Below are 89334 nucleotides of genomic sequence, written 5' to 3' on the forward strand. Positions count from 1 at the left end.
GAGCCCGATAGAATTTGAGCAGCGCCAGGCGCTGCTCAGAGCTTAACCAACCGTCCACCGAGCTCGGGACAGACCAGACATCGCAGGCTTACTCCCTGTATGCTTTAAATGCTCCCAGCCACTACCAATCAGAACTTAGCTCCCTACGCAAGTTAGTGAACTGTTTTATCACAAACAATAGGATATGCCACAGCTAATAATATTAATGAAAAGGCATAGAGGAGGCCTTGTGCAAGCAATGCTGAATCAAGCCTATTTCTTAGCCATTCCCATATGACTGCAAACATCCTTGAATTAATTGCAATGCAAGTGCTTTGAACATAGCGTTTGCACCCCTATGAGTTTAATCAGACCCGGCCTTCAATAACTGTTCCCGCTCTAACTCTTCTAAATGCTTCCCCAGACGATTCATCTCAACCACACTGTTAACGTAGAATATCGGACGTTCAACAACAGCAAAAGGGCAGTCATCATAGGGTGGCTTCAACTCCAGCCCATAAATATAATCATAAGTATGTGAAAAAACCAAATACCCCTCACCTATCTCCTGTAATGTATGCGCAATCGGATAAAGCCAGTCCTGGCACATATATTCGACGATTATATCGGAATAGCATTCCTTGATCTGAATGGCGACCTCTAAAGCACAAGCCAAGTAGGCCTCACGAAACAGAGCCCCTAGCAGGACCAGGTGATCCAATGTCGGCGGGCTACTTTTCATTATATCCTGCAGCATTTGCCCATACGCTTTGCGGATGTAATCGCTGGGCATTGGAAAAATCGGCATCGACTTCTCATAGCTCTGATGGAAAACACTTCGGAATGCTTTTTCTCCGTAATAATCCGCTCGTGTAAACCCCAATCGACTCATTGCAGCCTGCGCAATATCGTGATAAACGACAATTTCTAAGTCGTTTCGCGTCAATAGCTGCCAATAAGGCGAGTAGAAAAGCTCCGCCGTACCAGAAAAAGTTGCCTCTTCCTCTACCAGTTGAATCAGATCGAAATCTCGTTTGGGGTGGTTGCCATTAGAAGGAAGCGTGCCATGCAAGCGTATCGTTTCGAAAATCCTACTACGCATCTGGGGGTCTTTCGGCCGACGCCCCAGTTTCTCCAGAAATAATAGGTCAAGCTGGTAGTCACTAAGCGAGGTTCTCGACTTAACCGCGTAGTACCACAGTTTGGCGCGCAACCTATCTACCGGCGACTGGCGGGGGCGCCCTGTCCGCTTTGCATCACTTGGTATCATGAAACTCCCCTTTTCATGGCCGCTTTCACGTTACCACAGAGTTTGGTATCACTCCTTTATACTTAGTCCAATCTGATTCCACCTGACCATGACTACCTCTGCCTCCCTAGACGAATTGCAGCGCAACTTGCTGGATGCCTATGGGCCCTTGATGGGCGATGCAGTGCTATGGCAAGCCTTGGGCTTCAAGACCTGGGCAGGTTTTGACAGGGCAATACGTCAAGGAAAACTAGAGGTCCGTATCTTCACTTTGCCAGGAAGAAGGGGGAGATATGCGCTGACGTGCGATGTTGCAGCTTGGCTCTGGGACGTGCGTTCGACAGCCCCGAGCCCGCACGAAGCATGCTGAGAAAGAGCCGCCATTAGACAAATGCCCTGCTGGGCACCGGAACCTCATCATGAAGGAGGGTCAGAAATGTAAAAGGGTAACCTGACGGCTACCCCTTTGATGCAAAAGACGAGTCTTTTGACTTCAGCAATCAAAGTATCGTCTCGCGCATCTTAGCGGTCAAGCCATTCCCCCCTGTATTCGGCCAAAAACGTTCAGTTTCGAACTGAACGGCGGATTTTCACGTTCCTTTTTTGGCCAACTTTCCAACAGATGCGTGGCTGCGCAGGGAGAGGTCTTGCCGGCGCAGCCGGGAGAAGACGATGCAAGGAGTGCGACGAGTCGTTACCCGTAGGGGGCGGCACATCCGAGGTTATTTCCCCTCCAAGAAAATGAAACGGATGGTGCCATGGGAATCGCTGCAGGAACGCGATGCCCTGCTATTGCTGGAGCTATCACCAGGTGTCGTTGCTTTTAAAGCGCAACCTGAGAAGTTGCCGTATTGGGACGGGACCGCCATGCGCGTCCACGTCCCAGATCTGAGGGTACGTCTGTACGACGAGCACGTACTGTTCGTCGAGCTCAAGCCAGCATCCGAACTGGCCCGCCCCCAGGTCAAAGCGAAATACCACCAGATTGCCGAACAGCTGTTAGCACAAGGTCTGGATTATCGGCTTTTGACCGATAAGGAAATCCTGCAGGAGCCGCAGTTCAGTAATCTGAAACAGCTGCTGTACCACTACAACCATCCCGCGAGCCCCCTACCAACCCGCAGCCAGCTGGCTGTGGCCTTCTCTCAGACCGAATCCATCCCCTTGGCGCAATGCCTGGAGCGGTTCGGTTCAGACGTCACCGACACCCTGATCGCGCAAGCTCGACTCTACGTCGACCTGACTCAGCCCCTCGCGCCGGCCTCCCTCGTTCAACTACCTGTAGGAGAGCACCATGCAACGATTTACTTTTAAACGCGGCCTGGGCTTCCTTCAGGGACAGACTCGCTGGCAGCTGGACCGCCGGCTGGCCAGCGGCAAGCTGCAACTGCTCTCAGATGAAGGCGAGGTTTTGACGCTGACCAACTCAGACATTCTGCAACGCTGGCAGTCCCAGGAGTGGATCATCGACGAGGAGTCATTGGCCAACCTCGGTGAGGCGATCTATCTCGTCACGCCGCGCGACCTGTCGACCTATCCACTCAAACTTCAGGCCATTGCCAGGCGCCGCCTGCATTATCTGCAGGGCATCGACCCCGACCACACACCTTACAACAGGTCGGCTTGGGAGGCGTGCATCAGTCAACTAGCCGGCGAGATCGATGACAAGTACCCGCCTTGCGCGTCGACCGTATCGGAGTGGTGGCGGCGTTACCGGACTACCCGCTCGATTCTGAAACTGATTCCCTGGGGTCGGCCAGAATCCAACCACCAGACCAAACCGGGCTATCAGCTGTTCGAACAGGTCATCGCCGAGGTCTATCTCACCGACAACAAGCTGCCGAAGCTGGCGGTCTACCAGCGGATGAAGGCACGTACCGAGGCCATCAATCAATCGCTGTATGCGCAGGAGCAGATGAAATGCCCCGGCCGTACCACGGTATATCGCTGGCTGGAGGATTTGCAGCAGGACTTGGTCGATCTAGCCCGCGAGGGCGCCGAGGCCGTGCGCATGAAATACCGCGTCGCGATCGGCCGTGTGAAGACCCAGGCCATCCTGGAACGGATCGAGATCGACCATACCCCGCTGGATATCATCATCATCGACCTCGTGACAGGGCTAGCATTGGGCAGGCCGTGGATTACCGTGGCGATCGACCAATACTCCCGGATGATCGTCGGTTTCTATATCAGCATCGGCGCGCCTTCCGCCAACTCGCTGCTGCAGTGCCTGCGGCGGGCCATCCTGCCCAAGGAGGAGCTGCTTAGTCAGTGGACCGATATCAAGCACCCGTGGCCGGCCTACGGCATCCCGCAGTTGGTCGCCGTCGACAATGGCCCGGACCTGCACAGCACCGGCTTTGAACAGGCCTGCCTGGAGATGAGCATCGTGATGCTGTTTTGCGGATCCAAGGTGTCATGGCAAAAAGGCGCGATTGAACGGTTTATCCGGACGATGAGCGTGGACCTTATCCACACCCTGCCAGGCACCACGTTTTCTAATCCGCAGGAGCGCGGCGACTACCCGGCAGAAAAACAGGCCTGCCTGGACATGGCCACGCTGACGCATTTACTGGTGCGCTGGATTGTCGATGTCTACAACGTCACGCCTCACAGCGGCATCAAAGGCCGGCCATTGGATCGTTGGCAAGAGTCCGCCAATCGGGCCCCGATTGCGCTGCCCACCGACCCGCAACAGTTGGAGTTGATCGCCGGCATTCCGGCAAGCCGGACGTTGTTCCACTACGGCATTGAGTTCGAGGGCCTGCATTACAACGACCACCACGTGCAACTGATCCGCCGGCGCTTCGGCAAAAACATCCCTGTGGAGATCAAAACCTACGAGGATGATGTCGGCCACATTCATGTGCTGGATCCGGACAGTAAGACGTATCTGCGCGTTCCGGCGCGGGACATGGAATACGCCGAGGGTCTACCTCGGGAAATGCACCGCACCATCCGCACCCATGCCCGCAAACGCTTCGGCGAGCTATGCAACACCCCTGAATTGCTGGAGGCGAAACGCGAGATCCAGGAACTAGCGCAGGCGGCGCTGCAGCACAAGAAGATGGGCTATCGAAAGTCCGGCGCGCGCCAGTTCAACCTCAACAGCGAAGCGGTGCTGGAAAAGCAGGATCCGCTGGTCGCCGCCAGAAAACCCGTCAAAACCCGCAAAGCTCCTTTGCCGGAGTCATTGCCTGACGGATTGCAGGATGATCTGCCAGAGCTGTCGGTGTCAGCCAAGAAGGGAGGCGCGTGATGGATCCTCTCGACTTGATGCGGCAGTTCGCCCCGAACGCCGGCTACGCGTCCGACAAGGTGCTGGGCTACAAGCTGCAGTTGGAACCCATCTACCACCAACGCTTTCGCCACGCGCTGTTCCAGATCGCCGAACTGCATCACCGTCGCCGCGCGCATGGCGTGGGCGGCGGCGTGCTGTTGATCGGCCCCTCCGGCGCCGGCAAAAGCACCGTGCTTCGGGCGTATGAGGCCCAGTCACCACGCAGTTTTGAGACGCAGCGCACTCGGATTCCGGTCCTGATTGTGCGAGTGCCGTCGTCGCCGACGGTACGCAGTCTCGCCGGCGCCATCCTGGAGGCCATGGGGGACCGGAAGTCGCACCGCGGCACTGCTCCCGAGAAAACCACCCGGCTGGTCGACTTCTTCTCGCAATGCGGTGTGGAGTTGCTGCTGATCGATGAGTTCCAGCATCTGTTCTATACCCCCAGCGCGACGGCATTTCGGGATGTCACCGATTGGCTGAAGAACCTGCTGGAAAGTACCGGCGTAGGCATGGTGGCGTGCGGGCTGTCGGCAGCCGAGCTGGTGATCCGCAGTAACGAGCAGTTGTCGCGCCGCTTCTCGCAGTGCATCCCCATGGATCCGTTCCAGCTCGACGATGAGGCGGATTTCTTGGAATACCGGGGACTGCTCAAGGGCATCGCCCTCTGCCTGCCGCTGGGCTGCGAGATTCCCTTGCATGAGGCCAACCTGGCGCGGCGCATCCACACCGCCAGCTTCGGGCTGCTCGACTACACCCTCAAGCTGCTGGAGGGCGCGGTTTGCGCCGCCAACCTGGCCGGCCTCAACACGCTATCGCTGGATGTGCTGGCCGCCAGCTTTCGCGAGCGGATCTGGAAAGACGTGCCCGACACGCTGAATCCCTTCCATCCCGAGTCCTTGCTACGCCCCCTCACTCGCCCCGGCGAGATGTTCTACCCACATACCCGTAAGGACCCAGTCGGCTCGCCGGTAGCCATCAAGCTGGGCCTGCATCAGAGCAAAGGAGGTGTGATCCATGCATGACAGCACCATCCCCAGGCAAGATGCCCCCAGCTTGCTAATCCGGCCTCAGCCAACCCGAACCGAGGGGCCTATCGGCTACCTGTTCCGGTTGGCCGAGGCTAACTTCATGAGTCTGCGGGACCTGGAACAGCTCGGCATCGCCTTCTCCCCGGAGGCCTTGCGACAGCAACAGCTGCTGCCCCCTGACCCGCTTTATCCAGAGCTGCTCAACTATGTTCGCCACGTGGCTGAGTTGGCGCGATATCAGCCCAGCATCTGGAACCGACGCTTCGCCCGGCACTGCCCGTACTGCCTGGCGGAGGAGGCTAGGTGGCGGATCGGCTGGGAGCTGCTGTATTTCGACACCTGCCCCAAGCACGGCACCTGGCTGGTGGACCATTGCTCCAGTTGCGGCGAGTCGCTTACCTGGCACCGGGACAGCCTGCTCCGCTGCAACTGCGGCGCCGATCTGCGTCGGGAGGTCCCGGAAGAAGCGCCTGCGGCCGCCATCCTGCTGGCGGAAACGCTGGAGCAGATGCTGTTGCAGCAAGCGGTTCCACAAACGCATGGCTATCCCTTCCAAGGGCTCACCCTGGAGCAGGTACAGCGCCTAATCCGCTACCTGGGTACTTATCTGAATCCCGTCGCCACGCTCAAACCACTCAAAATCATGAATGCGGGCTTACTGGAAGTCTCCTGGCCCATCACCTCATTGGCGGCGGAGATGCTGGTTTTCTGGCCCGACAAATTCCACGCAGCCCTCGACGCCCTGCAAACGTCCAGCGGAGATTCGCAGATCAGCCTGAACACCGTGTTTCAGGAGGCTTATCGTTACCTTTACGACGGAGGACTGCGCGATGGCGTTTACCACCCGGTTCGCGAAGCTTTCGAGCAATGGGTGACGCAGCGCTGGAAAGGCGGCGTGGCCAGACGGAATCGCCGGTTCACCATCGAGGTCCTGGAGAACATCCAGTGGATTCCTGGCAAGGCGGCGGCCGACCGACTCGGTATCTCCATGGCGCGGCTGCGCTACCTGATCCGTTCCGGGCAACTGGAAGGGCAAGAAACCATCAGCAGCAAAGGCCGCCGCTTCCTGATGGTGCGCAAAGACCGGCTGATCCAGGTGGAGGAACAACTTGCGGGGGAAATCACCATGACCAAGGCCATGGAGGTGCTGGGTCTGGGCAAGGTGCGGATGCGACGGATCCTGAAGCTGCTGTTCCCCTCCGCCCGCCGAGTCAACGGCCAGCCTTTGCTGCCATGGTGCATTTCCAGCTCGGAGGTCTATCAGTTGGCCGAGTTCGGCGAGGCGCTGCCGCGGGTCTATTCTCTCGATGAAGACGAAACTTCGCTGGCCGACGTGCTGCACTATTGGCAGTGGAATGCCGACGAAGTCGTGTCGTTGGTTGAGGAGATCCAGGCAGGCAAGCTGGCCGTCTGCGCCACCCTCATCGGCAAGACCGGGATCACGCGCTGGGTGTTCAAGCGCAAGGCCTTGCAGCTGTGGCGAGCCAGCCTTCCCACGGATCGGGCCAACTGGGTCACCATTCCGGAGTTGGCCGAAGTGCTGGGGGTGAAGCAGCAGGTGGCGTACTGGCTGACGCAGAACGATTACATCCGCTCGCACAAGCTGGGCAACCAGAAGCACCAAGGCTCCAGAGTGCGCAAAGCAGATGTCGACCGCTTCCTGCGGCAGTACATCTTCGGTACCGAGATCGCAGACCTGACCGGCCGCTCGCCCAGGAAAGTGATGAACATGCTCAAGCACTTAGCCATCTACCCGCTGCGCGGCACCAGCATCGAAGCTTGCCGCCAACTGGTATATACTCGCACCGATACGCTTACCCGATTTATCGAGAGATATCAGGTGGGGGATCCGATCAAGTGGCGGGACACGGTGCAGCGGCGGCGAAAGGCCTGGGAGAGGATCTTCCAGGAAGATGGGACGCCCGTACCGCCTCCGTCCCACTTTCGTCTAGAACCCCGTTGATCTGTCGTGGGGCTCATCTAGAGGAAGATGGGATCCTACAAAGGATGTAGGATCCCACGAATAGCTAGATTTTTACTGGTTTCTAGATTTTTGGGATTTCACACACGGCCTAGACTGCAAGAAGGATGGCCTCCAAGTTTGGAGGCCATTTTTCTATGTTAGCTTGAGGCGCCCTCTTGGACCAAGCCGTCTGCTGATGCCATTGCTGCCGTTCAGTCATACCTGTACGAGCGGCTGAAGTGGTTTGAGAAAGCGGGCTATAGCTTGTCAACAACACCCTAGATGATTCTGAACGAAGAGCTTCCTGACCTTCCGGCTGGCATGTTCCGGGTCGCTGCTGAATCGTAAGTGTTGTCACTATCAGCCACCTCACGGGTGGGGGGTGGTCTTAAGTCTTGGGGTGGGGTTTAATGCCAGTCAGTCATTGGTAGCCGCTAGTGGTGTCAGATCGGGGCTGAATCTATAGAATTCACGAATATTGGGCACAGAAACAGACACAATGAACACGCATGAACATCAGATCGAGCACGATTTCATCGCCAAGCTCAGTGAGCTCAAGTACACCGTGCGTTCAGACATAAATGATCGCGCCGCGCTTGAGAACAATTTCCGTGAAAAATTCGAAGCGCTGAACCGCGTCCGCCTCACGGACGCCGAGTTTAAACGACTACATGACGAGATAGTCACCCCGGATGTCTTCACCGCAGCCAAGACCCTACGCGGTATCAATGCTTTCACCCGCGACGACGGCACGCCGCTGAACTACACGCTGGTGAACATCAAGGACTGGTGTAAAAACCACTTCGAGGTCGTCCACCAACTGCGCATCAACACCGACAACAGCCACCACCGCTATGATGTGATCCTGCTCATCAACGGCGTGCCTTGTGTACAGATCGAGCTGAAAACTCTAGGCGTCAATCCGCGCCGGGCCATGGAGCAGATCGTCGAGTACAAGAACGACCCCGGTAACGGCTACACCAAGACGCTGCTCTGCTTCATGCAGCTCTTCATCGTTAGCAACCGCGACCGCACCTACTACTTCGCCAATAACAACGCCCGCCACTTCGCTTTCAATGCCGACGAGCGCTTTTTGCCCATCTATGAGTTTGCAAGCGAGGACAACCGCAAGATCACCCAACTCGACGAGTTTGCCGAGCACTTCCTGAAAAAGTGCGACCTTGGCCGCACCATCAGCCGCTACATGGTGCTGCTCGCGGGCGAGCAGAAGCTGATGGTCATGCGACCCTATCAGGTCTATGCCGTGCAGCACATTATCAAATGTATCGACGAAGACAATGGCAATGGCTTCATCTGGCATACCACGGGTAGTGGCAAGACGCTCACCTCCTTCAAGGCCTCCACGCTGCTGAAGGAAAACGAGCACATTTACAAGTGTGTGTTCGTCGTGGACCGCAAAGACCTCGACCGCCAGACGCGGGAGGAATTCAACCGGTTCCAGGAAGGTTGCGTTGAAGAAAACACCAACACCGCCGCCCTGGTACGTCGCTTGCTGTCAGAGGACTACGCCGACAAGGTCATCGTCACCACCATCCAGAAGCTGGGCCTGGCGCTGGACGAAAACAGCAAGCGCAACAAGCAGCGCAGCAAGAACGGCCAGGCCACCTACAAGGAGCAGCTCGAAGCGCTGCAAGATAAACGCATTGTCTTCATTTTTGATGAATGTCACCGTTCGCAGTTTGGTGACAACCACCAGGCCATCAAAGCATTTTTCCCGAAGGCGCAGCTGTTCGGCTTCACCGGCACACCCATCTTTGGCGGAGAAAAAGGTAACGCCACTCGCATAAAAATCGACGGTGAGGTGGCCTCGTATCAGACCACCGAAGAGCTTTTCCATAAGCAGCTCCACGCCTACACCATCACCCACGCCATCGAGGACGGCAATGTCCTGCGCTTCCACATAGATTACTTCAAGCCTGAAGGCAAAAAGCCGCCCAAGCCCGGCGAGGCCATTGCCAAGAAGGCCATCATCGAGGCCATCTTTGCCAAGCACGATGCGGCTACCGGAGGACGCCGTTTCAACGCCGTCCTCGCCACCGCGTCCATCAACGACGCCATCGAATACCACGCGCTGTTCAAGAGCATGCAGACGGACAAACAGGCCGCTGATCCTGACTTCAAGCCGCTGAATATAGCCTGCGTCTTCTCCCCACCCGCTGAGCTCGCGGAGAACGAAGAGGCGAAGAAGGACATCCAGCAGCTTTCCAGTGACCTGCAGCAGGAACAAGAAGACAACAAGGTAGAGCCGGAGAAGAAAAAGCAGGCGCTTGAATCCATCGTCGCTGACTACAACGCCCGCTATGGCACCAACCACCGCTTGAGCGAGTTCGACCTCTACTATCAGGATGTGCAAAAGCGTATCAAGGACCAGCAGTGGCCAAACAGCGACTATCCGGCCACGCAAAAGATCGACATCACCATCGTGGTGGACATGCTGCTCACCGGTTTTGACTCCAAGTTCCTGAACACGCTCTACGTGGACAAGAACCTCAAGCACCATGGATTGATCCAGGCCTTCTCTCGTACCAACCGCGTGCTCAACGGCACCAAGCCCTACGGCAACATCCTCGACTTCCGTCAGCAGCAGGCGTCTGTCGATGCCGCCATTGCACTTTTTAGCGGAGAGAAGACCGCCGATCAGGCGCGGGAAATCTGGCTGGTGGACAAAGCCCCCATCGTTATCCAGAAGCTGGAAACCGCTGTGCAAAAGCTGGACGATTTTATGAAGTCCCAGGGCTTGGCCTGCATCCCTTCCGAGGTGGCAAACCTGAAGGGCGACGCGGCCCGCGCGGCCTTCGTTACGCACTTCAAGGAAGTGCAGCGGCTGAAAACCCAGCTTGACCAGTACACCGATCTCAGCGAAGACAACAAAGCCGCCATCGAGCAGGTGCTGCCCAATGACAACCTGCGCGGCTTCAAGGGCCAGTACTTGGAGACCGCCAAGCGGCTCAGAGATCAGCAGAGCAAGACCGTCGGTAAGGACGACTCCACCGAAGACCCGGTGGACCAACTCGACTTCGAGTTCGTCCTCTTCGCTTCCGCTATCATCGACTACGACTACATCATGGGCCTGATCGCCAACTACTCGGCCAAGGAGCCGGGCAAGGCCAAGATGAGCCGCGAGGAACTCATCGGCGTCATCAGCGCCGATGCCAAGTTCATCAACGAGCGCGACGACATCGCCGAATACATCGCCACGCTCCAGGCCGGCGAGGGCCTCTCCGTGGCCGCCATCGAAGATGGCTATACCCGCTTCAAGACCGAGAAGAACGCTCAGCAACTCGCCACCATCGCGGCCAAACACGGCCTGGCCACCGCCGCCCTGCAAAGCTTTGTGGATAACATCCTCGACCGCATGATTTTCGATGGCGAACAGCTGGGCGACCTGATGGCCCCGCTGGAGCTGGGCTGGAAAGCCCGCACTCAGGCAGAACTGGCCCTGATGGAAGACCTCCACCCCCTACTCACCCAACGCGCCGCTGGCCGCGATATTTCAGGACTCAGTGCGTATGAGCAGTAACAACAAAACCACCTCTGTGATGGAGGAGGCAAAGCCTGCGCTGGTGCCGAAGCTGCGGTTTCCGGAGTTTCGGGAGGCGGAGGAGTGGAAATCCACCCCTCTAAATTGTTTGGCGATTCGTACGAAACAGAAAAATAGAGACGAAAAGATTGATCGTGTGCTAACAAACTCTGCTGAGTTTGGTGTGGTTGATCAGCGAGATTATTTTGATAAGGACATCGCTACGCAAGGAAAGCTTGAGGGCTATTTTGTTGTTGAGCTTGATAGCTATGTCTACAACCCGCGCATATCGTCAACAGCGCCCGTAGGCCCCATATCAAAGAACAAAATTGGCACAGGTGTCATGTCGCCGCTATACACCGTCTTTAAGTTTAAAGACGATAGCAACGACTTTTATGAGCACTACTTCAAGACGACTGGTTGGCACACCTATATGCGGCAAGTGTCCAGCACGGGCGCACGCCACGATAGGATGGCCATATCAAGCGACGATTTCATGGCAATGCCTTTGCCTGCACCATCGCCCGTAGAACAACAAAAAATCGCCGACTGCCTGAGTTCGGTGGACGAGCTGATCGCCGCGCAAGCGCGGAAAGTGGATGCGCTCAAGACCCATAAAAAAGGGCTGATGCACCAGCTTTTCCCCCGTGAAGGCGAAACCCAACCCCGCCTCCGCTTCCCCGAATTCCAAAACGCGGAGAAGTGGGAGTTGAAGCCGTTGAACAAGCTTGCAAAGCGAGTAACCGTCAAGAATGTGCTATTGAGCCAATCACGGGTGCTAACAAACTCAGCCGAATATGGAATAGTTGACCAAGAAAGTTATTTCGATAGGGAAATCGTCACGAAGAGCAATCTGGGAGCTTATTACATCGTGGATTTCGGGGACTTTGTATATAACCCTCGCATTTCAAATCTTGCACCGGTCGGGCCAATTTCACGCAACAACCTCGGTGTCGGTGTAATGTCTCCGCTGTATTCCGTATTTCGATTTGAAACTCAAGCCACGGAATTTTTTGAGCATCTTTTTAAAACATCTATTTGGCATTCATATCTTAAGGAAGTTTCAAATAGCGGCGCGCGTCACGATCGTATGAGTATCACGACTGCGGACTTTATGGGGCTCCCAATCCCGTTTCCTTCCCCCGCCGAACAACAACGTATCGCCGCGTGCTTGACCAGACTCGATGCCTTGATCACAGCCGAGGACCAAAAGCTCGAAGCCCTCAAGACCCACAAAAAGGGCCTGATGCAGCAGCTATTCCCATCCTCGGGGGAGGCTGAGGCATGAGTGGAAAACCCACGATCAACAGCTATGCCAACCTGCAGAGGCTCACGAAGAAACTGCGCGATGACCTCACCGGAATTGATCTCATCCTGCTCTATGCCTACAACCGTACCGGCAAGACGCGGCTATCGATGGAGTTCAAAGATGCCGGGAAGCGCAAGAGCAAGAAGAATCCGCAGGGCACAGCTGACACGCTTTACTTCAATGCCTATACCGAAGACTTGTTCACATGGGATAACGATCTCGATGGTGATGCTGTCCGGAAACTGCAGCTCAATGACCGCTCTACCTTCTTCAATGGCCTGAGAGACCTGGCGCTGGACGAAACGATTGCGGGCTACCTTGACCGCTACGCGGACTTCGATTTCGACATTGATTACACCAACTGGAAGATCAGTTTTTCTAAAGAAGTTTTTCGGCAAAGGCGGGGTGCAGAGCCTGAGAGAATCACCGAGACGAACATCAAGATTTCCCGTGGCGAGCAGAACATTTTCATTTGGTGCCTGTTTATGGCCATTTGCGAGCGGATGCTCGATGGTCACGAATCCTATCAATGGGTGAAATATCTTTACATTGATGACCCCATCTCCTCGCTGGACGACAACAACGCCATCGCGGTGGCCTGCGACCTTGCCAAGCTCCTGAGCCGAGCCGCCAGCCGAAAAAATGAGAACGGCGCATCCGCGCCCATCAAGGTGGTGTTCTCGTCCCATCACGCGTTGTTCTTCAACGTGATGTGCAACGAGCTTGGCCGGACGAAAGAGGGGGAGCCGAGAGTAAGCCACAAGCGTTACTTCCTGCACCGTCCAAATGGCGACGGCAAATATACCTTGCGAGCGACTGAGGATACGCCGTTCTTCCATCACGTTGCATCACTTGCCGAACTGCAATTGGCGGCGGCTCCCGATACCGGCAAGCTCTATACCTTCCATTTCAACGCCCTGCGCAGCATCATGGAAAAGACCGCATCGTTTTTTGGACATGCGGATATTTCTTTTTGCCTCAAGGCGCTGAACACCGAAGATTTGGCGCTCTACAACCGTGCACTCAATCTCCTCAGTCACGGCAAATACGCCATCCATGAGCCGACTGAAATGGGCGAGGACAACAAAGACCTCTTTCGGCGAATTTTTAGAGACTTCACCAAGGAGTTTCAGTTTGATCTACCGGAAATCTTGGCGGCAGCGCCTGCTGAAGCTGCCCCGGAGCCTGCAGCATGAGCGAACTTATTCTCTACACCACCGAGGATGGCCGCAGTCAGATCAAGCTGCGGGCGCAGGAGCAAACCGTCTGGCTGACACAGCTGGAGATGGCGGAGCTGTTTGACGCCAGCAAGCAGAACATCTCCCTGCACTTAAAAAACATCTTCGAAGACAGGGAGTTGGACGCAGCGGCAACTGTCAAGGAATCCTTGACAGTTCAAATCGAGGGCAGCCGCAAGGTGCAGCGGCCCGTCACGCTCTACAACCTCGATGCCATTCTCGCCGTCGGCTACCGCGTGCGTTCACCGCGTGGGGTGCAGTTCCGCCGCTGGGCTTCCACCGTCCTGAAGGAGTACCTGGTCAAGGGCTTTGTGATGGACGATGAGCGGTTGAAGAATCCGGATGGCCGCCCGGACTACTTCGACGAGATGCTGGCGTGCATCCGCGATATACGGGCCTCCGAGAAGCGCTTTTACCAAAAGGTGCGCGACCTGTTTGCGCTCTGCAGCGACTACGACAAGACGGACAAGGCCACGCAGGTTTTCTTTGCCACCGTGCAGAACCTGTTGATCTATGCCGTGACACAGAAGACCGCCGCCGAACTGATCACCGCCCGCGCCAATGCGGCCAATCCGAACTTCGGCCTGCTCGCCTGGAAGGGCAACAAGGTACGCAAGGCAGACATTGTGGTCGCCAAGAACTACCTGACCGAGGACGAGATCGACACCCTGAACCGGCTGGTGGTCATCTTCCTGGAAACCGCCGAGCTGCGGGCCAAGAGCAAGCAAGAGACGCGCATGGCCTTCTGGAAGCAGAACGTGGATCAGATCATCACCTCTAACGGCTTTCCGCTGCTCACCCACGCGGGCTCCATCAGCCATGAGCAGATGGAAGCGCGCACCGGCGAGCTATACCTCCAGTTTGACCAGAACCGCAAACGGCAGGAAGCGATTGCTGCCGACCAGCAGGACGAAGCCGATCTAAAGGCGCTGGAGAACACCTTGAAAAGGCGGGCAAAGCCATGAGCGAACAGGCCCGCCTCCACATAGACATCAAGGCTATCCAGGAACCGGCACGCCGCCATCCTCCGCGCCCATCCAACGAACACGACCAAAACACACAATGACCGAACAAAACCAAAAAGCACTGGGCAACACCCTTTGGAGCATCGCCGACCAACTACGCGGGGCGATGGATGCGGACGACTTCCGCGACTACATGCTGTCCTTCCTCTTCCTGCGCTACCTCTCCGACAACTACGAGACGGCGGCGAAGAAGGAATTGGGAAGGGACTATCCGGAAGTGGACGAGGATGCGCGCGAGGTACCGCTGGCACTCTGGTATGCGGCTAATGAGGGGGATGTTCCCGACTTCGAGAAGCAGATGCGCCGCAAGGTGCATTACGTCATCAAGCCCGAACATCTGTGGAGCAGCATCGCCAACCAGGCCCGCATGCAGGACTCGTTTCTGTTGAGTACGCTGCAATTGGGTTTCAAATACATCGAGACTGAATCCTTCGAGAGCACCTTCCAAGGGCTGTTCTCCGAGATCGATCTAACCTCCCCCAAGCTCGGCAAAAGCTACCCCGACCGCAATGTCAAACTCTGCACCATCATCCAGAAGATCGCCGAAGGGCTGGCGGAGTTTTCCACCGATATCGACGCATTGGGCGATGCCTATGAATACCTGATTGGCCAGTTTGCCGCTGGGTCTGGCAAGAAAGCGGGCGAGTTCTACACCCCGCAGCAGATTTCCGACATTTTGTCCGCCATTGTCACACTGGACAGCCAGGAACCGAAAACCGGTACCAAGAAGCGGCTGGAAAGCGTGATGGACTTTGCCTGCGGCTCCGGCTCGCTATTGCTCAACGTGCGCAAGAAGGTGGCCAAGGCAGGCGGCACTATCGGCAAGATCTTCGGCCAGGAAAAGAACATTACCACCTACAACCTGGCACGCATGAACATGCTGCTGCACGGGGTGAAGGACACGGAGTTCGAGATCTTCCATGGTGACACCCTGCTCAACGAGTGGGATATGATGCGCGAGCAGAACCCGGCCAAGAGGCCTAGCTTTGACGCCATCGTCGCCAATCCACCCTTCAGCTACCGCTGGGAACCGACCGACGCGCTGGCCGACGACGTGCGCTTCAAGAGCCATGGCCTAGCGCCCAAGTCCGCTGCTGACTTCGCCTTCCTGCTGCATGGCTTCCACTACCTCAAAGACGAAGGCGTGATGGCCATCATCCTGCCGCACGGCGTGCTATTCCGTGGTGGAGCGGAAGAACGCATTCGCACCAAACTGCTCAAGGATGGTCACATCGACACCGTCATCGGCCTGCCTGCCAATCTCTTCTATTCCACAGGCATTCCCGTGTGCATCCTGGTGCTGAAAAAGTGCAAGAAGCCCGACGACGTGCTGTTCATCAATGCCGCTGAGCACTTCGAAAAAGGTAAGCGCCAGAACCAACTCAAGCCTGAGCACATTGCTAAGATCATCAAGACCTACCAGTTCCGCGAGGAGGAAGCGCGTTACTCACGCCGAGTAGAGATGGCAGAGATCGAGAAAAACGATTTCAACCTGAATATCTCCCGCTACATCAGCACGGCAGTCGCTGAAAAAGAAATCGAACTAGACGAGGTGAATCAGACACTTGTTGATATCGAGAAAGAGATTGCCAGTGCCAAGAGCAAGCACAATGCCTTCCTCAAGGAGTTGGGGTTGCCGTTATTGCCTTAAGGGTTCACGTAGTTGGATGTAGCTGCGACCAGACATGAACCAAGAACGAAAAAGCCAAGCAGCTTAGCTTGGCTTTTTTCATGCTCAAACACTTACGTAATGGATGTGGAGCATGTGATGGGAGTTGAATTGGCCTTTGATACTGTAAATCGATGTTGGCCAGGGTTCGCTCTCCCGCAGCATCCGGATTATGATGGCGGCAGATATTAAAAATAATCCAAGGTGGCATGTCATGGAGCTGTGGCTGATTCGTGCCGGTTCTTCCGGTGAGTACGAGCAAAAATTTTTGGAGGATGGCAGGGCTTATTTGACTTGGGAGGAGCTGGATTGCAATTTGGCGGAGCTTCCTTCCAAGGAAGCGTTGCTAGCCAAACTGGAGAAAACGGCCCCAGAAGCCAAGCTAAAGCGTCTGCAGAATCACAGTAGCCAAATTTGGCCGTTTGTGCATGTTATGCAGGAGGGCGACTGGGTGATCTTGCCTTCCAAGCGGCAGCCCGTGGTGTATGTGGGGCGGATTTGCAGTGCTTATCAATTCACCCCGCAACAGCCTGGGGTGTATCGTCACTGGCGACGTGTCGAGTGGTTTGGGCAGGACATTCCGCGTTCTCATTTTGGCCAAGACTTGCGGCATAGTTTTGGCGCTTTCATGACGATTTGCCGTATTCGGCGCAACCACGCTTTAGCACGTTTGCAGGCGATGCATGCTCAGGGTTGGAAGGCCGAGGATATCAAGTCGGTTTTGCAGCAAGCCGCTTGTGTGCAGCCCTCCTTGGGTGAGGATGGGGAGGAGGACGCGGCCTCCAATCTTGAAACCGTTGCCAAGCAAGGCATTATTGCCTTGATCGAGTCTCGTTTTAAAGGGCATGAGCTGACACGGCTGGTGACGGAAATTCTTAAGGCTCAGGGTTATACCGTGTGGCAGAGCCCGGAGGGGGCGGATGGAGGGGTGGATATCCTGGCCGCGACGGGGGCGATGGGTTTTGGTGGGCAGACGATATGTGTGGAGGTGAAGTCCGGGGCGGATCCGGTGGATAGGCCCACCGTGGATAAGTTATTGGGCGCCATGTCTAAGTTCAATGCCGCGCAAGGCTTGTTTGTTGCTTGGAATGGATTCAAACAAAACGTGCAGAAGGAACTGGCTAGCAGTTTCTTCCGGATGAGGCTCTGGTCTCAGGATGATTTGCTAGATGCTTTGTTCGCGGTATACGACAAGCTGGATGATGACTTAAAAGCCCAGTTGCCGTTGAAGCGGGTGTGGGCAGTGGTAGAGACGGACTAAGTTTTTTCTCTGCATGTTAAGACAACGCCGCAGCCCCGCTGCGGCGTTTCCACATCTACATCACCGCGCAGGCCATCCCACGGCCAATGCGTGCCACCCCGCCACGTCCCACCCCCAGCCCGCCAAGCCGCCTCGCACTCCCCCAACACCTACACCTGTCCTTTAGTCCAAGAGAACACATTCCCGGACCACGCTGGCTTGTGACTGTCTTCCTAACTTCATAAAATTTCAGGCTTATTTTCAATGTCATACCGCCGCTTGGCGGTGTTTTCGTTTGGAATGCCGATGGACCTGAATGCACTGTTGGCCAGCTTTGCTTCCGCCTTTGGCCAAGACAACCGGATGTTGACCTTGCAGCTTGGGGAGGGGCAGTTTGCCGCGGAACAGCTGCTGCCGCTCAGCCTGGAGGGCGAGGAGGGGGTTTCCCTGCCTTATCGCTATACGCTGACCTGCTTGTCGCCAGATGGCAATATCCCGCTGAAGACCTTGCTGGGCCAGCCGGCCCGCATTGGCATCCAGGGCGCGGAGGGGGGCGAGGCGATCCGTTGCGGCGTGGTCAGCCAGGCCAGGCTAGCGGGGGCTGATGGTGGCTTTGCCCGCTATCAGCTGACCGTGGAAGCGCCGTTCGCCTTGCTGCGCCACCGCAGGACCTCCCGGGTGTTTCAAGACCTGCCCGTTCCGGACATCGTCAAACAAATCCTCAGCGAACATCAGCAAGCCAACCCCATCTTCGCCCGCGTGCAAATGCTGGCCTTGCAGCTCAAGCCGGCCGCGCCGCGCAGCTATGCGCTGCAGTACCGCGAGAGTGATTACGATTTCATCGTCCGCCTGTTGCATGAAGAGGGTTACGCCTGGCGTTTCCGCCACCTGGAGGAGGACGGGCCGCGGGTGGAGCTTGCCATCTTTGACGATGCCCACGCCTTGCCGGCCTCCCCGCTGCAGCGGGTGCGCTTCCACCGCAGCGACGCCACCGAGGAAGAGGACGGGCTGACGGGCTGGGAAGCTGCGCGCCAGATTGTGCCCGGCGCCAGCGCGCTGGCTAGTTACGATTACAAGCCGGTGCTCACCCAGCAAGGCCGGGAAGCCAGCCGGGTGGAGCAGGGCCAGTTTGGTCAGGCCTTGCAAAGCAGCCTGGGCCATTACGATGCGCCGGGCCTGTATTACGCCGGGGATGAGGAGCAGCTGGGCCGCTATGCCGTGCTGCGGCAACAGGCCAACGATTTGCAGGCCAAGACCTTCAGCGGCAGCGGCGCGGTGCGCGGTCTGTTGCCGGGTGAGTGGTTCCGTCTGGACGACCACCCCGCGCATGAGGACGACGCGGAGGAGAAACGCCAGTTTGTTGTCACCGGCCAGCGCTTTCAGGTGCGCAACAATCTGCCGCGGGATCTGGCGCAGCACTTGGGCACGGAGGCGGACGCCGCGCCGTTCAGCGCCGCCATCCAGGCCCAGCGCCGCGGCATTCCGCTGACGCCGGCTTATGCCGGAACCGCTCACGCCAAGCCCACCAGCCTGGGCGTGCAAACCGCTACCGTGGTGGGGCCGGTCAGCGGCGATGCCGGGGCGGAGAGCCCCGGAGAAGTGCATACCGACGAGCATGGCCGCATCAAGATTCAGTTCCATTGGCAGCGTCCGGAAGAGCATCCCGGCATCGGCGCGGGCATGGACGACAAATCCTCCTGCTGGGTGCGGGTGGCGATGCCGTCCGCCGGCGCCGGCTGGGGCCATCAGTTCCTGCCGCGCATCGGTCAGGAAGTGCTGGTGGACTTTATCGAAGGCGATATTGATCGCCCGGTGGTCAAGGCCGTGGTCTACAACGGCAGCCATCCCGCGCCGGACTTCAGCGGCGCCGGCAGCCTGCCGGCCAATAAGACGCTGTCCGGCATCAAATCCAAAGAGCACCAGGGCGGCGGCTATAACGAGCTGCTGTTCGACGACACCCCCGGCGAAGTACGCGCCAAGCTGTCCAGCGAGGCGGGCAAGACCCAGCTCAACCAAGGCTTCCTCACCCACCCGCGCAGCAATGGCCAGGCCCAGCCGCGCGGCGAAGGTTTTGAGTTGCGGACGGACCAGCACGGCGCCATCCGCGCCGCCCACGGCCTGCTGCTGTCCACGGAGGCGCAAGGCGGCGGCGCCGGCAAGCAGTTGGCGCGGGAGCAGGCCAACAGCCAGCTACAAGCGGCGGTGGCCTTGAGTCAGGCGCTGGCCGAAACCGCCGCCACGCAGCAGGCCGACACCATGGAAACCGGGCCGGACGGCATTGGCGACGACAACGCCAGCAGCGGCAAACGGGAACACGGCCATGTGCTGCACCAGTTGCAGGCGCTGGAGGCCTGGGAGGCCGGCAGCAATACCGATCCAGACAGCAAAACCGCCAAAGAACAGGCCGGCCAGCAAGCCTTGCTGGTGCTGTCCGCGCCGGCCGGCATTGCCAGCCTGTCCGGGCAAAGCCAGACCCTGGCCGCGGAAACCCATCTCAACCTGGTGGCGCAGCGCGACGCCAATCAGAGCAGCGGCCGGCGCTGGATTCATAACGTCGGCAAGCACATCAGCCTGTTCGTGGCCGGCGTGGCGGATCAGGTGGCGATGAAGTGGATAGCCGCCAAGGGCAAGATTCAGTTGCAGGCGCAAAGCGACAGCATTGAGCTGACGGCGGACAAGGACGTCACCATCACCTCCTGCAAGGAACGCATCACCATTGCGGCCAAGGACGAGATTCTGCTGACCAGCGGCGGCGGCTATATCCGCCTCAAAGGCGGGGATATCGAAGTGCACTGCCCGGGCACGGTCAGCATCAAGGGCAGCAGTCATGTTTTGAGCGGGCCGGCCAGCGTCTCCATGCCCATGCCGTCCATGCCAAAAGGCTACCAGCGCAGCTATATCCTGCAGGATGAAAAGACGGGCGAACCGTTAGTGGACAAGGCTTACCGGCTCAAGCTGCCGAATGGCCGTGTGCTTCCGGGATACACCGACTGGGAGGGCAGAACCAGCACGGCCTTCACGCCGAGTTCCCAGCCGGTCAAGCTTGAGGCGCCCAAGCCTCCTGTCGAGCAGGAGTACACCCTGTATGGCTATGGCACCGGTCAGGCTGAACGCGGGCTGCAATTAAAAGACGACAATGGAGAGGATGCGTGATGGCCAACTATCAACCCGCCGGCGGCACAATGACCATTGTGGAAGAGCGCCCGGAGTATGCAATGCTGCCTCACCCGGGCAATAAGCCCTACCTGACCGAGAAGGCTGACGTGGCGATTCTGTCGCCCAAGTCGGTAGGGGTGACCAGTAAAAAGACCGGCCGCACCTACCAGCTCAATATGCGGCAAATCACCATGTCGACCCTGATTCGCATCGATGAAAACAGCCACGACTTCAAGTGGTTCTACAAAGCCGAAGTCAGCTTTGACCTGACGCGCAACCCCCCAACGCCCTTCCTGAGTTCAAGCCGCAAGGCGGAAGGCCCAAACCGGCAGCACACCATCAACCCCTTTCCCAAGGGTTTATCGAAAGGCTATTTACGTCGACCGGACCTGGTGATCGTGAAGGACAAGGGAACCCGCTGGCCGGGGCGAGCGGCGACCGACCATGACGGCGTGCCACATGGGGATAATTTGGCGCGGGTGGTGGAAGTGAAATTCCCAGGCGATGAACTTGGCCGAGGCCAGGAGGATGCCTATAAGCGCATTGCCGGTGGAGATGACCGGTTTACCGTCTTGGATGTTATCGACAAAAGGAAGAAGAGGGTTCCCGAGCCTAAAAAAGTACCAGTCTTCAGTCCGCAGCCAAAAACCAAGCCCAAATCGCAAACCCAACGAGTACCCGCGCCGATCTACAGCCCGGTTCCGGTAAAGACTCCAGGTTACCTCCAGGATTGGGGCACGCAGTTGCAGCGAGGAGTTGCCGAAGTATGGTCGGATACGAAGAAAGGCATGCAGGGCTTGGCTGAAGATACTCAAGCCTGGCTGGAAAAAGAGGCTGCTTGGCTGTTAGAGTCAGGCCGCTGGGTCCGGGATAAGTCCGAAAAAACTTGGACTTGGGTCAATGCGCAGGGGAAAGCGCTGGTCCGCTGGACCGAGGAGCAGTTGAAAGCCGCGTGGGCCAAAATTGAGCGTTATTGCGACATTGCCTGGAATGAGATTAGCCAGATTCAGTGGGGGCAGATTCTGCTTAATGTCGGCAAGGTTGTGGTGGGCATCGTATTGGTGGTGGCGGCCGTTGCTTTGATGGTAATGGCTTTGCCTGCCGAGTTGGTCGCGGCCTTTATTGCCTGCGTCGCCATACTGGGAGGCGCCACGGTTTCAAGTAACGACACACCTCTGATGGCATGAGTTAGGAATTGAGAAATGGAACAGGTAGAAATACCGCAGCAATTGCAACGGCTTGAAACATACCAAGACGAGCTGACTTGGAGCTTGGAGCCCGATGAGGGCATCGTCATCCGTCCTGGCTTGATTGCCACTTTTTTCTTTGAGAAGGGCAGCACGGTCGAGGTCAGGGCAAAGCTCATCGAGTGCTTCGACAGCTTCTACTCCCTCTTTGGCGCGAAGCTAAAAGGGCAGAAATACATGGATGCCAAAACCAGGAAAATGGGCGCATCCGATTATCAGAAGTCCAAAGACAAGATCTTGGCCATCACTGATCCGCATGAGCGGATTGAGTGGTTTGTCAGTAGCGAAGCCGTGCCGGACTTGGCTCCGGAATACTCGGTTTCCTGCTTGACGCAGCAAAGCATTCACGAAGGCTGGGGCGACAAGTCATTTTTCAAAATCGTGCTGCCCGCGGCCACTGTGTTCGATGAAGCAAGCCTTGGTCAGTACCAACAGCTGCTAGCCTTCATCTGTGACGCCTTACAACCGGTTCATGGTTATGGTGGCCTGTCTCCCATCCTGCCATATGACTATCATCGGTACTTGCCCAATGAGTATGAGCTTGCGCAGCGGTTTATCGGCTTGAATATCGATACCCGCTCCTTCAGTGCCGGAGGCTTCGAGCTGAAGAGTCATATCAAGGGCGCAGACTGGTACACGATTCTGGGAAATGAGTTTGTACAGCAGCTTGATGGTGAAGAGGCTATCCGCGCTAAGTTAGCGCCCTGGCACGATATTTCCATACGCCGATATACAAGCGGACTGATGATTCAGGCGGGCCCATACCCTGACTTGGGCGCGCCTAATGCCCGCCCTCCGGAGCCCTATGTGGTGGTCAGTCACTTGGTGAGATCGATACGTACCACCGAGCCAGGCTCCCTGCATTACCACCTGCCTCAACAAAATGGGTTCGACAAGTCCGAAACCGTGAGCTGGTATGCGCGTTTCGACGCGACCCCATTGCCGAAGGGGGAGCCGCTACCAGCACAATCGGAGCATGGAGCTAGGTGCGAGGCCGGCAAGCCTTGTCCTGAGAGCGGACATTGGTGGACGCCCGCCATGGAGAACTCTCGGCAATATTTCACCCAAGGTGAGCTTATGCCTGATTTCTCGCACTCAACGTATGGCAGCACGATCTGGTATCGAGAACCGGTCTCCGGCAGCAGATGAGCCATTGAAGAGGAACGCTTAAGCATCCGCAGGCATGCAGATGGGTTAGGGATGGAGCAATGGAGCAAGTAGAAACTCCACGACAATTACAGCGACTACAGCAATACCAAGATGAGCTGGTTTGGACCCTGGGCGCGGATGATGCCATTGTGGTGCGCCCAGGTCTGATTGCCACTTTTTTCTTTGAAGGCGGCAGTTCAATTGCGGTACGTGAAAAAATAGTGGCGTGCTTTGATGCTTTCTACGACAAGTTCGGCTCTCATCTAAGAGGGAAACAGATTGGCTCTGGCAAGTACACCAAGATGGCCAAGGATGGCTATGCCGCCAATAGAAGTACCGCTCTTGCCAATACCGATCCGCACGATGCGCTAGAGTGGACGATAAGTTCAGAGCCCACTCCGGAGTGGGCGCCCGCCTATGCGATGCAGTGTCTGACACGACGGGAACTACACGAAACGTGGGGGCATAAATCCTATTTGAAGTTCACTCTGCCGCATACCTTATTGTTTGAGAAAAACGGCACCTCTATTTATCAGAATTTAGTTCAGTTTGTTTGTAATGCTCTCTCCCCCATTCATGGCTATGGCGGCCTATCGCCAGTCCTACCTTATGACTTTGACCGCTACTTGCCCAATGAGTACGAACTGGCGCAGCGCTTCATTGGGTTGGATGTGGACAGCATGTCGTTTTCTGCCGGTGCGCACGAGTTGCAAAACCATATCAAAGGCGCCAACTGGCTCACCATTTTGGGGAGTCAGTTCGTTCAGAAATTGGGAGGAGAAACATCACTCCGCGCTCAGCTAGCAAGCTGGCCGAATATCGTTCTGAGCACCTACCCTGGTGGCTTGATTATCCAAGCCGGAGAGTACCCTGACCTTGGCGCACCGGAAGACGGCGCCCCCATTTCCTATGTGGCAGTGAATCATGTAGTGAAACCAATTCGCACCACGGAGCCAGGCTCCCTGCATTACCACCTGCCTCAACAGAATGGGTTCGACAAGTCCGAAACCGAGAGCTGGTATGCGCGTTTTGACGATGCGACGCCGGTGCTCAGCCCACCCCCTCACGCTCCGGCCGGTGCTTGAGCGGCGAGGCCGGGCTTCCCTAGATCAAGTTATGGCAGCACACTGTCTGGTATCGGCAGCGCGAGTAGCGGTGATCATTAGGCTTAGCTTGTAGGCGCAGTATTAATACGAAAAATGCGAAAGACAGTAAATGAATGCACGAGTGGATTTGAATAATCAGGATGTCACCTGGGAGACAAAAGAGCTTGTTGCGGACCCGGCTCGCTTGCTGGCGAGAATGCGGAGCGCGGGTTTGCCCTTGCAGGATGGCGTTGCCGGGGAGGTGGAGGGCGAGTCCGACGGCAGCAAGATCACGGCTTTGGTGGCGGTCAGCGCGGACCGTTTGGCGGCGATTGTCGCGTCGCCAAGCGGCTTGGTATACCGGCTGGAGCCGGAGATTATTGAGCAGGAGTGGTGGTCGTTTGCCGCTCGGTATTACTACATCGTGACGGGCAATCTGGCGGATCGGCAATTGCTGGCCGAGCATGCCGGCGTTGAGCTCAGCGCCGTCAAGGGTAAAACGATTTCCAGGAAGAAGCTGGCCGAGCCTTCCGGACTGACTCTGGACCAGTTGTTGGATCAGGCATGCCCGGAACTGGCGCAACGGCAAGAATCGTTATTTGATTGATGGTTTTGGCTGTAACTGCATAGTCGGCAACGCCGCAGCGCCCGCTGCGGCGTTTTCACATCTACATCACCGAGCCAATCAGTCTGTGGCTGGTTTGTAGTTCCTGCCGCACCGGTTCCAGCAAGGTCACGATTTGGTCACAGTTCAGCGTTTTGTCTTCCGGGCAGCTTTGCAGCAGGGTCAGCAGCGCGTGCAGGTTTTGGCTGGCGTAGTGGAGGTGCATGGTGCCGCGGGTGATGCTTTCGTCCACGTCCAGATAGCGGCGGTCCAGCTGTTGGCTCAATGTTTCCAGTTCCGAGCAACCCTGGGCGTTGACGCGCAACGCTGTCAGCAGGTCTTGCAGCTGTTGCAGGACGGGGGTGGCGCTGGCGGCGAGGGTTTCCATCAAGGCGTCGGGGTCGGGGTTTGGTTGGGAGATATTCAATATATTCACTATGGCCTCCACAAACATTTGCTTAAGGAAGCCTGCGCGGCACGCACGGAAGGCGTGGGCAGGCACATGACAAAGTGGGAGGACCGGCATATTAGCGGCAGCCCCGGAGGGCTCAATGCCATGCGCCCGCCCGGTTGTGGCTAACGCATGGACACGGCGAACCACGGCCAAGCGGTTCGTCCGAATATGCAAGTTGGGCCTCCCAGCCCATGGCTGCGTTATTTGGCGCAGCGCATGGGCAGAGTAAGGGGGGCAAGGCCCAGCGTCAAGGCGGCGGCGGGCCGGGGTGGGGATTACAGCAGAAAGCCGCCCTTTACGGGCGGCTTTTGGCGTTGCAGCGCCGCGGCGCGGCGATCACTTGCCGGTTCTAAGAAGGCGTTTACGATCTTGCGAGCTAGAGCGAGACAGGGCGTTGCGGCTAAGAAAGCGGAATGTAGCTCCGGTACATGAGCGTTTCGGAGCGGTGCCACCGTGTCACGTCTCACGACGCGCAGCAGATCGTCAATAGGTTCTAAGCCGCGTTCATGGCGGCGCCGGCCGGGGCCGTCACGGCGCCCAGGTCCTGGATGATGTCGTCAATCAGGCGGTCCAGCCGCTGGCTGTCGTGGTGGTGGGGCGTGGTGATCAGGTGGGCCGCGCCGCCGGATCTGGCCAGGCCGTGTTTGTTGCATACCGGTTCAGACGGGCTGGGGAAGACCACGGTGATGGAGTTCTTGCAGCGCCAGGCCTGGATGCCGGCGGACTGGAAACGGTCTATCGCGTATTGGGCCATGTCCAGGCAATGGCGCACTTTGCGGCGCCATTCCGCCAGCGGCCGGCTCTTGATGGCCGCCCACAACATCATGGGGGTGTGGCCGTTGCGGGAGCCGCTGATGGTTTGGTCGTTGGCGGAGATGTAGTCGATTTCCACGGAGATGCGCGACACATTGCTGCGTTTGGCCAGCACGATGCCGCATGGCATGGGCGAGCCTATCATCTTGTGGCCGGACACGCTGATGGAGTCGATGCCGTCGGCGAAGGAGTAGGGCTGCGGGCTGTCGACAAAGGGCAGGATCATGCCGCTGAGCGCGGCGTCCGCGTGCAGGTAGTAATCCCGCCGCGGGATGCCGGCCTCAGCCAGCTTGTCCTGGATGACGCCGATGTCGTCCACGGCGCCTTTCATGGTGGTGCCGACGTTGACGAAGACGATGGGATGGCGCTCCTGGTCTTGCTGGATTTTGGCCACCAGGTCGTCGTAGTCGATTTCGCCGCTGGGCAGGGAATCCACCGCGCGGGATTTGATGCGCAGCAGCTTGATGATCTTGGCCACGGAGTAGTGGCTGTCCTTGGAGTAGTACAGGGTGGCGTCCGGGAACAGTTCGCGGGCGAGGTAGCAGCCGAACATATTGCCTTCGGTGCCGCCGTTGGTCACGTAGCCCCAGCTTTGGTCAAAGGGGATGTGGAACAGTTCGGCGAAGAAGTGCATGACTTCGCGTTCGAAGTCGAAGGAATTCAGCAGGTAGTTGCTGCTTTCGTTCCAGTCGCCGCAGTTGTTGATGGAGAAGCGCAGGAAGCGGTGCAAGGGGGCGTAGTCGAAGTCGGCTGACTCTGGATAAGCGAGATTGAAATATTGGTGTTGCAAGCAGTACTGCCAAAAAGATTCGATACGGTTTTGGTCAAGTTGGGACAGCGACATGGGTGACTCCGTGGTTTCTCAGAACCTGTTCACGATTCGCTGCGCGGCGACGGGATAGTTTAGACAGGGCGTTGAGAACGCTTTCGAAATGCTCACGCACTCTGCGCGCATTCCGCTTTCTCGGCTGTTCTCGCCTTGTCTTGTCGGCTTGCAAGATCGTGAATGGGTTCTTGGTGGGTGGGTATTGCTGGTGTTTTTCCTTGTTGGCTGGGCGTGGGTTGGCGCCCGGTTTTGTCTGTTTTAGGGTTTTGTTAGTGGTTTTTAGTGCGTGTTTACGCTCTGGCGAGCAAGCGCGAGACAAGGCGTTGCGGCTGAGGAAGCGGCATGCACTTGTGGCGCATGAGCATTTCGAAGCCGTACTCACCGTGGGGCGTCTCACGACGCGCGGCAGGTCGTAAACAGGTTCCAAGGGCCGGTTCTGCGCGCCGGCCTCGGCCATTCTTCAAGCGTCCGCTTGCCGGGCGTCCAGCAGCGCTTCCCAGCCCGCCAGGGTGGGGGAGCGGCTCAATTCTTCCGTGCGCACGGGGATGCCGCGGGCGTTGAGCTCCGCGGCCAGCGTCATCAGGCGCAGGGAATCCAGGCCGTAATACATCAGGTTTTCCGTGGGGTTCAGTTCCCCGTCTTCCGCCAGCAACTGCCGCAGCCGGCCATGCAGCCATTGGCGCGGGTTGGCGGCTGTTGCTTGAGGCGCGCCGCCGGCTTGCGGCGGGGTGGTGCTGATTGCTTTTTCATTCGTCATGACGATTTCACCTGGATCATTGCATCACGCTAAAAATGTAAATTATAATCATTCGCATTTAGAGATGCCATATGGAGATGGAAGAAATGCAAGAAATCCATTTGTCAATTTTCATGGGTGCGCAATGAGAGAGCTGACTTCAATGCAGGCGGCCTGCTGGATGGGCCGGGGCGATCATTCCGATCTGGGTGGCGTCTCTGCGCATTTGTATGCGGAGTTCGACGGCCAGGCCATTGAGCTGCCGCGTTTGGTGGCCGCGCTGGCCCGGCTGGGCCGCGAGCACGCCATGCTGCGCGCCTGCGTAACGGCGGACGGCATGCAGGCGCTGGCGGCAGCGGACAAAGCGCCCCATCTGGAGGTGGAGGATTTCACCGCCTTGGAGGGCGAGGCGCTGGCGCAGCGCCTGGAAGCCAAGCGCCAGCAGTGGACTCATCAGCGGCTTGACCTGGCAACCGGTCAAGCCGTTCGTTTTTCCATCAGCCTGTTTGGCGCGGGCGATAGCCGGCTGCATGTGGACGCGGACATGATCGCCGTGGACCCGTCCAGCTTCCGCGTGCTGATGGAGGATTTGGCGCTGTTCTACGAATCCCCGGACGCGGAGACGCCGCCCACGCCTTCCTTCTTTGAGTGGTGCGACCGGGCGCGGGACGAGCCCTGGCTCAAGGCGGCCCGGGAGCGGGACCGCGATTGGTGGCGCGCGCAGTTGGCCGATATCGCGCCGGCGCCGTCCTTGCCGCGCCGGGAGGGGCCGGCGGGCGCGGCATCCAGCCAGCGCTTGTGCGCCTGGCTGGCGCCGGAGCAGCGCCAGGCTTTGCGGCGGCTGGCCAAGGCGCAACGGCTGACGCTGTCCGGCCTGATGCTGGGCGTGTTCGCCCAGGCTTTGGGCGCGGCCACCGGGGACCGGCGCTTCCGGCTGAATGTGCCGGTGTTCTGGCGGCCGCCGCTGTTGGAGGGTGCGGAGCGCATCATCGGGGAGTTCGCCAATCTGGTGTTGCTGGATGTGGATTTGGACGCGGCGCCGACTTTGGGCGCGCTGTGCCGAAACCTGGCCGCGCAGTTGCTGGAGCGCGCCGGCCATTGCGCTTATCCGGGCGTCAATCTGATGCGGGATCTGTCCCGTCATCACCGTTCGCCGCAGATCGCGCCGGTGGTGTTCACCGCGGCGCTGGACATGCCGGGCGGGGAGTTGTTCTCGGAGCGGGTGCGGCGCGCCTTCGGCGCGATGAACTGGGTGATTTCGCAGGGGCCGCAGGTGGCCTTGGACGCGCAGATCGTCAGCGCGGACGGCGGGGTGTTGATCAATTGGGACATCCGCCTGGACGCCTTGCCGCAAGACTGGATCACGCAGCTGTTCAACGATTTCGTGGCCCTGGCCACCGCCGTGGCGGCGGACCCGGCCGCGCTGGAGCGCCCGCTGGCGCAGCCGGAGGCGGAAACGCCGCTGTCGGTATTGCAGCAGGCGTATCTATTAGGCCGCACCGCGCAGCTGCCGCTGGGCGGGGTGGCGATGCAGGAGTTCCGCGAATACCACGGGACGATGGACCCGGCGCTGCTGCGCGCCCGGCTGGGCGAGATGGCGCGGCGTCACGATTGCCTGCGCACGGTGATAGACGTTGCGCGCTTGCGGCAGCGGGTCCGCGCGCAGCCGCGGGTGAATCTGCGGGAGGTGGATTTGCGCGCCTTGTCGCCGGCGGCGGCCCAGGAGCGGGTGGCGGCGGCGCGCGAGGATTACGCCCACGCGTTGTTTGATCTGGAGCATGCGCCGTGGGAGCTGACGCTGTTCCTGCTGCCGGACGACAGCTTGACGGTGTTTGCGCGTTTCGATGCCTTGATTGTCGATGGACGCTCCATCGCCGCGCTGATGCTGGAGCTGTTCCAGGGCGTGGCGGAGCCGAGCAGGCCGGCCGCCGCCGCGGCGGCCGAGGCGTCCGCTGAAGCCCGCAAGGCGGACGCGCTGTACTGGAAAAACAAGCTGGCCGATTGCGGCGGCGCGCCGCGGCTGCCTTGGCGCAAGCCCTTGGATCAATTGGGCGTGGCGCGCTATGAGAGGCAAAGCCTGACGGTGAGCGCGGAGCGTTTCGAGCGGCTGGGCAAGCTGGGCAATGGGCAGCGCTTTTTCAAGAACACCACGGTGATGGCGCTGGTGTTGGAGGTGTTGTCGCATTGGCTGGACGAGGGCGGTTTGTGCGTGGCGGTGCCGGTGGCGCCGCTGCCGTCCGGCGGTTTCTCCAACCGTTCCAGCTTTATCGCGGTCACGTGGCAGGCGGGGCTGGACAGCCTGGCGGAGCGCGGCCGCCGCTTGCAGGCGGACGTGATGGAGGGCTTGCAGCACCTGGCCTTCTCCGGCGTGGACCTGGCGCGGATGCTGTTTGAGAGCCATGGCCCCGGCCCGGCGCTGCCGGTGGTGGTGACCAATGGCTTGTCGTGGCCAACAGCGGCGGACGGCGCAATGCGCCAGATCGGCGGGTTGACCCAGACGCCGCAGGTGGCGATGGATCTGCGTTTTTCCGCGCGGGCGGACGGCGCGCTGGTGTTTGACATCGATTACGCCCGCGACGCGCTGGAACCGGCTCTGGTGGGCGCGGTGCTGAGCGCGCTGGAGCGGGCCATCGAGCAGGTGACGGACAGCGGCGTGTTCGAGGCCCCGGCCGGCCGGGTGTTGGATTACGGCCATTACCGGCTGAACAGCGTGGAAGCCGAGGCGCGGCGCGAGAATTTCCTCGGCCGCATCGCCGCCCATATCTTCGACCCGGACAACGCCCGGGTGGCGCTGATCAGCGGTCAGCGGCGGATACGCTACGGCGAGCTGGGCGAGGCGGTGTCCCGAGCGATGGCGGCGCTGAAGGCGCGCGGCGTCAGCGCTGGCCAGGTGGTGGCGGTGTGCCTGCCGCGCAGCCCGGAACACACCATCGTCACCCTGGCGTGCGCCTTCAGCGGCGTGGTGTGGGTGCCGATAGACGCGGCGTCCCCGGAGGAGCGGCTGCGTTATTTGCTGGACAACTGCCGGCCGGACTTGGTGGTGGCGGCCCAGCCCTTGCCGACCGAGCATGCGCGGGCCACGCCGGAGCAATTGCTGGCCGAGGCCGCGCCGCTGGCCGCGCGCGGCGGCTGGCAGGCGCTGTCCCTGAGCGAGACGCCGGCGTATTACCTGTACACCTCGGGCACCACCGGCAAGCCCAAGTGCGTGGTGTTGTGCAACCGGGCCACGGCCAATGTCATCGGGGCCACGCTTGAGCATTGGCAGGTGACGCAGCGCGATGTGTGCCTGTCGGTGACGCCGCTGCACCACGATATGTCGGTGTTCGACGTGCTGGGCAGCCTGACTGCCGGCGCCACCCTGGTGTTGCCGGAGGCGGGCGAGGAGAAGGACGCGGTGCGCTGGAACCAGCTGGTGGACGAGCACGGCGTCACGCTGTGGTGCACGGTGCCGGCGATGCTGGAGATGTTGCTGTCTTGCCGGCAGGACGGCGGGCTGCACAGCCTGCGGCTGGTGGCCCAGGGCGGGGATTACATCAAGCCGTCCATCATCGCGGATTTGCGCGCTGCTCTGCCGGCGGCGCGGCTGCTGTCCTTGGGCGGGCCGACGGAAACCACGATCTGGAGCATCTGGCATGACATCGTCGCGGAGGACAGCGCCAAGGTGCCCTATGGCCGGCCGCTGCCCGGCAACCGCTATTGGCTGCTGAACGAGCGCGGCGAGCATTGCCCGGCCGGCGTGGCCGGCCGCATTCACACCGCCGGCGTCAATCTGGCGCTGGGCTATCTGGAAAACGGCGAGCTGACCCAGCACGACTTCGTCACCGTGCGCGACGAGGCCGGCCAGCTGGCGCGCGCCTTCCGTACCAGCGACTGCGGCCGTTACCGGCCGGACGGGGTGATGATGTTCGACAGCCGGGTCAACGGCTACGTCAAGGTGCGCGGGGTGCGGGTATCGCTGCCGGACATCGAGATGGAGCTGATCAAGCATCCGGCGCTGGCCCATGTGCTGGTGGTGGATGTGGGCGATGAGCGGCAGGGGGAGCTGAGCATAGGCGCGCTCTACGTGGCCAAGCCCGGCGCGGAGGCGAGCGCGGCGGATCTGCGCGAGCACGCGCGCCGCGTCCTGCCGCAATCCCATGTGCCCACGCGTTTCTTGCCGGTGGAGCAACTGCCCCTGTCGCAAAACGGCAAGCCGGACCGCCGCGGCGCGCGCGCGCTGTTGCAGGCGCCGGCCCAGGAGCGTGCCGTGCCACCCGCGCCCGCTGTCGCCGTTGTCGAGGCTCCGGTCGCGGCGACGCGGCACCGGCGCCCGGTGCTGGACATTTATCTGGGCGTGCTGGGGCGTTCCTACCAGGAGCTGGCCGACGAGCTGCTGGATTTCAGCAGCATGGGTTTGCTGCCCCAGCATCTGAAAGCCATCGCGGCGCGCCTGCGGGAAAGCTTCGCCGTCGAGCTGTCGCCCGGCCAGCTGCTGCGTTGCCGCAATGTGGCGGATGTGGAGCGTTTGCTGGCGGCTGGTCAGCCCTGATCAAACTCACCCCGGGGCGGCGATCCCGCCCTGGGGGCAATCGATAGAACCTTTGATAGAACCTTGGGAGTTTTTCGCATATGGAAATGGCGAACGTAGATGTTGCCGGCGTCGGCATCGGGCCGTTCAATCTGGGCTTGGCGGCCTTGTTGTCGCGTCACTCGGATATCAAAGGGGTGTTTCTGGAGCGCAAGCCGGCGTTTCGCTGGCATGAGGGTTTGCTGTTGCCGGGCACCACGCTGCAAGTGCCGTTTCTGGCCGATCTGGTCACGCTGGCGGACCCCACGCATCCGCTCAGCTATCTGAACTATCTGCACCAGCATGACCGCCTTTACCAGTTCTACTACTACGACAACACCCTGGTGCCGCGCATCGAATACGACGATTACTGCCGCTGGGCCGCGCAGCAGCTGCCGGCCTGCCGCTTTGGCGAGGAGGTGCGGGACGTGGCTTACGACGCGGACGCGGGGCGTTTCGTGGTGGACAGCGAGTCCGCGTCGGGCGGGATGCGCCGCTACGCCGGCCGCGATCTGGTGGTGGGCGTGGGCACTTCGCCGTGGCTGCCGGCGTGGGCGCGCGCCAGCCGTCACCCGCGGGTGATTCATTCCGCCCAGTTCATCCCCAATCAGCAGGCGTTGTCGCAGTGCCGGCGCGTCACCGTGATCGGCTCCGGCCAGAGCGCGGCGGAGTGCGTGCTGGCGCTGTTCCGCGAGCTGAGCCCGGAGCAGGCGGCGGCCGGGGCGTCCATTCAGTGGATCACGCGCGCGCCGGGCTTCCACCCTATGGAGTTTTCCAAGCTGGGGCAGGAGTGCTTCACCCCGGCTTATATGCAGTACTTCCACAGCATCCCGCGCGAGAAGCGCCGCGAGGTGGTGGCCGGCCAGGGCCTGCTGTACAAGGGCATCAGCTTCTCCACCATCGGCGATATTTTCGATCTGCTCTACGAGCGTTCGATAGGCGGCCGCGAGCCGGGCCTGAAGCTGTATTCCAATTGCGATGTGGAGGCGCTGGAGGAGCAGGGCGCGGACGGCGCGCTGCGCATGACTTGCCATCACCGGCAGCTGGGCCAGCGTTGCCAGCTGGAGACGGACGCCATCGTCGCGGCCACCGGTTACGCCCACGCCTGGCCGCAGTGGTTTGAGCGCTTGAAGGAGACGGTGCTGGAGGTGGACGCGCAGGGCGATTGCATCGTGGAGGAGGATTTCACCGCCCGCCGCCGCGATCAGGGGCCGGGCCGGGTGTTTGTGCAGAACGCGGAGATTTTCCAGCACGGGGTGGGCTCGCCTGACCTGGGCATAGGCCCGATCCGCAACGCGGCCATCATCAATCAGTTGCTGGGTCAGCCGCGTTATCGCCTGCCGCAGCGTTCGGCGTTCCAGCATTATGGGCTGCCGCAGGGCTAGGTTCGAAACCGGCCGGTGGGTATCGCTGCGCTCCACCCACCCTACGAAGGCTGCTTGTCGCGGTAGGGGGGGCGCAGCGATACCCACGCGGACTGGGCCTGGGGCGCATCGGACGCGGGGTTTCCTGGGGCCAAGCTAAGGTGAAATAGATTGCGAATAGGCTCTGAAGCCGAATGGAATTGACGCCCCCGCTCTCGTTTGAGGGCGGGGGCGTCAGGCTTTGCGCGCCGTTTCTCCGACGCGCAGCGGACCGTAAACGACGGCTTAGCCCAGCAGCTCTTCCAGCCTCCGCTCGCTGGCGTCGCCCGCGCTCAAGAGCGCGAACAAGCGGTGCAGCGTGGCGCAGATGGCCTCTAGCTGGGCGGCGGAGTAGCGTTCCGCGCGGTAGGTGATGACCAGGCGCAGCGAGCCGTCGTGCGCGTCTTCCATGATCTCGAACTGCAGGCCGAACATGGATTCGCTCTTGTCCGGGTCGATCTGGCGGTAGCGGATCTCGCCGCCGTCCGGGGCCGGCAGCGCGCCGTTGAGCGCGTTGTTGGCGTGGACCTGGACGTAGACGTCGAACAGCAGGCCGTCCGCCGGCGTCATGCCCAGCGCGTTTTGCACCAGTTCCAGCGGAATGTCGGCGTAAGCCATGGAGTCGTTGATGGTCAGGGTCACGTCCTTGAGCAGGCTGCCCAGCGATTGCCCGCGGTCGAAGCGCACCCGGTGCGCCACCATGGTGGTGAAGTAGCCGACGGTGTCGAAATACGCCGCGTCGGTGCGGCCGGAGGACGAGGTGCCGATCACGATTTCGGGCAGATCGCCCAGCTTATGCAGGGCCAGCGCGATGGCGGTGTAGACCACGCTGAACAGCGAGGAGTCATGACGCTTGGCGAAGGCGGTGATCGCTTCCTGCGTGCCCGGCTCGGGCTTGAACTCCAGCCATTTGGCCTTGAAGCCGGCGGCTTGGTCGGGCGCGGCGACCGGCGCGGCCGGGTCCGGCAGGCGCAGGCCCGGCGTGGCGCCGCGCAGCATGGCGGTCCAGTAGTCCATGTGGCGCGGGTTGACGCCCTGGCTCTGTTGTTCCAGCGCGAAGGCGTGGAAGGAGGGCGCCGGGGCGGCCCATTGCGGCGCCTTGCCGGCGGCGCGGGCGCGGTAGGCCAGCGCCAGCTCGTCCATCATCACATTGAGCGACCATTCATCGATCGCCATGTGATGCACCAGGAAGGACAGGGTCTGGCGGCCGGTGGCCGGGTGGCGCAAGAAGCGTATCCGCAGCGGCAGTTCCCGGCTCAGGTCGAAGCGGTGGGCGGCTTCGTCCGCCAGCGTCAGCCCCTCGCTCTCCGCGCTGCTCCAGAACCACTTGTAGCCGCCGGCTTCCGTCAGCGGCACGATGCGCTGGAGCGCGGCGCCGTCTTCTTGATGGAAGGTGGCGCGCAGGCTGGCGTGGCGTTCCAGCAAGTCGCTGAAGGCCAGGCGGAACAGGTTTTCGTCCACCGGATCGAGGAAGTCCAGCGCGAAGGGCAGGTTGAAGATGGTGCCGAAGTCGTAGGCGGCGTAGGCGCGCCACAGCGAGGCTTGCGCCAGCGCCAGCGGCGCTTGCCGCACTTCGGCGGACGGCGCGGCCTGACGGCGTTGTTCGCTGACGGTGGCGCGCGCGGCCAGCGCGGCGGCGGTGGGCGCTTCAAAGAAGTCGTTGAAGCGGATCTGGATGCCGTGCTTGCTTTGCAGGGTGCCGATGATGCGGGTGGCCAGCAGGGAATGGCCGCCGAAATCGAAGAAGTTGTCGTCCGGCTTCATGCCGGGCTCGGCCAGCACGGCGCGCAGTTCGCTCAGGATGACGGCGGCGATCGCGTCCTGGCCGTCGGCGGCGGGCTGGGCGGCCGCCGGCGGGCGGTAGCCGGTTTCGCCGGCCTGCAAGGGCAGCGGCGTCAGCGCCAGCGGGCGGCGGGCGGCGTCCAGTTGTTGATAGCCCTGGGCCAGCGCGTCCGCCAAGGCCTTGAAGGGCTGGGCCGGCTCCAGGATGGGGTGCAGGCTCAGCGCCAGCACGGCGCTGTGTTCGGTGTGGACGATCAGGGCCTGGAACGGCGGCTGCGTCTCCGCGTCCCAGGGCGCCGCGCGCAGCGCGAGCAGGCGCTCGGCCAGCTGGGCTTCGCTCATGCGCGGGAAGGCGATGCAAGGGTGCCAGCCGTCCACATGGGATTTGCGCAGATCGCCGTCGTCGCTGAACTGGTAGCGGGCGTTCAGCTCCGGCCGGGCCTGGATCAGCTGTTGCAGCGCCAGGGTCAGCAGGGCGAGGTCCGTTTGCTCGTCCAGCCGCCAGGCGTCGACAAGGCGGTTCAGGCGTTCCGGGTGTTGCTGCTGCAATAGCCAGCATTGTTCTTCGTGAAGGCTCAGGGGCAGGCGCTGCGACGGGATGTCGGGGTGGGGGTGCGACAAGAGTGGTCTCCTTCTGAAATTCAACAGCCAATAATCGTTGCGGGCGGCGACGGGAGGCCTTTGACGGTCGCCAGTCAACAGGACGCGTCGTCGGGAGATGACGGCCCTGGGAATGCGTGCGGCGGGTTCTTGCGATGAGATGTCTACGGCATGGAAGGCGCGGGATTCCGGCCGTGTCAGTCATGGCCCCATCGGGCTGAGGGGGCGCTTATGCGTCATGCCCGGCGGCCGTAAACTGGCTTTTCGGCATAATTCATGCAAAGGACATCGGTTGATTACGTCTTGTATGACGTATTGACAATGTCGGTGATAATAATAAAAATGATTATCATTTGCAAATACAAGTGAAAAGGAGAGGGGCGTGGACAATGGCCCGATCACTTTTCAGTCGCAATTGCGGAGCTTGTACCTGGATCACCACGGCTGGCTGTGCGGCTTGTTGCAGCGCAAGTTGGGCAATCCGAACGATGCGACGGAGCTGGCTCACGACATTTACCTGCACCTCATCCAGAAAGGCCGGCTTCCGCCGGCGGACGAATCGCGCTGCCATTTGGCGCAAATCGCCAAAGGCAAGGTGATTGATCTGCTGCGCCGCCGCCGGCTGGAGGCCCGTTATCTGGAAAGCCAGGCCTTGCAGCCGGAGCCGCGCGCGCAGTCGGAAGAGGCGCGCGCGCTGGTGAAGGAGGAGATCAAGGGCGTGGACCTGGCGCTGATGGGCAAATCGTTCAAGGTGCGCCAGGCCCTGCTCTTGTCCCGGCTCAACGGCATGAGCTATGGCGATATCGCCGCGGAGCTGCAGGTGTCGGTGTCGTCGGTGGAGAAATACGTCGCGCTCGGCCTGCAGGCTTGCCGCCGCAGCGTGGAGGCCGGCCTGGGGCAGGGCGCGTGCAAGCCGCATTCATTAATTCGTGTCGTAGAGGAGTTGTCATGAGTGTTGAGGAAGAGGTTTTGGGAGAGGCGGCCGCGGCCGGGCCTATCGCCCGTGTGCTGGCGCCGATACGCGGCCGGCTGATCGCCGCCGGCTTGCTGGCGGGTTTGGGGTCCATGCTGAGCCTGGCGCCGCTGGCCGGCGTCGCCCATATCGCGCAGCTGGCGCTGGGCCAGGGCGCGGCCGCCTTGGGCGGCGATGTCTTGTGGCGGGTGGTGGGCCTGAGCCTGCTTTGCCTGTTCGCCGGCATGACGCTGATCCTGGCCGGCGACGTGGTGGCCCATCTGGCGGACAACCGCATCACCGGCCTGCTGCGCCTGGCGATTACCCGCCGGCTGGCCAAGGTGCCGCTGGGCTGGTTCACCAGCCGCGCCTCGGGCGAGGTCAAGCAGGCGATGCACGACGATATCGGCACCCTGCACAGCCTGACCGCCCATTTCTACACCACGCTGGGGCGCAGCGCGGGCGCGGTGCTGGCGTCCATTGCGTATCTGTTCGCGATGGATTGGCGCATGGCCATCGCCTCGCTGCTGCCGTTTCCGCTGTTCTTCCTGTTCTTCGCGCGGGCGCACAAGGCCAGCGCGGCCAATATGGAGAGCTTTGGCGCCGGCATGGCGCGCATCAACAACGCGGTGGTGGAGTTCGTCAACGGCATTCCGGTGGTGAAGGCCTTTGGCGCGCAGCACAAGGCGCACGGCAGCTACCGCGCGGCGATAGACGCCTTCGCCAGCGCTTTCACCGATTTCACCCGGCCGCTGGTCAGCGCGATGGCCAACGCCAACGCCATCATCGCGCCGGTGTCGGTGCTGGGCGTGGTGCTGGCTTTCGGCGCGCTGATGGTGGGCCTGGGCTGGATCGCTCCGGTGGATGTGCTGCCCTTCGCCCTGGTGGCGCCGGGCCTGAGCTCGCCGCTCTTGATGCTGAGCTATATCACTCATGATTTGAACCACGCCACCGGCGCGGCCCAGCGCGTGCACGCGCTGCTGCAAACCCCGGTGCTGGAAACCGCCGCCGGCGCGGCGCGGCCGGCCGACGCCGAAATCCGCGTGGAAGGGCTGAGCTACGGCTATTCCGAGCAGGAGCCGGTGCTGTCCGGCATCGATTTTACGCTGGTCCCGGGTACGGTGACGGCCATCGTCGGCCCCTCCGGCGCCGGCAAGTCCACGCTGGCGCGGCTGCTGCTGCGCTTCTTCGACCCCAGCGCCGGGCGCATCACCCTGGGCGGCGTGGATCTGCGGCAGCTGGACAGCGCGGAGCTGTATCGGCGCATCGGCTTTGTCTTGCAGGACGTGAGGCTGATCCACGCCAGCGTGCGCGACAACATCGCGCTGGGCCGGCCTTCCGCCAGCCAGGCGGAAATCGAGGAAGCCGCGCGCATGGCCAATATCCATGATCGCATTCTCGAACTGCCGCGCGGCTACGACGCGGTGATCGGCGAGGACGTGCAGTTCTCCGGCGGCGAGGCCCAGCGGCTGAGCATCGCCCGCGCGGTGTTGCTGGACCCGCCGGTGCTGGTGCTGGACGAGGCGACGGCGGCCGCCGACGCGGAAAACGAGGTCAAGCTGCAGCAGGCGCTGTCCGCCTTCGCCCGCGGCCGTACCCTGGTGGTGATTGCGCACCGGCTGGACACGGTGATGCAGGCGGACCAGATCCTGGTGGTGGACAAGGGCCGGCTGATCGAGCGCGGCCGGCACCATGAGTTGCTGGAACAGGGCGGCTGCTACGCGCGGCTGTGGGCGCAGGGTCATTACGGCAAGGCCGGAGAAGCAGAACAGGAAGGATTGGTGCCGCAATGTTGAAGACTTTTATTCGGCTGCTGGGGGAGGACGCGGCCAAATTGCGCCGTTACGCGTGGCTGGCGCTGACCTACAGCCTGCTGTGCGGCGTGACCATCGTGATGCTGGCGCCGGTGCTCAGCCATCTGCTGGCCGGCGAGGCGCGCGCGGCCGGCGCGTGGCTGGCGGCGCAGGCGCTGGGCGTGGCGCTGTGCTGGGGCTTGCGGCGCAAGGTGGAGAAAGCCGGCATCGCCGTCGGCATCGCCGTGCTGCAAGGCGGACGCCACCGTTTGGCCGAGCATGTCGGCGGCCTGCCGGTGGGCTGGTTCAGCGCCGGCAACACCGCCCGGCTCAATCACATCGCCACCCAGGGCATGATGGAAATGGCCCAGCTGCCGGCCCATGTGTTCACCCCGTTGTTTGTCGGCGTGGTGACGCCGGTGGTGGTGCTGGGCGCGCTGTTCGCCGTCAATCCGCTGATGGGCTGGGTGGGGCTGGCCAGCCTGCCTTGCCTGCTGCTGGTGTTTGGGCTGACCGCGCGGCTGAGCCAGCGCGCGGACCAGGCCTATCAGCAGCACGCCGGCCAGAGCAGCCAGCGCATGGTGGAGTTCGCGCAGGCGCAATCGGTGCTGCGTGCCTTCAACGGCGAAAGCGGCGGCACGCGTTTCCTGGAGCAGGCCATCGCCCAGCAGCAGCGCTCCGGCCGGCGCCTGATCCGGCTGTCGGCCTTGTCCTCGGTGCTCAACGTCTGGGCGGTGCAGGCCAGTTTCGCCGCGCTGCTGCTGGTGGCCGCGCTGTGGCTGAGCGACCATGCCGGCCTGGGTCTGACCCCGGCCACGGTGATTCCGGCGCTGGTGGCGCTGATGCTGATGAGCCGCTTCATCGACCCGCTGCTGGACGTGGCCGGCTATAGCGAGGTGCTGCGCGGCGCGCGCGGCCAGCTGCAGGCGGTGGCCAAGCTATTCGAGGTGGAACCCATGGCCGAGCCGGTCCGTTCCGGCGAACCGGCGGACGCCTCGGTGGAGTTGCACCGGGTGGGCTTCCGCTACGGGCCGGAACAGGTGCAAGTGCTGAGCGAGCTCAGCCTGCGGATAGCGCCGGGCAGCATGACGGCGCTGGTGGGCGCGTCCGGTTCCGGCAAAACCACGGTGTTGCGCCTGATCGCCCGCTTCTTCGACGTGGACCAGGGCGAGGTGAAAGTGGGCGGCGTGGATGTCCGCGATCTGTCCAGCGAACGGCTGGCCGGCCAGATCAGCCAGATCTTCCAGGACGCTTATCTGTTCCAGGGCAGCATCGGCGACAACATCCGCATCGGCAAGCCGGACGCCAGCGACGCCGAAGTGCTGGCGGCGGCCAGGCTGGCCGGGGTGGAGGAAATCATCGAACGCCTGCCGCAGGGCCTGGACACCCCGGTGGGCGAGGGCGGCGCGCGCTTGTCCGGCGGCGAGCGCCAGCGCATTTCCATTGCGAGGGCGCTGATCAAGGACGCGCCCATCCTGCTGGTGGACGAGGCCACGGCGGCGCTGGACACCGAGAACCAGGCCGCCATCGCCGAGGCGCTGGCCCGGCTGCGCGGCAAGCGCACCCTGATCGTCATCGCCCACCAGCTGTCCACGGTGGAAATGGCGGACCAGATCGTGGTGCTGGAGGACGGCAAGGTGCGCGAGCAAGGCAGCCACGCCGAGCTGAGCGCGCGCGCCGGCCTTTACGCCCACTTCCTGGAGCAGCGCAGAAGCGCCAAAGGCTGGCGCATCACCGCGGCGCCGGCCGCAGAGGCCCTGTCTTGAAACGACTCGCCTTGCCGCTGCTGCTCTTGGCCTGCAGCGGCTTGTCCCTGATGGTGGGGGCCAAACAGATGGCCTGGACCGGGCCGCTGGCCCTGTCCGACGACAGCTGGCTGACCCTCACCGCCAGCCGGCTGCCGCGCTTGGCGGCGTTGCTGCTGGTGGGGGTGGGGCTGTCGGTGTGCGGGGTGATTTTGCAGCAGATCGTGCGCAACCGCTTTGTGGAGCCGGCCACCTCCGGCGGGCTGGACGCGGCCAAGCTGGGTATCCTGGTGGGGCTGAGCCTGGCGCCGGAGGCAGGCAATCTGGGGCGGATGCTGTTCGCGCTGGCTTTCTGTTTTGTCTCCAGCCTGGTCTTCATCGCCATCATCCGCCGCATCCAGTTCAAGAACACCGTGCTGGTGCCGGTGATAGGGCTGATGTACGGCAGCGTGCTCAGCGCGGTGGCGGAGTTCTACGCCTACCGCCACAACATCCTGCAAAGCATGCAGGGCTGGCTGCTGGGCGATTTTTCCAAGATCGTCGAAGGCAATTACGAGATCGTCTACCTGATCCTGCCCATCGTCGCGCTGGCGTATTGCTACGCCCACCGCTTCACCGTGCTGGGCATGGGCGAGGAGATGGCGGCCAGCCTGGGCCTGAGCTACGCGGCCACCGCGGCGCTGGGCCTGGTGCTGGTGGCGGTGACGGTGGCCGCCACCGTCATCACCGTGGGCGCCATTCCCTTTGTCGGCCTGGTCATTCCCAATCTGGTGGCGCTGCGCTGGGGCGAGAACCTGCAGCGCACGCTGCCCATCGTCGCCGCCTGCGGCGCCTTGTTGATGTTGGTCTGCGACATCATAGGCCGCCTGCTGATCTACCCGTTTGAAGTGCCCATCGGCCTGACCGCGGGCAGCGTGGGCGGCGTCCTGTTCCTGATGATGATTCTATGGAAGCACAAATGAGGGATGCCCTGATCCGCCGCGGCGTCTGGGCGCTGGCGGCGGCGCTGGCGCTGGCGTTCCTGCTGCTGGGCTCCGGCCTGGATTTCGATTACGTGATTCCCAACCGCCTGATCCGCCTGGCGGCGATGGGGGTGGCCGGCGTCTGCATCGCCGTGTCCGCGCTGACCTTCCAGACGCTGACCGGCAACCGCATCCTGACCCCGGCCATCATGGGCTACGAGGCGATCTACCTATTGCTGCAGGCGCTGCTGGTATTGCTGCTGGGCGCGCAAAGCCTGGCGCTGCTGGGCCGTCACGGCAACGCGCTGCTGTCCATCGCGGTGATGCTGGCCTATTCCTGGGCCTTGCACCGCGCGCTGTTCCGCAAGGAGCGCAACGATCTCTACCTGCTGCTGCTGAGCGGCCTGGTGCTGACCATGGTGCTGGGCACTTTCACCCAGTTCATCCAGCTCAAGACCAGCCCCGGCGAGTTCGCCATCCTGCAGGGCTTCAGCTACGCCTCCTTCAACCGGGTCCAGCCCGGGGCCTTGCTGTTCGCCGCGCTGCTGACCGCGGCCGTGGCCTGGCTGGTGCGCCGGCGGCTGGCGGTGCTGGACGTGCTGCTGCTGGGGCGCGAGCAGGCCATTTCCCTGGGCGTGGATTACCCCGGCAATGTGCGCATGCAGTTGGCGCTGATCGCGGTGCTGGCGGCGGTGTCCACCAGCCTGGTGGGGCCCACCGCCTTCATGGGCGTCTTCGTCGCCAACATCACTTACGCGCTGGCGCGCACCTTCCGGCACCGGGTCACGCTGCCGCTGGCCTGCGCCGTCGCCATCGCCATCTTCATTGCTGCCCAACTCCTGGTGGAGCAGCTGTTCAATTACAAAACCACCGTCAGCATCCTGGTCAACCTGGTATGCGGCGCTTATTTCCTGGCGCTGATGGTGCGCAGCAGAGGACATGCATGATCACGCTTGAGCGCGTCTACAAAGCCTACGGCGACAAACAAGTGCTGCGCGACGTCAATCTCAGTTTTCCCTCCCGGCAAGTCACCTCGCTGATCGGCCCCAACGGGGCCGGCAAGAGCACGCTGCTGATGTCCGTCGCCCGGCTGTTGAAGCCCAGCGCCGGCCGCATCCTGATGGACGGCGAGGAGATAGAGCGGATTCCGCTGCGCAGCTACGCCAAGCGCGTGGCCACCTTGCGTCAGCACCCCAATATCGGCCTGCGCCTGACGGTGGAGGAGCTGGTGGGTTTCGGCCGCTTCCCTTACAGCCAGGGCCTGCTGAGCCGGGACGACCGCCGCGCGGTGGACGAGGCGCTGGCCTTCCTGGGCTTGCAGCCGCTGCGCGCCCGCTATCTGGATGAGCTCAGCGGCGGTCAGCGGCAGATGGCTTTTCTGGCGATGAGCATCGCCCAGCAGTCCGACTACCTGCTGCTGGACGAGCCGCTCAACAACCTGGACATGAAGCACGCGGTGCGCATCATGCAGGCGATACGCCGGCTGAGCGAGGAACAAGGCCGCACCGTGATCCTGGTGGTGCACGACATCAACTTCGCCGCCAATTACTCGGACCACATCGTCGCGATGAAGGCGGGCGCGGTGCATGGCTGCGGCCCGGTGGCCGAGGTGGTCACCCAGGCGCGGCTGCGCGATCTCTACGGCCTGGCCGTGGACATCCTGCCCAGCGAGCGCGGCTTCGTCTGCAATTACTTCAATCCCTCACCCACTGGAGAAACCGTATGAGCATTCATAAGACGCCGCGCGCGCGCGCGGCCCTGCTGGCGCTGGCCGTGGCCGGCGGCTTGCTGGGCTGCGACGCCCGACAGGCCGCGCCGGAAGCGGCCGCCGCCGCGCCGGCGGCCCAGGCCGCCTACGCCCCGCTCACCGTCAAGCATGAGCTGGGCACCACCCAGATCAAGAAGCGGCCGGAGCGGGTGGTGGCCTTCGACATGAGCGAGCTGGACGCGCTGGACCAACTGGGCGCGCCGGTGGCGGGCATCTCCAAGGACTATGTGGCCGGCTTCCTGAAGAAGTACGAGCAGGACCCCAAGGTGATGGACGTGGGCACCACCATCCAGCCCAATCTGGAACGGCTGCACGCGCTCAAGCCGGACCTGATCCTGATCTCGCCGTTGCAGGCGCAAAGCTATCCGGAGCTGAGCCGCATCGCGCCGACGCTGCATTACGACATCGACCTCAACAACCGCCCCGGCCATACCCTGGACACGGCCAAGGAGCATTTGCTGACCCTGGGCCGGATTTTGGGCAAGGAAGCGCTGGCGCGCGAGAAAGCCGGCGAGATCGACGCCAAGATCAAGCAGGTGCGCGAGGTGACCGCCGGCCGCCCGGAGAAGGCGCTGATCGTGCTGCACAACAACGGGGCCTTCACCTCCTACGGCGTGCGCTCGCGCTACGGCTACATCTTCGACACCCTGGGCGTGAAGCCGGCCAGCAATGAGACCAATAGCGGCCTGCACGGCCAGCCCATTTCCAATGAGTTCATCCAGCAGGCGGACCCGGACATCTTGTACGTGATAGACCGCACCGCGGTGATGGAGCGGCGGCCGGCCCTGAATCTGAAAACCCTGGACAACCCGCTGCTGCGGCAGACCAAGGCCTGGCGCAAGGGCAAGGTGATCTTCGCCGACGCCGAAACCTGGTATCTGTGCACCGCCAGCCTGAGCTGCCTGAACCGGATTGGGGATGAGGTGATCAAGGGCTATCGCGGCTGAAAGCCGGTTTACGATCTTTGCTGCCGTGTTTTGAAATCCAGCGCGGTACGCGGAAAACCGCGCAGCCGATGTGTCCCGGCCCTTCAAGTGATTTCCGCGTGGGTATCGCTGCGCTCCTCCCACCCTACTGATGACGAGCAAGCCTGTGTAGGGCGGGAGGAGCCGTAGGCGATACCCACCAGCGGTCTCTATGTTCACCAAGGTAGCTCTTGAAACCAGCTTTCATGATCTGCTGCGCGTCGTGAGGCGCGCGTTCAAAATGCTCCTACCCCTTGCACATTCCGCTTTCTCAGAACGTGTTTACGATCTCGCGAGCTAAGGCGAGACAAGGCGAAAACGACCGAAAAAGCGGAATGTACGAGTGGTACATGAGCATTTTGAGGGCGTTTTCAACGCCGTATCGCCGACGCGCAGCAGATCGTTAACAGGTTCTCAACGGTTTTCGCTCTTGCTCGCGTGACGTTGAACAAGCGCTAAGCCGGGCGCGAGTTGACTTGACGATGTGCTATCAAAAATGATTTTCATTTCTATTTGAGGGTTTCGCACTTTGCTTCGGAATACATAGTGAAGTGAAACAATCTCCTCACGTAGAAAGGAATCTGGATGTTGAGTCAGAAACGGTCGGCCTCCCCCATATCAACTACACGCCGACTCGCGCCGCAATCCGCCTTCCCCCTGAATACGCTGCGCGCCGCCACCCATCTGGCCCTGATGGTGGGCTTTGGCGGCGCCGGCCTGAGCTTGGCGCCGGCGGCGCTGGCGGCGGACAATGCGCCGGCCCAGGCCAGCAACGGCGCGCCGGAACGGCTGGCGCCGGTGGTGGTGCAAGGCCGCCGCGTCTACGCCGGCGGCCAGCTGGCCACCGATAGCCGGGTGGGCGTGCTGGGCAATCTGGACGTGATGGACACGCCGTTCAGCACCATCAGCTACACCGAGGACTATGTGGCCAACCAGCAGGCGCGCGAGATAGGCGCGCTGATCGGCGCCGCCGATCCCTCGGTTCACGTGGCCAGCAAGGGCACCATCCTCGAGAAATTCAATATCCGCGGCTTCCCCACCTCGGCCAACGACATCACCTTCAACGGCCTGATCGGCATGGCGCCCAATCTGCGCGGCTCCACCGAGATGGCGGCGCGGGTGGAAGTGCTGAAAGGGCCGTCCACCCTGCTCAACGGCATGCCGCCGGAAGGCAGCCTGGGCGGCAGCGTCAACATCGTGCCCAAGCGCGCGGGCAACACGCCGCTGACCTCGGTCACCGCGACTTATGAATCCGACAATATGCCCGGCGTGCACGTGGATGCGGGCCGGCGCTTTGGCGACAGGCAGCAGTGGGGCGTGCGCTTCAACGGCGTTTACCGCAACGGCGACACCGCGGTGGACAAGCAGAAACAGGGCATGAACCTGGCCTCGCTGGGCCTGGACTGGCGCGGAGAGCGCGCCCGCGTCTCGCTGGACCTTTACCGGCAGCGCGAAAAGATGGACGGCATCAATTACTTCGGCATCTTCTCCATCGCCCCCGGCGTGACCCAAGTGCCCACGCCCAAGAAAGGCGATTACCAGTTTGCGCCGGATTGGGCCACCAATACCAACACCACCCAGGTGGCCTTGTTGCGCGGCGAATACGAGCTGAGCGAGGCGCTGACCCTGTACGGCGCCTATGGCCATCGCAAGGCGGACTTCGACGCCACCATCACGCGCGACCGCTTGCTCAATAACGCCGGCGACCTCAGCGTGAGCGCGTTCCGCCTGATGAACGAGGGCACGCAGAAATCCGGCGAGGCCGGCGTGCGCGGTCATTTCGATACCGGCAAGATTCAGCATAAGTGGTCGCTGGCGGCCACGCGCTTCAGCTCGGAGCGCAGCTACCGGGATGGAATGGGCCCCACCTTCAACACCAATTACTATGCGCCGTCCTTCGGGTCCATGCCGGCGTTCCGGTATATGGGCAGGAGCGTTCAGGACAAGCTGGGCAGTATCGCCCTGGTGGATACGCTGTCCTTCATGGACGGCAAGGTGCAGTGGACGGTGGGCACGCGGCGTCAGAACGTGCAGAGCAGCAACTACGACGCCGCCGGCGCGCAAACCTCCAACTACGACCAAAGCCGCTGGTCCCCGGCCACCGCCTTGCTGGTCAAGCTTTCGGACCAGCTCTCGGTTTACGGCAACTATATCCAGGGCCTGAACCAGGGCGGCGTGGCGCCGGACACGGCCAAGAACGCCGGCGAAAGCCTGCAGCCGTATCAGACCGAGCAGTACGAACTGGGCGCCAAGCTGGATTGGGGCGGCCTCACCCATAGCCTGAGCCTGTTCCAGATCGCCCGGCCCAGCGCTTACACCAGCCCGGACAGCAATGTGTTCGGCGTGTACGGCGAACAGCGCAACCGCGGCCTGGAGTGGAGCTTCTGGGGCGAGGCCAGCCGCGGCCTGCGTCTGATGGGCGGCGCGTCTTACACCAGGGCCGAGCTGACCAAGGCGCTGGACCCGGCGCACCTGGGCAAGCAGGCCTCCGGCGTGCCCAAGGTGATGGCCAAGCTGGGCGTGGAATACGATATCACCGCCCTGCCGGGCCTGACCGCTACCGGCAACGCCCAGTACGTGGGCGAGCGCTTCGTCCGCGACAACAACCAGCTGTCCTTGCCGTCCTACACCACGTTTGACCTGGGCGCCCGTTACACCACCAAGCTGGCCGCCAAGGAAATCACCTTGCGCGCCTCGGTGCAAAACGTCGCCAACCGCGCTTACTGGGTGGGTTCGTGGAGCGGCGGCGACGGCAGCGGCTTGTCCGGCGGCCTGGGCGCGCCGCGCACCTTCCTGCTGTCCGGCACCGTGTCGTTCTGAGCATCCGCTTCGCGGACTCTTAGCCTTGCCCTGCCGGCCATGCGGGGCGTTTGACCGACGCCGCGGCTTCCGCCGCGGCGTTGTCGCGTTTACATCACCTTGCAAATCAGCTTATGGGCGGCTTGCAACTCCTGCCGCACCGGCTCCAGCAGCGCCGCGATCTGCTCGCCGTTCAGCGTCTTGGTGTCCGGGCAGCTCAGCAGCAAGGACATCAGCGCTTGCAGGCTTTGGGTGGCGGAGTGAAAACGCAGCACGCTGCGGGTCAGGCCCTCGTCCACCTCCAGATAGCGGCGGTCCAGCTTGCGGCACAAGGCCTCCAGTTCCGGCCGGCCCTGGGCGTTGGCGCGCAGCTCTTGCAACAGGTCTTGCAGTTGCAGCAGGACCGGGGTGGCTTGGGCGTTCATGGCCGCTCCCCCCTGACAGTGACAAAACGGGAATGCCGCCGGTGCAAATTAAATATATTCATTATGAGCTCCACAAAGATCTGCTCTAAGAAACGCCTGCGCGGCGCGGAGGACGCGGGCAGGCTCATGGCCGCGCTGTCGGGCGCGGCGCATGGCAGCCTGAGTGGGGAAGGCGGGAGCGTCAAGACGACAGCCGGGCCGGCCTTGGAACAGACTCTTTAGGCCTTACCAGCGCGCGCGCTTGAACAGGCTGAGCCGGTTGATGCGGAACAGCCGCGCCGGACGCTGCTTGCCGCCGAGGAATTCTTCGGTGGCTTCCAGAATGGCGGCCTCGTCCGCGTATTCGCCGGGCTTGGCGTCCGCCACCTTGATGCCCAAGCGGGAGCGGAAAGTGCCGCGGGACACGGTCTCGCCAAAAATCTGCTCGTAAGTGCGTTGCAGCTGGGTGAGGGTGAACCGTTCGGGCAGCAGCCAGCAGGGCAGGGTGGAGTAGCTGGCCTTGTTGCGCACCCGCTGCACCGCTTCCCGCACTTGCTCCGCGTGGTCGAAGGCCAGCTCCGGCAGCTGGTCCACATCGTAAAAGTGGAATACGCCGTCCCCGGCGTCCTGCAGTTGCTGCAGCGGGATCAGCGCCACGTGGGAGATGGCCACCGACCAGCCTCGCGGGTCGCGCCGCGGACCGGCGAAGGTGCGCAACTGTTCCAGATAGCGCGGCTCCAGCCCTGTCTTGTCGCGCAGCACGCGCATGGCGGTGGCTTCGCAGCTGTCGTCCTTATCCACATGCACATAGCCGCCGGGCAGCGCCAGCTGGTGTTGGCAGGGGGCGTGGCTGCGGCGGTGCAGCGCCACTTGCAGGCCGGCAGCGCCCAGAGTGAGCAGGACAATGTCCACGCTGACGGCGGGCGCGGGGCGCGAGGGGCTCATAGGAGGTCTCCGGTTTGGCTTTTCCAATATTTTCCGCCATATAGTTGCAAAACTCAACTAAGTAAATTTATACTGTGCGCATGTTAGTTGAAATTATCAACTAAGTAAGTCAACGCAGCGCAGGAGTCAGCATCATGTTCAAGATTTTCGCGGATTCGCAGCAAGGCGGCAGCCAGCCGCTGGCCTTTCAGAGCACGGTGTTTCCCGGTGGGGAAGTGCAGGTGTCGGTGGAAGTGGACGCGCCGGCGCAGGCCTTGCGCCTGCACGCCCATCTGCCGAACGCGCAAGCGGTGATGAGTTTGCTGATGCTGAGCGACGCGCTGCGTCGCGCTTACCCGGGCCGCCCGCTGGCCTTGCATCTGCCCTATGTGCCGTATGCGCGCCAGGACCGGGTGGCCAACCCGGGCGAGGCGCTGAGCGCCAAGGTGTTCTGCCAGCTGATCAATGCCCAAGGCTACAGCCGGGTGGTGATCCAGGACCCGCACAGCGATGTGGTGACCGCACTATTGGACCGGGTGGAAGTGGAAGACCCGCTGCCGGCGCTGCGCCGGGTGCTGGAGCGAGTGGGCCCGGCGGCGCTGGTGGCGCCGGACGCCGGCGCGCGCAAGCGGGTGCTGAAGCTGGCGCGGGAGCTGGGCTGCGAGGCGGTGCTGGCGGACAAGGTGAGGGACACCCAAAGCGGCCGCATCAGCGACACCCAGGTGGCCGGCCCTTTGCCGGCGCTGCCCTTGCTGGTGGTGGACGATATCTGCGACGGCGGCCGCACCTTCACCGAGCTGGCCAAGGCGCTGCGCGCTCGCCAGCGGGAACAAGGTCTGGACGCGCCGCTGTACCTGTATGTGACCCACGGTATTTTCAGCCATGGCCTGGAGCCGCTGCTGGAACATTACCAGCAGGTATTCAGCCGTAACGACTGGACGGCGGATGTCCGCTGCCAGCTGGTTTGACTCACTTAATTTAGATAGGGAATCCATCATGAACGCCCCCATCCACCCCCTGGCCCGTGAACTGAACCAACTGCAGCCGTTCAACCTGGCGGACTTCTACAAAACCGGCCATCCCTCCATGTATCCGGCGGCCACCACCAGGCTGGTGGCCAATTTCACCCCGCGTTCGGCCAAGTACGCGCCGGTGCTGCCGGAGCTGTTCGACAATAAGGTGGTGTGGTTCGGCCTGCAGGGTTTCATCCAGCAATACCTGATCGATTTGTTCGACCAAGAATTCTTCCGCCAGCCGCGGGACAAGGCGGTGCGCAAATACCAGCGCCGCATGGATACGGCGCTGGGCGCCGGCGCGGTGCCGGCAGGCCGGCTGGAAGCGCTGCACGCGCTGGGTCATCTGCCGCTGGAAATCCGCTCCCTGCCGGAAGGCGCGCGGGTGGACATCAAGGTGCCGCCGGTGATCTTCAGCAACACGCATCCGGATTTCCCCTGGGTGGCCACCTATTTTGAAACTCTGTTCAGCTGCGAATCCTGGAAGCCGTCCACCGTGGCCACCATCGCGTTTGAATTCCGCAAGCTGCTGGATTACTTCGCCCGCCTCACCGGCAGCGCGCCGGAGTTCGTCAATTGGCAGGGCCATGATTTTTCCATGCGCGGCATGAGCGGGGTGCACGACGCCATGCGCTGCGGCGCCGGCCATCTGCTGTCCTTCACCGGCACCGACACCATTCCGGCGCTGGACTATCTGGAGGATTTCTACGACGCGGACGCGGAGCGGGAACTGGTGGGCGGCTCCATTCCGGCGTCGGAGCACAGCGTGATGGCGCTGCGCATCCTGCTGACGCTGCAGCGGCTGCGCCGCGATCCGGCCCACGCCGGGCTGGAGGAGGCGGCGCTGCGCCGGCTGGCGGAGCGTGAGGTGGTGCGGGAATTCGTCAGCCGGGACTATCCGCGGGGCATGGTGTCCATCGTCAGCGATACCTTTGATTTCTGGAACGTGCTCACGGTGATTGCCCGCGAACTGAAGGACGACATCCTGGCGCGGCGGCCGGACGCGCTGGGCAACGCCAAGGTGGTGTTCCGTCCGGACTCCGGCGATCCGGTGAAAATTCTCACCGGCTACCGCGACGAGGAACTGGTCTGTGTCGACGGCCAGCCGGCGAGGGACGCGGACGGCGCGTACACGACGCTGGCCGACGGCCAGCGGGTGACGGAGGCCGAGCGCAAGGGCGCGGTGGAGTGCTTGTGGGAGATTTACGGCGGCACGGTCAGCGACGCCGGCTACCGGCTGCTGGACAGCCATGTGGGCCTGATCTACGGCGACTCCATCACCCTGCCGCGCGCCCGCGCCATCCTGCGCCGGCTGGCGGCCAAGGGCTTCGCCTCCGGCAATGTGGTGTTCGGCATCGGCAGCTTTGTCTACGGCATGAATTCGCGGGACACCTTCGGCTATGCGCTGAAGGCGATTTACGCGGAAGTGGACGGCGAGGCGGTGGATATCTACAAGGACCCGGCCACGGACGACGGCACCAAGAAATCCGCCAAGGGCCTGCTGCGGGTGGAGCGCGAGGGCGATCATTACGTGCTGCACCAGCAGCAGACGGCGGAGCAGGCGGAGGGCGGCGAATTGCGGCCGGTGTTCCGCGACGGCCGCTTGCTGGCGCGGCAATCGCTGGCGGAAATCCGGCAGCGGCTGATGGCTTCCTGGCAATGCCCGGAACCGGGCAGCATCCGCTGGGGCGTGGAGGACTGAGGCGCAGTAGGTTGTGAACGGACTCTAAGAACGTGTTTACGATCTCGCGAGCTAAGGCGAGACAAGGCGTTGCGGCTGAGAAAGCGGAATGTACGCGTGGTACATGAGCATTTCGAAGGCGTACTCACCGTGTAACGCTCCACGACGCGCAGCAGATCGTAAACAGGTTCTAAGGCCGGGCGTCATGCCTGGCCTTATTGCATTGCCGGGGACTCAATCAAAGCTCAGCTCCACGGTGGCGGCGGCATTGACCAGGCCGGGGCGGATGGCGGGGCCGCTGGCGGCGTAGCGCACCACCATGGGCAGCGCGTGCTGTTGCCTGGCCGCCAGGCTGGTGAACTCGGTGCCCAGCGTATAGGCGCCGGTTTCGCCCTGGCGCTGCAGCTCCAGCCCAATGCCCTGGGCGCTGCCAGGCCCGCCGGCAATGCTCAGCAGCGTGCCGGCGGCGCCGGGCGCGTTGGCGTCGCTCAATTTGGCGCTGACGCTGGTGCCGGGCGCGCAGTCCAGATCGATGTTGAACGGCTTATCGCCGGTGCGGCCAGCGCCGGCGAAGTCTCGGGTGCTGGCGTCGGGCAGGCGGACGGTTTGGCCGGCGTTTTTGAACGAGCAGCCTATCACCCTGATGGCGGGCTGATTGAAGGAGTAGGTGTAGAGCGGCTGTCCGTGATCGCCGCCTTTCTTGTTCTTGTAGTTGACGGCATGGCTTTCCGGATTGAGCCGCCCAGATGTCACCGGGCCGGTTGTGAGCAGTTCGATCGTGTCGGTAATGGTGACGGTATCGTTCAAGGGCATGCCGCGTAGATTGGTACGGCCATTGTTCAGACTTGTGGTGCTGAAGGTCTGAGATTTTCCGGAGTGGGTATTGCTATTTATCCAGCGAATGCCGATGCCGGAAGTTTGGGTTTTTCTGACGCCACTAAGCGATGAGCCGCCGTTGTCGGTGTTGCCATAGGACAAAAAGGCGTACCAGTTGTGTTGGCCGTTGGCGCTGCGCTTGTCGCATTTGACCGTGGTTTTCAGCACCTGCTTGGCGATCAGGTGCCCGGCGGGCGCCAGGTATGGAATCACCAAGGGATCGGGAAGCGCTGGAGTGATGGTTGATGAAACCACTTTGCAATCGGCGTGGCTTGGGCGGCTGCAGCTTCCCAGCGCCAATAGCAAGACGAGGCAGGCCAGCAGCGGGCGGCGGGTAGGCGGCGTGTGCATTTGGGTATCCTTTTCTTTGTTTAAGAGAAGTTCTTCGAGCCTGTTCAAAGTCTCGCGAGCTAAGGCGAGGCAAGGCGAAAACAGCTGAGAAAGCGGAATGTACGCGTGGTGCATGAGCATTTCGAAGCGGTTTTCAACGCCCCGTTCTATCCATCTCGCCGACGCGTAGCAGACATTGAACAGGCTCTTAGAGGCAGGGCAGTGCTAGCCGCAGGTAATGACGCCCCGGCTTGGCGGGCGGCAGCCGATAGCGGGCGCTGCAGCCGCCGTCGCTCCATTTCACGGTCAGCAGGCCTTGCGGTTGTTTGAGCAAGAGCAGCGTCCGGCCTTGCGGGTCCACGATGCCCAAGGGCTGGCCGGCGTCGTCCTCCACGCTGGCGCCAAACGGCGCTGCGCTGCCGTCGCGGCGGCGCAGGCTGAATTGAACGCGCCGGCCGCTGCGCGCCTTGAACACGGCCTTCACCACCGCGCCGCGGCGCGGCACCACTTGCTTGACGCCGTCCTCCAGTTCCAGCCCCGCGCCCAGTTTGAGGCTGTCCAGGCTCAGGCTGTTGGCGCGGTAAGGCTGGGCGTCGGCGCGCACGCTGTAGCCGTTGCCGTTCAGACCGGGGGCGCCGTCCACTTGCAGCAGGGCGAAGGTATCGCCGACGGCGCGGCTGAGGTTGACGCCGCCGCCGTGGACGACGATGGCGCCGCTGGCGCCCAGGCTGGCGGACTGATGGCCGCGGGCGGCGCTGTAGGCGGCGCTCAGCTGCGCGACATCGCCCTGATGGACGCCGCTGGCGTTCAGGCTGGCGTCGCCCTGGCTGTCGCGGCCCACGGAGACGGTGTAGCTGTCGGCCTCGCCCAACTGGCCGCTGAGGCTGGTGTGCAGGGCGTCGCGGCCAAGCTGGGCGCTGAGCTGGGGGGCATGTCGCCCGCTGTCCAGCGGCAGGCTGAAGCCCAGCGTGATCTGGCTGTCGCCTTGGCCGCGGCCGTCGCGGCTCCGGCTGAGGCTGAGGTGGTAATGGAATTGTTTCCAGCGGTGGCTGTAAGCCAGGTTGAGGCTGTGGCTGGCGCCGGGCCGGCCCCAATCGTTCTGCCGGCTGAGGCTGAGATAAAGGCTGCCGCGGCGGCCTTCCCGGCCCAGCGCCTGTTGGGCGCTGAGGTCCATCCGTGCGCGCGCGCGGTGTTGGTTGGCGCGCTGGGCCAGGTCCGCCGCGTGATCGTTGAAGCTGCGATAGCCGGCGGTGGAGTAGCGGTAAGCGGCCAGGGTGAGCTGGGTCTGGGTGCGGGGCAGGGCCTTGTGGTACAGCAGGCGCAGGCTTTGCCCCTGGCTGCGGCGGCCTTGGGTGCGGCTGAGGGATTGGCTCAGGTCCAGCGACAGCGCGCCCAGCGGGGTGTTGGCGCCCAGGCCCAGCTTGACGGCCTGGAAGCGCGGCGAGAGCTGGACGCCGGCGGCCACGGTGCCGTCGTCGCTGAGGCCGTAAACCAGCGCGCCGGCGGCCAGCGCGGGACGGGCCGCTTCGCCGCCCTGGTATTGGCCCAGCGCGGCGTGGTATTTCCAGCGGCCTTGGGCTTGCATCAGCGGCAGGCTGGAGAAGGCTTGATGGCTGACGCGGCGGCTGCCGTCGGCCTCGGTCACCGTGATTTCCAGTTCGCCGTTGGAGCCGGAGGGGGCGATGTCGCTGAACTCGAAGGGGCCGGGCGGCACGTCGGCGCGGTGCAGCACATAGCCGTTCTGACGCACTTCCACCGTGGCCTGGCTCCACGCCTGGCCGCGGACCACCGGACGGTAGCCGCGCTCGCTGTCCGGCAACATGGCCTCGTCCTGGCTCAGTTGCGCGCCGCGGATGCGCGAGCTGTCGAACAGCATGGCGTCGGTGTATTGCTCGCCTAGCGCCAGCTGGCTGCGCAGCGCGGTGATGTCGCGTTGCAGCAGGGTGCGGTTGCTGCGTATTTCTGTCGCTTGGCCGGTATTCCCGTTGAGGGTGGTGTCGTTGCGCAAGCGCCAGTCGCCCAGGTTGAGCCCGTTTTGCAGGCCGAGATACCACTGGCGGCTGGCGCGGCCGTGCTGGCCCCGGCGGTATTGGCCGCTGAATTGGTAATTGGCGTAAGCGGCGTTGACGCCGGCGTCCCACAGCGAGGGGTCGACATAGCCGTCCGCGCGGCGCAGCAGATGGGCTTGCGGCACGGAAAGCTCAAGTTGCAGCCGGGTGGAGTCGTAGCGCGCTTGCGCGTGCTCCAGGCGTTGGGGCAGATCCACGCAGGCCTCGTCGCCGGGGCCGGACGGCGGCAGTTTGACGCCCAGCTTGCGCAGCAGCGCGGCGTCCAGGCAGGGACGCACTTTGCCGTCCCGTTCCTGGCGGAACAGGATGTCGCGGCGGTCGGCCAGCTGGCGGTTGAGCAGGATGTCCACGCGATAGCGGCCGGGCAGGATGTCGTTGCCGGCGCTCAGCACCGCTTTGAGGTCCGCCGCCTGTCCGTCCAGCTTCAGAAAGCGGGTGTTGAAGACGGGCGCGTCCGCCGCCAGCGCCTGCGCGCAGGCGATCAGCCAGCAGGCGCAGGCCAGCGGGGTCGCGGCGCTGCGGCGGGCAGGGGGCGTCAGCGGCTTGCTTCTCATCGCCTTGCGGTCCGGCGGCCGGCTCAGGGCTCCAGCCGGCGCGGCTGGGCGGGCGCCGCGCCTTGCAGCCGGACTTCAAAAGCCTGGCTGGCGCCAAAGTCGTTGATGATCTGGTAGCGCAAGCGCGCGTCGTTTGCGGCGTCGGCGGGCAGCGGCCATTGCCCGCCGGCGCCGGGCGCCAGCATCCGGGCGCGGCTGATCTCCTTGGATTTTCCGCTGGAGAGCAGGGTCAGGCCGGTCACGGTCACGTGGTAGCGGCTGGGGTTGTCCGCTTGCAGCCAGCTGCTGCCGCGCTCGCGCCGCAGCCGCCAACGCAGGCGTTCCGGCGCTTGCAGCGCGTCGCCGTCCAGGCCCGGCGGGCGGTAGAACACCTTGACGCGCTGGCGCACCGCCAGTTGCAGCACATTGCCTTGCCCGGCGGCTTGCGGGATTTCCTGCACATTGAGCCAGAAGGCGGTTTCCCGTTGATCGGCCGCGCCGGCGCCGGCGTAGAGGATGCGCAGCAATTGCTCCTGCCCGGCCGGCAGCCGCGTCAGCGGCGGGGTGATGGCGAAGGGCAGTTCGACCTTGTCGCCGTCCAGCGCTTCCAGCCAGGACTGCACCAGGATGTCCGCGCCGTGGTTGCGCACGGTGACGGCGGCTTCCGGATGCGCGCCGTCGAAAATGACGCGGGTGCCGTTGAGGCTGATGCCGGCGTTGGCGTGGGGCATGGCCAGCCAGGCCGCCAAGCCGGCGGCTTGCAGCAGGGTTTTCATGATGGGGCCCTGAAAATAGACAACGGCGGGAAACCCGCCGCTGTGGGTGGAAGTGAGGAGGGCTTAGTCGTAGCTCAGTTCGAAGGGGAGGTCGGCTTGTACGGGGCCGGCGGACATCGGGGTAACTGCCGGGTCCTTAACGTAAGCGGCATCAAACGTTATGGTTTCGCTTGAGCTCGGAGTGGGCTTGTTCAGCAGTTCTCCAGTCTCAAGGTCATAGCTTGTGTCAGTTCCCGTCTGATACAGCGCGATGCCAACGCCAGCTGCCGGTGAGCCGCTGGCGGTGTTCTTCAGGATCTTGGTTTGGCCTGTGAGCGTGTTGGTGCCGTTTAGAGCTTTGAGGGACACGGTCAAATTTTTAGCGCCCGTGCAGGCAATTACTATTGAGTGCTTTTTGGGAGTACTGGGTTTGCTCGCCAAGGCTTGCACCTTGTCCATGGAGATCTCGTCCAGAGTGACATCAATAGTGGGAATAGCCATCGCTTTGCTGCCGTTTACCGAGCAACTGGGCGCAGTGACTTTGCCAGTAAACTTGATGGCGCCGGTTCGGGTGACGGTGGCGTGGGACGCCAGCGGAAGCGCGGCGGCAAAGACGGCCGCCAGGGCCAGCAGGCTGTGTTTTGGTTTCATGGTGGTCTCCAGTGGTTGCGGCGCGCAGGTGCTTGGCCTGGGCCTTGAGTGGAGACGGCATGATAAAAACACATTCAATTCAGGTCTTTAGCCTGACTTTGAGCGCTTCTTACCTTTTCTTACCAAGCCATAACTTTTCTTGTTTGGACTTTTTGATATCGGCAAACAAGGTTTAAGCCGCTCATGGGGATTGATAAGAGTTTAAACCTGTCCTTTTGGACAGGTTTGTGAAAATGGCAATTTTCTAGGATTGTCTGCTAAGTGCCGGTTATCTAAAATGTTTTGACTCAAATTTTGTCATCTCCACCCTCATTACGCCTCAAGGCCCCCATCCGCAGACCAGGTCGAAGCCCGTCGCCATGGGGGCTTTGCATAAGGCTGGTTTGGGGGTGTTTTGATTTTGGATAGTTCGAAGGACCGCCCCATGGACCTCAGCACCCTGCTCGCCAGCTTCGCCTCCGCCTTCAACCAGGACCAGCGCCTGCTCACCCTCAGCCTGGGCGACGGCAGCGTGGCGGCCGAGCAATTGCTGCCACTGAGTTTGGCCGGCGAGGAAGGCGTGTCCCGGTCTTACGCCTACCAGCTGACCTGTTTGTCTCCGGACGGCAAGATCGAACTCAAGAGCCTGCTCGGCCTGCCGGCCCGGCTCGGCATCCTGGACGCCGCCGGCGCGGAGAGCCTGCGCTGCGGCGTGGTGTCCAAGGCCGAGTGCCTGGGCTCGGACGGCGGCTTCAGCCGTTATCAGCTGACCATTGAGCCGCCGTTCGCGCTGCTGCGGCACCGCGTCAGCTCGCGGGTGTTCCAGGATCAGTCGGTGCCGGACATCGTCACGCAGATTCTGAGCGAGCATCAGCAGGCCAATCCGGTGTTCGCCCGCGTCCAGGCCCAGGACTTCAAGACCGGCCCGGCGTCGCCGCGCAGCTACTGTCTGCAATACCGCGAGAGCGATTACGACTTCATCGTGCGCCTGCTGCACGAAGAGGGTTACGCCTGGCGTTTCGATCACCTGGACGGCGACACGCCACAAGTGCGCTTGGTCGCCTTCGACGACCCCTACAGCCTGCCGCCGGCCGGCGTCGAGCGGGTGCGCTTCCACCGCAGCGACGCCACCGAGGCCGAAGACGGCCTGACCGAGTGGAACGCCCAACGCCAGATCGTTCCCGGCGCGGTGGCGCTGGCCAGCTTCGACTACCAGCCGGTGCAGACCCAGCACAGCGGCGACGACAGCCGCATCGACCAGGGCCAGAACGGCAAGGCCTTGCAATCCTCCTTGCACGACTACGACCCGCAATCGCTGTACTACGCCGGCGACGCCGACCAGCTCAGCCACTACGCCCAACTGCGCCAGCAAGCGCATGACCTCAACGCCAAGCAATTCAGCGGCGGCGGTAGCGTGCGCGGCCTGGCCGCCGGCCAGTGGTTCCGCCTGGACGACCATCCGGCCCACGACGGCGACAGCAGCGAACAGCGCGAATTCGTCGTCACCCGCCAGACATTAAGTGCGCGCAACAACCTGCCGGCCGACCTCAAAGCCTTCCAGGATGGCAAGGACGCCCAACCCTTCCGCGCCGACTTCGACGCCCAGCGTCGCGGCGTGCCGCTGACCCCGGCCTACGCCCATACCGAACTGGCCAAGCCCAAGTCCCGCGGCGTGCAGACCGCCACCGTGGTCGGCCCGCAAGGAGAGGAAGTCCACACCGACCAGCACGGCCGCATCAAGGTGCAATTCCACTGGCAGCGGCCGGACGAACACCCGAGCATAGGCGCGGGGATGGACGACAAATCCTCCTGCTGGCTGCGCGTGGTGATGCCCAGCGCCGGCGCCGGCTGGGGCCATCAATTCATCCCGCGCATCGGTCAGGAAGTCTTGGTCGACTTCATCGAAGGCGACATCGACCGCCCGGTGATCACCGGCGTGCTCTACAATGGCAGCCACCCGACGCCGGACTTCAGCGGCGCGGGCGCCTTGCCGGCCAACAAAACCCTGTCCGGCATCAAATCCAAAGAACACCAGGGCGGCCAGTACAACGAACTCTTGTTCGACGACACCCCGGGCGAAGTCAGAGCCAAACTCAGCTCCGAACCCGGCAAAACCCAGCTCAACCAAGGCTTCCTCACCCAGCCGCGTAGCAACGGCAAGGCCGAGCCGCGCGGCGACGGCTTCGAACTGCGCACCGACAGCCACGGCGCCATCCGCGCCGGCCACGGCCTGCTGCTGAGCACCGAAGCGCAGAACGGCGCGTCCGGCAAACAGCTGGCGCGCGAACAGGCGCAAAGCCAGCTCGATGCGGCGCTGGCTCTGAGCCAAAGCCTGGGCGACACCGCCACCGGCCAGCAGGCCGATACCATGGAAACCGGGCCGGACAAGGTCAATCCGGACAATAGCAAGGCGGGAAAAGGGGATAAGGGGCATCTGCAGCACCAGGCTACGGCCTTGAAAGCTTGGGAGGCGGGCAGCAACACCGACAAGGACGGCAAGACCGCCAAGGAACAGACCGGCCGCCAGCCCTTGCTCATCCTGTCCGCGCCGGCCGGCATCGCCAGCCTGAGCCAGCAAAGCCAGACCGTGGCGGCGGGGACCAATCTGGACCTGGTGGCGCAGCGGGACACAAATCAAACCTCGGGCCGGCGCTGGATTCACAATGTGGGCCAGCACATCAGCCTGTTTGTCGCCGGCCTGCAAGACAAGATTTCGCTGAAGCTGATTGCGGCCAAGGGCAAGGTGCAGATGTTGGCGCAGAGCGACAGCGTCGAGGTCACCGCGGACAAGGACGTGACGGTGACTTCCTGCAAGGAAAGAATCACGGTGGCGGCCAAGCGGGAAATCCTGCTCAACGTCAGCGGCGGCGCTTACATCCGCATCGCCGGCGGCAATATCGAGCTGCATTGCCCCGGCAAGGTGTCGGTGAAGGGCGCCAGCCATCAGATGAGCGGGCCGGCGCAAATGACGGTCACGCATCCGGATTATCCGCAGAGCATTCCCAGGATGCCGTTGTCGCTGCGCCTGGATCAATCGCCGCAAGGCGGCAACAGCAGCTGGACCGGCATGCCCTATACCCTGCATGCCGACGGCGGCGAGGTGGAGCGCGGCATCATTGACGAAAGCGGCCACCTGGCGGTCAAACATGCGGTCACCACGCAAAAATACACGGTGGAGCTGGCCAACGGCGTCAAGTTCGATATCCCGGTGGCCAATGAGCTGAGCAAACCGGACAAGGGCGCGCTGGCCAACGCCGGCTTCCATAAAGTCGTGGCCGGCGGCGCGCCGCCGGACGGCCGCGTGGAGCCGGATGAGCATGCGCGCGCGCGCTACCACCGTTTGCTGAATGGCGAGGCCGACGCTTCGCCCGCAGGAGAGTAATAAATGAGCGCGAACACGATAGTCTCCCCGATCTGCGTCAAAGAGCCGCTGCGGGCCAATTTGACCCTGCCCTGGTTTTTGCAGACCAGCGAATACGCGCCCCATGAGGGCAGCTTCCAGCCCCTGGTCAACGGCGAGGCGGCGTTTGCCGCGGTGCATTACGCCATCGCCAAGGCCAAGAAAAACGTCAGCATTATCTGCTGGGGCTTTCAGCCGTCCATGTACTTCGTCCGCAAGGGCGCGGACATGGTGAAGTACGCGGACATCGCGGAAGCCGTGCCGGCGCAGATAGGCAAGCTGCTGGAGCACAAGGCCAAACAGGGCGTGCAGGTGCGGGTGCTGTGTTTCGCTTCAAAACCGCTCGGTTTGTACGTCAACAGCACCGGCGCCACGGTAGAGGAGTCGCAAACCCCGGGCCGCTGGAGTGTGGGGATCAAGGACAAGCCGGGCTATGAAACCCCGGAGCAGTATAAATACGATTCACAGTGGTATTCCTGGTATGACGAGGATCAGCCGGCGGCCGGCACCTCGGAAAAAACAGCACGGGATCAGCGGCGGTCGGACATCCCCAGCAAGCACCTGCATTTCCGCAGCCGCGGCTTTGGTCCTCGCACCCGCAACCATATCTTGGATCAGAGTTACGATGATGAAGGTCTGAAAACAAAGACCAGGGCCACCTTGGCTGCGGGCCCCAGCCATCACCAGAAAATGGTGTTGGTGGATTACGACGACGCGCAAGCCCATGTCGGTTTCGTCATGGGCCACAATATGTTGGACGAGTACTGGGACACCAATGCCCACGGCGCCAAGCCCAAAGCGCCCAATCTGGGCCGCAACGGCACGGTGGGGCCGCGCGAGGATTTTTCCAGCCTGATCACCGGCCCGGCGGTGGGCGATCTATTCCACAATTTCCGCCGCGCCTGGCGCGACGAAACCAAGGAAGACCTGCCGTTGCCCGGCTGCGGTTTCGGCAGTTACGCGCCGCGGGTGGATGGGCAGGCCAATAAGGCCGCCATGGTGCAGCTGCTGCGCACCCAGCCGGAATACAAGAAACAGGACATCAAGAAGCTGTATCTGAAGGCGGTCAACAACGTCACTTCCTACATCTTCATCGAAAACCAGTACTTCCGCTGGCCACCGCTGGCGGAAAAGATCAAGGACGCGGCCAAGGCGCAGAAGCAGGCCGGCCGCCCTTACCCTATCTATCTGTTCGTGATCACCAATACCAGCGACGCCGGCGTGGGCGCCGGCACGGTCAACACCTACCGGATGCTGGACAGCCTGGGACGCGCCGATACGATTCCCAGCGTGGCGCGTCAGGAACGGGCGGATGACGTCAAAGCCCGTTTGGGGCAGGCCAAGCAAGCGGAACGCGAGGCCAGCATCATCTATACCGCCAATGCGTTTAGTCCCAGTAAATTAAGGGAAAAGGCCCGCACGGAGCTGGAGGATGCCACTGCTCGGCGCAAGCAGGCGGAGGCCGCCTACGAGGCCGCGCAAAAGCCGGATGTTTCGGTGACTGAGGTTGAGCAGCCCGGCCTTAAAACCCATATTTGTTCGATCGTGGCGATGGACTCCGAAATCAAGCCGGCGGTTTACGCGCAGCGTTACAACCACGGTGTTGGCAAGACCGTGCCGACGCTGGTCACTCCCGCAGTGGGCTGGTCCGAGGTTTACATCCACGCCAAGCTGATGATCATCAACGATGCTTTTCTGACGCTGGGCTCGGCCAATATCAACACCCGCAGCATGCAGGTGGACAGCGAGTTGAACATTGCGCTGGACCGGCCGGAAATTTCCAAGCCGCTACGTCAGGAGTTGTGGGGGAGGCATACAAATCACCGCGGTGGGGCAAACCCTGCCCGGATGGATAAAGAGACTGATGCAAAGATGACTTATGAGAAATGGCGGAACATCTTGGATGAAAATAAATCGGCATTTAAAGATCAACGCCCTCCCGTCGCTCCTCTTCGTGAGTTCCTACGCACAGACCCAGCCCGGAGCAATAGTGACTAAGCCAGCTATTTTTACCCTGATTCTTACCCTGAGTCTGGCCGCCTGCGGCGGCGCCAAGGAGCGTTCCGTGCCTGATTTGAAAGAAGTCGAAGCCAAGCTGGCCTTCAACTGCGTGTATGAAAAAGACCATCTGCCGGCTTTGAACCCGGAGGCGGAACAGTTATACCGCTACGCCCGCTGGTTGCAGAAGAACCAGATCGAGAAGGAAGACCCGCTGCGCTTCCCGGAGATGGAGCGTTATTACCGCATTGCCACGGCTCACGGCCATTACAAGGCCAATCTGGACCTGCGCGACATGATAGGGCGAGGCACGGCGCGCAGCGACGATCCGGTCAAGGAAACGCTGGACCTGACCCAGGAACTGATAGACCGCGGCATTCCCGGCGGCTACTACGATATGGGGCGCTATCTGAAGGCCGGTTACGGCGTGAAGCAGGACGAGGAACTGGCCAACCGCTACTACCGCAAGGCGGCAGACTTGGGCAGCCCGGAAGCGCAGTATCTGGTAGGGGATAAGCTGACCTATCTGGAGCCTGGCTCCATGCCATCCAACATTGGCTATAGCATGATGAAATGTGCGGGGGAGCAAGGACACGCGATTTCTGCGAAAGAGTATGCGGTTCATCTTAAAAACAAGAAGAAAAATGATGAAGCGATTGTATTCTTTCAGCTGGCAACCAAATGGGGGGATGCAACTGCTGCATTGAATTTAGGAGATGGTTTCGGCCCGAATACGGAAGAGAAGAAGCAGTGGAGTGATCTGGGGTTAAAACAGGACGATGAACGCCGGCAACGTTATCTAATCATTATGGGAGTGCTAAGCGACTACTCCTACGCCCACCCCAAGGTGCCGGAACTGGACGAGATCGTGCCGCTGCCGCCGGCCCCGCTGCCGGCCTGGGACGGCAAGCTCAAGTGGCTGGAGGCGTTCAAGGCCAATGTGCCGCCGGAAAAACCGTCGGAAGCCTTGATGAAGCAGCTGGCCGCGGCCAAGGGACTGGATCCTAAGACCGGGCGGCCGCTGAACGGCAAGCATGGTTAAAACGCTGTACGCCTTGTCGCTGTTGGGGGCTCTGGCCGCCTGCGGCGCCAAGGAGCGTTCCGTGCCTGATTTGAAAGAAGTCGAAGCCAAGCTGGCCTTCAACTGCGTATATGAGAAAGACCATTTGCCGGCCTTGGCCCCGGAAGCGGAGCAGTTATACCGCTACGCCCGCTGGTTGCAGAAGAACCAGATCGAGAAGGAAGACCCGCTGCGCTTCCCGGAGATGGAGCGTTATTACCGCATCGCCACGGCTCACGGCCATTACAAGGCCAATCTGGACTTGCGCGACATGATAGGGCGGGGCACGGCGCGCAGCGAGGACCCGGTCAAGGAAACGCTGGACCTGACCCAGGAGCTGATAGACCGCGGCATTCCCGGCGGCTACTACGATATGGGGCGTTATCTGAAGGCCGGCTACGGCGTGAAGCAGGACGAGGAACTGGCCAACCGCTACTACCGCAAGGCGGCGGACCTGGGCAGCCCGGAGGCGCAGTATCTGGTGGGAGACAAGCTGACGGGTTTGACGAACGCGCAACCAGGACCGTTTGCTATTGGTAATCAGATGAAGAAGTGTGCGGCGGAACAGGGGCATGGAAAGGCTGCTCTGGAGTATGCAACTCAAATGCGGTTTGAGAAAAAAAGCACTCAAGCTATAAAGTACTTCCAGTTAGGAACTCAGTCTGGGAATGAGACGGCGGCATTGTATCTAGAAAATGGGTTTGGTCCGATTACTGATACCAATAGACAGTGGAATGATTTGAGTTTGCAACAGGATGATGAACGTAGTCGTCGCTACAAGATTATTGGCGATGTTCTCAGCGACTACTCCTACGCCCACCCCAAGGTGCCGGAACTGGACGAGATCGTGCCGCTGCCGCCGGCCCCGCTGCCGGCCTGGGACGGCAAGCTCAAGTGGCTGGAGGCGTTCAAGGCCAATGTGCCGCCGGAAAAACCGTCGGAAGCCTTGATGAGCCAGTTGGCCGCGGCCAAGGGCCTGGACCCTAAGACCGGACGGCCGCTGAACGGCAAGCATGGTTAAAATGCTGTACGCCTTGTCGCTGTTGGGGGCTCTGGCCGCCTGCGGCGCCAAGGAACGTTCCGTGCCGGATTTGAAAGCAGTCGAAGCCAAGCTGGCCTTCAACTGCGCGTATGAGAAAGACCATCTGCCGGCCTTGGTCCCGGAAGCGGAGCAGTTATACCGCTACGCCCGCTGGTTGCAGAAGAATCAGATCGAGAAGGAAGACCCGCTGCGTTTCCCGGAGATGGAGCGTTATTACCGCATCGCCACGGCTCACGGCCATTACAAGGCCAATCTGGACTTGCGCGACATGATAGGGCGGGGCACGGCGCGCAGCGAGGACCCGGTCAAGGAAACGCTGGACCTGACCCAGGAGCTGATAGACCGCGGCATTCCCGGCGGCTACTACGATATGGGGCGTTATCTGAAGGCCGGCTACGGCGTGAAGCAGGACGAGGAACTGGCCAACCGCTACTACCGCAAGGCGGCGGACCTGGGCAGCCCGGAGGCGCAGTATCTGGTGGGGGATAAGCTGACGGGTTTGACGAACGCGCAGCCAGGACCGTTTGCTATTGGCAATCAGATGAAGAAGTGTGCGGCGGAACAGGGGCATGCAAAAGCAGCACTTGAATATGGTACCCAATTGCGTTTTGAGAAGAAATTTAACGAGGCTGTCCAGTTTCTCCAATTGGGAGTTAAGTGGGGGGACTCTACTGCAGCATTAAATTTGAGTGATGGTTTTGGACTCATTACTGAAGAGAATAAGAAGTGGGGTGACTTGGGATTGAAACAAGATGATGAACGCCAGAGAAGATATCTAATCATTATGGGAGTGCTAAGCGATTATTCCTACGCCCACCCCAAGGTGCCGGAACTGGACGAGATCGTGCCGTTGCCGCCGGCCCCGCTGCCGGCTTGGGACGGCAAGCTCAAGTGGCTGGAGGCGTTCAAGGCCAATGTGCCGCCGGAAAAACCGTCGGAAGCCTTGATGAGCCAGCTGGCCGCGGCCAAGGGCCTGGACCCTAAGACCGGACGGCCGCTGGGCGGGCGGCGCGATTGACGCCGGTTTTGCAGCGGGTCGCGGCCCGTTCGCGCTGAACTGACAGCCGTCACTCCCGCCGAACCCCTTCGGCCGGGGGGACTCAGACTCTATGTGCCGGCTGTCTGGCTGGCCGCATCCCTTCCCATTCCCCTCCTGGAGATTCTTCATGACGCCCATCCTGTTCAATACCTATCGCTCGGTCCAAGGCTTCAACAAACGCGTCCGTTTCCTGATCCTGCATTACACCGCGCTGGACTTCGCCGGCTCCATCAAGGCGCTGACCGGCTCCGGCCAGGTGAGCGCGCATTATCTGGCGCCGGACCCTTGCGACCCCAGCTATCAGCAGGCCGGCTTCAAGCAGATGAATCTGTTCAATCTGGTGGACGAGAACGACCGTGCCTGGCATGCCGGCGCCAGTGCCTGGGATGGCCGCAGCAATCTGAACGATTCATCCATCGGCGTGGAAATCGTCAATCTGGCGCGGGAGGACAAGGGCGGCATGGTGTTTCCGCCCTATCACCCGGAGCAGGTGGAGGCGGTGACGGAATTGGCGCGGAACATTCTGGCGCGCTATCCGGACATCAGCCCGGTGAACGTGCTGGGCCATTCCGACATCGCCGTGGGCCGCAAGAGCGATCCGGGGCCGATGTTCCCGTGGCGGGAGCTGCACCAGGCCGGGGTGGGCGCGTGGCCGGAGGCGGAGACGCAGCGCAAATACGCGCGGCAGTTCCAGCAGCAGGGCTTGCCTAGCCGGGAGAAGATGCTGGAGGCGTTCAAGCATTACGGCTACGACGCGGCGGCGGCGGGCGGCGACGCCGGTTTCGCCGCCCTGGTGCGCGCCTTCCAGATGCATTTCCGCGCCAGCGATTACCGCGGGGTGATGGACGTGGAGACGGCGGCCATTTTGTTCGCCTTGCTGGAGCGTTATTGGCCTAAGCGTTTGGCCATGATCAAGCTTTAACGAATCTTGTATTCAGTGAGAAACCCGGCCGCCTGGCCGGGTTTTGTCGTTTTCGCCGCGAAAATGCCGCTGCGTGCTTATTTGGCGGCGGCCGGGATGAAGGAGAACTCCTTAATCACGATCTCCACTTCCTTGCCGTCCTTGGGCGGCCGTCCCTGGAACAGCCATAGATTGATGTGGGGCGGCAGCGGCTGCTGCGGCACCAGGCGCGTGGGGTCCGCCGGGGCGAAGTTCCAGCGCGCCATTTCATACAGGTCGCCGTCCTGGTGGCCGTGCAGCGATTGGTAGAGCACCCGGCTGGCGTTCCAGTTGAAGCGGTGGGTGCTGTAGTCGCCGTTGAGATTCGGTTCGAAGGCGTAGGAGGTGGGCTTGGGGCCGGGCACGGCCGGGTAGACGGTGTAGTTGCCCATCGGGTTTTGCCGGTTGCCCCAGCGGGCGAATTCGATGTCGATTTCATTGCTGGCGTCCGGGCCCACGTCCGGCGTCGGGTAGTTGAACAGGCCCAGCACGATGTTGTCGTCGAACAGGTCCGGCCGGCCTATCAGCTTGAACTGGTAGCGGCCAAAGCCCAGCCGCTGCGGCAGGTAGACTTCGGCGCTGCTCCACTTGCCGCCGCGTTGGGCGATCTTCAGGTGGAGCCGGCCTTGGGCGTCCACCCAGGCGTTGTTTTCGTCCCAGTCGTTGGGGCCGGGGCCGCTTTGGATCTGGTTGCGGACTTCCCAGACGTAGCCGGAGAAATTCAGGGTTTTGGCCTGGGCGGCGCCGGCCAGGGTCAGGCCGGCGGCGATGAGGGGGAGCAGGAAGCGGCGCATGGTGTGTGCCTTTAGATCCACGAACAAAACCCCTGATCCCGCGTCCGCCTTTTGGTCGTACGACGGGTGCTGTAGCTTCGCAGAAACTTCGTTTTCTGCGTCGGCGCGTCTTGGCTCAGCTTCTCCGCGAGGTGTTGTCGGCGGCTCTTCGTTGTGGATAAGCCTGTCATTTAAGCGCGGCGGGGGCGGCGGGTAAAGGGTGTTTTTGCCGAGCCAGGCTGTCCGTCCGGACAGGCTGCGGCGCGGATGGAGTCATGCCCGCCGGGCGGCGACGGGGTCATGTCCCCGCGGCGCGGGCGTCGGCGCGGCGCCGTTCCGCGCGATCTGGTCTCTATTGAATCTACTTTTCTTTTCAATGCTTTGCGCGGTTTGCCGCTTGGCGATCCGCGCGCTGTCTTTCCAGTTTCCAAATTCCGTCATGCGCTTTGTCATGGTCGGAAAATTCATTCTTGTCCCTTATGCGTATCGAGTATGTCTATTACAGTGCAATCCATATTGCATAACTTGGCGGCGCGCCGTCGCGAGTTGGCATCCATATCGATTGGGAGGTTTAGGCATGCAAAAGGAAAGCGCCTGGAAGGTGGTGTTGCTGTTGGCCCGGTTCGCGTTGGCGGCGGCGTTCTTGTCGGCGGTGGCGGATCGTTTCGGCTTCTGGGGCCATATGGGTGAACTGGGGGTGTCCTGGGGAACGATGGAAAACTTCTATCGCCATGTGGCCAAGCTGTGCCCGTGGGCGCCGGCCGGTCTGATTCCGGTGCTGGCCTGGGCGGTGAACGCGCTGGAGGCGGTGCTGGGCGTGACCCTGCTGCTGGGCGTGCAGTTGCGCGCCTCCGCCTGGATCAGCGCGGCGCTGCTGCTGGTGTTCGCCTTGAGCATGGCCGCGTTCCAGAGCCTGAAGCTGTCGCTGAATTTCAGCGTGCTCACCTGCGCCGCCTGCGCCGCGCTGGTGTACCTGGCCAGTTCGCTGGAAGCGGCGCCGGGCGCGCGCCGCGTCTGAAGTTTCCGGGCGCGGCCGGGCCGCGCCCGCTTCCTGTCCTTATCCAAATTTAGGAGTGTTGATCATGAGTAGCTTGCGTCTTGCTTATTACGAATTGTCCCCGGAACTGCTGCAGGGCTTCCGCCTGGTGAAGCAGGGCCTGGAAAAGAGCGTGCTGGGCCTGCCGCTGATCGAGCTGATCTATCTGCGCGTGTCCCAGATCAACGGTTGTTCCTTCTGCCTGAACATGCACACCAAGGCCCTGCGCGAGCGCGAGGAAAGCGACCGCCGTCTGGCGGAACTGGCCGGCTGGCGCGTCAGCGCCCAGTTCAGCGAGCGCGAGAAGGCCGCGCTGGAATGGGCGGAGGCGCTGACTTATGTGGTGGACAGCCACGCCGACGACGCCGCCTATCTGCCGCTGAAAGCGCATTTCAGCGACCAGGAGATTTCCGATCTGACCTTCGCCATCGCGCTGATGAACGGCATGAACCGGCTCGCCGTCGGCATGCGTCAGTAAGCGCCTGACCAGGGGTCCGCTCGCGAGAGCGCGAGCGGGCTCGCAGACAGTCCACCCACCCGCCTGGCCGCAAGCGGCGGGCTAAACCAACGCCAGCAGACACACACCGACATGGACCACCTGATTAAAAAGCAAGCCTGGGACGCGCTGTTCAACGATCCGGAACTGGGCGCCGGCAATTTCCTGTTCAAGGCCCACGCCGCCTACGGCGGCAGCCGGGAAGACTATCTGTTCCTGGAAAAGCCTTTTATCGGCCCGCGCGGCAACGCCTATCAGTCCTTTTCCCTGGACAGCCTGTTCCATCTGGTGAGCGATCTGGCGGCCTGGTACCGCCAGCAGGGCATCCAGGCGGGGCGGCATGTCTGCTTGTTCCTGGGCGACGGCATTCCGTCCTTCCTGCACTTCCTGGCGCTGGGCAGCCTGGGCTGCGTGCCGGTGCTGATCAACGGCCATCTGCGTGCGGACATCGCGGCGCTGTACGCGCAGCGCAACCGCTTCGACGTGTTCGTCTACGACAAGGAAACCGACGCGCGTTGGGACCTGGCCGGCGCGCTGCGCGGCCTCACCGCGCTGGACGCGGGCTTCAACGCCGGCGCGGCGGTGGCGCTGGCGCCGCTGCCGGCCTCCGGCTGGCCGGCAGAGGTGAAGGACGAGGACATCGTGATGGTGTGCCACAGCTCCGGCACCACGGGCATTCCCAAGGCGGTCTTGTTTGGCCACGCGCAGTTCTTCAACGGCAAGCGCGAGCGCCTGCGCGGCTTTGTCGAGCAAGACGAGGACAAGCTGGCCACGGCGATGCCGCCCACCCACGCGGCCGGCGTCAGCTATCTGATGACGGCCACCATGCTGCAATTGCCGGCGTTGGCGCTGGCGACGCAAACCGGCCAGGTGGCGGCCAATCTGATCGCCAGCTTCCAGCCCACCATCGTCACCGCGTTTTCGCAGACTTACGCCTCCTTCGCGGAACTGAACCTGCCGGACGGCTATTTCGACTCGGTGCGCCGTTATTACAACACCGGCGACACCGCGCACGAGGCGCATATCCGCCAACTGCTGCGCCTGGCGCCGCGGGGCCGCTTCACCGATATGTTCGGCGCGTCCGAGCTGGGCATGTCGCAGTTCTTCAAGGTGTCCACGCCGGAACAGGTGGCCAGCAAGCGCACCGTGGGCGCGGCGGCGTCCTACGCGCGCTGCGATGTGCTCACCCCGCAGGGCGAGTTGCTGCCGGACGGCCAGCCGGGCTATATCGGCGTGCGTTCCCCCACGGTGACGCCGGGCTATTACGGCCAGCCGCATCTGACCGCGCTGACCACGCTGAACGGCTACTGGCTGACCGGCGACATCGGCCTGCGCCTGGACAACGGCGAGTTCGTGCACCTGGACCGCATCGTGGACGCGGTGCCGACGCCGCTGGGCGAGCCGGCCTACACCTTGCTGCTGGAAGAGCATTTGCTGAGTCATGCGGATCTGTTCGACGTCAGCGTGATCGGCGTTTCGCGCGGGCCGACGCGCGAAGAGGCGGTGCTGGTGCTGGCGCGCGGCAAGGCCGGCGCGGCGCTGGACGCGGACGAGGTGCTGCGCCAGGCGCTGGACTGCTTCCCGTTCAAGGGCCGCGGCGCGCTGCCGGACTACACCGTGTGCGTGGGCGTGCTCGGCGACGATTACGCGCTGCCGGTGGGCTCCACCGGCAAGGTGCTCAAGCGCGTGGCGCGCGAGCAGTTCTGGAGCTGGCAGCGCGATTACGACGACGGCCTGCGCGAGGTGTTCAGCGCGCTGCGCTGGAACCAGTCCCTGGACCGCCAGCCGGAGGCGGCGGCGGAGCCGCAAAGCCTGCTGGATTACCTGAGAGGCTGACCGATGGCGACGACGGAGCACCTGGAAGCGCTGGAGCAGGCGTTTCAACAGCGGATAGACGGCGGCGAAAAGATCGAGCCGCAGGACTGGATGCCGGAGGCCTACCGCCGCACCTTGCAGCGGCAGATGGCGCAGCACGCCCATTCCGAATACGTGGGCATGTTGCCGGAGGGCGCCTGGATCACCCGCGCGCCCAGCCTCAGCCGCAAATGCATCCTGCTGGCCAAGGTGCAGGACGAGGCCGGCCACGCCCAGTATCTGTACAGCGCGCTGGAGAGCCTGGGCCTGAGCCGGGAGCAGGCTTACGGGCAGCTGCTGGCCGGCGAGGCCAAGTACCTGAATATTTTCAATTATCCGGCCTTGAGCTGGGCGGACGTCGGCATGATCGGCTGGCTGACCGACGGCGCCGCCATCGTCAACCAAGTGCCCTTGTCGCGCTGTTCCTACGGCCCGTACGCCCGCGCCATGGTGCGCATCTGCCAGGAGGAGAGCTTCCACCACCGCCAGGGTTTCGATCTGGTGCGGCGGCTGGCGGAGGGCACGCCGGCGCAACGGCGGATGGCGCAGGACGCGCTCAACCGCTGGTGGTGGCCGACGGTGATGGTGTTCGGCCCGCCGGACGAGGATTCGGTGCACTCGCAACGCTCGATGCGCTGGGGCGTCAAGCTGTATTCCAACGACACCCTGCGCCAGAAGTTCGTCGATCAGACCGTGCCGCAAGTGCTGCACCTGGGCCTGACGGTGCCGGACCCGGATCTGCGTTTCAACCCGGACACCGGGCATTACGAGATCGGCCGCATCGACTGGGATGAATTCAACCGGGTGATCCGGGGCCAGGGCCTGTGCAACCGCGAGCGTCTCGCCAGCCGTCGCCGGTCCTGGGACGAGGGCGCCTGGGTGCGAGAAGCCGCCGCCTGCCACGCCGCCAAGCTGGCGGCGGGGCCGCAAGGAGAACGAGATGCATGAGTGGAAGCTGTGGGAAGTGTTCGCGCGCAGCCAGAACGGCGTGGCGCACCGCCACGTGGGCAGCGTGCAGGCCAGCGACGCGGCGATGGCGCTGCAGCACGCGCGCGATGTGTTCACCCGCCGCGGCGAGTTCGTCAGCCTGTGGCTGGTGGCCGCCGAAGACCTGGTGAGCAGCGGCGAGGTGGAGCGCGCGCCGTGGTTCGAGACCGCGGCGGACAAGGGCTTCCGCCACGCCACCTATTACGAGGTGCCAGAGGGAGTGCAACACCTGTGACCCTGCATCCGGAATTGAAAAACCTGCGCGCGGAATACCTGCTGCGCCTGGGCGACAACGCGCTGATCCTGTCGCAGCGCTTGTGCGAATGGTGCGGCCACGCGCCGACGCTGGAAGAAGACCTGGCGCTGAGCAATGTGGCGCTGGACCTGCTGGGCCAGGCGCGGCTGTGGCTGGACGCCGCCGGCCGCGGGCTGACGCCGGCGCAGAGCGAGGACGATCTGGCCTATGGCCGCGACGCCCAGGCCTTCCGCAACGTGTTGCTGGCGGAGCTGACCCGCGGCAATTTCGCCGACACCCAGATGCGCCAGTTCCTGTTCGACAGCTGGCATTGCCTGCTGCTGCGCGAGCTGTCGGATTCGGCGGACGCGGAAGTGGCCGCCATCGCCGCCAAGGCGTTGAAAGAGGCCACTTACCATCTGCGCCGCAGCAGCGGCTGGGTGGTGAGGCTGGGCGACGGCAGTCGGCAAAGCCGCGAATTCTGCCGGCTGGCGCTGGAGCGCTGCTGGCATTACGTGGGCGAATTGTTCGAGATGGACGAACTGGAGCAGGCGATGCTGGCCCAGGGCGTGGGTTGCGACCTGGCCGCGCTGTACCCGGAATGGCTGGCCTACGTCAACGAAGTGCTGGCCGCGGCCACGCTGGAGCCGCCGCGCGCGGCGCCGGCGGTCAGCGGCGGCAAGCGCGGCGCGCACGGCGAGGCGCTGGTGGCCCTGCTGATGGAGATGCAGTTCCTGACCCGCGCCCATCCGGGAGCCGGCTGGTGAGCCGGGTGCACGGCCTGGAGGTGCAAAGCGGCACCGAGCGCGTCTGGGAGTGGCTGGCCGGCATTCCGGACCCGGAGATGCCCTATGTCTCCATCGTGGACCTGGGCATCGTGCGCGACGTGCGCTGGGAGGACGACGCGCTGCGCGTGGTGGTGACGCCCACCTATAGCGGCTGCCCGGCCAAGGCGCAGATAGACAGCAATATCCGCCAGACCCTGCAAGACCGGGGCGTGGAGGCGGTGCGGCTGGAAACGCGGCTGCATCCGGCCTGGAGCACGGACTGGCTCAGCGAAAGCGGCCGGTCCAAGCTGCGCGCCGCCGGCATCGCCCCGCCCTTGCCGGCGGAGCCGGGCTGGCAGCGCTTGAGCTTTGTCGCCGTCGCCGCGCCGCGGGTGCCCTGTCCGCGCTGCGGTTCCGACGCCACCCGCCCGCAGGGCGAATTCGGCGGCACCGCCTGCAAATCGCTGTACCAGTGCGAGGCCTGCCGCAATCCGTTCGAGCACTTCAAGAGTTTATGAGGAAGCCGTCATGCCGCAGTTTTACCCTTTGCAGCTGACCGAGATCCAGCGCGACACGCCGGACAGTCTGCTGTTGACGCTGGAGCCGTCGGAAGAACACCGCGACCGCTTCCGCCACGAGCCGGGCCAGCATCTGACCCTGCGCGCCTGGCTGGACGGCGAGGAAGTGCGCCGCAGTTATTCGCTGTGCAACGCGCCGGACGCGCCCAAGCTGCAGCTGGCGATCAAGCGGGTGGCCGGCGGCCGCTTCTCGCAATGGGCGCACGATAGTTTGGGGCCGGGCGCGATGCTGGAGGCCTTGCCGCCGTCCGGCCGCTTCGGCCTGCCGGCGGCGCCGGAAACGGCCCGCCATTACGCCGGTTTCGCCGCCGGCAGCGGCATCACCCCGGTCTTGTCCATCTTGCAGGCCACCTTGCTGCGCGAGCCGCTCAGCCGCTTCACCCTGGTCTATTGCAACCGCAACCTGGCCTCGCTGCAGTTCCGCGAAACGCTGGCGACGCTGAAGGACCGCTACCCGGCGCGTCTGTCCCTGATCTATCTGTTCAGCGCGGAAGAGCAGGACATCGAGCTGTTCAACGGCCGGCTGGACCGCGAGCGCTGCCTGGCGCTGCTGCGCGGCTGCCTGCCGGCAGCCTCCATCGACCACGCCTACGTCTGCGGCCCGGCCGGCATGATGGCGGCGGTGAGCCAGGCGCTGAGCGACAGCGGCCTGCCGCCGGAACGCGTCCGCAGCGAACACTACGCCGCGGCCCCGGCCGCCGGTCCGGCCCGCGCCGAGCGCGCGTTGGCGGACAGCCCGGAGCGGGTGCGGGTGACGGTGAGGATGGACGGCATGCAGCGCCAGGTGGAACTGGGCGCGCCGGTGGACAACCTGCTGGACGCCTTGCTGCAAGCCGGCGTCACGCCGCGCTACTCCTGCAAGGCCGGCGTTTGCGCCACCTGCCGCTGCCAGGTGCTGGCCGGCGAAGTGGACATGGAGGCGCCGCACGCATTGGCGCCCGAGGAGGTGGCCGCCGGCTATGTGCTCAGCTGCCGCAGCCGCCCGCTGACTTCAACACTGGCGCTGTCATTCGACTGATCCGCGCCTAAGGACACACATCATGACCTCTCAAAACGCCCTGTCCCGCTGGGCGCTGACCCTCTATTGCCTGGCCACCGGGTTTTCCGTGGCGGCGGTGGTCTACCACCAATCGATGACGCAGCTGATCGCCGTCTCCTTCGGCCTGTCCGCGGACTCGCTGTGGGGGCTGTCGGTGGCCACGCAGTTCGGCTACGGCGCCGGCCTGATCCTGGGCTTGCCGCTGGGCGACATGATCGCGCCGCGCCGGCTGATCCCCGCCACCATGCTGGCGCTGGGCGCGGTGCTGCTGCTGGTGGGCATCGCCCCGTCGCCGTGGCTGATGGTGCTGCTGTGCGGCCTGGCCGGCCTGCTGTCCATCGCAGGCCAGCTGTTGCTGGCCTACAGCGCCAAGGCGCTGGCGGCGGAGCAGCGCGGGCGGGTGGTGGGCAGCCTGCTCACTTCCTTGTTCGCCGGCCTGCTGCTGGCGCGGGTGCTGGCCGGCTGGGGCGGCGAGCACATCGGCTGGCGCGGCATCTATCTGACGGTGGGCGCCCTGACCTTCGTCATCGGCCTGGCGCTGCGCGGCTGCATCGGCGAGGTGCCGCTGGCCGGCCAGCTGCGCTACGGCCGCATGCTGAGCCAGCAGGGCGCGCTGTGGCTGAAGCTGCCGGAGCTGCGCCGGCTGGCGCTGGTGGCCGCCTGCTTCTTCGCCGCCTCCAACGGCATCTGGGCCAATCTGTCCTCGCTGACCCACGCCACCCTGAACTGGAACGCGGGCCAGACCGGCCTGCTGGCCTTCACCTCCATCGCCGCGCTGCGCGCGCCGTGGCTGGCGCAATGGCTGCAGCGCCGGCTGGACTGGCACGGCGTGATCGCGCTGCTGGGCGTCGGCATCGCCGCCACCTCGCTGGCCGGCGTCTGGCTGGGCAGCCAGGTGCTGATGATCGTGGCCTTCCTGATGGTGACCGATCTGGGCGTGCGTTCGGTGCAGACCATCGCCCAGGGCCGGGTGCTGGGCATAGACCCCGCCGCCGCCTCGCGGCTGAACAGCCTGTTCATGACGGTTTTCTTCTTCGGCGCCGCGCTCGGTTCCTGGTTGGGCGGCGTCGCCATCCACCGGCTGGGCTGGGCCGGCATGTATCTGTTCCCGGCCGGCTGCGCCGCCGCCGGGCTGCTGTTCCTGAGCTGGCGCAACCCGGCGCTGCGCTTTGCCCGGGCCTGATTTCGCAACACCGCAACACCTGGACGCCGCGGCGCTTTCCGCGCCGCGAACCGCACACTTCGATTGGGAGATGGACATGGAAGCATTGTTGGAAAAAAGCGGCAGCAAGACCCCGTTGATCGCAGGCATGAGCCTGATCTGGGCCGATTGGCTGAAAGAAGAAGACCTGCAGGGCCTGGTGGAACACCCGCTGCTGCAAGCGCTGGAACGCAATGAGGCCAGCCTGGCCGTCGTGCGCACCCTGCTGGTTCAGCACAGCCATTACTCGCGCCACTTCACCCGCTATCTGTGCGCGCTGATGGGCCAGCTGAGCGACCCGGCCGACGTGATGGCGCTGATGGAAAACATGCGCGAGGAGATGGGCGTGGACGGCGGCAGCGCCATCACCCACGCGGAAATGTTCCAGCGCACCTTGCGCGTGGTGGGCGCTGCGCCGGCCTCGCACGCGCCGCTGCCGCAGACCCTGGCGATGGTGGACACCATGATGGGCCATTGCCAGTCCTCGGACGCGCTGGCCGGCCTGGCCGCGATGTGCCTGGGCGCGGAAGCCATCGTGCCGCTGATCTACCGCCCCATCCTGCAAGCGCTGCAACACCACGGCTTCGGCGAGGACGCCACCGAGTTCTTCAGCCTGCACATCGAGGAAGACGAAGACCACGCGCTGACCATGCTGGCCATCATGCAGCGCCTGACCCTGGACCAGGACGCGCGCCGCGAGCAGGCCATCGCCGTGGGCCGCGAGCTGATCGCCCGCCGCGTGGCGATGTTCGACGCCATCTGGGCGCATTGCCAGGCGCTGCCGGCCGCCGCGCCCGCCGCGGCTCCGGCCGGCCATTTCTCCTCCGCCGATTTCTGGCGCGTGCCCAGCCAGTTGCAGGCCCAGCTGCCGGCGCGGCTGAGCCACGAGCAGGTGATGGCGGCCAGCCAGGGCGGCGACCAGGCCTTCTCCTCCGAGCGCAAGCACAAGGTGCACATCGTCGATCTGCCCAGCCGCACCATCAGCCTGACCATAGGCCGGCTGGAAGAGGGCGAGTCCACTCGCCTGCACCGTCACAACTACGAGACGGTGATCTACGTCACCCAGGGCCAGGGCTATTCCCGCATCGGCGACCGCCAGGTGCCGTGGCGCGCCGGCGACGCCATCTACGTGCCGGTCTGGGCCGAGCATCAGCACGTCAACACCGGCGCGGAGGAGTGCGTCTACCTGGCCTGCGAGAACGCGCCCTTGTTGCAGAACCTGGGCGGCATCGCGCTGCGCGAGGAACTGAGCGCCTGAAGCCCGGCCGCGTCTCCCGCCCCCCGGGCGGCGCGGCCCGCCAGCCTTGCCCGGCGCAAGCGGCTCTTGCCGGGCGGGCTTTTCCCAATCAGCACCCGATAAACGAGATCACGATGCTGACACTATCCAAAGCCTGGAGCCCAAGCAGCTGGCAGGCGAAACCGCACACACAAATGCCCGATTACGACGACGGCGCCGCGCTGCATGCCGTGCTGTCGCGTCTGAGCGCCTATCCCAATCTGGTGCCCTCCGCCGAAATCCGCCGGCTGCGCGCCGCGCTGGCCGGCGTGGCGCGGGGAGAGGGCTTCGTCATCCAGGCCGGAGACTGCGCCGAGCGCTTCGCCGGCCTGCGGCCGGACGTGCTGGGCGGCCACTACCGCCTGCTGGAACGCATGGCCGCGGACCTGGGCCAGGCGCTGCAACGCCCGGTGCTGCGCATCGGCCGCATCGCCGGCCAGTACGCCAAGCCGCGCAGCCAGCCGCAGGAAGCGCTGGGCGGATTGAGCCTGCCCAGCTATCGCGGCGACATCATCAACGGCGTGGAATTCGCCGCCGCCGCGCGCGCCCACGACCCGCAGCGGCTGGAATCCGCCTATTTCCACGCCGCCGCCAGCCTCAACTACCTGCGCGGCCTGGACCGCGAGGCCGCGCCGCGCGACAGCGGCTACTACGTCAGCCACGAAGCACTGCTGCTGCCTTATGAACAGGCCCAGCTGCAGCAGGACGAGCGCGGCGACTGGTATTGCGGCTCCGGCCACTTCCTGTGGGTGGGCGAACGCACCCGCCAGCTGGACGGCGCGCATCTGGAATTCCTGCGCGGCGTGAACAATCCCGTCGGCGTCAAAGTGGGCCCCGGCATGGAGCGCGAGGAGCTGCTGCGCCTGATCGACGCGCTGAACCCGGACAACGAGGCCGGCCGGCTGACCCTGATCACCCGCTTCGGCGCGGCGCAGATCCAGCGCCTGCCGGCGCTGCTGGACGCGGTGCGCGCGGAAGGCCGCCAAGTGCTGTGGCTGTGCGACCCGATGCACGGCAACGGCGTGCAGGCGGCCAACGGCGTGAAGACCCGGCGCTATGAAGACATCCTGGCCGAGGTGGAGGCCTTCCTCGCCGCCCACCGCGAATGCGGCAGCCACGCCGGCGGCGTGCACCTGGAATTGAGCGCCCTGGACGTGACCGAATGCCTGGGCGGACCGGAGGCGCTGGCCGAGGAAGACCTGGGCCGCGCCTACCACAGCAGCTGCGACCCGCGGCTCAATCCGCGCCAGGCGCTGGCGCTGACAGACCGCTTGATCGCCGCGCTGACCCAGCCCTCCGGCGCGGCGGCGCGGCCGGCGCAGGACGTCGCCGCGCCGGAACCGCTGATCAATCTGGCCGAGCGCCTGGCCGCCAGCCGGCCGGACAGCGACCGGCTCTGCTTCGTCGGCCCCGGCTTCAGCCTCAGCTACCGCCAGCTCAACCGCGCGCTGCGCCGTCAGGCCGCTTGGCTGCAAACCGAAGGCGTGGCCGCCGGCGAGCGCGTGCTGATCGCGCTGGACGACGGCCCGGAGCTGGCTGTGGCCTTTTACGCCGCGCTGGCGGTGGGCGCGCTGCCGGTGGTGGCCAATCCGCGGCTGGACGCCGCCTCGCTCCACCATCTGCTGGCCGACGCCGCTCCGGCGCTGTGCCTGGGCCAGTCCTCGCAGATCGCGGTGTGGCCGGCCGCGGCCAAGCTGCGGCTGCTGGACGCCGGCGCTCATCTGGAATGGCTGGCCGGCGACAGCCCCGACGACGATTGGGACGATTTCGCGCGCCAGCCGGAAGACGCGCCGGCGCTGATCCAATACACCTCCGGCAGCACCGGCCAGGCCAAGGGCGTGGTGCACAGCGCCCGCTCCATGCTGGCGGTGTGCTCGCACTTCGCCGCCGGCCAGCTGCGGCTGGGCGCGGACGACGTGTTGTACTCGGTGCCCAAATCCTTCTTTGGCTACGGCATGGGCAACAGCTTGTTCTTCCCGCTGTATCTGGGCGCTTGCGGCGTGCTGGACGGCGCCTGGCCGTCGGCCGAACGCGTGGCCGGCGTGTTGCGCCAGTTCCGTCCCACCGTATTGTTCGCCGTGCCCACCCTGTACCGGCTGCTGCTGGAACACGGCCTGGAGCCGTCCGACGTGGCGATCCGGCTGGCCTTCTCCGCCGGCGCCCCGCTGTCCGCGCCTTTGGCGCGGCGCTGGCGTCAGCGTTTCGGCTTCGATCTGCACGACGGCATCGGCGCCACCGAAATGTGCCATGTGTTCGCCACCAGCTATCCGGACGCGCTGCGCGCCGGCAGCGTCGGCCGCATGTTGCCGGGCTGGGAGGCGCGCATCGTCGACGCCGACGGCCGGGACGCGCCGGCCGGCGAATGCGGGGTGCTGCTGGTCAAGGCGCCCAGCCGCGCGCTGGGCTACTGGCGGCGTCCGCAGGAAGAGCAAGAGCGCTTCCAGGACGGCTGGTATCGCACCGGCGACCTGTTCAGCCGCGACGAGCACGGCTATCTGAGCTTCCACGGCCGCGAGGACGACCGCTTCAAGGTGTTCGGCCGCTGGGTGGTGCCGGTGGAAATCGAAAACCTGCTGGCCGCGTTGCTGCCGGAACTGGGCGACGCCTACGTGGTGGCCGCGCCGGACCGCGACGGCGAAGCCCGCCCGGCGCTGATCCTGCGCGCCGGCGACGACAGCGAGGCGCTGGTGCGCCTGGTGCACGCCACGCTGGAAGCTCATCTGGAAAGCTATAAGCGCCCGGCGCTGGTGCTGGCGCTGGAGGAGATTCCGCTGAACAAGAACGGCAAGCCGGACCGGCGCGCGATGGCGCAGCTGGCCGCCCGAGAGCAGGCGGAGCGCAAGGAGGAAAAAGTATGCTGAGCGAAGAGGCGTTTCTGCGTTACGGCGACCACGGCTTCAGCCTGGCGCCGCTGTGGCGGACCCTGCCGCTGCCGGCGGGCGCGGACCCGCTGGCGCTGTACCAGGCGCTGGCCAACCAGGGTCAGGACTATCTGTTTGAAACCGGTCACTGGCGGGACGGCGCGTTTCAGCGCGCCTATTCGGTGATCGGCCTGCCCTGCCGCGAGCGGGTGGAGCTGGACGAGGGCCGGCTGCGCCACTGGCGCGACGGCCAGCTGCTGCGCGAACTGGAGTGCGCGGACCCGCTGGCGGAGCTGGCCAAGCTGCAACAAGGCTGGCGCGCGCCGCACTTCAGCGCCTTGCCGCCGTTTTCCGGCGGCCTGTTCGGCTATTTCGGCTTCGAAACCACTCGCCTGATCGAGCCGCGGCTGCGCCGCCAGCCGCGCAAGCCCTCCGGGCTGGCGCTGCCGGACGCCTTGCAATGGCTGAGCCTGGACTTGCTGGTGTTGGACCACCAGCAGGCCAGCGTCTACTGCATCGTCCACGAAGCCGCCGAGGCGGCCGGCTACGCCCGCGGCCAACAGCGCTTGCTGCGGTTGTGCGAGCAAACCCGCGCGCTGCTGGCGGAGCCGTCCGCGCCGCCGCCGGCTTTCGCCGCGGACGCGACGGCGGACCCCGCCTTGGATTACGCCTTTGCGCGCGAGGACTTCCAGCAGGCGGTGGGCCGGATCAAGGACTACATCGCCGCCGGCGACGTGATGCAGGTGGTGTTGTCCCAACGCATGAGCCAGCCCTTCGCCGCCGACGCGCCCACGCTGTACCGGGCCTTGTCCGGCCTGGGCGAAACCCCCTACCGCTATCTGCTCAATCTGGGCGACGCCCAGATCGTCGGCGCCTCGCCGGAGATGTTGTTCCGTCAGCAAGACGAGCGGATCACCAGCCGGCCCATGGCCGGCACCCGCCGCCGCGGCGCGGACGCGGCGGAAGACCAGGACTTGCGCCGCGAACTGCTGGCCGATCCCAAGGAAATCGCCGAACACATGATGCTGGTGGACCTGGCGCGCAACGATCTGGGCCGGCTGGCCGAGCTGGGCAGCGTGCAAGTGGACGAACTGCTGACCGTGGAGCCCTTCTCCCACGTCATGCACATCGTCTCCACCGTGTCCGGCAAGCTGCCGCAACAGGCGCAGGCGCTGGACGTGCTCAAGAGCACCTTCCCGGCCGGCACCCTCAGCGGCGCGTCCAAGGTGCGGGCGCTGGAAGTGATCGCCGAGCTGGAGCCGCATTCGCGCGGCGTCTACGGCGGTTCCATCGGCTATATCGGCTGGCGCGGCAACGCCGATCAGGCCATCACCATCCGCACCGGCGTGCTGCAAGACGGCCGGCTGCACGTGCAGGCCGGCGCCGGCGTGGTGCAGGACTCGCTGGCCGAGCGCGAATGGCAGGAAACCCTGGAAAAAAGCCGGTTGATGCTGCTGGCGGCCAAGCTGGCCGCGGCGGCGGCGCGGCAAGAGGAGGCGATATGCATTTGATGATCGATAACTACGATTCCTTCACCTACAACGTGGTGCAGTACCTGGGCATGCTGGGCGCGGACATCATGGTGAGGCGCAACGACGAGATCAGCCTGGAGGAGATGGAAGCGCTGCGGCCGCGCTCGCTGATCGTCTCGCCCGGCCCCTGTTCGCCCGCCGAGGCCGGGGTGTCGCTGGCGGCGATCCGCCGCTTCGCCGGCCGCCTGCCCATCCTCGGCGTCTGCCTGGGCCACCAGTGCATCGCCGCTGCCTTCGGCGCGCAAGTGCGCCGCGCCGACGAAGTGCTGCACGGCAAAGTGTCGCGCATCCATCACGACGGCGAGGGCCTGTTCGAAGGCCTGGCCGACGGCCTCAAGGTGGCGCGCTACCACTCGCTGGTGGCGGACGCGCTGCCGGAAGAGCTGGTCGCCACCGCCTGGGCGCTGCGCGCCGACGGCGGCCGGGGCGAGATCATGGCGCTGCGCCACCGCAGCCTGCCCATTCACGGCCTGCAATTCCATCCGGAATCGGTGCTGACCGAACAGGGGCTCAGCATGCTGGGCAATTATCTGCGGCTGGCGGAGCGCGCCGCGCAAGCGGAAACCGAAGCCGTCTGACCCACACAAGGGGCGGCGAGGGCCGCCCACGCCAAGAAAGCGACAAGATGCAAGACCCCCATTTTTCCAAGGCCTACCCGATACGCTTCTCCCACTGCGATCCGGCCGGCATCGTTTACTTCCCGCAATACCTGGTGCTGAGCAACTGGCTGGTGGAAGACTGGTTCACCGAAGGGCTGGGCATCAGCTTCGCCGACTTCATCGGCCCGCGCCGGCTGGGTCTGCCCATCGTCAAGCTGGACTGCGAATTCCTGCGCCCGTCCCGCCAGGGCGACCAACTGACGCTGCAGCTGCGCGTGGCGCGGCTGGGCGGCAGCTCGCTGACCCTGGACATCGAAGGCCACGCCAACGGCGAACTGCGGCTGCGCTGCCGCCAGGTGCTGGTGCACATCTCGCTGGACAGCGGCGCCGCCATCGACGCCCCGGCCGACGTGCGCGCCGCCTTGAGCGGTTTGATGGAGGAGGCGGCGGCATGATGCAAATCCTGCAACCGCCGGAATGGGCGCGCCCGCGCGGCTACGCCAACGGCATCGCCGCGCGCGGCACCCTGGTGTTCACCTCCGGCCAACTGGGCTGGGACGCGGAGGAAAAGCTGGTGGGGCCGGGCTACGCCGAGCAGGCGATCCAGATCCTGAAGAACATCGTGGCGGTCCTGGCCGAGGCCGGCGCGCGGCCGGAGCACCTGGTGCGGCTGACCTGGTATGTGTCCGACCGCGACGCTTATTTCGCCGAGGCCCGGGAAGTGGGCCGCGCCTACCGGGAGCTGATCGGCCATTTCCCGGTGATGAGCGCGTTCCAGGTGGCGTCCTTGATGGTGCCGGGCGCCAAGGTGCAGATCGAGGCGACGGCGGTGATTCCGGATTGAGGCTTGCTGGGCCGGATGGTTTGGCCGGGCGGGGCCCTTGAGCGACGCCCGCCAAGCCCCGCCGTTTTCAACGCCGTATCGACGACGCGCGGCGGATCGTAAACAGGTTCTCAGCCGCCCGACGGCAAGGACCGGCCTTCCAGGCACAGGCGCAGATTCCGCGCCTGTTGCGCGGCCTGCTCCGGCGTGGCCACGTTGGCGAAGCCGAACAACAGCCCCTTGCCGCAATCCGCCTCCAGCGCCCGCGCCGACAGCGCGGCGATGCCGAAGCGCTCGCGCTTGGCGCGCTGCGCCAAGGCGATGTCGTCCTCCGAGCGATCCAGACGCGCCAGCAAATGCAGGCCGCAGGCCGGCACGTCGAAACTCATCCGCTCGCCGAACGCCTGCCGCAGACTGGCGATCACCAGCTCGCGGCGCTGCGCGTAGGCGGAGCGCATCTTGCGCAGATGGCGGATGAAGTGGCCCTCCTGCATGAAATCCACCACCACCCCCTGATTCAACAGCGGGCAGCCGTCGTGCCAGGTATGGCAGGCGGCGTTGAAGCGCGTCAGCAGGGGCTTGGGCACCACCAGATAGGCCAGGCGCAGCGCCGGGCTCAGCACCTTGCTGAAGCTGCCGACGTAGAGCACGTTGTCGTTGGCCCCCAGGCTGGCCAGCGCCGGCTGCGGCCGGCCGTCGTAGCGGTATTCGCTGTCGTAATCGTCTTCGATGATGAAGGCGTTGTTGTGCTCGGCCCAGGCCAGCAGTTCCAGACGCCGCACCAGGGACAGCGACACTCCCAGCGGGCTTTGATGCGCCGGGGTCACCAGCGCGAAACGGGCGTGCGGCGCCCTCTCCTTGGCGACGGCCACCTGCATGCCGTCCCGGTCCACCGGCACCGGAACCAGCTCCGCGCCCATTTCCGCCATCAGGTGGCGGCTGGGCGGGAAGCAGGGATCTTCAATCCACACCTGGTCCAGCGGCCGCAACAAGGTGCGGCCGATCAAATTCAGCGCGCCGCGGTAGCCGGCGGTGATGAAGACCTGTTGCGGCGAGCAGTCCAGCCCGCGCGACAGGTGCAGATAGGCGGCGATGGCCTCGCGCAGCGGCCCGTAGCCGGCGGGTTGCGGGTAGGACAGAAAACGGTTCTGCAGCCGCAGCTGGCGGGTGTTCAGGCTGGCCCACAGCTTGCGCGGGAACAGGTCCAGCGCCGGCAAGCCCAGCTGGTAGGGCAGGGGTTGCCAGTCGGAGGCGGAATCGAATAAGGACAGGCTGGCCGGACGCGGCGCCGGCGCGTCCGCCGGGCGTGGCTGCTGCATGCGCACTTCCGCCAGCCGCGGCGACACCACGGTGCCGGCCTGGCCGCGCGCCTCCAGATAACCTTCGCCTATCAATAATTCGTAAGCCAATTCCACGGTATTGCGCGACACTTGCAGCTCGCCGGCCAGCGCGCGTATGGACGGCACCCGTTGTCCCGGCGTCAGGCTGCCCTGGCTGATGGCCTGGATGAAGCGTTGATACACTTGGCGGTACAGCGGCAGCGCGTCGTCCTGACTGGATAGCTCCGGGGCGGCAAGGCCGGCGCTCACGTCGGCGCTCCCGCGCGCGGACAGGGGGATAAGAAGGGGGCTTGCGGCAACTGAGGCATGGCGGCTTCCTGAAAGCGGTTTAGTTTGAAAGTCGATAGCCGTTGCAGAATCAATTCTGACATTTGCTGTCATCATTAAAAACAAAACAATATGCCTATGTCAAATTAAGATTCCGCGGCCGCGCCCTCAGACCGGGGAAACATCCGCCCGGCGCGGCGGTCAAGCATTAGACGCGACGAATTCATTGAGGCAAGGAGAGCAGTGTGTTGACCATGGGGTTTCTGAGCTGGTTGTTCGGCGATGAGAATCTGATGTCCCTGCTGGCGCAGAACTGGGCGCTGGGGGTGTGGATCGTAGCCGCCATCGTGTTTTGCGAAACCGGCCTGGTGGTCTTGCCCTTCCTGCCCGGCGACGGACTCCTGTTCGCCACCGGCGCCTTGCTGGGCGCGCAGGGCGTGTCGCCGTGGTGGCCGATGGGGCTGATCACGCTGGCGGCCATCCTGGGGGATTTGCTGAATTACAGCATCGGCCGTTCCGCCCTGGGGCAGACGCTGATCCGGCGCGGCTGGGTCAAGCCCCAGCATCTGGCCAAGACCCAGGCTTTTTTCGACCGCTACGGCGCGCCCACCATCACCATCGGCCGTTTCGTGCCCATCGTGCGCACGGTGGCGCCGTTTCTGGCCGGCTTGTCCGGCATGTGTCCGCGCCGTTTCGCCTGCTACAACGTGTTGGGCGCGGTGATCTGGTGCGGCGGGCTGGTGTCCATGGGCTACTGGCTGGGAGCGATTCCGTGGGTGCAGGACAATATGCTGTGGCTGGTGCTGGGCATGGTCGCGCTGCTCTTGCTGCCGCCCTTGTGGCAGTGGCGGCGCAGCCGCCGTCAGGCAGGCTGACAGCCGGTTTCAACGTCCATTTCTATCCATTTCACCGGCGCGCGGCAAGCTGTGAACAGCCTCCGAGAATGTCAGCGCCGCGCCAGGGACAGCGCGCCGGGTTGCCGCAGATGAGACGGTTCGCAAGAGCTGCGCCATGATCGCGGCGCAGCCGGCCTTGACGTCGATCGGCGCGGACTTAAGGCCCGCGCCGCCGGCGATGTTCATGGAGTGATCTTGAGGCTTGCGTCAGAGAATGCGGGGTTTGCCATCGGCCGTTAGCGCTTCCGCCTGGCGGACTCGGGTCGCGCTGGCTGGGCTGGCTTTGGGCACTCTTGGCGCATTTTCCAGAGCATTGTTCACGCGGATTTCTTCATGCTCGTCTTTCAGCATGCCCAGGCGGGCGTGTAGCAAGTTGGTGTCCGCCGGTTCCATCTTGCGATTGAAGTCGCGCACCCATATTTCTTCCGCCCTGGCGCGAGCCGCCGCTTCCACCTGTTGTCTGGCGGCGGCTTCCGCCTGTTGGCGCGCGGCTTGCTCCGCCTGCTGGCGAGCCGCGCTGGCGGCCTGCTCGCGCGCGGCTCGTTCCGCTTGCTCCCGCGCAGCTTGCTCGGCCTGTTTGCGGGCCGCGGATTCAGCGTGTTCACGCGCGCGTCGCTCGGCCTGTTCTTGAGCGGCCTGCTCCGCCTGTTGTTTGGCGACGCGTTCCGCCTCTTGTCGGGCCGAAGTTTCGGCCTGCTTGCGCGCCAGCTCTTCCGCCACGGTCTTGGCCTGCTGTTTGACTTGCTGCTGCGCGGTTTCCGCCACCTGCCGCTCGGCTTCGCTGCCTGCGGCGGATTGAGCCTGCCTCAAGGATGGGATGTCGGCTGCGCTGGCGCCGGCTTCAGGGGCCGCTTGCGCGTGATTGGCGAAACTTTGTCCAATCTGGTTCATCTTTTCACGGAAAAAGCTGTCGCTCATCACATGGTCTACCAGTCGCCGGCTGGCCAGCTCAATGGCTTTGTGCTTGTTTACCTGGCCGCTGAAGTCCTTGGCTTCGTCCACCGCCTTGGCCACGATGCGTTGCGCAGCGTCGGATTGCAGACAGCGTTCCAGCGCGGCTTTCTCCGCGGCGGGGTGCTCCAGGTAGACGCCGCTGGCCAGTAGTTGCTTGGCTAATTGCTCCCTACCGGCGCGTGTCAGAGCGCTGAGCGCGGAATCCAGTTCGCGGCGGTGTTGTCCGCTGATGCGAGAGGCCTCGTTATGCACCGCATCCAGTGCTTTGGCGTTGGCTTTCAATTCTTGCTTCAGTGTTTTTTGGCCTGCTTTGTCCTGTTGGGACTGGAGCTGCGTCAACTGAGCTTGCTTGGCCTCAGTGTTGGCGTTATACCCCTGTGCCAGTTGCCGAGCGTGCCCAAGAGCGATGTTCTGTTTGTCTTGGCTACTTGCGCGCAATTGCCCCGCTTGGCGTTCGAAGTCTGCGTGCAGGGCGGCGGCCAGTTCCAGGTGGATGGGTTTCAATTGATCGCGCATATAGCGAGGCACTTCAAGTCCGTAATGGCTGGCCACTTGCTGCAGCTGCGCCGACCGTTGTTGCTGCTGCTGTTGGAAGGCTTCGCGTTGAGCTTCGGCGGCGGCTTGTCGGCTTGCAAGCGCGAGGCCGCGTTCCTTGATGTTTTCCAATCGATCATTGATGGCGCTCAGGGTGAGCGCTTGGGCGGCCGGCATCTGACCGGCGCGCTCGCGCAGCATCTTGTCCAACTGTTTCTGGATCTTTGCGGTCAGCTTGGCCATGGTGGCGGGGCTGGCCTGGCTGTCTATGGTGTTGAGCAAGGATTTGAGCGCATCCAGCAGCTCCGGGTGAGCCTTTCCGTGCTCCAGCACGGACTGGTAGTAGCCAGTCAGCTTGCCCAGAGTGAGTTTGCCATTGTCGGGAGAGCGCAGCAGCTTGGCGGTTTTCTCGGCCACGGTTTGCCCATGGTCTTGGGCCAAGGCTTGCAGCAGTTGCAGATAGGCTTCGTTGAGTTCGACTCCAAGTTGACGGTCCCAAGCCTGGTTGTAATTCAGGCTGCGAAGCAATTGCTGATTCAATTCGAATTGGCCAAAGCTGTTTTTCCGGCTAATGGCCTCCAGTTGCCGTAATGGCGACTGGGTTTCCGCGTTGGCGATGATCTGTTGCAGTTTCTGGGCGCCGGAGGTTAAGGGGCGGGCCAGTTGCTGGGCGCGCGCTTGCTCGGTATCGCTTTGCTTGGGCGCGTCGGGCTCGAAGCTCATATCGTCCGGCATCAGGCGGTTGGCGCTCAGCACGTCCCGCAGCATGGACTGAAAGCGTTCGTTAATGGCGGGGTCTGCCAGCAACTCGGCGGTTTCCGGGGCGTCCAGCGATTCGAGCATGTGGAAAAAGCTTTTCCATTGCACAACCTTGTCTTGGAAAACGGTAGGTGTATCGAAGCCCCAGTCGCCTTTGCTGTCCTTGCTGAGATTGAGCAGATGATCCGCGCCGAATGCAACCGCTCCATGCTCGGGGTCAAATCCAAGTTGTTGGTGAAAGCGGGAGATGTCGACGAAGACCCCTTCTTTGGCGTCATTGTGTTGTGCTTGCGCAGAGGAGTAGCCAATCGTTTCCAAAGAGCCTGGCTTGGCGTGGGCGAGCAGACTTTGAATAAGTTCGGATTTCCCTTCCTTGGATTTCTTGATGGTTTTTTCAAGGAGCTCGCCGGTTTTTTTGTCGCGAATTTGCAAGGTTTCCACCTGCTCGCGCCTGGCGGTGGTTTTGACTTCGAACTGGTTGAACTCTTTGGTGTCGACATTCATCAGGTGTTGTCCGCTCACCTGTTTTTTTTCAGCGGCGCTTTGCTTGGCGCGCAGCGGCTCGGATTCCGTCTTGCCCAGCTGTTGTTCCAAAAACTGCTTGTCGACCAGAAAGCTGCGAATCAGCGGGCTTTCCGCCCCCGCCATTTTGTACTTCATCAAATAGCCCAAGGCGCGGTGGGGCGTGCCGAAGCCTATCCATAACGCTTTGCCGCTGGCGTTCAGGCTGCCGTCTGGATTTTGGCCGACATCCTTGAAGTTGTCCCCGGTGGATTTGGCGTATACCGCCATATAGGCCCGGACATAGCCCGGATTGGCGGAGTCGTCCAGATTGGCGTAGGCGATGGAGGTATGTCCCACTGCGCTGTTCTTGGCATCCGCGGCTTTGAGCAGCTCGATTTCTTTTTGAGTATCCGCTCGCCAGCGTTGGCTGGCTGAGCCCCCCGCCTGATTGTTGCGTGCCAGCAGTTGCTCCAGCGCTTTGGCTTTCTCTCCGGGGAGTTGGCCGGCGTTTTCATTCATATTCATCATGTAGGCCAGGCCTAGCGACATTTCTGCTTGCTGTATGCCCGTCAGTTTTTCCGCCACGCGGGATGAGTATTGCCGCCATTGGGGTTCGCTCAGTGTTTTGGCGCTCTCCGGCACCGTTTGTCGCAGCACGGGTTGAATAGTTTGTGCCGAGATGCCTCGCAGCCGGCTGGCCAGGGGGCCGCTGGCCACCTGAAGCGGTGTCTGTTGAGAGGCCGTTGCCGTGTTCAGGGAGAAAGAGGTTCGGTTGGCGTGAATGGGGCTGGGCATGGCTTGATCCTTAAATTGGCATGCGGGAGGCAAGACTGAATTGAGGGCAGCGGATTGGCTGAGTGGCAGGCCGGGCGAGGGTGTTGCTATAAGAGCCTGTTTACGGTCTCGCGAGAAAGGGCGAGACAAGGCGAAAACGGCTGAAAAAGCGGAGTGTACATACGGTACATGAGCATTTTGAAGACGTTTTCAACGCCGTATCGCCGATGCGTAGCAGATCGTAAACAGGTTCTAAGCAAGGTGGGGTGTTCGGCTTGGACGGGGCTAGCGCTGTTTGTTGGCGTAAAGATACCCGCCGGCGTTGCCGGCGGGCTTGCAAGTTTTGTTCAATTCAGCGGTGGTGAGAGCGAGGGGTTCAGCGCGGTCCGAGCAGCTGTTGCAGCGCGGCCGCCGCGGGCGCGCCCTGGATTTTTTGCAGCCGGCCCTGGGCGTCGCGGTAGAAGGAGGCAGGGGTGGCGAACACGCCGAAGCGCTCCATCAGCCGCTGGTTGACCGCCAGTTTGGCGCCGACGGCGGCCGGCGGCTTGGCCAGCGGCCGCACCGAATCGCCGGCTTCGTGGCGCGCCAGCGCGGCGGCCGGGTCCGGCGCGGCCAGGAGGGCGGCGGCCTTGGCCGGGCTGTCCTCGGCCAGCAGGCCCACCAGGATGTGGCGGATCTGGACCTTGCCGGCCTGGACCCAGGGCCGGGCGTCCCGCCAGAGCTGCCGGCAATACGGGCAGTTGGGATCGGTGAAGGTGTAGATCACGCGCGGGGCCCCGTCCTTGCCGTCGGCGATCCAGTGGCTGCTTTCCAACTGCCGCCACAGCGCGGCGCCGAACTGCCGGTCCAGCAGCTCGGGCTTCCATTTGTCGCCGCGGGCGTCGGTGACGTTGCCGACGATGGCCTGTCGGCCGTCCGGGGTCAGGTAGACGGCCTGCGGCCGGCCCAGGTAGAGCGCGGCGTAGCCGGTCAGGCCGGACGGGCCGGGAAAGCTGCTCAGGACTTCATAGCCCTGGGCTTCCAGCGCCTGAATGGGCGCCGGCCAGGCTTGGGGCGGCGCGGCGTGGGCGCTCAGGCTCAGCCAGAGCGCCAGCGGCGCCAGGCCGCGGATCAGCGGTGCGTTCATGTTTATTCCTTGGAAGCGGGCGCGCCGCCCAGCAATTGCAGCTTGCTGGCCAGAGTGGCTTCGGACAGTTCGCCCAGATGTATGGTTTGCAATTGGCCGCGGGCGTCGAAAAACAGCGTGGTGGGCAGCGCCGCCGAGCCGTACTCCCGGCCCAGGGCGCCGGCCGGGTCCAGCAGCACATGCCGGAGCCGAAGCGGCTGCTTGTGGAAGAACTCGCGCACCGCGACTTCGTCCTCGCCCTGATTGGCGAAGACGAAGCGCACGTCGGTCCTTTGCCGCTGGGCGTCTTGCAGCAGCGGCATTTCCCGCAGGCAGGGCGGGCACCAGCTGGCCCAGAGATTGAGCACCATGGGCTTGCCGCCGGCCAGCGTCGGCAGCGAGGCCGGGGTGCCGTCCAGTTGCGGCAGCACGCGGGCGGACAGCGAGGCCTTGGTTCGCCCTTCTTGCAGCGCCGCGCCGCCGGCCCAGACCAGCGCGCCGCTCAGGATGGCGACGGCCAGCGGCCGGCGCAGCTCCGGCC

At 63.3% G+C, this 89334-nt stretch carries 67 protein-coding genes; 49 read left to right on the forward strand and 18 right to left on the reverse strand.

What is annotated here, in order from left to right; translation table 11 throughout:
- Window positions 1–343 precede the first annotated feature (343 nt).
- Window positions 344–1249: a hypothetical protein gene (locus NK214_RS12785; protein ID WP_227106140.1), complete on the reverse strand. Its 906-nt coding sequence runs from the start codon at window positions 1247–1249 to the stop codon at window positions 344–346.
- A 729-nt stretch (window positions 1250–1978) separates the two neighbouring features.
- On the opposite strand from NK214_RS12785, the gene NK214_RS12790 reads away from it, so the two are divergent.
- From NK214_RS12790 to NK214_RS12860, 15 genes are all read left to right on the forward strand, one after another.
- Window positions 1979–2542, forward strand: a complete 564-nt coding sequence (locus NK214_RS12790; RefSeq protein ID WP_227106142.1) for a TnsA endonuclease N-terminal domain-containing protein — start codon at window positions 1979–1981, stop codon at window positions 2540–2542.
- A complete protein-coding gene (locus tag NK214_RS12795; RefSeq protein ID WP_235085336.1) occupies window positions 2523–4487 on the forward strand; it encodes a hypothetical protein in 1965 nt (654 codons plus the stop codon). Before NK214_RS12790 ends, NK214_RS12795 begins: the two co-directional genes overlap by 20 nt.
- Complete coding sequence (locus NK214_RS12800; protein WP_235085333.1) at window positions 4487–5533, forward strand: TniB family NTP-binding protein; 1047 nt, start codon at window positions 4487–4489, stop codon at window positions 5531–5533. The genes NK214_RS12795 and NK214_RS12800 overlap by 1 nt, the downstream gene beginning before the upstream one ends.
- Window positions 5526–7502, forward strand: coding sequence for a helix-turn-helix domain-containing protein (locus tag NK214_RS12805; protein ID WP_253314674.1), 1977 nt, complete (start codon window positions 5526–5528; stop codon window positions 7500–7502). The genes NK214_RS12800 and NK214_RS12805 overlap by 8 nt, the downstream gene beginning before the upstream one ends.
- A gap of 499 nt (window positions 7503–8001) precedes the next feature.
- Window positions 8002–11043 carry a type I restriction endonuclease subunit R gene (locus tag NK214_RS12810; protein WP_253314675.1) on the forward strand — a complete coding sequence of 1014 codons (3042 nt, stop codon included), beginning with the start codon at window positions 8002–8004 and terminating at the stop codon, window positions 11041–11043.
- Window positions 11033–12331 carry a restriction endonuclease subunit S gene (locus NK214_RS12815; RefSeq protein WP_253314676.1) on the forward strand — a complete coding sequence of 433 codons (1299 nt, stop codon included), beginning with the start codon at window positions 11033–11035 and terminating at the stop codon, window positions 12329–12331. The genes NK214_RS12810 and NK214_RS12815 overlap by 11 nt, the downstream gene beginning before the upstream one ends.
- The gene (locus NK214_RS12820; protein WP_253314677.1) at window positions 12328–13548 is read left to right on the forward strand and encodes an anticodon nuclease; all 1221 of its coding nucleotides are present in this window, start codon (window positions 12328–12330) and stop codon (window positions 13546–13548) included. Before NK214_RS12815 ends, NK214_RS12820 begins: the two co-directional genes overlap by 4 nt.
- A complete protein-coding gene (locus tag NK214_RS12825) occupies window positions 13545–14555 on the forward strand; it encodes a virulence RhuM family protein (protein WP_253314678.1) in 1011 nt (336 codons plus the stop codon). The genes NK214_RS12820 and NK214_RS12825 overlap by 4 nt, the downstream gene beginning before the upstream one ends.
- Window positions 14556–14652: 97 nt before the next feature.
- On the forward strand, window positions 14653–16266 hold the full coding sequence (locus tag NK214_RS12830) for a type I restriction-modification system subunit M (protein WP_253314679.1): 1614 nt from the start codon (window positions 14653–14655) through the stop codon (window positions 16264–16266).
- Window positions 16267–16498: 232 nt separating this feature from the next.
- Window positions 16499–17545: a restriction endonuclease gene (locus NK214_RS12835; RefSeq protein ID WP_253314680.1), complete on the forward strand. Its 1047-nt coding sequence runs from the start codon at window positions 16499–16501 to the stop codon at window positions 17543–17545.
- Between the two features lie 285 nt (window positions 17546–17830).
- Window positions 17831–20677 (forward strand): type VI secretion system Vgr family protein, encoded by a 2847-nt coding sequence (locus tag NK214_RS12840; RefSeq protein ID WP_253314681.1) that lies wholly within the window; start codon window positions 17831–17833, stop codon window positions 20675–20677.
- Complete coding sequence (locus tag NK214_RS12845) at window positions 20677–21867, forward strand: VRR-NUC domain-containing protein (protein ID WP_253314682.1); 1191 nt, start codon at window positions 20677–20679, stop codon at window positions 21865–21867. The genes NK214_RS12840 and NK214_RS12845 overlap by 1 nt, the downstream gene beginning before the upstream one ends.
- A gap of 15 nt (window positions 21868–21882) precedes the next feature.
- Entirely contained in the window at window positions 21883–23076 is a 1194-nt protein-coding gene (locus tag NK214_RS12850) for a type VI immunity family protein (RefSeq protein ID WP_253314683.1), read from the forward strand.
- Window positions 23077–23135: 59 nt separating this feature from the next.
- Window positions 23136–24161 carry a type VI immunity family protein gene (locus tag NK214_RS12855; RefSeq protein ID WP_253314684.1) on the forward strand — a complete coding sequence of 342 codons (1026 nt, stop codon included), beginning with the start codon at window positions 23136–23138 and terminating at the stop codon, window positions 24159–24161.
- A 130-nt stretch (window positions 24162–24291) separates the two neighbouring features.
- On the forward strand, window positions 24292–24768 hold the full coding sequence (locus NK214_RS12860) for a hypothetical protein (RefSeq protein WP_146176754.1): 477 nt from the start codon (window positions 24292–24294) through the stop codon (window positions 24766–24768).
- A gap of 61 nt (window positions 24769–24829) precedes the next feature.
- Here NK214_RS12860 and NK214_RS12865 read toward each other — a convergent pair whose 3' ends face one another.
- The 3 genes from NK214_RS12865 to NK214_RS12875 form a co-directional block, all read right to left on the reverse strand.
- The gene (locus NK214_RS12865; protein ID WP_227106162.1) at window positions 24830–25201 is read right to left on the reverse strand and encodes a hypothetical protein; all 372 of its coding nucleotides are present in this window, start codon (window positions 25199–25201) and stop codon (window positions 24830–24832) included.
- A 511-nt stretch (window positions 25202–25712) separates the two neighbouring features.
- Window positions 25713–26876, reverse strand: a complete 1164-nt coding sequence (locus NK214_RS12870; protein WP_253314685.1) for a histidine decarboxylase — start codon at window positions 26874–26876, stop codon at window positions 25713–25715.
- A gap of 442 nt (window positions 26877–27318) precedes the next feature.
- Window positions 27319–27615: a phosphopantetheine-binding protein gene (locus NK214_RS12875; RefSeq protein ID WP_227106164.1), complete on the reverse strand. Its 297-nt coding sequence runs from the start codon at window positions 27613–27615 to the stop codon at window positions 27319–27321.
- Window positions 27616–27739: 124 nt separating this feature from the next.
- Between NK214_RS12875 and NK214_RS12880 the strand changes: the two genes are divergently transcribed.
- A complete protein-coding gene (locus NK214_RS12880; RefSeq protein WP_253314686.1) occupies window positions 27740–32122 on the forward strand; it encodes an amino acid adenylation domain-containing protein in 4383 nt (1460 codons plus the stop codon).
- 86 nt (window positions 32123–32208) lie between these two features.
- Window positions 32209–33525, forward strand: coding sequence for a putative histamine N-monooxygenase (gene basC / locus NK214_RS12885; RefSeq protein ID WP_233246752.1), 1317 nt, complete (start codon window positions 32209–32211; stop codon window positions 33523–33525).
- A 264-nt stretch (window positions 33526–33789) separates the two neighbouring features.
- On the opposite strand, the gene NK214_RS12890 is transcribed toward basC, so the two are convergent.
- Window positions 33790–35946 (reverse strand): condensation domain-containing protein, encoded by a 2157-nt coding sequence (locus tag NK214_RS12890; protein ID WP_253314687.1) that lies wholly within the window; start codon window positions 35944–35946, stop codon window positions 33790–33792.
- Window positions 35947–36307: 361 nt separating this feature from the next.
- Here NK214_RS12890 and NK214_RS12895 point away from each other — a divergent pair, with 361 nt between their 5' ends.
- The 8 genes from NK214_RS12895 (at window position 36308) to NK214_RS12930 (ending at window position 46930) form a co-directional block, all read left to right on the forward strand.
- Window positions 36308–36877, forward strand: a complete 570-nt coding sequence (locus tag NK214_RS12895) for a sigma factor-like helix-turn-helix DNA-binding protein (RefSeq protein ID WP_253314688.1) — start codon at window positions 36308–36310, stop codon at window positions 36875–36877.
- Window positions 36874–38673 (forward strand): ABC transporter ATP-binding protein, encoded by a 1800-nt coding sequence (locus NK214_RS12900; RefSeq protein ID WP_253314689.1) that lies wholly within the window; start codon window positions 36874–36876, stop codon window positions 38671–38673. The genes NK214_RS12895 and NK214_RS12900 overlap by 4 nt, the downstream gene beginning before the upstream one ends.
- Window positions 38667–40436, forward strand: a complete 1770-nt coding sequence (locus tag NK214_RS12905) for an ABC transporter ATP-binding protein (protein WP_227106182.1) — start codon at window positions 38667–38669, stop codon at window positions 40434–40436. The genes NK214_RS12900 and NK214_RS12905 overlap by 7 nt, the downstream gene beginning before the upstream one ends.
- The gene (locus NK214_RS12910; RefSeq protein ID WP_227106184.1) at window positions 40433–41377 is read left to right on the forward strand and encodes an ABC transporter permease; all 945 of its coding nucleotides are present in this window, start codon (window positions 40433–40435) and stop codon (window positions 41375–41377) included. The genes NK214_RS12905 and NK214_RS12910 overlap by 4 nt, the downstream gene beginning before the upstream one ends.
- A complete protein-coding gene (locus NK214_RS12915; RefSeq protein ID WP_253314690.1) occupies window positions 41374–42324 on the forward strand; it encodes an iron chelate uptake ABC transporter family permease subunit in 951 nt (316 codons plus the stop codon). The genes NK214_RS12910 and NK214_RS12915 overlap by 4 nt, the downstream gene beginning before the upstream one ends.
- A complete protein-coding gene (locus NK214_RS12920; RefSeq protein ID WP_227106188.1) occupies window positions 42321–43103 on the forward strand; it encodes an ABC transporter ATP-binding protein in 783 nt (260 codons plus the stop codon). Before NK214_RS12915 ends, NK214_RS12920 begins: the two co-directional genes overlap by 4 nt.
- Window positions 43100–44092 carry a siderophore ABC transporter substrate-binding protein gene (locus tag NK214_RS12925; RefSeq protein WP_253314691.1) on the forward strand — a complete coding sequence of 331 codons (993 nt, stop codon included), beginning with the start codon at window positions 43100–43102 and terminating at the stop codon, window positions 44090–44092. The genes NK214_RS12920 and NK214_RS12925 overlap by 4 nt, the downstream gene beginning before the upstream one ends.
- Before the next feature lie 603 nt (window positions 44093–44695).
- Complete coding sequence (locus NK214_RS12930) at window positions 44696–46930, forward strand: TonB-dependent siderophore receptor (protein ID WP_253314692.1); 2235 nt, start codon at window positions 44696–44698, stop codon at window positions 46928–46930.
- Window positions 46931–47019: 89 nt separating this feature from the next.
- On the opposite strand, the gene NK214_RS12935 is transcribed toward NK214_RS12930, so the two are convergent.
- On the reverse strand, window positions 47020–47334 hold the full coding sequence (locus tag NK214_RS12935) for a hypothetical protein (RefSeq protein WP_235085277.1): 315 nt from the start codon (window positions 47332–47334) through the stop codon (window positions 47020–47022).
- Between the two features lie 225 nt (window positions 47335–47559).
- Entirely contained in the window at window positions 47560–48258 is a 699-nt protein-coding gene (locus NK214_RS12940) for an NUDIX domain-containing protein (RefSeq protein ID WP_227106194.1), read from the reverse strand.
- A 134-nt stretch (window positions 48259–48392) separates the two neighbouring features.
- On the opposite strand from NK214_RS12940, the gene prs reads away from it, so the two are divergent.
- Entirely contained in the window at window positions 48393–49205 is an 813-nt protein-coding gene (gene prs, locus NK214_RS12945) for a ribose-phosphate diphosphokinase (protein ID WP_253314693.1), read from the forward strand.
- 28 nt (window positions 49206–49233) lie between these two features.
- Window positions 49234–50952 (forward strand): nicotinate phosphoribosyltransferase, encoded by a 1719-nt coding sequence (locus NK214_RS12950; RefSeq protein WP_253314694.1) that lies wholly within the window; start codon window positions 49234–49236, stop codon window positions 50950–50952.
- Between the two features lie 213 nt (window positions 50953–51165).
- On the opposite strand, the gene NK214_RS12955 is transcribed toward NK214_RS12950, so the two are convergent.
- The 4 genes from NK214_RS12955 to NK214_RS12970 all read right to left on the reverse strand — a co-directional run bounded on the left by NK214_RS12955 (window position 51166) and on the right by NK214_RS12970 (window position 56145).
- Window positions 51166–52158 carry a fimbrial protein gene (locus tag NK214_RS12955; protein ID WP_253314695.1) on the reverse strand — a complete coding sequence of 331 codons (993 nt, stop codon included), beginning with the start codon at window positions 52156–52158 and terminating at the stop codon, window positions 51166–51168.
- 187 nt (window positions 52159–52345) lie between these two features.
- Window positions 52346–54760, reverse strand: a complete 2415-nt coding sequence (locus NK214_RS12960) for a fimbria/pilus outer membrane usher protein (RefSeq protein WP_253314696.1) — start codon at window positions 54758–54760, stop codon at window positions 52346–52348.
- Between the two features lie 23 nt (window positions 54761–54783).
- Window positions 54784–55515 (reverse strand): molecular chaperone, encoded by a 732-nt coding sequence (locus tag NK214_RS12965; RefSeq protein WP_231462015.1) that lies wholly within the window; start codon window positions 55513–55515, stop codon window positions 54784–54786.
- A gap of 63 nt (window positions 55516–55578) precedes the next feature.
- The gene (locus tag NK214_RS12970) at window positions 55579–56145 is read right to left on the reverse strand and encodes a fimbrial protein (protein ID WP_253314697.1); all 567 of its coding nucleotides are present in this window, start codon (window positions 56143–56145) and stop codon (window positions 55579–55581) included.
- A gap of 424 nt (window positions 56146–56569) precedes the next feature.
- Here NK214_RS12970 and NK214_RS12975 point away from each other — a divergent pair, with 424 nt between their 5' ends.
- From NK214_RS12975 to NK214_RS13000, 6 genes are all read left to right on the forward strand, one after another.
- Entirely contained in the window at window positions 56570–59506 is a 2937-nt protein-coding gene (locus NK214_RS12975; protein WP_253314698.1) for a type VI secretion system Vgr family protein, read from the forward strand.
- 3 nt (window positions 59507–59509) lie between these two features.
- A complete protein-coding gene (locus tag NK214_RS12980) occupies window positions 59510–61522 on the forward strand; it encodes a phospholipase D-like domain-containing protein (protein ID WP_253314699.1) in 2013 nt (670 codons plus the stop codon).
- The gene (locus tag NK214_RS12985; protein WP_253314700.1) at window positions 61428–62564 is read left to right on the forward strand and encodes a DUF6396 domain-containing protein; all 1137 of its coding nucleotides are present in this window, start codon (window positions 61428–61430) and stop codon (window positions 62562–62564) included. Before NK214_RS12980 ends, NK214_RS12985 begins: the two co-directional genes overlap by 95 nt.
- Entirely contained in the window at window positions 62557–63603 is a 1047-nt protein-coding gene (locus NK214_RS12990) for a DUF6396 domain-containing protein (protein WP_253314701.1), read from the forward strand. Before NK214_RS12985 ends, NK214_RS12990 begins: the two co-directional genes overlap by 8 nt.
- Window positions 63596–64642, forward strand: a complete 1047-nt coding sequence (locus NK214_RS12995; RefSeq protein WP_253314702.1) for a DUF6396 domain-containing protein — start codon at window positions 63596–63598, stop codon at window positions 64640–64642. The genes NK214_RS12990 and NK214_RS12995 overlap by 8 nt, the downstream gene beginning before the upstream one ends.
- 148 nt (window positions 64643–64790) lie before the next feature.
- Window positions 64791–65585, forward strand: a complete 795-nt coding sequence (locus NK214_RS13000; protein ID WP_253314703.1) for an N-acetylmuramoyl-L-alanine amidase — start codon at window positions 64791–64793, stop codon at window positions 65583–65585.
- Window positions 65586–65662: 77 nt separating this feature from the next.
- Here NK214_RS13000 and NK214_RS13005 read toward each other — a convergent pair whose 3' ends face one another.
- Window positions 65663–66418: a glycoside hydrolase family 16 protein gene (locus NK214_RS13005; RefSeq protein WP_253314704.1), complete on the reverse strand. Its 756-nt coding sequence runs from the start codon at window positions 66416–66418 to the stop codon at window positions 65663–65665.
- Window positions 66419–66649: 231 nt separating this feature from the next.
- Window positions 66650–66844, reverse strand: coding sequence for a hypothetical protein (locus tag NK214_RS13010; RefSeq protein WP_253314705.1), 195 nt, complete (start codon window positions 66842–66844; stop codon window positions 66650–66652).
- A gap of 109 nt (window positions 66845–66953) precedes the next feature.
- Between NK214_RS13010 and NK214_RS13015 the strand changes: the two genes are divergently transcribed.
- The 15 genes from NK214_RS13015 (at window position 66954) to NK214_RS13085 (ending at window position 81681) form a co-directional block, all read left to right on the forward strand.
- A complete protein-coding gene (locus NK214_RS13015) occupies window positions 66954–67394 on the forward strand; it encodes a MauE/DoxX family redox-associated membrane protein (RefSeq protein ID WP_253314706.1) in 441 nt (146 codons plus the stop codon).
- Window positions 67395–67458: 64 nt separating this feature from the next.
- The gene (locus NK214_RS13020; RefSeq protein WP_019104277.1) at window positions 67459–67890 is read left to right on the forward strand and encodes a carboxymuconolactone decarboxylase family protein; all 432 of its coding nucleotides are present in this window, start codon (window positions 67459–67461) and stop codon (window positions 67888–67890) included.
- 111 nt (window positions 67891–68001) lie between these two features.
- Entirely contained in the window at window positions 68002–69744 is a 1743-nt protein-coding gene (locus NK214_RS13025) for a class I adenylate-forming enzyme family protein (RefSeq protein WP_253314707.1), read from the forward strand.
- A 3-nt stretch (window positions 69745–69747) separates the two neighbouring features.
- Complete coding sequence (gene paaA / locus NK214_RS13030; RefSeq protein WP_107801430.1) at window positions 69748–70710, forward strand: 1,2-phenylacetyl-CoA epoxidase subunit PaaA; 963 nt, start codon at window positions 69748–69750, stop codon at window positions 70708–70710.
- Complete coding sequence (gene paaB, locus NK214_RS13035) at window positions 70703–70984, forward strand: 1,2-phenylacetyl-CoA epoxidase subunit PaaB (RefSeq protein WP_019104274.1); 282 nt, start codon at window positions 70703–70705, stop codon at window positions 70982–70984. Before paaA ends, paaB begins: the two co-directional genes overlap by 8 nt.
- Window positions 70981–71751 carry a 1,2-phenylacetyl-CoA epoxidase subunit PaaC gene (gene paaC / locus NK214_RS13040; protein WP_253314708.1) on the forward strand — a complete coding sequence of 257 codons (771 nt, stop codon included), beginning with the start codon at window positions 70981–70983 and terminating at the stop codon, window positions 71749–71751. The genes paaB and paaC overlap by 4 nt, the downstream gene beginning before the upstream one ends.
- Window positions 71748–72269 (forward strand): 1,2-phenylacetyl-CoA epoxidase subunit PaaD, encoded by a 522-nt coding sequence (paaD, locus tag NK214_RS13045; RefSeq protein WP_227106221.1) that lies wholly within the window; start codon window positions 71748–71750, stop codon window positions 72267–72269. Before paaC ends, paaD begins: the two co-directional genes overlap by 4 nt.
- Before the next feature lie 10 nt (window positions 72270–72279).
- Complete coding sequence (locus NK214_RS13050) at window positions 72280–73347, forward strand: 2Fe-2S iron-sulfur cluster-binding protein (protein WP_253314709.1); 1068 nt, start codon at window positions 72280–72282, stop codon at window positions 73345–73347.
- A 22-nt stretch (window positions 73348–73369) separates the two neighbouring features.
- Window positions 73370–74551 (forward strand): MFS transporter, encoded by a 1182-nt coding sequence (locus NK214_RS13055; RefSeq protein WP_253314710.1) that lies wholly within the window; start codon window positions 73370–73372, stop codon window positions 74549–74551.
- Between the two features lie 76 nt (window positions 74552–74627).
- Entirely contained in the window at window positions 74628–75827 is a 1200-nt protein-coding gene (locus tag NK214_RS13060) for an iron-containing redox enzyme family protein (RefSeq protein ID WP_253314711.1), read from the forward strand.
- A 113-nt stretch (window positions 75828–75940) separates the two neighbouring features.
- Window positions 75941–78706, forward strand: a complete 2766-nt coding sequence (locus tag NK214_RS13065) for a 3-deoxy-7-phosphoheptulonate synthase (RefSeq protein WP_199225967.1) — start codon at window positions 75941–75943, stop codon at window positions 78704–78706.
- Window positions 78700–80217, forward strand: coding sequence for an anthranilate synthase component I family protein (locus NK214_RS13070; protein WP_227106227.1), 1518 nt, complete (start codon window positions 78700–78702; stop codon window positions 80215–80217). Before NK214_RS13065 ends, NK214_RS13070 begins: the two co-directional genes overlap by 7 nt.
- A complete protein-coding gene (locus tag NK214_RS13075; protein WP_253314712.1) occupies window positions 80208–80816 on the forward strand; it encodes an aminodeoxychorismate/anthranilate synthase component II in 609 nt (202 codons plus the stop codon). Before NK214_RS13070 ends, NK214_RS13075 begins: the two co-directional genes overlap by 10 nt.
- A 47-nt stretch (window positions 80817–80863) precedes the next feature.
- Complete coding sequence (locus NK214_RS13080; protein ID WP_253314713.1) at window positions 80864–81292, forward strand: thioesterase family protein; 429 nt, start codon at window positions 80864–80866, stop codon at window positions 81290–81292.
- Entirely contained in the window at window positions 81289–81681 is a 393-nt protein-coding gene (locus NK214_RS13085; RefSeq protein WP_081549478.1) for a RidA family protein, read from the forward strand. The genes NK214_RS13080 and NK214_RS13085 overlap by 4 nt, the downstream gene beginning before the upstream one ends.
- A 110-nt stretch (window positions 81682–81791) precedes the next feature.
- Here NK214_RS13085 and NK214_RS13090 read toward each other — a convergent pair whose 3' ends face one another.
- Window positions 81792–83249: a PLP-dependent aminotransferase family protein gene (locus tag NK214_RS13090; protein ID WP_199225968.1), complete on the reverse strand. Its 1458-nt coding sequence runs from the start codon at window positions 83247–83249 to the stop codon at window positions 81792–81794.
- Between the two features lie 272 nt (window positions 83250–83521).
- Here NK214_RS13090 and NK214_RS13095 point away from each other — a divergent pair, with 272 nt between their 5' ends.
- Window positions 83522–84142 (forward strand): VTT domain-containing protein, encoded by a 621-nt coding sequence (locus NK214_RS13095; RefSeq protein WP_253314717.1) that lies wholly within the window; start codon window positions 83522–83524, stop codon window positions 84140–84142.
- A 9-nt stretch (window positions 84143–84151) separates the two neighbouring features.
- On the opposite strand, the gene NK214_RS13100 is transcribed toward NK214_RS13095, so the two are convergent.
- The 4 genes from NK214_RS13100 to NK214_RS13115 form a co-directional block, all read right to left on the reverse strand.
- A complete protein-coding gene (locus NK214_RS13100) occupies window positions 84152–84349 on the reverse strand; it encodes a hypothetical protein (protein ID WP_235085217.1) in 198 nt (65 codons plus the stop codon).
- A 21-nt stretch (window positions 84350–84370) separates the two neighbouring features.
- Window positions 84371–87838 carry a hypothetical protein gene (locus NK214_RS13105; protein WP_253314714.1) on the reverse strand — a complete coding sequence of 1156 codons (3468 nt, stop codon included), beginning with the start codon at window positions 87836–87838 and terminating at the stop codon, window positions 84371–84373.
- 226 nt (window positions 87839–88064) lie between these two features.
- Window positions 88065–88814, reverse strand: coding sequence for a thiol:disulfide interchange protein DsbG (gene dsbG / locus NK214_RS13110; RefSeq protein ID WP_253314715.1), 750 nt, complete (start codon window positions 88812–88814; stop codon window positions 88065–88067).
- Between the two features lie 2 nt (window positions 88815–88816).
- Window positions 88817–89334 (reverse strand): TlpA family protein disulfide reductase (locus NK214_RS13115; protein ID WP_371926241.1); only part of this gene is annotated, 518 nt, incomplete at its 5' end.

It is taken from the genome of Chromobacterium sp. S0633 (assembly GCF_024158805.1).
Taxonomy (GTDB): domain Bacteria; phylum Pseudomonadota; class Gammaproteobacteria; order Burkholderiales; family Chromobacteriaceae; genus Chromobacterium.

Coding starts and splice junctions, on each gene's coding strand:
- NK214_RS12810 (WP_253314675.1), top strand. CDS start 8,002: ATGAACACGCATGAACATCAGATCGAGCACGATTTCATCGCCAAGCTC.
- NK214_RS13025 (WP_253314707.1), top strand. CDS start 68,002: ATGGACCACCTGATTAAAAAGCAAGCCTGGGACGCGCTGTTCAACGAT.
- NK214_RS12925 (WP_253314691.1), top strand. CDS start 43,100: ATGAGCATTCATAAGACGCCGCGCGCGCGCGCGGCCCTGCTGGCGCTG.
- NK214_RS12785 (WP_227106140.1), bottom strand. CDS start 1,249: ATGATACCAAGTGATGCAAAGCGGACAGGGCGCCCCCGCCAGTCGCCG.
- NK214_RS12860 (WP_146176754.1), top strand. CDS start 24,292: ATGAATGCACGAGTGGATTTGAATAATCAGGATGTCACCTGGGAGACA.
- NK214_RS13015 (WP_253314706.1), top strand. CDS start 66,954: ATGCAAAAGGAAAGCGCCTGGAAGGTGGTGTTGCTGTTGGCCCGGTTC.
- NK214_RS12960 (WP_253314696.1), bottom strand. CDS start 54,760: ATGAGAAGCAAGCCGCTGACGCCCCCTGCCCGCCGCAGCGCCGCGACC.
- NK214_RS12905 (WP_227106182.1), top strand. CDS start 38,667: ATGTTGAAGACTTTTATTCGGCTGCTGGGGGAGGACGCGGCCAAATTG.
- NK214_RS12830 (WP_253314679.1), top strand. CDS start 14,653: ATGACCGAACAAAACCAAAAAGCACTGGGCAACACCCTTTGGAGCATC.
- NK214_RS12940 (WP_227106194.1), bottom strand. CDS start 48,258: ATGAGCCCCTCGCGCCCCGCGCCCGCCGTCAGCGTGGACATTGTCCTG.
- NK214_RS13010 (WP_253314705.1), bottom strand. CDS start 66,844: ATGAATTTTCCGACCATGACAAAGCGCATGACGGAATTTGGAAACTGG.
- NK214_RS12825 (WP_253314678.1), top strand. CDS start 13,545: ATGAGCGAACTTATTCTCTACACCACCGAGGATGGCCGCAGTCAGATC.
- NK214_RS12820 (WP_253314677.1), top strand. CDS start 12,328: ATGAGTGGAAAACCCACGATCAACAGCTATGCCAACCTGCAGAGGCTC.
- NK214_RS12930 (WP_253314692.1), top strand. CDS start 44,696: ATGTTGAGTCAGAAACGGTCGGCCTCCCCCATATCAACTACACGCCGA.
- NK214_RS13060 (WP_253314711.1), top strand. CDS start 74,628: ATGGAAGCATTGTTGGAAAAAAGCGGCAGCAAGACCCCGTTGATCGCA.
- NK214_RS13070 (WP_227106227.1), top strand. CDS start 78,700: ATGCTGAGCGAAGAGGCGTTTCTGCGTTACGGCGACCACGGCTTCAGC.
- NK214_RS12815 (WP_253314676.1), top strand. CDS start 11,033: ATGAGCAGTAACAACAAAACCACCTCTGTGATGGAGGAGGCAAAGCCT.
- NK214_RS12990 (WP_253314701.1), top strand. CDS start 62,557: ATGGTTAAAACGCTGTACGCCTTGTCGCTGTTGGGGGCTCTGGCCGCC.
- NK214_RS12800 (WP_235085333.1), top strand. CDS start 4,487: ATGGATCCTCTCGACTTGATGCGGCAGTTCGCCCCGAACGCCGGCTAC.
- NK214_RS12855 (WP_253314684.1), top strand. CDS start 23,136: ATGGAGCAAGTAGAAACTCCACGACAATTACAGCGACTACAGCAATAC.
- NK214_RS13055 (WP_253314710.1), top strand. CDS start 73,370: ATGACCTCTCAAAACGCCCTGTCCCGCTGGGCGCTGACCCTCTATTGC.
- NK214_RS12875 (WP_227106164.1), bottom strand. CDS start 27,615: ATGACGAATGAAAAAGCAATCAGCACCACCCCGCCGCAAGCCGGCGGC.
- NK214_RS12795 (WP_235085336.1), top strand. CDS start 2,523: ATGCAACGATTTACTTTTAAACGCGGCCTGGGCTTCCTTCAGGGACAG.
- NK214_RS13065 (WP_199225967.1), top strand. CDS start 75,941: ATGCTGACACTATCCAAAGCCTGGAGCCCAAGCAGCTGGCAGGCGAAA.
- NK214_RS12880 (WP_253314686.1), top strand. CDS start 27,740: ATGAGAGAGCTGACTTCAATGCAGGCGGCCTGCTGGATGGGCCGGGGC.
- dsbG (WP_253314715.1), bottom strand. CDS start 88,814: ATGAACGCACCGCTGATCCGCGGCCTGGCGCCGCTGGCGCTCTGGCTG.
- basC (WP_233246752.1), top strand. CDS start 32,209: ATGGCGAACGTAGATGTTGCCGGCGTCGGCATCGGGCCGTTCAATCTG.
- NK214_RS12805 (WP_253314674.1), top strand. CDS start 5,526: ATGCATGACAGCACCATCCCCAGGCAAGATGCCCCCAGCTTGCTAATC.
- prs (WP_253314693.1), top strand. CDS start 48,393: ATGTTCAAGATTTTCGCGGATTCGCAGCAAGGCGGCAGCCAGCCGCTG.
- NK214_RS12870 (WP_253314685.1), bottom strand. CDS start 26,876: ATGTCGCTGTCCCAACTTGACCAAAACCGTATCGAATCTTTTTGGCAG.
- NK214_RS13020 (WP_019104277.1), top strand. CDS start 67,459: ATGAGTAGCTTGCGTCTTGCTTATTACGAATTGTCCCCGGAACTGCTG.
- NK214_RS12920 (WP_227106188.1), top strand. CDS start 42,321: ATGATCACGCTTGAGCGCGTCTACAAAGCCTACGGCGACAAACAAGTG.
- NK214_RS12970 (WP_253314697.1), bottom strand. CDS start 56,145: ATGAAACCAAAACACAGCCTGCTGGCCCTGGCGGCCGTCTTTGCCGCC.
- NK214_RS12975 (WP_253314698.1), top strand. CDS start 56,570: ATGGACCTCAGCACCCTGCTCGCCAGCTTCGCCTCCGCCTTCAACCAG.
- NK214_RS12900 (WP_253314689.1), top strand. CDS start 36,874: ATGAGTGTTGAGGAAGAGGTTTTGGGAGAGGCGGCCGCGGCCGGGCCT.
- NK214_RS12950 (WP_253314694.1), top strand. CDS start 49,234: ATGAACGCCCCCATCCACCCCCTGGCCCGTGAACTGAACCAACTGCAG.
- NK214_RS12965 (WP_231462015.1), bottom strand. CDS start 55,515: ATGAAAACCCTGCTGCAAGCCGCCGGCTTGGCGGCCTGGCTGGCCATG.
- NK214_RS13075 (WP_253314712.1), top strand. CDS start 80,208: ATGCATTTGATGATCGATAACTACGATTCCTTCACCTACAACGTGGTG.
- NK214_RS12915 (WP_253314690.1), top strand. CDS start 41,374: ATGAGGGATGCCCTGATCCGCCGCGGCGTCTGGGCGCTGGCGGCGGCG.
- NK214_RS13050 (WP_253314709.1), top strand. CDS start 72,280: ATGCCGCAGTTTTACCCTTTGCAGCTGACCGAGATCCAGCGCGACACG.
- NK214_RS13000 (WP_253314703.1), top strand. CDS start 64,791: ATGACGCCCATCCTGTTCAATACCTATCGCTCGGTCCAAGGCTTCAAC.
- NK214_RS12850 (WP_253314683.1), top strand. CDS start 21,883: ATGGAACAGGTAGAAATACCGCAGCAATTGCAACGGCTTGAAACATAC.
- NK214_RS12985 (WP_253314700.1), top strand. CDS start 61,428: ATGAAAATAAATCGGCATTTAAAGATCAACGCCCTCCCGTCGCTCCTC.
- paaB (WP_019104274.1), top strand. CDS start 70,703: ATGCATGAGTGGAAGCTGTGGGAAGTGTTCGCGCGCAGCCAGAACGGC.
- NK214_RS12845 (WP_253314682.1), top strand. CDS start 20,677: ATGGCCAACTATCAACCCGCCGGCGGCACAATGACCATTGTGGAAGAG.
- NK214_RS12835 (WP_253314680.1), top strand. CDS start 16,499: ATGGAGCTGTGGCTGATTCGTGCCGGTTCTTCCGGTGAGTACGAGCAA.
- NK214_RS12955 (WP_253314695.1), bottom strand. CDS start 52,158: ATGCACACGCCGCCTACCCGCCGCCCGCTGCTGGCCTGCCTCGTCTTG.
- NK214_RS13100 (WP_235085217.1), bottom strand. CDS start 84,349: ATGAACATCGCCGGCGGCGCGGGCCTTAAGTCCGCGCCGATCGACGTC.
- NK214_RS13080 (WP_253314713.1), top strand. CDS start 80,864: ATGCAAGACCCCCATTTTTCCAAGGCCTACCCGATACGCTTCTCCCAC.
- NK214_RS12980 (WP_253314699.1), top strand. CDS start 59,510: ATGAGCGCGAACACGATAGTCTCCCCGATCTGCGTCAAAGAGCCGCTG.
- NK214_RS12935 (WP_235085277.1), bottom strand. CDS start 47,334: ATGAACGCCCAAGCCACCCCGGTCCTGCTGCAACTGCAAGACCTGTTG.
- NK214_RS13095 (WP_253314717.1), top strand. CDS start 83,522: ATGGGGTTTCTGAGCTGGTTGTTCGGCGATGAGAATCTGATGTCCCTG.
- NK214_RS13085 (WP_081549478.1), top strand. CDS start 81,289: ATGATGCAAATCCTGCAACCGCCGGAATGGGCGCGCCCGCGCGGCTAC.
- NK214_RS12995 (WP_253314702.1), top strand. CDS start 63,596: ATGGTTAAAATGCTGTACGCCTTGTCGCTGTTGGGGGCTCTGGCCGCC.
- NK214_RS12790 (WP_227106142.1), top strand. CDS start 1,979: ATGGTGCCATGGGAATCGCTGCAGGAACGCGATGCCCTGCTATTGCTG.
- NK214_RS12840 (WP_253314681.1), top strand. CDS start 17,831: ATGGACCTGAATGCACTGTTGGCCAGCTTTGCTTCCGCCTTTGGCCAA.
- paaA (WP_107801430.1), top strand. CDS start 69,748: ATGGCGACGACGGAGCACCTGGAAGCGCTGGAGCAGGCGTTTCAACAG.